105 protein-coding genes and 2 other RNA genes (2 of these 107 cut by a window edge) are annotated in these 111689 nt (G+C 68.8%); 40 read left to right on the top strand and 67 right to left on the bottom strand.

What is annotated here, in order from left to right; translation table 11 throughout:
• The 5 genes from ilvN to miaA all read right to left on the bottom strand — a co-directional run.
• Window positions 1-321, bottom strand: the 5' portion of a protein-coding gene (gene ilvN / locus M9917_RS13170) for an acetolactate synthase small subunit (protein WP_297254320.1). Its footprint begins 222 nt before the window's first position; 321 of the gene's 543 nt are visible here — the first part of the coding sequence; the start codon lies at window positions 319-321; its stop codon lies beyond the left edge, outside the window.
• A gap of 47 nt (window positions 322-368) precedes the next feature.
• A complete protein-coding gene (locus tag M9917_RS13165; protein WP_297254319.1) occupies window positions 369-1052 on the bottom strand; it encodes a glutathione S-transferase family protein in 684 nt (227 codons plus the stop codon).
• Window positions 1049-1759: an aspartate/glutamate racemase family protein gene (locus tag M9917_RS13160; protein WP_297254318.1), complete on the bottom strand. Its 711-nt coding sequence runs from the start codon at window positions 1757-1759 to the stop codon at window positions 1049-1051. The genes M9917_RS13165 and M9917_RS13160 overlap by 4 nt, the downstream gene beginning before the upstream one ends.
• A gap of 84 nt (window positions 1760-1843) precedes the next feature.
• The gene (locus tag M9917_RS13155; RefSeq protein ID WP_297254317.1) at window positions 1844-3607 is read right to left on the bottom strand and encodes an acetolactate synthase 3 large subunit; all 1764 of its coding nucleotides are present in this window, start codon (window positions 3605-3607) and stop codon (window positions 1844-1846) included.
• Between the two features lie 204 nt (window positions 3608-3811).
• Window positions 3812-4747 (bottom strand): tRNA (adenosine(37)-N6)-dimethylallyltransferase MiaA, encoded by a 936-nt coding sequence (gene miaA / locus M9917_RS13150; RefSeq protein WP_297254316.1) that lies wholly within the window; start codon window positions 4745-4747, stop codon window positions 3812-3814.
• A 12-nt stretch (window positions 4748-4759) separates the two neighbouring features.
• On the opposite strand from miaA, the gene serB reads away from it, so the two are divergent.
• A complete protein-coding gene (serB, locus tag M9917_RS13145) occupies window positions 4760-5647 on the top strand; it encodes a phosphoserine phosphatase SerB (protein ID WP_297254315.1) in 888 nt (295 codons plus the stop codon).
• A 75-nt stretch (window positions 5648-5722) separates the two neighbouring features.
• Here serB and M9917_RS13140 read toward each other — a convergent pair whose 3' ends face one another.
• From M9917_RS13140 to M9917_RS13105, 8 genes are all read right to left on the bottom strand, one after another.
• Window positions 5723-6064, bottom strand: a complete 342-nt coding sequence (locus M9917_RS13140; protein ID WP_297254314.1) for a DHCW motif cupin fold protein — start codon at window positions 6062-6064, stop codon at window positions 5723-5725.
• Between the two features lie 106 nt (window positions 6065-6170).
• Window positions 6171-7685 carry a Do family serine endopeptidase gene (locus tag M9917_RS13135; RefSeq protein WP_297254313.1) on the bottom strand — a complete coding sequence of 505 codons (1515 nt, stop codon included), beginning with the start codon at window positions 7683-7685 and terminating at the stop codon, window positions 6171-6173.
• Window positions 7686-7819: 134 nt separating this feature from the next.
• On the bottom strand, window positions 7820-8008 hold the full coding sequence (locus M9917_RS13130; protein WP_297254312.1) for a DUF2065 domain-containing protein: 189 nt from the start codon (window positions 8006-8008) through the stop codon (window positions 7820-7822).
• A gap of 18 nt (window positions 8009-8026) precedes the next feature.
• Window positions 8027-8959: a protease modulator HflC gene (gene hflC / locus M9917_RS13125; RefSeq protein ID WP_297254311.1), complete on the bottom strand. Its 933-nt coding sequence runs from the start codon at window positions 8957-8959 to the stop codon at window positions 8027-8029.
• On the bottom strand, window positions 8956-10116 hold the full coding sequence (gene hflK, locus M9917_RS13120; protein WP_297254310.1) for an FtsH protease activity modulator HflK: 1161 nt from the start codon (window positions 10114-10116) through the stop codon (window positions 8956-8958). The genes hflC and hflK overlap by 4 nt, the downstream gene beginning before the upstream one ends.
• A gap of 159 nt (window positions 10117-10275) precedes the next feature.
• On the bottom strand, window positions 10276-10791 hold the full coding sequence (locus M9917_RS13115) for a dihydrofolate reductase (RefSeq protein ID WP_297254309.1): 516 nt from the start codon (window positions 10789-10791) through the stop codon (window positions 10276-10278).
• Between the two features lie 3 nt (window positions 10792-10794).
• Entirely contained in the window at window positions 10795-11277 is a 483-nt protein-coding gene (locus M9917_RS13110) for a GNAT family N-acetyltransferase (protein WP_297254308.1), read from the bottom strand.
• A complete protein-coding gene (locus tag M9917_RS13105) occupies window positions 11274-12068 on the bottom strand; it encodes a thymidylate synthase (RefSeq protein WP_297254307.1) in 795 nt (264 codons plus the stop codon). Before M9917_RS13105 ends, M9917_RS13110 begins: the two co-directional genes overlap by 4 nt.
• Window positions 12069-12226: 158 nt before the next feature.
• Between M9917_RS13105 and ssrA the strand changes: the two genes are divergently transcribed.
• From ssrA to M9917_RS13080, 5 genes are all read left to right on the top strand, one after another.
• Window positions 12227-12581: a transfer-messenger RNA gene (ssrA, locus tag M9917_RS13100) on the top strand.
• Window positions 12582-12641: 60 nt separating this feature from the next.
• Entirely contained in the window at window positions 12642-13202 is a 561-nt protein-coding gene (locus M9917_RS13095; RefSeq protein WP_297254306.1) for an SspB family protein, read from the top strand.
• A 7-nt stretch (window positions 13203-13209) separates the two neighbouring features.
• A complete protein-coding gene (gene fumC, locus M9917_RS13090; protein WP_297254305.1) occupies window positions 13210-14604 on the top strand; it encodes a class II fumarate hydratase in 1395 nt (464 codons plus the stop codon).
• A gap of 10 nt (window positions 14605-14614) precedes the next feature.
• Window positions 14615-14809, top strand: a complete 195-nt coding sequence (locus M9917_RS13085) for a DUF4169 family protein (protein WP_297254304.1) — start codon at window positions 14615-14617, stop codon at window positions 14807-14809.
• A complete protein-coding gene (locus tag M9917_RS13080; protein WP_297254303.1) occupies window positions 14806-15027 on the top strand; it encodes a ribbon-helix-helix domain-containing protein in 222 nt (73 codons plus the stop codon). Before M9917_RS13085 ends, M9917_RS13080 begins: the two co-directional genes overlap by 4 nt.
• 134 nt (window positions 15028-15161) lie before the next feature.
• Here the strand turns inward: M9917_RS13080 and M9917_RS13075 are convergent, their stop codons facing one another.
• Both M9917_RS13075 and M9917_RS13070 read right to left on the bottom strand, forming a co-directional pair.
• Window positions 15162-18689: an AsmA family protein gene (locus M9917_RS13075; protein WP_297254302.1), complete on the bottom strand. Its 3528-nt coding sequence runs from the start codon at window positions 18687-18689 to the stop codon at window positions 15162-15164.
• A gap of 97 nt (window positions 18690-18786) precedes the next feature.
• Complete coding sequence (locus tag M9917_RS13070) at window positions 18787-20226, bottom strand: FAD-linked oxidase C-terminal domain-containing protein (RefSeq protein ID WP_297254301.1); 1440 nt, start codon at window positions 20224-20226, stop codon at window positions 18787-18789.
• 194 nt (window positions 20227-20420) lie between these two features.
• Here M9917_RS13070 and M9917_RS13065 point away from each other — a divergent pair, with 194 nt between their 5' ends.
• From M9917_RS13065 to M9917_RS13045, 5 genes are all read left to right on the top strand, one after another.
• Entirely contained in the window at window positions 20421-20987 is a 567-nt protein-coding gene (locus M9917_RS13065; RefSeq protein WP_297254300.1) for a thioesterase family protein, read from the top strand.
• 90 nt (window positions 20988-21077) lie between these two features.
• Window positions 21078-21515 (top strand): peptide-methionine (R)-S-oxide reductase MsrB, encoded by a 438-nt coding sequence (gene msrB, locus M9917_RS13060; protein ID WP_297254299.1) that lies wholly within the window; start codon window positions 21078-21080, stop codon window positions 21513-21515.
• A gap of 98 nt (window positions 21516-21613) precedes the next feature.
• Window positions 21614-23968 carry an ATP-dependent helicase gene (locus M9917_RS13055; RefSeq protein WP_297254298.1) on the top strand — a complete coding sequence of 785 codons (2355 nt, stop codon included), beginning with the start codon at window positions 21614-21616 and terminating at the stop codon, window positions 23966-23968.
• A gap of 127 nt (window positions 23969-24095) precedes the next feature.
• Window positions 24096-24290: a type II toxin-antitoxin system HicA family toxin gene (locus M9917_RS13050; RefSeq protein ID WP_297254871.1), complete on the top strand. Its 195-nt coding sequence runs from the start codon at window positions 24096-24098 to the stop codon at window positions 24288-24290.
• Window position 24291: 1 nt separating this feature from the next.
• The gene (locus tag M9917_RS13045) at window positions 24292-24579 is read left to right on the top strand and encodes a type II toxin-antitoxin system HicB family antitoxin (protein WP_297254297.1); all 288 of its coding nucleotides are present in this window, start codon (window positions 24292-24294) and stop codon (window positions 24577-24579) included.
• A gap of 19 nt (window positions 24580-24598) precedes the next feature.
• Here M9917_RS13045 and M9917_RS13040 read toward each other — a convergent pair whose 3' ends face one another.
• Window positions 24599-25393 carry a GGDEF domain-containing protein gene (locus tag M9917_RS13040; RefSeq protein ID WP_297254296.1) on the bottom strand — a complete coding sequence of 265 codons (795 nt, stop codon included), beginning with the start codon at window positions 25391-25393 and terminating at the stop codon, window positions 24599-24601.
• A gap of 247 nt (window positions 25394-25640) precedes the next feature.
• Between M9917_RS13040 and M9917_RS13035 the strand changes: the two genes are divergently transcribed.
• Window positions 25641-26588: a 50S ribosomal protein L11 methyltransferase gene (locus M9917_RS13035; protein ID WP_297254295.1), complete on the top strand. Its 948-nt coding sequence runs from the start codon at window positions 25641-25643 to the stop codon at window positions 26586-26588.
• A gap of 44 nt (window positions 26589-26632) precedes the next feature.
• Here the strand turns inward: M9917_RS13035 and M9917_RS13030 are convergent, their stop codons facing one another.
• Window positions 26633-26761, bottom strand: coding sequence for a hypothetical protein (locus M9917_RS13030; RefSeq protein ID WP_297254294.1), 129 nt, complete (start codon window positions 26759-26761; stop codon window positions 26633-26635).
• Between the two features lie 311 nt (window positions 26762-27072).
• Between M9917_RS13030 and M9917_RS13025 the strand changes: the two genes are divergently transcribed.
• A complete protein-coding gene (locus tag M9917_RS13025; RefSeq protein WP_297254293.1) occupies window positions 27073-28908 on the top strand; it encodes an aminopeptidase P family protein in 1836 nt (611 codons plus the stop codon).
• Here the strand turns inward: M9917_RS13025 and M9917_RS13020 are convergent, their stop codons facing one another.
• The 5 genes from M9917_RS13020 to M9917_RS13000 all read right to left on the bottom strand — a co-directional run bounded on the left by M9917_RS13020 (window position 28909) and on the right by M9917_RS13000 (window position 34420).
• A complete protein-coding gene (locus M9917_RS13020) occupies window positions 28909-29208 on the bottom strand; it encodes an AzlD family protein (protein WP_297254292.1) in 300 nt (99 codons plus the stop codon).
• Window positions 29205-29894, bottom strand: a complete 690-nt coding sequence (locus M9917_RS13015; RefSeq protein WP_297254291.1) for an AzlC family ABC transporter permease — start codon at window positions 29892-29894, stop codon at window positions 29205-29207. The genes M9917_RS13020 and M9917_RS13015 overlap by 4 nt, the downstream gene beginning before the upstream one ends.
• A 3-nt stretch (window positions 29895-29897) precedes the next feature.
• Window positions 29898-32066 (bottom strand): NAD-dependent DNA ligase LigA, encoded by a 2169-nt coding sequence (gene ligA / locus M9917_RS13010; protein ID WP_297254290.1) that lies wholly within the window; start codon window positions 32064-32066, stop codon window positions 29898-29900.
• Window positions 32067-32177: 111 nt separating this feature from the next.
• Window positions 32178-32309: a hypothetical protein gene (locus M9917_RS13005; protein ID WP_297254289.1), complete on the bottom strand. Its 132-nt coding sequence runs from the start codon at window positions 32307-32309 to the stop codon at window positions 32178-32180.
• A 116-nt stretch (window positions 32310-32425) separates the two neighbouring features.
• Complete coding sequence (locus M9917_RS13000) at window positions 32426-34420, bottom strand: DEAD/DEAH box helicase (protein ID WP_297254287.1); 1995 nt, start codon at window positions 34418-34420, stop codon at window positions 32426-32428.
• 229 nt (window positions 34421-34649) lie between these two features.
• Here M9917_RS13000 and aidB point away from each other — a divergent pair, with 229 nt between their 5' ends.
• Window positions 34650-35471: an AidB family quorum-quenching N-acyl homoserine lactonase gene (gene aidB, locus M9917_RS12995; protein ID WP_297254285.1), complete on the top strand. Its 822-nt coding sequence runs from the start codon at window positions 34650-34652 to the stop codon at window positions 35469-35471.
• 46 nt (window positions 35472-35517) lie between these two features.
• Here aidB and recN read toward each other — a convergent pair whose 3' ends face one another.
• The 20 genes from recN to M9917_RS12895 all read right to left on the bottom strand — a co-directional run bounded on the left by recN (window position 35518) and on the right by M9917_RS12895 (window position 59090).
• The gene (recN, locus tag M9917_RS12990) at window positions 35518-37200 is read right to left on the bottom strand and encodes a DNA repair protein RecN (protein ID WP_297254283.1); all 1683 of its coding nucleotides are present in this window, start codon (window positions 37198-37200) and stop codon (window positions 35518-35520) included.
• Window positions 37201-37258: 58 nt separating this feature from the next.
• On the bottom strand, window positions 37259-38152 hold the full coding sequence (locus tag M9917_RS12985) for an outer membrane protein assembly factor BamD (protein WP_297254869.1): 894 nt from the start codon (window positions 38150-38152) through the stop codon (window positions 37259-37261).
• A gap of 293 nt (window positions 38153-38445) precedes the next feature.
• The gene (gene lpxC / locus M9917_RS12980; protein ID WP_297254281.1) at window positions 38446-39393 is read right to left on the bottom strand and encodes a UDP-3-O-acyl-N-acetylglucosamine deacetylase; all 948 of its coding nucleotides are present in this window, start codon (window positions 39391-39393) and stop codon (window positions 38446-38448) included.
• A 305-nt stretch (window positions 39394-39698) separates the two neighbouring features.
• Window positions 39699-41387, bottom strand: a complete 1689-nt coding sequence (ftsZ, locus tag M9917_RS12975) for a cell division protein FtsZ (protein WP_297254279.1) — start codon at window positions 41385-41387, stop codon at window positions 39699-39701.
• A 93-nt stretch (window positions 41388-41480) separates the two neighbouring features.
• Window positions 41481-42776, bottom strand: a complete 1296-nt coding sequence (ftsA, locus tag M9917_RS12970) for a cell division protein FtsA (protein WP_297254867.1) — start codon at window positions 42774-42776, stop codon at window positions 41481-41483.
• 32 nt (window positions 42777-42808) lie between these two features.
• Window positions 42809-43747 (bottom strand): cell division protein FtsQ/DivIB, encoded by a 939-nt coding sequence (locus M9917_RS12965; RefSeq protein WP_297254277.1) that lies wholly within the window; start codon window positions 43745-43747, stop codon window positions 42809-42811.
• A gap of 26 nt (window positions 43748-43773) precedes the next feature.
• A complete protein-coding gene (locus tag M9917_RS12960; RefSeq protein WP_297254275.1) occupies window positions 43774-44688 on the bottom strand; it encodes a D-alanine--D-alanine ligase in 915 nt (304 codons plus the stop codon).
• A 72-nt stretch (window positions 44689-44760) separates the two neighbouring features.
• Window positions 44761-45687 (bottom strand): UDP-N-acetylmuramate dehydrogenase, encoded by a 927-nt coding sequence (gene murB, locus M9917_RS12955; RefSeq protein WP_297254273.1) that lies wholly within the window; start codon window positions 45685-45687, stop codon window positions 44761-44763.
• 4 nt (window positions 45688-45691) lie between these two features.
• Window positions 45692-46138, bottom strand: a complete 447-nt coding sequence (locus M9917_RS12950; protein WP_297254271.1) for an endonuclease domain-containing protein — start codon at window positions 46136-46138, stop codon at window positions 45692-45694.
• 53 nt (window positions 46139-46191) lie between these two features.
• The gene (gene murC, locus M9917_RS12945; RefSeq protein ID WP_297254269.1) at window positions 46192-47598 is read right to left on the bottom strand and encodes a UDP-N-acetylmuramate--L-alanine ligase; all 1407 of its coding nucleotides are present in this window, start codon (window positions 47596-47598) and stop codon (window positions 46192-46194) included.
• Window positions 47599-47613: 15 nt separating this feature from the next.
• The gene (gene murG / locus M9917_RS12940) at window positions 47614-48717 is read right to left on the bottom strand and encodes an undecaprenyldiphospho-muramoylpentapeptide beta-N-acetylglucosaminyltransferase (RefSeq protein WP_297254267.1); all 1104 of its coding nucleotides are present in this window, start codon (window positions 48715-48717) and stop codon (window positions 47614-47616) included.
• A 4-nt stretch (window positions 48718-48721) separates the two neighbouring features.
• Entirely contained in the window at window positions 48722-49855 is a 1134-nt protein-coding gene (locus tag M9917_RS12935; RefSeq protein ID WP_297254265.1) for an FtsW/RodA/SpoVE family cell cycle protein, read from the bottom strand.
• Window positions 49856-49955: 100 nt separating this feature from the next.
• Window positions 49956-51392: a UDP-N-acetylmuramoyl-L-alanine--D-glutamate ligase gene (gene murD / locus M9917_RS12930; RefSeq protein WP_297254263.1), complete on the bottom strand. Its 1437-nt coding sequence runs from the start codon at window positions 51390-51392 to the stop codon at window positions 49956-49958.
• A 60-nt stretch (window positions 51393-51452) separates the two neighbouring features.
• Window positions 51453-52535: a phospho-N-acetylmuramoyl-pentapeptide-transferase gene (gene mraY, locus M9917_RS12925; protein ID WP_297254261.1), complete on the bottom strand. Its 1083-nt coding sequence runs from the start codon at window positions 52533-52535 to the stop codon at window positions 51453-51455.
• Window positions 52536-52546: 11 nt separating this feature from the next.
• Entirely contained in the window at window positions 52547-53971 is a 1425-nt protein-coding gene (locus tag M9917_RS12920) for a UDP-N-acetylmuramoylalanyl-D-glutamyl-2,6-diaminopimelate--D-alanyl-D-alanine ligase (RefSeq protein WP_297254259.1), read from the bottom strand.
• On the bottom strand, window positions 53968-55422 hold the full coding sequence (locus tag M9917_RS12915) for a UDP-N-acetylmuramoyl-L-alanyl-D-glutamate--2,6-diaminopimelate ligase (RefSeq protein ID WP_297254865.1): 1455 nt from the start codon (window positions 55420-55422) through the stop codon (window positions 53968-53970). Before M9917_RS12915 ends, M9917_RS12920 begins: the two co-directional genes overlap by 4 nt.
• 26 nt (window positions 55423-55448) lie before the next feature.
• Window positions 55449-57215, bottom strand: coding sequence for a peptidoglycan D,D-transpeptidase FtsI family protein (locus M9917_RS12910; protein ID WP_297254257.1), 1767 nt, complete (start codon window positions 57213-57215; stop codon window positions 55449-55451).
• Window positions 57212-57598: a cell division protein FtsL gene (gene ftsL, locus M9917_RS12905; RefSeq protein ID WP_297254255.1), complete on the bottom strand. Its 387-nt coding sequence runs from the start codon at window positions 57596-57598 to the stop codon at window positions 57212-57214. Before ftsL ends, M9917_RS12910 begins: the two co-directional genes overlap by 4 nt.
• 2 nt (window positions 57599-57600) lie before the next feature.
• The gene (rsmH, locus tag M9917_RS12900) at window positions 57601-58617 is read right to left on the bottom strand and encodes a 16S rRNA (cytosine(1402)-N(4))-methyltransferase RsmH (RefSeq protein WP_297254254.1); all 1017 of its coding nucleotides are present in this window, start codon (window positions 58615-58617) and stop codon (window positions 57601-57603) included.
• Window positions 58614-59090 (bottom strand): division/cell wall cluster transcriptional repressor MraZ, encoded by a 477-nt coding sequence (locus tag M9917_RS12895; protein WP_297254252.1) that lies wholly within the window; start codon window positions 59088-59090, stop codon window positions 58614-58616. Before M9917_RS12895 ends, rsmH begins: the two co-directional genes overlap by 4 nt.
• A 412-nt stretch (window positions 59091-59502) precedes the next feature.
• Between M9917_RS12895 and M9917_RS12890 the strand changes: the two genes are divergently transcribed.
• Complete coding sequence (locus M9917_RS12890; RefSeq protein ID WP_297254250.1) at window positions 59503-59925, top strand: organic hydroperoxide resistance protein; 423 nt, start codon at window positions 59503-59505, stop codon at window positions 59923-59925.
• Between the two features lie 178 nt (window positions 59926-60103).
• Here M9917_RS12890 and rnpB read toward each other — a convergent pair.
• Both rnpB and M9917_RS12880 read right to left on the bottom strand, forming a co-directional pair.
• Window positions 60104-60496, bottom strand: an RNA gene (gene rnpB, locus M9917_RS12885) — RNase P RNA component class A.
• Between the two features lie 110 nt (window positions 60497-60606).
• The gene (locus tag M9917_RS12880) at window positions 60607-61224 is read right to left on the bottom strand and encodes a lytic transglycosylase domain-containing protein (RefSeq protein WP_297254248.1); all 618 of its coding nucleotides are present in this window, start codon (window positions 61222-61224) and stop codon (window positions 60607-60609) included.
• Window positions 61225-61579: 355 nt separating this feature from the next.
• On the opposite strand from M9917_RS12880, the gene M9917_RS12875 reads away from it, so the two are divergent.
• Both M9917_RS12875 and M9917_RS12870 read left to right on the top strand, forming a co-directional pair.
• Window positions 61580-62317: a TerB family tellurite resistance protein gene (locus tag M9917_RS12875; RefSeq protein ID WP_297254246.1), complete on the top strand. Its 738-nt coding sequence runs from the start codon at window positions 61580-61582 to the stop codon at window positions 62315-62317.
• Between the two features lie 4 nt (window positions 62318-62321).
• Window positions 62322-63110: a peptidoglycan recognition protein family protein gene (locus M9917_RS12870; RefSeq protein WP_297254244.1), complete on the top strand. Its 789-nt coding sequence runs from the start codon at window positions 62322-62324 to the stop codon at window positions 63108-63110.
• Window positions 63111-63116: 6 nt separating this feature from the next.
• Here the strand turns inward: M9917_RS12870 and M9917_RS12865 are convergent, their stop codons facing one another.
• The 5 genes from M9917_RS12865 to M9917_RS12845 form a co-directional block, all read right to left on the bottom strand.
• Complete coding sequence (locus M9917_RS12865) at window positions 63117-63425, bottom strand: alkylphosphonate utilization protein (RefSeq protein WP_297254242.1); 309 nt, start codon at window positions 63423-63425, stop codon at window positions 63117-63119.
• 61 nt (window positions 63426-63486) lie between these two features.
• Window positions 63487-67242 carry a methionine synthase gene (gene metH / locus M9917_RS12860; RefSeq protein WP_297254240.1) on the bottom strand — a complete coding sequence of 1252 codons (3756 nt, stop codon included), beginning with the start codon at window positions 67240-67242 and terminating at the stop codon, window positions 63487-63489.
• Between the two features lie 6 nt (window positions 67243-67248).
• Window positions 67249-68160, bottom strand: coding sequence for a methylenetetrahydrofolate reductase [NAD(P)H] (gene metF / locus M9917_RS12855; RefSeq protein WP_297254238.1), 912 nt, complete (start codon window positions 68158-68160; stop codon window positions 67249-67251).
• Window positions 68160-69194: an ArsR/SmtB family transcription factor gene (locus M9917_RS12850; protein WP_465246354.1), complete on the bottom strand. Its 1035-nt coding sequence runs from the start codon at window positions 69192-69194 to the stop codon at window positions 68160-68162. The genes metF and M9917_RS12850 overlap by 1 nt, the downstream gene beginning before the upstream one ends.
• Window positions 69195-69737: 543 nt before the next feature.
• A complete protein-coding gene (locus M9917_RS12845) occupies window positions 69738-69941 on the bottom strand; it encodes a cold-shock protein (protein ID WP_297254863.1) in 204 nt (67 codons plus the stop codon).
• Window positions 69942-70142: 201 nt separating this feature from the next.
• Between M9917_RS12845 and M9917_RS12840 the strand changes: the two genes are divergently transcribed.
• Entirely contained in the window at window positions 70143-71312 is a 1170-nt protein-coding gene (locus M9917_RS12840) for an alpha-hydroxy acid oxidase (RefSeq protein WP_297254235.1), read from the top strand.
• A 9-nt stretch (window positions 71313-71321) separates the two neighbouring features.
• Here M9917_RS12840 and M9917_RS12835 read toward each other — a convergent pair whose 3' ends face one another.
• Window positions 71322-72230 (bottom strand): DMT family transporter, encoded by a 909-nt coding sequence (locus M9917_RS12835; RefSeq protein ID WP_297254233.1) that lies wholly within the window; start codon window positions 72228-72230, stop codon window positions 71322-71324.
• 171 nt (window positions 72231-72401) lie between these two features.
• Window positions 72402-74054 carry an energy-dependent translational throttle protein EttA gene (gene ettA, locus M9917_RS12830; protein WP_297254232.1) on the bottom strand — a complete coding sequence of 551 codons (1653 nt, stop codon included), beginning with the start codon at window positions 74052-74054 and terminating at the stop codon, window positions 72402-72404.
• Window positions 74055-74215: 161 nt separating this feature from the next.
• On the opposite strand from ettA, the gene M9917_RS12825 reads away from it, so the two are divergent.
• From M9917_RS12825 to M9917_RS12815, 3 genes are all read left to right on the top strand, one after another.
• On the top strand, window positions 74216-74764 hold the full coding sequence (locus M9917_RS12825) for a hypothetical protein (protein WP_297254230.1): 549 nt from the start codon (window positions 74216-74218) through the stop codon (window positions 74762-74764).
• A gap of 99 nt (window positions 74765-74863) precedes the next feature.
• The gene (locus M9917_RS12820; RefSeq protein ID WP_297254228.1) at window positions 74864-75673 is read left to right on the top strand and encodes an MBL fold metallo-hydrolase; all 810 of its coding nucleotides are present in this window, start codon (window positions 74864-74866) and stop codon (window positions 75671-75673) included.
• A gap of 90 nt (window positions 75674-75763) precedes the next feature.
• A complete protein-coding gene (locus M9917_RS12815; RefSeq protein WP_297254227.1) occupies window positions 75764-76087 on the top strand; it encodes a hypothetical protein in 324 nt (107 codons plus the stop codon).
• 10 nt (window positions 76088-76097) lie between these two features.
• Here the strand turns inward: M9917_RS12815 and M9917_RS12810 are convergent, their stop codons facing one another.
• Entirely contained in the window at window positions 76098-77105 is a 1008-nt protein-coding gene (locus tag M9917_RS12810) for an aldo/keto reductase (RefSeq protein WP_297254224.1), read from the bottom strand.
• 162 nt (window positions 77106-77267) lie between these two features.
• Here M9917_RS12810 and fliK point away from each other — a divergent pair, with 162 nt between their 5' ends.
• From fliK to mog, 4 genes are read left to right on the top strand one after another with little or no spacing between them, the layout of a single operon-like run.
• Window positions 77268-78611: a flagellar hook-length control protein FliK gene (fliK, locus tag M9917_RS12805; RefSeq protein ID WP_297254222.1), complete on the top strand. Its 1344-nt coding sequence runs from the start codon at window positions 77268-77270 to the stop codon at window positions 78609-78611.
• Entirely contained in the window at window positions 78608-78901 is a 294-nt protein-coding gene (locus M9917_RS12800; RefSeq protein WP_297254220.1) for an EscU/YscU/HrcU family type III secretion system export apparatus switch protein, read from the top strand. Before fliK ends, M9917_RS12800 begins: the two co-directional genes overlap by 4 nt.
• Window positions 78898-80070, top strand: coding sequence for a GNAT family N-acetyltransferase (locus M9917_RS12795; protein ID WP_297254218.1), 1173 nt, complete (start codon window positions 78898-78900; stop codon window positions 80068-80070). The genes M9917_RS12800 and M9917_RS12795 overlap by 4 nt, the downstream gene beginning before the upstream one ends.
• Window positions 80067-80600: a molybdopterin adenylyltransferase gene (gene mog, locus M9917_RS12790; protein ID WP_297254216.1), complete on the top strand. Its 534-nt coding sequence runs from the start codon at window positions 80067-80069 to the stop codon at window positions 80598-80600. The genes M9917_RS12795 and mog overlap by 4 nt, the downstream gene beginning before the upstream one ends.
• An 18-nt stretch (window positions 80601-80618) precedes the next feature.
• On the opposite strand, the gene M9917_RS12785 is transcribed toward mog, so the two are convergent.
• From M9917_RS12785 to M9917_RS12730, 12 genes are all read right to left on the bottom strand, one after another.
• A complete protein-coding gene (locus tag M9917_RS12785; protein WP_297254214.1) occupies window positions 80619-81185 on the bottom strand; it encodes a glutathione peroxidase in 567 nt (188 codons plus the stop codon).
• Between the two features lie 107 nt (window positions 81186-81292).
• Window positions 81293-81679, bottom strand: a complete 387-nt coding sequence (locus M9917_RS12780; RefSeq protein ID WP_293809090.1) for a response regulator — start codon at window positions 81677-81679, stop codon at window positions 81293-81295.
• An 11-nt stretch (window positions 81680-81690) separates the two neighbouring features.
• Window positions 81691-82794, bottom strand: coding sequence for a chemotaxis-specific protein-glutamate methyltransferase CheB (gene cheB, locus M9917_RS12775; protein ID WP_297254211.1), 1104 nt, complete (start codon window positions 82792-82794; stop codon window positions 81691-81693).
• 8 nt (window positions 82795-82802) lie between these two features.
• Window positions 82803-83399: a chemoreceptor glutamine deamidase CheD gene (locus M9917_RS12770; RefSeq protein WP_297254209.1), complete on the bottom strand. Its 597-nt coding sequence runs from the start codon at window positions 83397-83399 to the stop codon at window positions 82803-82805.
• Window positions 83396-84262 carry a CheR family methyltransferase gene (locus M9917_RS12765; RefSeq protein ID WP_297254207.1) on the bottom strand — a complete coding sequence of 289 codons (867 nt, stop codon included), beginning with the start codon at window positions 84260-84262 and terminating at the stop codon, window positions 83396-83398. The genes M9917_RS12770 and M9917_RS12765 overlap by 4 nt, the downstream gene beginning before the upstream one ends.
• Window positions 84263-84265: 3 nt before the next feature.
• Complete coding sequence (locus M9917_RS12760) at window positions 84266-86059, bottom strand: methyl-accepting chemotaxis protein (protein WP_297254205.1); 1794 nt, start codon at window positions 86057-86059, stop codon at window positions 84266-84268.
• A gap of 66 nt (window positions 86060-86125) precedes the next feature.
• The gene (locus M9917_RS12755; RefSeq protein WP_297254203.1) at window positions 86126-86638 is read right to left on the bottom strand and encodes a chemotaxis protein CheW; all 513 of its coding nucleotides are present in this window, start codon (window positions 86636-86638) and stop codon (window positions 86126-86128) included.
• Window positions 86635-88905 (bottom strand): chemotaxis protein CheA, encoded by a 2271-nt coding sequence (locus M9917_RS12750; RefSeq protein ID WP_297254201.1) that lies wholly within the window; start codon window positions 88903-88905, stop codon window positions 86635-86637. The genes M9917_RS12755 and M9917_RS12750 overlap by 4 nt, the downstream gene beginning before the upstream one ends.
• A 10-nt stretch (window positions 88906-88915) precedes the next feature.
• Complete coding sequence (locus M9917_RS12745) at window positions 88916-89275, bottom strand: response regulator (RefSeq protein WP_297254200.1); 360 nt, start codon at window positions 89273-89275, stop codon at window positions 88916-88918.
• 5 nt (window positions 89276-89280) lie between these two features.
• A complete protein-coding gene (locus tag M9917_RS12740) occupies window positions 89281-89562 on the bottom strand; it encodes an STAS domain-containing protein (RefSeq protein WP_297254198.1) in 282 nt (93 codons plus the stop codon).
• Between the two features lie 115 nt (window positions 89563-89677).
• Window positions 89678-90145, bottom strand: a complete 468-nt coding sequence (locus M9917_RS12735) for a response regulator (RefSeq protein WP_297254196.1) — start codon at window positions 90143-90145, stop codon at window positions 89678-89680.
• A 149-nt stretch (window positions 90146-90294) separates the two neighbouring features.
• Complete coding sequence (locus tag M9917_RS12730; RefSeq protein ID WP_297254194.1) at window positions 90295-91524, bottom strand: MFS transporter; 1230 nt, start codon at window positions 91522-91524, stop codon at window positions 90295-90297.
• Between the two features lie 230 nt (window positions 91525-91754).
• Between M9917_RS12730 and M9917_RS12725 the strand changes: the two genes are divergently transcribed.
• The gene (locus tag M9917_RS12725) at window positions 91755-92378 is read left to right on the top strand and encodes an FMN-binding negative transcriptional regulator (protein WP_297254192.1); all 624 of its coding nucleotides are present in this window, start codon (window positions 91755-91757) and stop codon (window positions 92376-92378) included.
• A 31-nt stretch (window positions 92379-92409) separates the two neighbouring features.
• Window positions 92410-93060, top strand: coding sequence for a LysE family translocator (locus M9917_RS12720; protein WP_297254190.1), 651 nt, complete (start codon window positions 92410-92412; stop codon window positions 93058-93060).
• A gap of 9 nt (window positions 93061-93069) precedes the next feature.
• Here M9917_RS12720 and argH (M9917_RS12715) read toward each other — a convergent pair whose 3' ends face one another.
• Window positions 93070-94470 carry an argininosuccinate lyase gene (gene argH, locus M9917_RS12715; RefSeq protein WP_297254187.1) on the bottom strand — a complete coding sequence of 467 codons (1401 nt, stop codon included), beginning with the start codon at window positions 94468-94470 and terminating at the stop codon, window positions 93070-93072.
• Between the two features lie 29 nt (window positions 94471-94499).
• Window positions 94500-95651: an aminotransferase gene (locus M9917_RS12710; protein WP_297254186.1), complete on the bottom strand. Its 1152-nt coding sequence runs from the start codon at window positions 95649-95651 to the stop codon at window positions 94500-94502.
• Between the two features lie 287 nt (window positions 95652-95938).
• On the opposite strand from M9917_RS12710, the gene M9917_RS12705 reads away from it, so the two are divergent.
• From M9917_RS12705 to M9917_RS12670, 8 genes are all read left to right on the top strand, one after another.
• The gene (locus M9917_RS12705) at window positions 95939-97462 is read left to right on the top strand and encodes an ABC transporter substrate-binding protein (RefSeq protein ID WP_297254184.1); all 1524 of its coding nucleotides are present in this window, start codon (window positions 95939-95941) and stop codon (window positions 97460-97462) included.
• A gap of 22 nt (window positions 97463-97484) precedes the next feature.
• Entirely contained in the window at window positions 97485-98435 is a 951-nt protein-coding gene (locus tag M9917_RS12700) for an ABC transporter permease (RefSeq protein ID WP_297254182.1), read from the top strand.
• A 7-nt stretch (window positions 98436-98442) separates the two neighbouring features.
• Window positions 98443-99264, top strand: a complete 822-nt coding sequence (locus M9917_RS12695; protein ID WP_297254180.1) for an ABC transporter permease — start codon at window positions 98443-98445, stop codon at window positions 99262-99264.
• A 1-nt stretch (window position 99265) separates the two neighbouring features.
• Window positions 99266-101140 carry a dipeptide ABC transporter ATP-binding protein gene (locus M9917_RS12690; RefSeq protein ID WP_297254179.1) on the top strand — a complete coding sequence of 625 codons (1875 nt, stop codon included), beginning with the start codon at window positions 99266-99268 and terminating at the stop codon, window positions 101138-101140.
• A gap of 15 nt (window positions 101141-101155) precedes the next feature.
• Window positions 101156-102664 (top strand): argininosuccinate lyase, encoded by a 1509-nt coding sequence (argH, locus tag M9917_RS12685; protein WP_297254177.1) that lies wholly within the window; start codon window positions 101156-101158, stop codon window positions 102662-102664.
• A 33-nt stretch (window positions 102665-102697) separates the two neighbouring features.
• Window positions 102698-104044, top strand: a complete 1347-nt coding sequence (locus tag M9917_RS12680) for an MmgE/PrpD family protein (protein ID WP_297254175.1) — start codon at window positions 102698-102700, stop codon at window positions 104042-104044.
• Between the two features lie 223 nt (window positions 104045-104267).
• Window positions 104268-105209, top strand: coding sequence for a LysR family transcriptional regulator (locus M9917_RS12675; RefSeq protein ID WP_297254173.1), 942 nt, complete (start codon window positions 104268-104270; stop codon window positions 105207-105209).
• Window positions 105210-105467: 258 nt separating this feature from the next.
• Window positions 105468-106430, top strand: coding sequence for an arginase family protein (locus M9917_RS12670; RefSeq protein WP_297254171.1), 963 nt, complete (start codon window positions 105468-105470; stop codon window positions 106428-106430).
• A gap of 11 nt (window positions 106431-106441) precedes the next feature.
• Here the strand turns inward: M9917_RS12670 and M9917_RS12665 are convergent, their stop codons facing one another.
• A complete protein-coding gene (locus M9917_RS12665; protein WP_297254169.1) occupies window positions 106442-107158 on the bottom strand; it encodes an aspartate/glutamate racemase family protein in 717 nt (238 codons plus the stop codon).
• Between M9917_RS12665 and M9917_RS12660 the strand changes: the two genes are divergently transcribed.
• From M9917_RS12660 to M9917_RS12640, 5 genes are all read left to right on the top strand, one after another.
• Window positions 107157-107288, top strand: a complete 132-nt coding sequence (locus tag M9917_RS12660) for a hypothetical protein (protein WP_297254167.1) — start codon at window positions 107157-107159, stop codon at window positions 107286-107288. The genes M9917_RS12665 and M9917_RS12660 overlap by 2 nt on opposite strands.
• A 137-nt stretch (window positions 107289-107425) precedes the next feature.
• On the top strand, window positions 107426-108328 hold the full coding sequence (locus tag M9917_RS12655) for a LysR family transcriptional regulator (protein ID WP_297254165.1): 903 nt from the start codon (window positions 107426-107428) through the stop codon (window positions 108326-108328).
• Window positions 108329-108643: 315 nt separating this feature from the next.
• Window positions 108644-110269 carry a GMC family oxidoreductase gene (locus M9917_RS12650; protein ID WP_297254164.1) on the top strand — a complete coding sequence of 542 codons (1626 nt, stop codon included), beginning with the start codon at window positions 108644-108646 and terminating at the stop codon, window positions 110267-110269.
• 28 nt (window positions 110270-110297) lie between these two features.
• Entirely contained in the window at window positions 110298-110933 is a 636-nt protein-coding gene (locus M9917_RS12645) for a hypothetical protein (RefSeq protein WP_297254162.1), read from the top strand.
• 98 nt (window positions 110934-111031) lie between these two features.
• A protein-coding gene (locus tag M9917_RS12640; RefSeq protein ID WP_297254161.1) for a Bug family tripartite tricarboxylate transporter substrate binding protein crosses the window boundary here: on the top strand, window positions 111032-111689 show its 5' portion. It continues 317 nt past the right edge of the window; 658 of the gene's 975 nt are visible here — the first part of the coding sequence; the start codon lies at window positions 111032-111034; the stop codon falls past the right edge of the window.

Genomic DNA, 111689 nt, shown 5'->3' with positions numbered 1-111689 from the left:
CAGCGCGAGCTCGCGCTCCAGCGCCTCGCCCTGCTCGGTCAGGTCGACGACGCGGTGCACCGGAACCAGCCGGTCGAGATGCGCCTTGATCTGGTCGACGACATTGGCCGTTCCCGAGGTCACGACGGTCAGCCGCGAGAGATGCTTCTCATGCTCGGTCTCGGAGACGGTGAGGCTCTCGATATTGTAGCCCCGGCCCGAGAACAGCCCGGCGATGCGGGCGAGAACGCCGGGTTCGTTGTCGACGATCACCGCCAGCGTGTGGCGGGCGACCGGCTGGGACTTGGGCGCGTTCGGGTAGTGGCTGGCGGGCTTAGACATGGCGGACCTGGCGGGTTGGAGAGGAAAAATCGGAAGAAGCGGTGCGATCAGGATTTGCGCAGATCGACGAGGGCGGGTTCGTCGACCTCGTCCTGGGCTACGATCGCGGGCTCGGCCAGCGCGGCCGTGAGCCATTCCCGGAAGGCCGGATGGGCGAGCACGGCCTGCATATAGTCCCGCGAGAGCGGATCGACGGCGATGCCATAGGTATCGAGGCGGGTGACGACCGGCGCGAACATCGCGTCGGCCGCGCAGAAGGCGCCGTAGAGGAACGGTCCGCCGGCACCGAAGCGCTCCCGCGCCTGCCCCCACAGCGCGGCGAGGCGTTCGACGTCGCGGGCGACGCCGGGGCCGCGGTCGCGCGGACCGAAGCGCTTGCCCAGATTCATCGGACAGGCGCCGCGCAGCGCCGTGAAGCCGGCATGCATCTCGTTTGCCGCGGCCCGCGCATGGGCCCGCGCCGCGGGGTCGCGCGGCCAGATTCCCGACTCGGGAAACCGCTCGTGCAGGTATTCGACGATCGCCAGCGTTTCCCAGACGGCGATCCCGCCATCGACCAGCACCGGCACGGTGCCGCCGCTGCCGGGCGCAGCGGCGAAGACCGTCTCCTTGAAGTCCGGCGTATCGAGCGGGACGAGCTCTTCGGTGAAGGCGATGCCGGCCGCGCGCATCAGGAGCCACGCCCGGAGCGACCAGGACGAATAGCATTTGTTGCCGATCAGCAGTTTCATGCCGCAGCAGCCTCCCATTCGTCGACGAAATCGAGCGCCGCCGCCACATGCAAGGCGGTGGTGTCGAAGGCCGGCACGGGCAGGTCTGCCTGCCCGATCAGCAGGCCGATCTCGGTGCAGCCGAGGATGACGCCGTCGGCCCCCTCCTCGCGCACGGCGCGGGCGACGATGGCGCGGTAGCGCTCGCGCGAGGCCGGCTCGATCAGGCCACGGCACAATTCCTCGTAGATGATGCGATGCACCTCGTCGCGCTCCTTGGGCCGCGGCACCAGCGCCTCGACGCCGAAGGCGCTGAGCCGGTCGCGATAGAAGCCCTGCTCCATGGTGAAGCGCGTCGCGAGCAGGAGCGGCCGGCGCGAGGGCGAGGCCTTGACCGCGCGCGCCGTCACGTCGGCGAGGTGCAGGAAGGGCAGCCGCGTCGCGGCGATGACGGTGTCGGCGACCTTGTGCATGGTGTTGGTGCAGAGCACGAGGCAGGAGGCGCCGGCCTGTTCCAGCCGGCGCGCGCTAGCGGCCAGCGCCGCGCCCGCCGCCGCCCAGTCGCCCTTCGCCTGCATCTCCGCGACGCTTGCGAAATCGACCGAATGCAGCAGGATATCGGCCGAGCGCAGCCCGCCCGAACGCTCCCGCACGCCCTCGTTGAAGAGACGGTAATAGACCGCGGTCGATTCCCAGCTCATCCCGCCGATCAGACCGATGGTAGCCATGGTATCCTAGCCCATTTCTCGCCGTCATCCCGGATCGACGCCGCTATCGCGGCTTGTCCGGGATGACCGCTACAGGATTCGACATCAGACGAGCTGCTTGCCCTTGGCGTCGATGATCTGGCCGGTATCGCCTTCGAAATCCGGCAGGATCATCTCGTTATGCGCCTTGCCCGAGGGGATCATCGGGAAGCAGTTCTCCTCCTTGGCGACGATGCAGTCGAAGATCACGGGCTTGGGCGTCGCGATCATCTCCATGATCGCGTCGTCGAGCCTGGCCGGATCGTCGCAGCGGATGCCGTGGCCGCCATAGGCTTCGGCGAGCTTGACGAAATCCGGCAGCGAGGCCGAATAGCTCTCCGAATAGCGCCCGCCATGCAGCAGTTCCTGCCACTGGCGCACCATGCCCATATACTCGTTGTTGAGGATGAAGACCTTGACCGGCAGGCGATACTGCACCGCCGTCGACATCTCCTGCATGTTCATCAGGATCGAGGCTTCGCCCGCGATGTCGACGACCAGCGCGTCCGGATGCTTCATCTGCACGCCGATCGCCGCCGGCAGGCCGTAGCCCATGGTGCCGAGCCCGCCGGAGGTCATCCAGCGGTTCGGCTCCTGGAAGTGGAAGTGCTGCGCGGCCCACATCTGGTGCTGGCCGACCTCGGTCGTGATGTAGGGGTTGCGATCCTTGGTCAGCGCATAGAGCCGCTCGACCGCGTATTGCGGCTTGATGACCGTGTCCGAGCGCTTGTAGGCGAGGCTGTTGCGGCCGCGCCAGCCCTCGATCTGCGTCCACCAGGCGGCGAGCGCGGTCTTGTCGGGCTGGGCGCCGGTCTCGCGCCAGATCCGGACCATGTCCTCGAGCACATGGGCGCAGTCGCCGACGATGCCGATGTCGATCTTGACGTTCTTGTTGATCGAGGACGGGTCGATGTCGATATGGATCTTCTTCGAGCGCGGCGAGAAGGCGTCGATGCGCCCGGTGATGCGGTCGTCGAAGCGCGCCCCGATCGCGACCATCACGTCGCAATCGTGCATGGCGAGGTTGGCCTCGTAGGTGCCGTGCATGCCGAGCATACCGAGCCACTGCCTGTCGGCCGCCGGGAAGGCGCCGAGCCCCATCAGCGTCGAGGTGACGGGACAGCCCGTCAGCCGCGCGAGCTCGCGCAGCAGCGCCGCCGCATGCGGGCCGGAATTGACGACGCCGCCGCCGGTGTAGAACACCGGCTTCTTGGCGCCGGCGAGCAATTCGACCGCCGCCCTGATCTTGGCGAGGTCGCCCTTGACCACGGGGCGGTAGGTCTTGTGCTGGTTGTCGCGCGGGCGGCTATAGGTGCCGGTCGCGAACTGGATGTCCTTCGGGATGTCGACAACGACCGGGCCGGGGCGGCCGTTGGCGGCGACATGGAAGGCCTCGTGCAGGATGCGCGGCAGGTCCTTGATGTTCTTCACCAGATAGTTGTGCTTGGTGCAGGAGCGGGTGATGCCGACCGTGTCGCATTCCTGGAAGGCGTCGGAGCCGATCAGATGCGTCGGCACCTGGCCGGTGATGACGACGATGGGGATCGAGTCGAGCAGCGCGTCGGTGAGGCCCGTGACGGCGTTCGTCGCGCCGGGGCCGGAGGTGACGAGCACGCAGCCGACCTTGCCGGGGCCGGAGCGGGCATAGCCCTCCGCCGCATGGACCGCGCCCTGCTCGTGGCGGACGAGGACGTGCTTGACCTTGTCCTGCTGGAAGATGGCGTCGTAGATCGGCAGCACCGCGCCGCCCGGATACCCGAACAGGTGCTCGACACCCTGGTCCTGAAGCGCGCGGACGACCATCTCGGCGCCGGTCATCATCTCGCTCATTACGCTCTCCTGCGGCTGGTCTTGGTCTGTCTGGAATGCGGGCAATAAAAAAGGCCCTCGGAGGGGCCTGGGCGTGCGCTGGCGTCGGGACGCCCGGTTTGAAAACCGGTCCCTACCAGCGCAGCTTTACGAGAATGAACTTGCGCATTGCGCGATCGATCCTTGACGAAAGTTGCCGGACGCTAACGGAGGGAGCGGCTGCGGTCAAGCCTCAAGATCGCCCAGCGCATCGAGCGCAAAGGCAAGCGCCGCCTCCGGCGCCACCGCCCGCCAGCCGTCCATCTGGTGGCGGAACCACGTCACCTGCCGCTTGGCATAGGCGCGCGTATCGGCCTGCCCGCGCCGGATCGCATCTTCCAGCGAGATCTCGCCGTTCAGATGCGCGATCAGCCCCGGCACGCCATGGGCGCGCATCACCGGCAGCAGCGGGTCGAGCCCGCGCCGCCTGAGCCGCGCCACCTCATCGAGGGCGCCCTCGCCGATCATCGCCTCGAAGCGCCGGTCGATCCGCTCCCTGACCGCCTGGCGCTCGGGATGCACGAACAGCCTGAGCGCCGGCACGCCCGTGAGCGGCCCCGGCTCGCGCGCGCCCTGGAAGCTCGCGAGCGACGCCCCCGTCGCCCGGAAGACCTCGAGCGCCCGCATGATCCGCATCCGGTCGCTCGGGCGCAGGCGCGCCGCCATCGCCGGGTCGCAGGCCGAAAGCTCGGCATGGAGCGCGGCCGTCTCGCAGCCCTCAGCCTCGGCGCGGAAGGTAGCCCGCACCGCCTCCGGCACCGGCGGCATTGCCGAGAAGCCGTCGGTGACGGCCTTGAAATAGAGTCCGGTGCCGCCGACCAGGATCGGCAGAGAACCGCTTTCCCGCAATTGCCCCAAGAGCTCCGTCACATCGGCGGCGTAACGCATGGCCGAATAGTTCACAGCGCCGTCGACATGCCCGTAGAGGCGATGGGGCACGATCGCCGCCTCCGCCTCGCTCGGCCGCGCCGAGAGGATGCTGAGATCGGCATAGACCTGCATGGAATCGGTATTGACGACGGTGCCGCCGGTGCGGCGCGCGATCTCGATCGCCAGCGCGGACTTGCCGCTCGCTGTCGGACCTGCGATGAGCACCGCGCCGAACTGCCCTTCAGCCTTCACCCGGTTCCCCGCATGCTCGTCGCCACCCTCGTATCCGCCCACGGCCAGGCGCTGGTTGGCGAGGCGCTCCTCGCCCGCCTCGCCCGCACTGTCCCCGGGATCGCCCGCACCGCCGCGCTCGACGGCGCGGTCGCCGCCGACCTCTTCGCGGAAGCAGCCGATGCGCGCAAGCTCGAAGCGGCCGTCCGGGAAGCATTGGAGGGCGCGGCGATCGACATCGTCGTCCAGCCGGCGGCAAGCCGCCGCAAGGCTTTGTTCCTCGCCGACATGGATTCGACCATGATCGGCCAGGAATGCATCGACGAGCTCGCCGCCTTCGTGGGCTTGAAGGAGCATGTGGCGGCCATCACCGAGCGGGCGATGCGTGGCGAGATCGAGTTCGAGCCGGCGCTGCGCGAGCGCGTCGGCCTCCTGAAGGGCGTGCCGCTCTCCGTCATCGGCGAGATCATCCGCGACCGCATCACGCTGACGCCGGGCGGGCGCGAGCTCGTGCGCACCATGCGCGCCCATGGCGGCTACACCGCGCTGGTCTCGGGCGGCTTCACCGTCTTCACCGGGCCGATCAGCACGACGATCGGCTTCGACGAGCACCGCTCCAACACCCTCATCGCGGAAGACGGCCTGCTGACCGGCCGGGTCGCCGATCCGATCCTCGGCAAGCAGGCCAAGCTCGATGCGCTGATCGCGCTGCGCACGCGCCTCGGGCTCGCTCCCGCGCAGACGCTGGCCGTCGGTGACGGCGCCAACGACCTCGCCATGCTGGGCGAGGCGGGGCTGGGCTTGGCCTTCCGCGCCAAGCCGGCGGTCGCCGCCGCCGCGGACGCCCGCCTCGACCATGCCGATCTCACCGCCCTGCTCTACGCCCAGGGCTATACCGGGTCCGAGATCGTCCGGAGCTGATTGCAGAAACTCCGGGTCATCCCGGACGTCGGCGAGGCGGAGATCCGGGGTGACCTGCCTTCGGCAGATAGCCCGTCAATCGACGATGAAGAGCTTCGCGCCGGTCTTCGTCGTGGAGCGATGGGCCTCGGCGCCGTCGGCGACCTGATAGGTCATGCCGGCCCTGAGCGGCATCACGCGCCCATCGGCGAGCGTGGTCTCCATCTCGCCTTCGAGGCACAGGATGATGTGCCCCTTCGAGCACCAGTGGTCGGCGACGTAGCCGGGCGAATACTCGACCATCCGCACGCGGATGCGGTTGTCCTGCGGTCCGAAATACTGGACGCGCCAGGTCGCCTCGCCGACGTCGCCGGCATGGTGCTCCACCGGAACCGTGGACCAGTCGGTGGTGACGAAGGGGATTTCGCTGATCTTCATGTCGCTGTCTCCGGTGTGCCGTATCTGATCCCTTTATGGCGACGGCGGCACGAAAAAGGGCGGCCCTGTCGAACCGCCCTGTCGCATTCCGGCAATATCTCCGGTCTCAGTTCATCGAGAGCGCGACGAAGCGGACCTCGCCCTGGCCGTTCGAGACCAGCAGGAGGGCGGATTTCTTACCCTCCTTCTTCAGCGTGTCGAGGCGCCTCGTCACGTCCTGCGGCGTCTCGACCGGCTCCTGGCCGACCTCGACGATCAGTTCGCCGGCGAGGATGCGCTTGTCGGCGGCGTTCGAATTGGCGTCGACCTTGGTGATGACCACGCCCTTGAGGCCGTCCTTGATCGTATGGCGCTTGCGCAGCTCCTCGGTCTGGCCTGAGAATTCGAGGCCGAGCGCGCTGGCGGCGGCGGGCTTCGCCGGCTCGGCGGGTTTGCTCGCCGAGGCCGTCTCGACCTTCTCGCCGTCCTCGAGGCGGCCGAGCTTGACCGTCTTGATCTCTTCCTTGCCCTTGCGGATCAGCGCGATCGGCACGTCCTTGCCGACCGGCGTCGCCGCGACGATGCGCGGCAGGTCGCGCGAATCCTTCACGTCCTTGCCGTCGAACTTGACGATCACGTCGCCGGTCTCGATGCCGGCGGGCTTGGCCGGGCCCTTGTCGTCGACGCCGGCGACGAGGGCGCCACGCGCGGTCCCCAGGCCCAGCGCCTCGGCAGTCGCGTCGTCGACGTTCTGGATGCGCACGCCGAGCCAGCCGCGCCGGGTCTCGCCGAACTCCTTGAGCTGGTCGACGATGTTGGTCGCCAGCGTCGAGGGCACCGCGAAGCCGATGCCGACCGAGCCGCCCGTCGGCGACAGGATCGCCGTGTTGATGCCGATGACCTCGCCGGCCATGTTGAACAGCGGCCCACCGGAATTGCCCTTGTTGATGGCCGCGTCGGTCTGGATATAGGTGTCGTAGGGACCCTGGCTGATGTCGCGGTTGCGGGCCGAGACGATGCCCGAAGAGACCGAGCCGCCGAGCCCGAACGGGTTGCCGATCGCCATCACCGGATCGCCGATCCGCATCCTGTCCGAATCGCCGAACTTGACGAAGGGCAGCGGCTTGTCGTGCTTCACGCGCAGCACGGCGAGATCGACCTTGCTGTCCTTGCCGATCACCTCGGCCTTGAGCCTCAAGCCATCGCTGAACACCACGGTGATCTCGTTGGCGTCGCCGATGACGTGGTTGTTGGTCACGACGATGCCGGAGGGATCGACCACGAAGCCGGAGCCGGCCGATTGCGAGCGCCGCTGCTGCGGCGCCTGGCGCTCGCCCTGCTGGTTGCGGCGGTTGAAGAACTCCTCGAACAGGTCGCCGAAGGGCGTGTCGGGACCAAGCTGCGGCAGCTGCGGGAGGTTGCGCCCCTTCTGGTCGCTGGTGGTGACGGCCGCGATGTTGACCACCGCCGGCATCACCCGGTCGACGAGGTCGGCAAGCGAGGTCTGCCCCTGGAGCAGCGGTGTGTTGGCCTGCGCCTGCCCCGGCGCCGACAGCGGCGAGGCCAGCAGCGCAAGCCCGGCCACGCCAGCGGCGAGAGCGATGCGGACGGACCGGGCTGCGGGAAGGGTATTCGATGCCATGGGTGTCCTCATGTCGGAAAGATGAGAGGCGCCTTCGGCGCAAGGCGCACACGCCTGATGATTGAACTCCGAAATGCGGCGGAAGGGCGACGCACGATCATGTCATCGAACACGATCGCGTGCCCGCCGTTCCCTCAGCCGCCACGCGCGAGCCAGACCAGGACCACGCCCAGCACCGCCGAGCAAAGCCCGATCAGCCGCATCCGTTCCGGCGGGGTTTCCGCCGCGCTGCGCAGCGCATCCTTCGCCAGATGCGGAATCGCCGCGAAAAGAATGCCCTCGATCGCGAAGACCAGACCGAGCGCCGCGACGAAATCGAGCATCCGCGTCGCCCGCCGCGATCAGGGCCGGGCCGGCGCGGGCGCGGCCGGGGCCGCCGCGGCGCCCTGCCCGTCCTGGCGCGGGGGGTTGGGGCCGTTGAAGAAGCGGAAGAACGGCGAATCAGGCGTCAGCACCATCCGCGTGTCCCCCGCCCTGATGCTGGCTTCATAGGCCTGCATCGAGCGGTAGAAGGCGAAGAAGTCCGGATCCTTGCCGAAGGCTTCGGCGAAGATCTTGTTGCGCTCGCCCTCGCCCTCGCCGCGGATCTCGTCGGAGCGCTGCTGCGCCTCGGCGACGATCACGGTGGAATCCCTCTCGGCCCGCGCCTTGATCTCCTGTGCCTGCTGGCCGCCGAGCGCGCGCGCTTCCGCCGCCTCGCGCTGGCGCTCGGTCTGCATGCGCTGGAACACCGCCGCCGAGTTCGCCGCCGGCAGGTCGACGCGCCTGAGCCTGACGTCGACCACCGACATGCCGAAGCGGGCGGCCTCGCGGTTCACGTCGTCGCGGATGCGGTTCATCAGCCGCGAGCGCTCGGTGCGCACCATCGCGATGAAGCTCGCCTCCGCCAGCACGGTGCGGACATTGCCGTTCACGATCGAGGCGAGCTGCGAATTCGCCCGCGGGATGTTGTTGACCGCCTGGTAGAAGCGCAGCGGATCGGAGATCCGGTAGCGGGTGAAGGCATCGACGACGAGGCGCTTCTGGTCCGAGGCGATGATTTCCTGGGCCGGCAGGTCGAGATCGAGGATGCGGTTGTCGAGCGTGGTCACCTGGTCGAAGGGCGCTGGCAGCTTGAAGTAGAGCCCGGGCGCCGTGACGACGCTGCGCACCGCGCCGAGCCGCAGGACGAGCGCCGACTGCGTCTGCGAGACCACGAAGGTGCAGGCATAGAACAGGACGGCGGCGGCGGCGACCACGACGAGAAGCGTCGCGCGCAGGACGGAAGCGTTCATCGCTGGGTCCCTCCCTGCTGCTGCGTGGGCGCCGGGCGGCGCTGCTGGATCTGGTCGAGCGGCAGATAGGGCACCACGCCCTGCCCGTTGCCCGTCGAGTCGAGGATGATCTTGTCGGTCCCGCCCATCACGCGTTCCATCGTCTCCAGGAAGAGACGCTCGCGCGTCACGCCCGGAGCGTTCTTGTATTGCTCGTAGACCGCGTTGAAGCGGCTCGCCTGGCCGCGCGCCTCGGCGACGGTCTGCTCCTTGAAGGCTTCGGCCGACTGGACCAGGGCCGCCGCCCGGCCGCGGGCCTCGGGCACGACGCGGTTGGCATAGGTCTGCGCCTCGTTGCGCAGGCGCTCCTGGTCGGCGCGCGCCGCCTGGACGTCGCGGAAGGCGTCGATGACCTGCTGCGGCGGATCGACCTTCTGGAGCTGGACCAGGCGGATCTGCACGCCGGCATTGTAGCCGTTGAGCGTGTCCTGCATCAGCTGGCGCACTTCGGCCTCGATCGCGCCGCGATCGGTGGTCAGCACCGGCTGGATGTTGCGCTTGCCGATGATCTCGCGCATCGCGCTCTCGGCCACGGCCTTCACCGTGCCCGACGGATCCTGGATGTTGAAGACGTAGTTCTCGGGCTGGGCCGGGTCGATCTGCCACTGCACGATGAAATCGATGTCGACGATGTTCTCGTCGCCGGTGAGCATCAGGCTCTCCTCGGTGACGTCGGTCTGGCGCGAGGCCCTCACCGATTCGACCGTGCGGAAACCGACCTCGGTGGTGATGACGTTGGTCACCTGCGGCTTGATCACGTTGCCGACCGGATAGGGCCAGTTCCAGTTCATGCCTTCGCCGGTCTTGCCGGTGAAGCGGCCGAAGACGACGTTGAGGCCGACCTCGTTGGGCCGCACGAAATAGACGCCGGAACCGAGCCAGACCAAGATCAGCGCGAGCGCGCCGATGAGGAGCCCGCGCCCGCCGATATTGCCGCCCGGCACGAGGTTCTTCAGCCTGTCCTGGCTGCGCCGCAGGATCTCCTCCAGATCGGGCGGGTTGCCGTTGCCTCCACCGCCGGAACCGCCGCCCCAGGGACCGCCGCCGCCGCTACCTCCGCGCTGACCCCAGGGACCTCCCCCGCCGCTGCCACCGCCGCTCTGATTGCTCCAAGGCATTCTCGAGCCGTTCCCTCTCGCTTGCTTATGTCGAGGCCGAGCCATAGGCGAATGGCGGCCGCTTGTCAGCGCCCTCGGTCGAAGGCGCTGCGCTGACTTGGTCATGGGCCACGGATTCGTCAACGGTGCAAGCCATTCATCGTGAATGGAAAGCGGCGATCAGCCGCGCCGGCTCCAGGTGACGAAGGTATAGGCGTGCTCGTTCTCGGCGTCGGCGGGGTGGTGCTCGTTGGCGCCGGCGCGGAAAGCCTCGCGCTCCCAGTCGGGGAACAGCGCGTCCCCGCGCGGGCTGGCATGGACGAGGGTCAGCTCCAGCCGGTCGGCCAGCGGCAGCGCCTGCCGGTAGACCTCGGCGCCGCCGGCGACGACGAGGCAATCGGCCCCGCTTTCCGCCGCCAGCCGCTGCCCGATGCCGAGCCCCTCGTCGAGCGAGCGGGCGACATGCACCCCTTGCGCCGCAAAGCCCGCATCGCGGGTCAGCACGATGGTCTCACGCCCCGGCAGCGGCTTGCCGATCGAGGCGAAGGTCTTGCGGCCCATCAGGACGGGACGCCCCAGCGTCAGGCTGCGGAAGCGCCTGAGATCGGCCCTCTGCCGCCAGATCAGCCGGTTGTCGTCGCCGATCACATGGTTGTCGGCGACAGCCGCGATCAGCACGATCGGACGTTTCTCCATGGTTCAACCCTCCGCGCCGAGCCGCGCCAGCGCCTCGCCCTCCAGCCGCTTCACGGTCCACTCGTCCTGCGCCACGGCGCCGAGCGCGCGATAGAAAACGCGCGAAGGCTCGTTCCAGTTCAGCACCCACCAGGCGAGCCGCGGCAAACCCTCCGCGACGCAGCGTCGCGCCAGCCCCGCGATCAGCGCCTTGCCGATGCCGCGCCCGCGCGCAGCCGCCCGGACATAGAGGTCCTCCAGCCAGATGCCGTGCCGGCCATTGAAGGTCGAATAGGTGTAGAACCAGACCGCGAAGCCGACCGGCTCGCCCTCCCATTCGGCGATGTCGCAGAACACCTTCGGCTCCGGCCCGAACAGGGCGGCCGCGATCCCGGCCTCGGTCGCGACGACCTCGTGCAGCAGCTTCTCGTAGACGGCAAGCTCGCGGATGAAATCGAGCACGAGCCCGGCTTCGCCGGGGCGGGCGGGGCGGATGGTGAACGTCATACGGCGATCGGCGCCTTGATCGCGGGATGGGGATCGTAGCCGTCGATCGTCACGTCGGCGAAGCGGAAATCCTCCAGCCGCGTCACCGCCGGGTTGAGCGAAAGCCTCGGCAGGGGCCGCGGCTCGCGGGACAATTGCAGCCGGGCCTGATCGAGATGGTTCACGTAGAGATGCGCGTCGCCGAAGGAATGGACGAAGGCGCCGACGCCGAGCCCCGTCACCTGCGCCACCATATGCGTCAGGAGAGCATAGCTCGCGATGTTGAACGGCACGCCGAGGAAGACGTCGGCCGAGCGCTGGTAGAGCTGGCAGGAGAGCTTGCCATCCGCCACGAAGAACTGGAACAGGCAGTGGCAGGGCGCCAGCGCCATCTTCGGGATGTCGGCCGGGTTCCAGGCCGAGACGATCAGCCGGCGCGAATCCGGGTTGCGGCGAATTTCGTTCACGACCCAGGCGATCTGGTCGATCACCCCACCGTCCGGCGCCGCCCAGGAGCGCCATTGCTTTCCGTAGACCGGGCCGAGATCGCCGTTGGCATCGGCCCATTCGTCCCAGATGGTGACGCCGTTCTCCCTGAGATAGCCGATATTGGTGTCGCCGCGCAGGAACCAGATCAACTCGTGGACGATCGATTTCAGGTGCAGCTTCTTGGTCGTCACCAGCGGAAACCCCTCCGCCAGGTCGAAGCGCATCTGGTGGCCGAAGACGGCGAGCGTGCCGGTGCCGGTGCGGTCGTCCTTGCGGACGCCCTCGCTCAGGACGCGGCGGATGAGGTCGTGATACGGGCGCATGGCGGTGACTATAGCGGCTCGGGAAGCGCTTGGCCCGTCCGGCGTCCCGGCATCCCCAGCCTTTGCGGCGTGGCGCGAGCCCCGCGCGCCGACTCCGGAAATGGACGCATTCGCGACTGAGGCGGCGATGCCGCACCCTTCGTCGAAAACGCACGAGAACCCTTTCCCGACGCCGCGGCCTTGCCTATATTCGTCAGTGCCGCTCGCAAGAACGGCTATGGCGATAAACGGATCTCGAAATAAGCCTTTCGGACCCGGGGGCGGTACCCGGCGCCTCCACCAAAGCCCTGGGAAGCAGGGTTTCGGCGGGGGCGAAATAGGATCGACGAGGGTGTAAAGGTTATCCTTTTGCTCGGCATGGTTCCGCCGTTATCGGGCCAAAGCATAGTTGCCAACGACAACGATGCTCGGGTTGCTGTCGCCGCGTAAGCGGTGCCGGTTCCCAAACCAAAGCCCTTGCGTTTAGCCGCGTAAGGCGGGGCCCGGAGGCGCCTGGCAACAGAAGCCTCCACTTCTATTCCTGACTGCCTGCCGGCTGTTCCCGCCGGAGCAACAAGCGGAAACCGCTATCCGATGTCCAAGGATGTTCTGCGTTACGATCTCATGGTGCAGGACGCGCTGAAGGGCGTGGTCCGCAAGATCCTGGCGGAGGCGGCGCGCGACGGGCTGCCCGGCGAGCATCATTTCTACGTCACCTTCCGGACCGGGGCGCCGGGCGTGCGCCTGTCGCAGCGCCTGCGCGAGAAGCATCCCGAGGAGATGACGATCGTCCTGCAGCACCAGTTCTGGGATTTGAGCGTCAGCGACCACGCTTTCGAGGTGGGCCTGTCCTTCTCGGGCGTGCCGGAGCGGCTGCTCGTGCCCTTCGACGCGATCTCGACCTTCTTCGACCCTTCCGTCCAGTTCGGCCTGAAATTCGAGGCGCAGGGCGAGGCCGAGGAGGCCGCCGCCGCGCCCGAGGCTGCGCCGCCGGAGGCTCAGCCCGCCCCTGCCAGGATCCTGCCGGCCGCCAAGGGCAGGGCGCCCGCCGCCGAGTCCGTCGCGGCCGAAAAGGCCGAGCCGGCTTCCGCCGAGGGCGAGAGCCGGGCCGGCGCCGAGGTGGTCAGCCTCGATTCCTTCCGCAAGAAGCCCTGACGACGCCATGAGCGAGACGCGCACCGAAACCGATTCCTTCGGCCCGATCGCGGTTCCGGCGGATCGCTACTGGGGCGCGCAGACGCAGCGCTCGCTGGAGAATTTCCGCATCGGCGGCGAGAGCGAGCGTATGCCGCTGCCGCTGGTCCATGCGCTGGTGCTGGTCAAGAAGGCGGCGGCTTCCGTCAATGCCGGACTGGGCCTCATCGACCGGCGCGTCGCCGAGGCGATTGGAAAGGCGGCGGACGAGGCGCTCGCCGGCCGGTTCGACGGCGATTTCCCGCTGGTGATCTGGCAGACCGGCTCCGGCACCCAGTCCAACATGAACGCCAACGAGGTGCTGGCCAACCGCGCCAACGAGCTGCTCGGCGCGGGGCGCGGCGCCAAGAGCCCGGTCCATCCCAACGACCACGTCAATCGCGGCCAGTCCTCGAACGATTCCTTCCCGACCGCGATGCATGTCGCCGCGGCGCTCGAGATCACGCAGCGGCTCCTGCCGGCGTTGCGCGGCCTCGAACGGGCGCTCGCCGCCAAGGCCGAAGCCTTCAGGGACCTCGTCAAGATCGGCCGCACCCATCTCCAGGACGCGACCCCGGTCACGCTCGGCCAGGAATTCTCCGGCTATGCGATGCAGCTTGATCTCGGCATCGCGCGGATCGAGGCGGCGCTCGGCGGGCTCCATGCATTGGCGCAGGGCGGCACTGCGGTCGGCACCGGCCTCAACGCCCATCCCGATTTCGCCGCCCGCTTCGCTGCGGAGATCGCGACGCTGACCGGCCTGCCCTTCCGCAGCGCCGACAACAAGTTCGAGGCGCTGGCGAGCCATGGCGCGCTGGCCTTTGCCCATGGCGCGCTCGCCGCACTCGCCGCCGACCTGTTCAAGATCGCCAACGACATCCGCCTGATGGGCTCCGGCCCGCGCTCGGGGCTCGGCGAGATCAGCCTGCCGGAGAACGAGCCCGGCTCCTCGATCATGCCCGGCAAGGTCAATCCGACGCAGGCCGAGGCGCTGACCATGGTCGCGACCCGCGTCCACGGCAACCAGGCGACGATCGGCTTCGCCGCCTCCCAGGGCCATTTCGAGCTCAACGTCTTCAAGCCGGTGATCGCGGCGGCGTTCCTTCAGTCCGTGCGGCTGCTGGCCGACGCGGCCGAGAGCTTCCGGGTCAACTGCGTCGAGGGCATCGAGGCCAACGAGGCGCGGCTCGAGGACCTGCTCTCGCGCTCGCTGATGCTGGTGACGGCGCTGGCGCCGGCGATCGGCTACGACAAGGCGGCCGGCATCGCCAAGGCGGCGCATCACAACGGCACGACCTTGCGCGAGGAGGCGCTCAAGGCCGGCGTCGACGCCGCGCTGTTCGACTCTACGGTCAAGCCCGAGCTGATGCTCGGCCCGGCCTGAGGAGCATCCCATGGCCGAGATCGTCAATCTCCGTCAGGTCCGCAAGCAGAAGGCGCGCGCCGAGGCCGAAAAGACCGCCGCGCAGAACCGCATCGCCTTCGGCCGGACCAAGGCCGAGCGCGCCCTGACCGAGGCCGAGCGCGACAAGGCCGCCCGCCATATCGACGGCCACAGGCTCGACCGCGACGAGCCGGAGCCGGCATGAGGCCTGAGCGCAAGCGCTCGCTCAGCATCGCCGGCCACCGCACCAGCCTCTCGCTGGAAGCCCCCTTCTGGGAGGCGCTGAAGGAGATCGCGGCAAGCGAGGGCCGCCCGCTCGCCGCCCTCGTCGCCGAGGTCGATTCCGGCCGGGGCGAAACGAACCTCTCCTCCGCGCTCAGGCTCCATGCGCTCGCCCATTATCGCAGGCTGGCGGGTCTTTAGGGTCCATACCCCCGTCATTCCGGGGCTTCGCGCAGCGAAGAACCCGGAATGACGGGGGTGGAACGAAAACGGCGTTATTTCAACGCCTTACATCGAGACCCGGAATCATCTCGCGAAGCGCCTGAATCAACCTCTCAAGGCGCCGGCTGGCTGCGCGGCTGCGGCGCGGGCTGGATCGGCACAGGCGGCTGCACCGCCCCTTCCGGCGAGCTCTCGAGAGGGGCTCCCGGCAGGACGAGCGGGCCGGGCTGCGGCTGCGGAGCCGGCTGCGGCGCCGCCCGCTCGGCGGCGGCGCGGGCGCGCTCCTCGGCCTCCGCCCGCCGGCGCGCCTCCTGCTCGGCCCGTGCCTGCTCGGCACGCCTTATCTCCTCCGCGCGCTTCTCCTCCGCCTGCCGCTTCTCCTCCTCAATCCGCCGCCGCTCCTCCTCGGCCTTGAGGAACTCGTTGAGCTTGCGCTCGTTCTCGCGCATCTCGCGCTCGGCCCGCAGGCGCCGCGCATGCATCGCCCGCTCGCGCGCATCGGCCTCGAAGGCTTCGACCCGCTCGATCTCGCGCGCCAGCGCCCGCGCCGCCACCGTGTTCGACAGCGCGCTGACATCGCTCTCGCGCTTCAGATTCGACAAGGGCCCGCGCCAGACGATGCCGATCTGCGGCGCATCGCCCGGCCAGCCCTTCGGCAGAGGCCCCAGCGGCTTCAGGCCGAGCCTGAGATCGGCGCTGAGCGCCCTGAGGTCGAGGATGCCGCTCGCCTCGGCGCGCAGTCCGTTGCGCGCGAAGGCGAAGGGCTGGAGCCGGATCAGTCCGCCGGCCAGCGTGAACGGCGCCGTGATCTCGCCCAGCGCCCAGGCGTCGCGGTCGAGCGCTTCGTTCAGGCGCTCGCTGAGGCGGCCGGCATCGCTCTCGGAGGCATCCTCGCCGGTGCCGGCGATGATCCGCTGATAGGCGCCCGGATCGAAGCGGGAAAGACGCGCATCCGTGAGCCTCAGGCTGCCGGCGCCGCTCAGGCCCGCGACGAGCCGCGCCGGCGTCTCGCCCGAGCCGCCGAACTCGACCTGCCCCGAAGCCCGGCCGCCGAGCGCGCCGCCGGTCAGCGCGCCCATATCGATCCCGGTCAGGCTGAGCCGGCCGTTGAGCTGGGCGAGCCCGCCGTCGCGCCGCAATCCCAGCCGCCCGGCGACCTGCCCGCCGCCATGGCTGCCGCGGATATCCTCGATCCGCAGGCCGTCCGGGTCCGAGCGCAGGGTGAAGCCGGCATCGCGGAGCGTGCCGCCCTCGAAAGCAACGAGCGTTCCGGCTTCGACCGCGATGTCGAAATCGGGGAAGCCCGCCACGCGCCCGAAGCGCGCGACCGGCCAGATCGCGCCCGGCGCTGGCGCGACCGGCCCGAGGGCCGCCCCGATCAGCGGGCGCAGATCCGCCGCCGGCACCGCGATGCGGCCCGACGCGCGGCCCTCGCGCGGCAGGGTAAGCGAACCGTTCGCCGCCATGCCGCCGAGATGGGCGGTGATCGCGTCGAAGCGGATCGCCTCCTCGCCGATCGTCACCCGCGCATGCGCATCGATCACGCCGTCCGGCAGGAGCCGCGCCGGCCCCTCGGCCAGGACCTGCCCCGGCCCGTCCGCCTGCAGGCTCACGCGCGGCCCCTGGCCCCCATCCTCGACGACGATCGACAGCCCCTGCCCCGTCAACGATCCGGTCGCCTTGCCGCCGTCGAGCGCGAGGCTGAGCCGCCCTGGTCCGCCCTGCTGCGGCGCCGGCAGGCCGAGCGCCGCGAAAGCCTGGCGCCTGTCGCTCATGGCGAAGCCGAGCGCCGCTTGGCTCCAGCCTCCGGCCCGGTCGAGCCGCCCGTCGAGTGTGAGCTTGCCGGCAGCCGCGCTACCCTCGGCCGTCAGGCTGGTCTCGCCGGTGGCAGCGCGGATCAGGCGAAAGCCCGCATCGAGCCGCGCGAGCCCGTCACTGATCCGCTGGAGCGCCTTGACCGCCGCCTCCGGCAGGAGCGGGCCTGCCAGCGCCGTCAGAGTCTCGAAGCGCGGCGCCTTGACGCGGCCCGTAATCTCGCCGCCCTCGGCCAGGAGCGCGCCGGCGCCGGTGACGGCGACGCCGCCGAAGCCCGCGACGGACAACCGGCTCAGCCGCCAGGCATCGCCCTCGCGCCGCAAGTCGAGATTGGCCGAGCCCGGCGGGGCGTTGCGGAAGCGCAGATCGGTCAGCGTCAGCGCGAGCGCCACATCGCGCTGCCGCAGCAGGCCCGACAGGCTCGCGGCCGGCGGCAGCGCATCGAGGGACAACCCGTTCACGGTCGCCTTCGCGGCGAGCCGGTTCGGCGCGATCTCGCCCGAAGCGTCGAGGCGCAGGCCCGACGAGCCCGCGACCAGGAGCCGCTCGAAGCGGCCGCCGTCGCCGCTCCACGCTCCCGTGGCATCGGCATCGATCCGCCCGAGGCGGGCGACGAAATCGGCCAGCGCCGGATCGAGCCCGGCGCGCGCCAGCACCAGCCCGACGCGCCTCGCATCCTCGGCCTTGAGGGTGAGCCGCCCCGACGCCCCGTCAGTGCCGAGGCTGCCGCTCGCGCCGATGAGCGCGCCCGCCACGCGCACGGAGGCCGACGCATCGCTCAAGCCCCCGTCATGCAGCTTTCCGCGCAGCGCGAGCGCCGAAAAATCCTCGCCGCGCCAGATCAGCTGATCGAGATCGAGGCTGACGTCGAAGACGCCGGGCACCGCCGGCAAGGCGCGCTCGAAGCCCTGCGGCTCGGCCAGCGCCGCGACAAGCGCATCGGCGTCGAGCCGGCGTGCCCTGAGCGCCAGCGAGCCCTTGGCCGTTGCGGGCAGATATTGCCCCTCGCCCTCCAGCCGGGCCACGCCGCCGGCGAGATCGAGCGTGAGCCCCGACAGGTCGAGCTGCCTGCTGCCGCCCCTGACATGGCCCGCGAGCACGGCCGCCCCACCCGGCGAGAGGGTGAAGGCGCCGTCGAGCCCGGCAGCGACGCCGCTGGCGCCCGTCGGGAGCAGCAGCGCCCCGTCGAAGCTGAGCTGCATGTCCTCGCCGGTGAGATAAGCCTTCGTCCTGAGCCGGCCGTCGGCCTCCATCTCGCCGGTGGTGACGCGCAGCGATGCACCCGCGACCTCGCCCTCGAAACGCCAGGGGCCGGTGAGGCTGACCGCCGACATCTCGGCGGCGATCGGCGCAAGCGTGACCGCGGGCCTGCCCGCCTCGCGCCAGATCAGGGCCGAGCGGCTGATCGTCAGCCGGTCGAGCCGCGCGCCCGCCGGGATGCCCTTGCCGCTGTGTCCGGGCAGCCGGATCGTCCCCGACTCGTCGACGGACAAGGCGAGCGTCGCGCCGTCGAGGCTGGCTTCGGAGAAACGGAACTCGCCGCGCGCCAGGGCCGCCAGCGCAAGCTCCACCGTGGCGCGCCCGGCCGTCGCGAAGCTCCCCTCGCCCGCCGCCCCGATGCGCACATCCTCCAGCGCGATGCGCGGCGAGGGCAGGAGGCGCAAGGCTATGGCGCCGCCGACCCGCGTCTCGACGCCGAGCGCCTCGCTCAGGCGGGCCTCGATCTGCGGACGATGGCTGCGCCAGTCGACGAAGCCGGGGCCGACCAGGGCCGCCAGCAGCGCCAGCACCAGCAGGCCGGCCAGAACTGTCAGGCTCTCACGCAAATTCCGCTGTCTGTCCCTTCTGTGTGAGGCAGTCGTGGCCGCAGCGCCCTGCCGACTGCCTATTGCCGACCGCCCCCTTCCGCAAGCCGCGAGCCGGTCACAAGGCGATGATTTTCCCTGGATTGAGGATGTTGCGCGGATCGAGCGCCCGCTTCAGCGTGCGCATCACGGCAAGCGCCTGCGCCCCGTGCTCCTCGGCGAGATACTTCATCTTCTTCTGGCCGACGCCGTGCTCGCCCGTGCAGGTGCCGCCCATGGCGAGCGCCCGCTTCACCAGCCGGTCGATGAAGGCCTGCACCCGCTCGACCTCGGCAGCGTCATCGAGGTCTACCAGCGGCTGGGTGTGGAAATTGCCGTCGCCGACATGGCCGGCGATCGGCGCGATCAGGCCCGACGCCTCGATGTCGCGCTTGGTCTCCTCGACGCACTCGGCCAGCCGCGAGATCGGCACGCAGACATCGGTCGCGACCGACTCGAAGCCCGGCCGGAGCGCCTTCGCCGCCCAATAGGCGTCGTGGCGCGCCTGCCAGAGTTTCGAGCGATCCTCAGGCCTCGTCGCCCATTCGAACGGGCCGCCGCCGAACTCGGCCGCGATCTCGCCGAAACGCTCCGATTGCTCCTTCACCCCCGCTTCCGTGCCGTGGAACTCGACGAACAGCATCGTCGTCTCGGGCAGGCCGAGCCTGGCATGCAGGTTGACGCCGCGGATCATCATGTCGTCGAGCAACTCGATGCGCGCCACCGGCAGCCCGGTCTGGATCGTCAGGATCGTCGCGTCGCAGGCCGCCTTCACCGAGGGGAACGGGCAGATGCCGGCGGCGATCGCCTCCGGGATGCCGTGCAGCTTCAGCGTCACCTCGGTGATGATGCCGAGCGTGCCTTCCGAGCCGACGAGGAGCCGCGTCAGGTCGTAGCCGGCCGCGGTCTTGCGCGCGCGCGTCGCCGTCCTGACGATCGCGCCGTCCGCCATCACCGCGGTGAGCGCCAGCACATTGTCCTTCATCGTGCCGTAGCGGACGGCGTTGGTGCCCGAGGCGCGCGTCGCCGCCATGCCGCCGATCGAGGCGTCGGCGCCGGGATCGATCGGGAACATCAGGCCCCGGTCGCGCAGATGCTCGTTGAGCTCCTTGCGGGTGACGCCGGCCTCGACCACCACGTCGAGGTCCTCGGCATGGACGGCGATGATCCGCTTCATCAGCGACATGTCGATGCAGACGCCGCCGAAGGGCGCGTTGACATGGCCCTCCAGCGAGGTGCCGGTGCCGAAGGCGACGACCGGCACGCCGTGCCGCGCGCAGAGCGCCAAGATCTGCGAGACCTCTTCCGTGCTCCGCGGAAAGACGACGGCGTCCGGCGGCTCGTTGGCGATCCAGGTCAGCGTATGGCCGTGCTGCCGGCGCACGGCGAGGCTGGTGACGAGCCGGTCGCCGAAGCTTGCGGCCAGCGCCTGCGTCACGGCGGCGATCGCCTCGGCTGCGGGCGGCAGCACTGCGGCCGGGACAGGGCCGTCATGACGGGCGGCGGCAGGCAAGCTCATTGTCAACATCCGGTTTTGCCGTTTAGATTTGGAACAGATCGGTTCGGCAAGGGGTTACGGTCAAGGGTCTCGCGGCCCGGCCACGATGCTGACGCTGACCGTTCTTCACACATCTTAGATCATGCGACGGCCGAATGGGCAGCGGCAAATATGCGGCTTTCCCTTGAACCAGGCGCCGGTCAGGGAGGGCGATCATGAAGCACGACACCCGCGCCCCGGCGCTGTTCTTCGCGCCCTTCGTCTCCTCGACCATGCGCGTCGAGCCGCAATGGATCGACTATAACGGCCATCTCAACATGGCCTATTACCATGTACTGTTCGACCGCGCGGTCGACGAGTTGCTCTCGCTCGTCGGCCTCAGCCGCGACTATGTCGAGACACGCCGCGCCTCCGTCTTCGCGGTCGAGTGCCATGTCCTCTACAGGCGCGAGCTGACCGAGAGCGACCTCGTCCGCGTCACCGCCCAGCTCATCGCCTTCGACGACAAGCGCCTGCATCTCTATCTCGAGATGCGCCACGCCAACGAGGGCTGGCTCGCCGCGACCAGCGAGAACCTGTCGCTGCATGTCGACATGGTCCACCGCAAGGTCACGCCCTTCCCGCCCGACATCCTGGCGAACCTCGCTTTGATGAAGGCCGCCCACAGCATGATGCCGCTGCCGGCCACGGTCGGCCGCATCACCGGCATGCCGAAGCGATCGGCGATCCGGGTCGACGAGACGGCGGACGAACGCGAGTCCGAGATCGAAACCCGGCACTGACCGGCGCGGCGCCCGAGGGGCTCGAAAACCGGCGGCCGCGACACCATATCGGGGACACCCCTCGGGCTTGGGGCGGATAAGGAGATCGCGATGGCTTTGACGGGCATGTCCGGGGCGCCGCCGCAGGACGAGGGCTTCCCCTTCCGGCTGACGGACGCTGAATGGCGCGAGCGGCTGACGCCGGAGCAATACACGGTCCTGCGCGGCCACGGCACGGAGCGGGCCGGGTCCTGCGCCCTGAACTACGAGAAGCGCGCCGGCACCTTCTCCTGCGCCGGCTGCGGCCAGCCGCTGTTCAGGTCTCACAAGAAGTTCGAGAGCGGCACCGGCTGGCCGAGCTTCGACCAGCCGCTCGAGGGCGCGGTCGGCACCTCGGAGGATTTCAAGTTCGGCATGCACCGCATCGAGGTGCATTGCGCCCATTGCGGCGGCCATCTCGGCCATGTCTTCCCCGACGGCCCGCCGCCGACCGGGCTGCGCTACTGCATCAACGGCGTGGCGATGGATTTCGAGGCGGAACCGGCTTGAAGCGCCGCGCCACCGAAAGCGCGTGACAGGGGGCGCAATCCCGCCGCCGGCGTCCTATATTCGCCGGAGAACGAATCACGCACGAGCAGCGCACGCCCTTGTCCGACGCGAACGCCTTTTCCGCTCCCCCGCCCCGCCCCGGCGGGCTTGCCGCGCGCGCAGCCGCGCAGCCGGCGGCCGGCTATCTTGCGGGCCTGAACCCGGAGCAGCGCCAGGCGGTCGAGGCGACGGAAGGCCCCGTGCTCGTGCTCGCCGGCGCCGGCACCGGCAAGACCCGCGTGCTCACCACCCGCATCGGCCATCTGATCGCGACCGGCCGCGCCTACCCCTCTCAGATCCTCGCCGTCACCTTCACCAATAAGGCGGCGCGCGAGATGAAGGAGCGCGTCGCCCATCTCGCCGGCCCCGTCGCCGAGGGCATGCCCTGGCTCGGCACCTTCCACTCGATCTCGGCCAAGCTCTTGCGCCGCCATGCCGAATTGCTCGACCTGCGCAGCGACTTCACCATCCTCGACACCGACGACCAGATCCGCCTGATGAAGCAGGTGATCCAGGCCGAGGGCATCGACGAGAAGCGCTGGCCCGCCCGCATGCTGGCGGGCTTCATCGACTCATGGAAGAACCGCGGCCTCGCGCCTGAGGACGTCGCGCCGGGCGAGGCCGCCGTCTTCGCCAATGGCCGGGGCGGCAAGCTCTACGGCGCCTATCAGGAGCGGCTCGTCGCGCTCAACGCCGTCGATTTCGGCGACCTCCTGCTGCATTGCCTGACGCTGTTCCGCAAGCATCCGGACGTGCTGACGAGCTATCACGAGCGCTTCCGCTACATCCTCGTCGACGAGTACCAGGACACCAACACGGCGCAGTATCTCTGGCTCAGGCTCCTGGCGCAGGGCCGGCGCAACCTCTGCTGCGTCGGCGACGACGACCAGTCGATCTATGGCTGGCGCGGCGCCGAGGTCGATAACATCCTGCGCTTCGAGCACGATTTCCCGGGCGCGACCGTGATCCGGCTGGAGCGCAACTACCGCTCGACCGGCCATATCCTCGCCACCGCCTCCAAGCTGATCGCCAGGAACGAGGGCCGCCTCGGCAAGACGCTGCGCACCGAGGAGGTGCCCGGCGAGAAGGTCACCATCACCGGCGCCTGGGACAGCCAGGAGGAGGCGCGCCTGGTCTCAGACGAGATCGAGGCGATGCAGGCCAAGGGTTCCGACCTCGGCGAGGTCGCGGTGCTGGTGCGCATCTCGGCGCAGATGCGCGAGATCGAGGAGCGCTTCGTCCAGGCCGGCGTGCCCTACCGCGTCATCGGCGGCCCGCGCTTCTACGAGCGCGCCGAAATCCGCGATGCGCTGGCCTATCTGCGCTGCGTCGTCTCGGCCACGGACGATCTCGCCTTCGAGCGCATCGTCAACGTGCCCAAGCGCGGGCTCGGCGACGCGACGATCCAGCTGCTGCACAACCATGCCCGCGCCACCGGTTTCTCGCTGCTGCAATCGGCCCGCGCCGCGGTCGAGAGCGACGAGCTGAAGCCCAAGGCCCGCACGGCCCTGCGCGAGCTGGTCGAGGCCTTCGCCCGCTGGTCGGCGCGCGCCGCGCACATGCCGCAGGGCGAATTGGCCGAGCTGGTGCTGGAGGAGAGCGGCTATACCGAGATGTGGAAGAAGGACCGCTCGGCCGATGCCGCCGGGCGCCTGGAAAACCTGAAGGAGCTCGTCCGCTCGCTCGACGAGTTCCCCGACCTGCCGGCCTTCCTGGAGCACGTCTCGCTGGTGATGGACGTCGCCGACGGCGAGGCGGGCGCCCGCGTCTCGATCATGACGCTGCACGCCGCCAAGGGGCTGGAGTTCGACACGGTCTTCCTGCCCGGCTGGGAGGAAGGGCTGTTCCCCAACCAGCGCGCGCTCGACGAGAACGGCCGCGCCGGGCTCGAGGAGGAGCGCCGCCTCGCCCATGTCGGCCTCACCCGCGCCCGCAAGCGGCTGAAGCTCTATTTCGCCTCGAACCGGCGCATCCACGGCCTCTGGCAGACCAGCCTGCCCTCGCGCTTCATCGACGAATTGCCGGAGGAGCATGTCGAGGTCGAGCAGGCCGCGACCAGCTATTCGCAGGGCGGCTACGGCGCCTCGCGCTTCGAGCGGATGGAGAGCTTCGGCTCGAGCTACGACACGCCGGGCTGGCAGCGCGCGCAGGAGAACCGGGCGCGGACGAGCGGCTTTGCCGAGAGCGGCCGCGGCTTCGCAGGCGCGTCACGCCAGCGCGGCCCGCTCATGATCGAGGGCGAGCTGACGGCGAAATCGACCGGCACCTCGGCCTATGGCACCGGCGCCCGCGTCTTCCACGTCAAGTTCGGCCCCGGCTCCGTCGCCGGCGTCGACGGCAACAAGCTGACCGTCGATTTCGACAAGGCCGGGCGGAAGATGGTGCTGGATTCCTTCGTGCAGAAGGCGGGATGATCGAGCCACTCTGTGGATCAAAAAGATTGGCGCCCCCTTTTCACACAGAACAAAAAGTGAACACTGATTACTGTCTCAAATCCTTAAGGATATATGGATTGGGTCGAAAGCGAATCAGTTGGACCCGATGCTCAACAACAGCGCCGAGATCATACGTCGCCTCGAACGCGAGGGCTGGAAATGCGTGCGCGTCGCCGGCTCGCACCACGTCTTCAAAAAGCCCGGTATCCGTGACACTATCGTCGTGCCGCATCCGAAGAAGAATTTCGGACCGGGCCTCGTGTTGAAGATCTACAAGCAGGCAGGCTGGTCGCGCGACTGACATGACCCATTACGTTGCCATCATCGAGGATGCGGGTCCTGACCACGCGGTCGGCATCTGGTTCCCCGATCTGCCCGGCTGCTTCGCCGCCGGCGATACACTCGACGAAGCCCTGCAGAGTGCGCCCGAAGCCGTCGCGCTCTGGATTGAAGCGCAGGGCGGTTCGCTCCCCCAGGCCCGGACACCGAGCGAATTGAGAGCCGACGTGGATGTCTCGGCCGACATGGCACGCCATGCCATCGCCCTGATCCCGGCTCCTGACGTCTCGTTGCAGCCGGCGGCGGAGTAGTGGCGCGGCGGACACGCCCTCAGGCGACGGCGGCCATATCCAGCGCGAAGACGGCGCGGTTCCGGCCCCGTATCTTCGCCCTGTAGAGCTGCTCGTCGGCCTCTGCGACCAGTTCGGCCACCGTCAGGCCGCTTGCCAGCCCGGCCGCGCCGATGCTGGCCGTCAACGAGATCGCCTTTCCCGACGGGCTATCGATCCGCAGCCGGCGGACCGCTTCGAGAATGCGCTTCGCCGCCGGGCCGGCCTCGGCCAGGGCCATCCCGTCCAGAAGGACCCCGAACTCCTCGCCGCCCAGGCGCCCGGCGAGATCGCCCGCGCCGATAGCTCCGGTGATCGCCAGTGCCAGCGCCCGCAGCGCCGCATCCCCGGCCGGATGGCCGTGACTGTCGTTGATCTGCTTGAAATGATCGGCGTCGATCAGCAGCAGCGTGCCCGGCTCGCCGGCGACCATCGCCTGTCGCAAAGCCGCAAGGAAGCTTTCCCGGTTGAGCAGGCCCGTCATGCCGTCATGGCGCGCCTTGTCGAGCAGGGTCGCGTGCGCGGCCGCCAGCTCGCCATGCACCGTCACGAGCTGACGATGCAGCCGCTCGACCTCGGCGCGTGCATCGCTGAGCCGCTGCGTCTGCCGGAACTGCCAGGCGCTCGCCGGAAAGGCGATGAACAGCGGGCAGAGGATGCACATCAGCCAGGCATTGCCGTCGACCACGCCGCCGAGCCACGGAACCACCGTCAGCGCCAGCCCGAGCGAGGCCGCGATCGAGAGCAGGGTGGCGGCGCTCGCCTTGGCGATGATCTTGCGCGCTGCAGGTGCCATCCCTGGCCGATAGCGCGAATTGCTGAATGCCGGGTTTCCTCCCGGCCTGCAATTTGCATGATGTCGGGTGCCTTTTCGATTTTGCGCCCTCGGCCTCGAAAGGCGGATTTCCCTTTCCGGGTCGATGCTCAAGCTCGTCGCGCGTCCTGCCGGACGCGATCATGACGATCTATCTTATTGTCGGAGCATCGGATTCTTCTAAAAAAGCGGATTCCACTTTTCGCATCCGATGCTGTAAGCCCGCGCCATGCGCGAAGGTCTCCTGCCCGCGACGGTCGCGACCGTCCTCGAACTCTCCACCTCGGGCGAGCAGGCCCGCAGCCTCACCGAGCTGCTCGGCGAGATCTTCGACCCCACCGAGACGGCGATCTCCGCCTTCGAGGTCGAGGAGGGCGTCACCACGCTCTCGCTCAACACGCCCTGGAAGGTCGAGATCTATTTCGCCAATCCGCCCGACGAGGACGCGGTGCGCGACCTGCTGCGCCCGATCGTCGGCGATCTCGCCGACTCCACGCCCTTCACCACCGTCGACACCAGGGACTGGGTCGCCAACAGCCTCGACGGGCTGAAGCCCGTCCGCGCCGGCCGCATCCTCGTTCATGGCGCGCATGACCGCGGCGTCGTCCGCCCCAACGATGTGGCGATCGAGATCGAGGCCGCGCTCGCCTTCGGCACGGGCCATCACGGAACCACGGCCGGCTGCCTGATGGCGCTCGAGGCCGAGCTGAAGAAGCGCCGGCCCCGCCACGGCATCGATGTCGGTACCGGCACCGGCATCCTGGGGCTCGCGCTGGCACTACGCACGAAACGCAAGGTCGTCGCCGGCGATATCGACGCCGTCGCGGTCGCGGTCGCCGCCCACAACGCCCGCGCGAACCATGCCCCGCACGCGCTCGATCTCTATGCCGCGCCGGGGCTTCGCCATGCCAAGGCGAACCGGCCGGGCCGCTTCGATCTCGTCCTCGCCAATATCCTGGCCGGCCCGCTGAAGCGCCTCGCCCCCTCGATCGCGCGCGTGCTGGCCGGCAACGGCACGCTGATCCTGTCCGGCCTGCTGGCGATGGATGTCGCCGGCGTGGTCTCGGCCTATCGGCACCAGGGCGTCCATCTCGCCAGCCATTCGCTGCGCGAGGGCTGGGCGACACTGGTCATGAAAAAAGGCGGCGCAGCCCAAAGGCCCCGCCGCCCTGCCTGAGCTGCGGCGATCCAGCCGAAGCGCGAGGCCGTTACGCGTCCGGCTCAGCAGTCGCCGTAGCCGTGGGTCTTCCCGGCCTCGGCCCGCAGGCTGCGGGCGTCGTGCCAGACGGCGGCGGCGAACTTCATCGCATCGGCGATCTGTTCGTAGAGATGCTTGATGATGGCGATCATGATGGAACTCCTGAAACGTGTCGGCGGCGGGTTGACAGACAGCCCAGGTCGCTTCCTCGTTCTCTTATGCGACGAAAGTGGTATCGTTTCGCACCTGCGAGAAGATCGGTTCGCATCTATATGATATGCGCTTAACGCATGAGATTGGTCCATCGCTTCTATCTTTTGCATAAATTGCATAACCAATCGGCACAATGCGAAACGGGGCGGCAGCGCGCTTCCGCCGAACGGACATCCCCGAACCGGCGCATTTGCGCTGGCGCTTTCGCCGTCGGGGCGCGACCATGGCGCATCGGATGCCGGACCCTGCCATGACCGAATCGCCTCTGCCGACCTGCCGTTTCCAGTCATTTTCCGAACCCGGCGACCCGCGGCTCGTCGCCGGCCGCGTCGCCGCGCTGCGCGGGGCGCTGGCGGCGCAGGGGCTCGACGGCTTCATCGTCCCGCGCGCCGACGAGCACCAGGGCGAATATGTCCCGGCCCATATGGCCCGCCTCGCCTGGCTGACCGGCTTCACCGGCTCGGCCGGCCAGGCCGTGGTGCTGACCGACAAGGCCGCGCTGATCGTCGACGGCCGCTACACCATCCAGGCCGACGCGCAAACCGATACGGCCGTCGTCACCCCCGTGCGGATGGAGGAGACGCCGCTGGAGCGCTGGGTCGAGCAGAACCTGCCGGCCGGCGGCAGGCTCGGCTACGATCCCTGGCTGCACACGGTCGACGGCCTCGCGCGGCTCGAAAAGGCGGGCACCGCAGCCGGCGGCAGCCTCGTCGCGGTCGCGGCCAACCCGATCGACGCGCTCTGGAGCGACCGCCCCGCCCCGCCGGCCGCACCCGTGAAGGCCCATCCGGCCGCCTTCGCCGGCGAGGACAGCTCAGCCAAGCTTGACCGGATCCGCAAGGCGCTTGGCGAAGCGAAGGTCGATGCCCTGGTCGTCTCCGATCCGCATGCGCTCGCCTGGGCCTTCAACATCCGCGGCGGCGATGTCGAGCACACGCCGCTGCCGCTGGGCTATGCCATCGTGCCGCGCGAGGGCCGCCCGACCGTCTTCCTCGCGCCCGGGAAGATCACCAACGAGGCCGGCGACGCGATCGGCGCGGTCGGCGAGATCGCCCCGCCCGCCGATCTCGAAGCGCGGTTGCGCAAGCTCGGCGCGGCCGGGGCCAAGGTCCGGCTCGACGCCGCGACCGCCGCCTCCGCGCTGGCGACGCTGATCGCCGAGGCCGGCGGCACGCCCGATGCCGGCCCCGACCCGATCGCGCTGATGAAGGCCCGCAAGAACGCCGCCGAGCTTGCCGGCACGCGCGCCGCCCACCTGCGCGACGGCGCCGTCATGGCCCGCTATCTGTCCTGGCTCGCACGCGAGGCGCCGAAGGGTGGGCTGACCGAGATCGACGCGGTCGCGGCGCTGGAAGCCGGGCGGCTGAAGACCGGCCTGCTCAAGGACGTCTCCTTCACCACCATCGCCGGCGCCGGCCCCAATGCGGCGCTGCCGCATTACCGTGTCAGCGAAGCGACCAACCGCAAGCTCGAACCCGGCATCTTCCTGGTCGATTCAGGCGGGCAATACGAGGACGGCACCACCGACATCACCCGCACCATCGCGATCGGCCGGCCGACGCCGGAGATGCGCGACCGCTATACCCGCGTGCTCAAGGGCCATGTCGCGATCTCGCGGCTGGTGTTCGCCAAGGGCACCTCCGGCGCGCAGCTCGACGCCTTCGCCCGGCTGCCGCTCTGGCAGGGCGGCTTCGATTTCGACCACGGCACCGGCCATGGCGTCGGCAGCTATCTGTCGGTGCATGAGGGGCCGCAGCGCCTCTCCAAGCTCGGCACCACGCCGCTGGAGCCGGGCATGATCCTCTCCAACGAACCCGGCTACTACAAGCCGGGCGCATACGGCATCCGCATCGAGAACCTGATCGTCGTCGAGGAGCGGGCGATCCCCGGCGCCGAACGGACGATCTACGGCTTCGAGACGATCAGCTGGTGCCCCTATGAGCGCGCCCTGATCGAGAAGGATATGCTCGACGCCGGCGAGATCGCCTGGATCGACGCCTATCACGCGGCGGTTAGGGAGAAGATCGGCCCTGAGCTCGCGGGCGAGGCGAAGGCATGGCTGGAGGAAGCCTGCCGGCCGCTGTAGCTACAGCACCATCCTGAACCCGACCACCGCGACGACCCCGACCGCGACCACGCCGAGCAGCGGCAGCCGCGTCGCGGCGAGCACGGTGATCGCGGCGGCGGCCGTCTCGGCCCAGCCGGTGGCGAGCGCGCTCGGCGCGATCACCGCGACCAGCACCGCCGGCGGGATCGCGTCGAAGGCGGCCTGCGCCCGAACCGAGAGGCTGAGCCGCCCGGCGAGCGCGAGCCCGGCGATACGCGTCGCATAGGTCACCACCGCCATGCCGAGAAAGGCCAGCAGATTGATCGGATCGACGCTCACGGCTTCGCCTTCCCGGCGGCGATCCAGGCGGCGAGCAGGCCGCTGAGCGCGCCGGCAGCGACATGCCAGGGCGGCCCGGCCAGCCGATAGGTCACGGCCGAGGCGATGCCGGCGGCCGCGACCGTCCAGAACGTCACCCTGCCCTTCCAGAAGGCGGCGACGAGGGCGATGAACAGCGCCGTGAAGGCGAAATCGGCGCCGAGCCGCTTCGGATCGCCCAGCACCGCGCCGATCATCGCGCCAAGCGTCGAGGTCCCGAGCCAGCCCGTGACGAAGGGGACGACCATCGCGAACCAGTAGGCCGGGGTGAGGCGGTGCGTGCGGGCGCGCTTCTCGGCCAGCGCCCAGTTCTCGTCGGCCATGTAGTAGAGGCCGAGCAGGGTCTGCCAGCGGCTGAAGCCCGTGAGCTTCGGCGCAAGCGAAGCGCCCATCAGTACATGGCGCGCGTTGATCAGGAACGTCGAGAAGATGAGCGCGGCGATGGGCGCAGGCGTCGACCAGAGCTCGACCGCGGCGAACTGCGCCCCGCCGGCGAAGACCGTCGCGCTCATCAGGAAGACCTCGAGCGGCGAAAGCCCCTTGCTCGCTGCGACCGCCCCGAACAGCAGGCCGATCGGCGCGGCAGCCACCGCCGCCGGCCAGATATCGCTCAGGCCGCGCCTGACGTCGTCGCGCATGGTCGGCATGGATCAGCCGCCCACCAGCGTAAACCAGCCGGCCTCGTCGATCACTTCGACGCCATGCTTGGCGGCGTCCTTCAGCTTCGACCCGGCGCCGGGCCCGGCGACGAGCAGGTCCGTCTTCGACGAGACCGAGCCCGCGACCTTGGCGCCCAGCCGCTCGGCCATGGCCTTGGCCTCGTCGCGGGTCATCTTCTCCAGCGCCCCGGTGAAGACCACGGTCTTGCCGGCGACCGGGCTCGTCGCGGCGACGGCCTCCAGCGGCTGCGGCTCGACCTCGACCAGGAGCCGGTCGAGCAGCTCCTGGTTATGCGGCTCGCCGAAGAATTGCAGCAGCGCCTCGACCACCGTCGGCCCGACGCCGTCGATGGCGTCGAGCTCCTGCCGCTGCGGCGCATCCGGATCGGCGGCGGCGGCAACCGCCGCGCGCAGCGCCTCGAACGAGCCGTAATTGCGCGCGAGCAGCCGCGCATTGGTCTCGCCGATATGGCGGATGCCGAGCCCGAAGAGGAAGCGGTTGAGCGGCGGCCGGCGCCTGTCCTCGATCGCGGCGAAGAGCTTTGCCGCGCTGACGGCGCCAAAACCTTCCTTGTCCTTGAGCTTCTTGAGGTTTGCGGCATCGCGCCGGGCCAGCGTGAAGATATCGGCCGGCTCCTTCACGGGCAGGTCGGGATCGCCATGGAAAAGCTCGATCTGCTTGTCGCCGAGCCCGTCGATGTCCATCGCGTCGCGCGAGACGAAATGCTTCAGCCGCTCGACGGCTTGAGCCGGGCAGATCAGCCCGCCGGTGCAGCGGCGCACCGCATCCTCCTTGCCCGAACGCGGATTATGCTCGCGCACGGCATGGCTGCCGCAGGCCGGGCACAGCGTCGGGAAGACGTATGCTACAGAATCCGCCGGCCGCTTCGTCAGGTCGACCGCCTCGACGCGCGGGATCACGTCGCCCGCCCGCTTCACCGTCACCGTGTCGCCGATGCGGATATCGGTGCCGTCGCGGATCGGCAGCCCCCTGGAATCGAAGCCGCGGATATAGTCCTCGTTGTGCAGCGTCGCATTGGTGACGACGACGCCGCCGACGGTCACCGGCCTCAGCCGCGCCACCGGCGAGAGCGCCCCCGTGCGGCCGACCTGGATGTCGATGGCTTCGAGGATCGTCGTGGCGAGCTCGGCCGGGAACTTGTGCGCGATCGCCCAGCGCGGCGCCCGCGAGACGAAGCCGAGCCTCGCCTGAAGCGCGAGATCGTCGACCTTGTAGACCACGCCGTCGATGTCGTAGCCCAACGTCGCACGCTGGCCCTCGATCAGCCGGTACTGCGCGACCAGTTCGGCCACGCTGTCGCAGCGCTTCATCAGCGGGTTGGTGCGAAAACCCCAGCGCCCGAACGCCGCGACCACGCCCATCTGCGTCGGCGCCGGCGGCACCGGCATCTCGCCCCAGGCATAGGCGAAGAAGCGCAGGGGCCGCGAGGCGGTGACGCCCGCATCGAGCTGGCGCAGCGAGCCGGCCGCGGCGTTGCGCGGATTGGCGAACTCGGCCTGCCCCTTCTCGCGCTGGCGCTCGTTGATCCCGGCGAAATCGGCATGGCCGAGATAGACCTCGCCGCGCACCTCGACGATCTCCGGCACATCCGGCCCGGCGAGCGTCTTCGGGATTTCCGAGATGGTGCGGGCGTTGACGGTGACGTCCTCGCCCTCCTCGCCATCGCCGCGCGTCGCGGCCGCGACGAGCTCGCCCCTCTCGTAGCGCAGCGAGAGCGAGAGCCCGTCGATCTTGGGCTCGGCGGTGAAGGCGATGCCGCCTTCCTCCTCCCTGCGGCCGAGGAAGCGGTAGACGCGGGCGGCGAACTCCGCCACCGCCTCGTCCGAGAAGGCGTTGTCGAGCGAGAGCATCGGCACGCGATGCCGGATCTTGGCGAATTTGCCCGAGGGCTTCGCACCGACCTTGCCGCTGACGCCGCCCTCCTCCTTCAGCGCGGGAAAAGCCTCCTCCAGCGCGACGAGCCGCTGACGCTTCGCGTCATAGGCCGCGTCGTCCATGATCGGCCGGTCGTCCTGGAAATAGGCGTCGTTGGCAGCCTGCACCTCGGCTGAGAGCCGCTTGTGCTCGAGCTTCGCCCGGCGCGGCGTCAACGCGGCGACCGGCGTTTCGGAAGGGGCTTCGTCTTCGGGCTCGCTCATGCAGGAAGCATTAGGCGAGATGGCGCCGACGCGGAAGGGCAGGAACCGACGGGAACCTTTGAACCCCGAATCGGGTTCACCCCCTGCCAGATCGAGCCTTAAAGGCTCCGTTCAGTCAGGGGGCTTTTCATGAACAACATCATTTATATCGTCGGCCTCGTCGTGGTCGTGCTCGCCATCCTCTCCTTCCTCGGCCTGCGCTGAGGAAAGTAAACCGCCCATCCAAAGGAATCGCGCCGTCATTCCGGGCTTGATCCGGAATCCATCATGGAGCGCTTAAGCCCTTCGATGGATTCCGGATCGGCGCGGCTATCTTCGCTTGTCCGGAATGACGATGCCCTTGGATAAACCCTAAAGCCTCAGCCACGATTGCCGCCGCGCGGCTTGCCCTTGCCGAAGGGCTTGCCGCCGGCCGGGCGCGCTCCAGCAGGCTTGCCGGCGAAGGGCTTGCCCTTGCCAGCGAACGGCTTCTTGAAGCCGCCGGGCTTGCCGGCATCGCGCTCGGGCCGGCCCTCCGCACTATAGGGCTTGCGCTCCTCCGCTCGCGGCTCGCCGTCCCGGGGCGGGAAGCGCTTGCGCGGCGGCCTCTCCCCGGCGGCCTGATCGTCGCCCCAGCTTTTTCGCGGCGCGGCAGGGCGTTCCGCCTTATCAGAGAAGGACGTTTTCTCGGCGAAGGACTTGGCCGGACGGCGCTCGGCCTCGCTCGTCGGCTCGATCACGATCCTGTCGCGGTCCGGCACGCTGACGGCTTCGTGGAAGCGCTCGGCGACATCGGCATCGATCTCGACCTTGGTCTCGCGGTCGAAGATGCGGATCGCGCCGACCTCGTCGCGCGTGATCCGGCCGCGCCGGCACAGCATCGGCAGGAGCTGGCGCGGATCGGCGCCCTGCTTGCGGCCGATATCGAGCCTAAACCAGACCGTGTCCCCGCGCGGCCCCGCGGGCTTGCGCGGCCGCTCGCCATCCTCTCCCGCGCCGAACGGGCGGCGCTTCACGGCATAATCCTCGTTCGTACGAGCCGGGCGGCGCTCGTCGCGGCCGTAGCCCGGATCGCCCGCCTCCTCCGCTGCCGGCAGGCGGGCGCGGTAGAGCCGGACCAGCGCGGCGGCGATGTCGCGCGCCTCGCGGCCGGCCATCAGCGCCTCGATCATGCCGGCGTCGTCCTCGGCCCCGTCGCCGCTCAGCATCGGATCGGCCAGAAGCCGCTCCTGATCGAGCGCGCGGATCTCTTCGGGCGTCGGCGGGCCGATCCATTCGGCCTCGACCTTGCCCTCCATCAGCAGGCGCTCGGCCTTGCGCCGGCGCGAGGGCGGCACCAGCATGACGCTCGTGCCCTTCTTGCCGGCGCGCCCGGTGCGGCCCGAACGGTGCTGCATCACCTCGGCGTCGTGCGGCAGCTCGGCATGGATGACGAGGTCGAGCCCCGGCAGGTCGATGCCGCGCGCCGCGACGTCGGTCGCGACGCAGACCCGTGCCCGCCCGTCGCGCAGCGCCTGGAGCGCGGCGTTGCGCTCGTTCTGGCCGAGCTCGCCCGAGAGCGCCACGGTGGTGAAGCCGCGCTCCAGCAGGATCGCCTCGAGATGGCGCACCGCGTTGCGCGTGTTGCAGAACACCAGCGCGATCCCGGCATCATGGAAGCGCAGCAGGTTGACGACCGCGAGCTCCGCCTCCTTCGGGAAGACGCGGACGGCCTTGTAGGCGATGTCGGCATGGCCGCGCGTCGTGGCCTGGACCTCGATGCGCAGCGCGTCGCGCTGGTAGCTCTGCGCAAGCTGCACGATCGCCTTCGGGAAGGTCGCCGAGAACAGCAGGCTGCGGCGGCTCTCGGGCGCCGTCTTCAGGATGAATTCGAGATCGTCGCGGAAGCCGAGATCGAGCATCTCGTCGGCCTCGTCGAGCACGACGGCCTTCAGCGCCGAAACGTCGAGGCGGCGGCGCTCGATATGGTCGCGCAGGCGCCCTGGCGTGCCGACGACGATATGCGCGCCCTCGTCGAGCAGCATCGCCTCGCGGCGCGGGTCCATGCCACCGACGCAGGAGATCACCCGCGCGCCCGTCTGGGCATAGAGCCAGGCGAGCTCGCGCTGGACCTGGAGCGCGAGCTCGCGCGTCGGCGCGATGATCAGCGCCAGCGGCGCGGCGGGGGGCGCAAGCTTCTCGGCCGCGCCCATCAGCGTCTCGCCGATGGCCAGTCCGTAGGCGATGGTCTTGCCGGAGCCGGTCTGCGAGGAGACCAGGAGGTCGCGCCCGCGCGCGGCGTCCTCGAGGACGGCGCTCTGCACCGGGGTCGGCTCGGCGTAATTGCGATCGGCGAGCGCGCGCGCGAGCGGCGGGCTCGTGAGGGAGAAGGACATGGAGGTCGGCCTAGGGGTTGCGGCGTGGCGGAACGGCGCTGAAGCAGGAGCGATGGATCGAGGCGGCACTGACGGGCAGGCTGCACCATCGGATGAGAGCGGCTCATAAAGCAAAGCGGAGCAAAAGGAAATGCGCCCCGCGCAGGGCCGAGCCGGGCCGAATGCGCCTTGCCGGCGCGGTGGCGGCCCCACTAGCGTCTCAGGCTGATGCCAAAGCGGAGAACAGCCCATGATCCAGCATGCCCGCCGCATCGGCGCCTACGAGGTCGTGATCCTGCGCGACGGCTTCTTCGAGGCACCGCTCGACGTGCTGATCCATAGCGATGGCGAGGCCGCCTGCGACGAGGCGGTCGCGCGCTGGGGCAAGCCGAATGTCGGCATGGTGGTCAACTGCTTCGCGCTGAAGGGGCCGGGCGGAATCACGCTGGTCGATGCCGGCACCGGCCCGTCCTGGGGCGAGGCGATGGGCCATGCCCCGGCGGCGATGGCGGCTGCGGGGATAGCGCCCGAAGACGTCGCCCATGTCCTGATCACGCATCTGCACGGCGATCACGCGCTCGGCCTGTTCGACGGCGACAGGCCCCGTTTCCCCAGGGCCGGGATCCTCGTGCCCGAGGCCGATCTCGGCTTCTACGGCGACGAGGCCAACCGCGCGCGGACACCGGAGAAGAAGCAGGGCAGCTTCGCCATCGCGGCGGCGCTGAAGCAGCACTATGCCGGCCGCCTCCGCTCCGTCCCGGCGGACGAGGCCCGGCCCGGCATCACGGCGATCCCCCTGCCCGGCCACAGCTTCGGCCATGGCGGCTACCTGATCGCGGGCGAGGGCGAGAGCCTGCTGCTCTGGGGCGACGCGCTGCATCTCTTCGATCTCCAGGCATCGGACCCGGATATCGGCCTCGTCTATGATTTCGACGCCGCGACCGCGCGAGCCTCCCGGCGCGGCATCCTGGAGCGCTCCGCGCAGGAGAACTGGCTCGTCGCGGGCGGCCATGTCGAGGGCTTCAGCCGCGTGGTCAGGAAGGGCGCGGGCTACGAGCTGGTCGCTGCGTAGACAGCCGCCGAACCACGCCAAATCCAGCAAAGCGCGGGGCGCGGCCTCAGCCGCGCAAGCCCGCCGCCTCCAGCAGGCGCCCGGCCGCCGCGCGCGCCTCCTCGGTGATCGAGGCGCCGGCCAGCATCCGCGCGATCTCCTCGCGCCGCGCCTCGTCCTCCAGCACCATGACCCGCGTCACGGTGCGCGAGGCGTCGCCCTCCCCCGCCGATTTGGCGATCAGGAAATGCTGCCCGGCCTTGGCCGCAACCTGCGGCGCATGCGTCACCGAGATCACCTGGACGCGCTCGGCCAGCCGCGCCAGCCGCTCGCCGATCGCATCGGCCACCGCGCCGCCGACGCCGGTGTCGATCTCGTCGAAGACCAGCGTCGGGGCCGAGCCGCGCTCGGCCAGCACCACCTTGAGCGCCAGCATGAAGCGCGAGAGCTCGCCGCCGGAGGCGACCTTCATCATCGGGCCGGGCCGCGTGCCGGGGTTGGTCTCGACCCAGAACTCGACCCTGTCGAAGCCTTCCGGCCCGCGCAGGTCCTGATCGCTCTCGATGCGGGTGATGAAGCGCGCCCGCTCCAGCTTGAGCGGCGGCAGTTCTGCCTTCACCGCCGCGTCGAGCCGCGCCGCGGCCTTGCCGCGGGCCTCGGACAGGGCCTGCGCCAGCGCGATATAAGCCGCTTCCGCCTCGCTGAGCTCGGCTTCCAGCCGTACCAGCGACGATTCGCTCTCGTCGAGCGCGGCGAGATCGCTTTCCATCGTCGCCGCCAGAACGACAAGCCCGTCGACCGGCACGTCGTATTTGCGCCCGGCGGCCCTCAGCGCGAACAGCCGCTCCTCGATGCGCTCCTGCGCATGCGGATCGTGCTCGGTCGCGCGCATCGCCGCAGTGAGCGCCTCGCCGGACTCTTCCAGCGCGATGATCGCGGTGTTGAGCGCGGCGAGCGAAGGCTCGACCAGCTCGGGCGCCTGTCCGGCCCGGCGCTCCAGCCGGCGCAGCACGGCGGCGAGCGTCGGGACGGGAGAGGCTTGCCCGCCGACGGCCTCATAGGCTTCGGCGAGGTCGCGCGCGACCTTCTCCGCCTGCATCATCGCCTGGCGGGCAGCGGCGAGCTCGTCCTCCTCGCCGGGCTGCGGTGAAAGCTTGCCGAGCTCCTCCACCGCATGGCGCAGGAAATCCGCTTCCTTGCGCGCCGCCTCGACCCGCAGGCGCTGCGATTGCAGGGCCTGCCGCGCCCGCTTCAGCGTCTCGCTCGCCGTGGCGACTGCCTCGGCATCGGCCTCCAGCCCGCCGAAACCGTCGAGGATGGCGCGGTGCAGGGCCGGATCGGTCAAGGCGCGGTCGTCGTGCTGGCCGTGGATCTCGACGATCGCCGCCCCGACCATCCGCAGGATCTGCACCGAGACCGGCTGGTCGTTGATGAAGGCGCGGGTGCGCCCGTCGGCATATTGCACGCGGCGCAGGATCAGGTCGCCGTCGGTGTCGATCTCCTGCGCCTGCGCGAGCTTGCGGGCCGGGTGCGTGAGCGGCAGGTCGAAGACGGCGCTGACCTGCCCTTGCGCCTCGCCATGGCGCACCAGAGAGCCGTCGCCGCGGCCGCCGAGCGCGAGCGAGAACCCGTCGAGCAGGATCGACTTGCCGGCGCCGGTCTCGCCGGTCAGGACGCTCAGACCCTCATGGAAGCCGAGATCGAGCCTGTCGATCAGGACGATGTCGCGAATCGAGAGCTGCGCCAGCATCGGCGCTCAAGTCCGTCTTCGGAGCCGGCAGGATCGCCCGTCGCCCATGCATGCCTCGTCAGAGACGGCCGAGCCCGACCAGACCGCCGACCGTGCGCGAGAAGCCCTGGAAGGCGCGGCTGATATAGGAACCGCGATCCTCGCGCGGCTCCAGCCCGCCGCTCTGCAGCAGGACATAGGCGTCCTTGTACCAGGGGCTGTCGGGGAAATTGTGCCCGAGCACGGCGGCGGCCGTCTGCGCCTCGTTGGTGATGCCCATCGCCATATAGGCTTCGGTCAGGCGCATCAGCGCCTCCTCGACATGGCGCGTGGTCTGGTACTTGATGATGACCTCGCGGAAGCGGTTCACCGCGCCGGTATAGTTGCGCTTCTCCAGATAGTAGCGCCCGACATTCATCTCCTTGCCGGCGAGCTGGTCGCGCGCCACCAGGAGCTTCTCCCTGGCGTCGATCACATATTCCGAATTCGGGTAATTGGCGACGAGCTGCTCCAGCGCCTGGATCGCCTGGGCGGTGCGCTCCTGGTCGCGGGTCGCGTCCGGGATCTGGTTGTAATAGGACATCGCCATGATGTAATGCGCGTAGGCAGCGTCGGGGCTCGCCGGGTTCTGGGCGATGAAGCGCTTCGAGGCGGTGATCGCCTCTTCCCATTTCGACGCCTGGTAATTGGTATAGGCCGTCATCAACAGGCCCCTGCGCGCATAGGGCGAGAACGGCGCGCTCTTGTCGATGTCCTCGAATTTCTTCGCGGCGCCCTCGCTGTCGCCGTTCTGGAGGCGGGCGAGGCCTTCGTTGTAGAGCTTGTCGGCCGGCGTCGGCGGCGTCAGGTCCGGCGTATAGACCTCGGGCTTGTCGAAGGGGTTGATCGAGGACAGCGTGTCGCAGCCGCCGAGCAGCATCGCGGCGCCGAGCGCGAGCGCGAGGCCCCTGCGCGGCGAGAGGCCACGATGGATTGCCGGAAGGCTTTGCCGCGTCACGCTCACGTCGTCCGTCCTCTTTCGATCGTCCCTGCCGGATCGCCATGCGTCCTATCGGAAGCAAAGCGCGATCCAGCTCCTTGTTTCAGCATCGGATTCGTCCGAAAGGTGGATTCCACTTCTCGGCCCGATGCTCCGGCAGGAAGCATGCCTTACCTCAGACGCCGCCCCCGCGCCACTGCCGAAAATCGGTTATGACGCGTTTGCGCCGCCCTGCGGCATCTCGGACAAAAAACCGGCGAAGGAAAGGCGAAGCCGCCTCTCGCGCTTCAGTGCAGGTCCGGCGCGAGGGCGGCCGGCGCGGCCGCGCCCATCTGCACGGCGCGCGGCGCCGCGAAGACCGGCTGCGATTCGACGATCGCGAAATTCGCGCGGTCGGCGAAAAGCGTCTCGAGGACGCTGACGTTCATCCGGTGGCCGCCGCAATAGGAGCGGAAGGCGCCGACGATCGGGTAGCCGGCGAGCGCGAGATCACCGATCGCGTCGAGCACCTTGTGGCGCACGAACTCGTCGCTGTAGCGCAGCCCTTCGGGATTGATGACCTTGTCCTCGCCGACGGCGACGGTGTTCTCCAGCGAGGCGCCCTGGGCGAAGCCCGCCTTCCAGAGCTGCTCGACGTCGCGCATGAAGCCGAAGGTGCGGGCTCTCGCGATCTCGCCGGCATAGGCGCGGGCGTCGAGATCGAAGATCTTGCGCTGGCGGCCGATCACGGCACTGTCGAAATCGATCTCGACATCGAGGCTGAAGCCCTGCTCGGCGGGCGAAAGCTCGGCGAAGGCGCGGCCCTGCTCGATGCGGACCGGCCGGAGAACCTTGAGATAACGGCGCGACGCGGCAAGCGTCGTCATCCCCGTCGCCTCGATCGCGGCGACGAACTCGCGCGCGCTGCCGTCCATGATCGGCATCTCGGGGCCGTCGATCTCGACCAGCACATTGTCGAGGCCCATGCCGGAGCAGGCCGACATCAGATGCTCGACCGTCGAGACCGAGGCCGCGCCGCGCTCGCCGATCACGGTGCACAGCTCCGTAGCGCTGACCTTGGTGTGCTTGGCGTGGATGAGCTGGGGCGGCATGCCCGCGAGCCCGGTGCGCAGGAAGACCACGCCGGAATTGGCGCTGGAAGGCTTCAGGCAGATGCTGGCGGGAGCTCCGGAATGAACGCCGACACCGGTCAGGGTGACGGCTGCCCGCAAGGTCGTCTGCCGATCGAAATTCATTCCGCTATCCAATCCTGATCGCCGGGGCAGCGTTTTCGTCTGCGGGGGCAGAGGCGGCCGGCCGGCGATGTCTTTAGCAAGGGCGACTCCGGAACGGACCCGGCGACGCTGTCGTCCTGATGCGCCGCAAGATAAGCTTTCGGGGCCGCCTCTCAAAATCACGCTTTCTTTCGCTGTGTTACAGCGACGGTCGAGCGGACCGGATCATATAAAGCGCTGAAAGATAAACATTTTCTAACGACGGAAACCCACCGCGGCAAGGCCGCGGCGGGTCGTGTCACGCAAGCCGTGAGACGCCTTGCGCGTCAGTTCGCCTGGCGGCGCAGGAAGGCCGGAATCTCCAGATGATCCTCCTCGCTGGGGCGGGCGGGCTGAGCGCGGCCATGCGGGTCGAGCCCACCCTGCGCCGGGCGCGAGGCCGGCTGCTGCACCGGCCGGCGCATATATTCGGCATGGGCGGCGCTCGGCGCCGGGGCCTGCGGCAGCGGCGGCGCGGCGGGGGCCTGGGCCTGGCGCACCGGGAGCTGCGGCTCCGCCATCTCCTCCTCCTTGCGGCCGAAGCCGACCGAGGCGAGGCGCTGCATCAGCGACATCCGCTTCTGCTCGATGGCGCTCGGCGGCAGCGGCGCGGCCTGGGCGCCGCGATGGGCGTTGATCTGGGCCTGGCCGGGGGCCGGCAGGTCCTCGACGCGCGGCATGCGGGTCGGGCGGATGACCGCGCGCTCCGGCATCGGCGGGATGAAGCTCTCGTCGAGGTTGAGGCTCGGCTCGGCATGGCGGACGGGCTCGGGCGCAGGCGCCGCGGCCATCACCGGGCGCGGCTGCACCGGCTCGATCCGGATGTCCTGCGCGAGCTGGGCGGGCTCGGCCGCCGGCGCGACGCGGACCGTCTCGACGACCGGCGCGGGAGCCGGCGCAGGGCGCGCCGCGGCGGCGGCGTTGCTGCGCAGGCGCGCCTCGGCCTTCAGCCGCTCCGCCACCTGGGCGATGCGGGCCTCGGTGTCGTCGGTCTCGGCCTGGGTCGAGATCGGCTTGTCGATGCCGGTTGCGACCACCGAGACGCGCACGGTGCCTTCCAGCGATTCGTCGAAGGTGGCGCCGACGATGATGTTGGCCTCGGAATCGACCTCCTCGCGGATGCGGGTGGCGGCCTCGTCGACCTCGTAGAGCTTCATGTCGCGCCCGCCGGTGATCGAGATCAACAGGCCGCGCGCGCCTTTCATCGAGACGTCGTCGAGCAGCGGGTTGTTGATCGCGGCCTGGGCGGCGGTGAGCGCCCGCTTCTCGCCCTGCGCCTCGCCGGTGCCCATCATCGCCTTGCCCATGCCGCGCATCACGGCGCGAACATCGGCGAAGTCGAGGTTGATCAGGCCGGGACGGACCATCAGGTCGGTGATGCAGGCGACGCCCGAATAGAGCACCTGGTCGGCCATGCCGAAGGCGTCGGCGAAGCCGGTCGTCTCGTTGGCGACGCGGAACAGGTTCTGGTTGGGGATGACGATCAGCGTGTCGACCGCCTCGTTGAGCTCGCCGATGCCGGCCTCCGCCATGCGCATGCGGCGCTGGCCCTCGAACTGGAACGGCTTGGTGACGACGCCGACGGTCAGGATGCCCATGTCGCGCGCGACGCGGGCGATCGCGGGCGCCGCGCCCGTGCCGGTGCCGCCGCCCATGCCGGCGGTGATGAAGACCATGTGCGCGCCGGCCAGATGGTCGCGGATCTCGTCGATCACCTCCTCGGCCGCCGCGCGCCCGACCTCCGGCTGCGAGCCGGCGCCGAGCCCTTCGGTGACCTGGAGGCCCATCTGGATGATGCGCGAGGAGCGCGACAGCGCCAGCGCCTGGGCATCGGTGTTGGCGACGACGAAGTCGACGCCGTCGAGGCCGGCCTCGATCATGTTGTTGACCGCATTGCCGCCGGCGCCGCCGACGCCGAACACCGTGATCCGGGGCTTCAGTTCCCGGATGTCCGGGGCTTGCAGATTCATCGCCATGATTGCCTCTTTTGGTCTCTTGTCCGGCGCCTGGCGGGAGCCGTCCCGATTGCTACGTTCGACGCCGTGCCCGCGGGAGCGGGCGGTTAATCACTAAAAACTGTCCTTCAGCCACTGCCCGACACGCGAGAAATAGCCGTCCGTTCCGGTCATGATGATGCGCCCGCCGGCCGTGCGCGGCTCGAAATGCTCGATATGGGCGACCTGCGGATAGACCAGGAGCCCGACCGCCGCCGCGAAGGCCGGCCCCTTGCCCGCCTCCGGCAGGCCCCGGATCCCGAGCGGGCGGCCGGTGCGGACCTGCCCGCCGAGGATGCGCCGCGCCACCTCCGGCAGACCGGTGAGCTGGCAGGCGCCGCCTGTCAGGACGACGCGCCGCCCGGCCTGGGCCGAGAAGCCGGCATTGTTCAGCCGGTCGCGCACCAGCTCGAGGATCTCCTCGACGCGCGGCTTGATGATCCTGACCAGATGCGACTTGGCGAGATGGTTCGGCATGTCGCGCTCGTCGTCGTCGACCTGCGGCACCGCGATCGTATCGCGCTCGTCGGAGGCGCTGGCGATGCAGGAGCCGTGCAGCGTCTTCAGCCGCTCGGCCGCCGAGACGCGGGTGGAAAGCCCGCGCGCCACGTCCATGGTGATGTGGTTGCCGCCGACGGCGACGGCATCGGCATGGACGAGATGCCCGCCCGAGAAGACGCCGAGCGAGGTCGAGCCGCCGCCGAGATCGACCAGCACGACGCCCATCTCCGATTCGTCGTCGACGAGGACCGAGAGGCCGGACGCATAGGGCGTCGCCACCACCGCCTCGACCTCGAGATGGCAGCGCTCGACCGCGAGCATGACGTTGCGCGCCGCCGACGCCTCGCTCGCGACGACATGCATGTCGACCGAGAGCTTGTTGCCGATCAGCCCGCGCGGATCGAGCACGCCCGGCACGCCGTCCAGCGCATAGCCGGTCGGCAGGGCATGGAGCACGGCCTTGCCGGGGCGGATCGCATGGGTCGCGGCGGTGGCGAGCACGCGCTTGACGTCCGCATCGCCGACCGATCCGGAGCGCAGGTCGACGCTCGCCGCGTAATGCTGCGAGCCGATGCGCCCGCCGGTCAGGTTGACGATGACCGACTGCACCTCGACCTTGGCCATGCGCTCCGCTGCGTCCACGGCGGCGCGGATGGCGCGCTCGGCGCTTTCGAGATCGACGATCGCCCCGCCCTTCAGGCCGAGCGAGCGCTGGTGGCCGATGCCGATGATGCGGGCGACATGGGTGCGCCCGCGCAGCCGCTCGTTCGCCTCGGCCGGGGAGAGCTCGGCGATCAGGCAGACGACCTTGCTGGTGCCGATGTCGAGGATCGACAGCGTCGCGCTCTTGCGCGAGGAGAGCGGGCGCATGCGCGGGGTCAGGCCCTGGGAGGTGACGTGGTTCACGCCTCGCCTCCCTTCTTCTTGCTCTTGCTCTTGAGCTGTTCGGCGCGGGCGGCGGCGGCCTCCTCGGAGAGGCGCATCACCACCCGGTCGGGCTGGCGCAGGTCGATGGCGAGCAGGTCCTTGTCGAGGATGCGGTAATCGTTCTCCAGCGAGACGAGCCGCTTGAGCGCCGCTTCCGGCTTGCTCTCGGGCAGGCGCACATCCATGCCGTTGTCGAGCTTCAGGTTCCAGCGCCGCCCGGAGACCAGCGTCGCCGCGCGGATATGCTTGGCGAAGGCGCCGGCCTCGTTGCGCAGCGCCAGATATTCGCCGGCGCGGTTGTTGGCGTCGCTGCCGACGACCAGCGGCAGATAGGCGAAGCGGCCGTCATCCATCTTGTCGATCACCGTGCCGTCGGCCGCGATCACGAACAGATCGCCCTTCACCTGCCAGAGCGCATAGGGCTCGCGCTCGGTCAGCTGGATCGAGACCTCGCCCGGATAGAGCTTGCGCACGGCCGCCTCGCGAATCAGCGGCGTCGCCTCCAGCTGCTTGCGGGCCTCGTCGGCGTCGAAGAACACCAGGGAGGTCTTGGCATCGATGCCGGCCGCCACCAGCACCTCCTGCTCGGAGAGCCCCGAGAGCCCCGAGATGGTGACATGCTCGATGCCGAAGCCGAGCGCGCGCGCCAGCATGTGGCGCGGCTCGCCGTAATTGTCCTGCATGGTCTGCCAGTGGCCGCCGAGCACGAGGCCTGAGCCCAGGCTCACGCCGAGGAAGCCGAGCGCCAGCCAGGTGCCGAGGCTCTGCGGCAGCCGCTGCGCCAAGGGCAGCGCGATCGCGCTGCGGCGCGAGCGACGCAGCCAGCGGCCCGGCCGCTCGCCGACCAGCAGCTGCGGCTGGGCGGCGGGCACGGGCAGCCGCGACTGAGATCGGGCGGGAGCGAACGCGGCCATGGCAACGGGTTTCGCCGTCATCGCTTTCACCGATCGAGGGAGGCGTCCTCCACCATCCATTTGACGAGCTCACCGAAATTCAGGCCCGCATGGGCAGCCAGTTCGGGCACCAGGCTGGTCTCGGTCATCCCGGGCTGCGTATTGACCTCCAGCCAGACGAGCGTGTCGCTCTCGTCGTGGTAACGGAAGTCAGATCGGCTGACGCCCCGGCATCCGATTGCTTGATGCGCCGTTAACGCACACTCTTCGATCTGCTGGTAAATTTTCGGTAAAATTCGAGCCGGGCAAATGTGAATCGAGCCACCTTTCGCGTACTTCGCGTCGTAGTCGTAGAACTCGCCGGTCGCGGCTTGTATCTCGGTCACACCGAGGCTGCGCTCGCCCATCACCGCGCAGGTCAGCTCGCGCCCCGCGACGAAGACCTCGGCCAGCAGCATCTCGCCGCAGGGCCAGTCCGGCCGGGCGATCTCCTGCGGCGGATGCTCCCGGTCCTTCTTGACGATCACGACGCCGACCGAGGAGCCCTCGTCGATCGGCTTGAGGACGTAAGGCGGCGGCAGCACATGGCTTTTCGCGGCGGCGAAGCGGGAGACGTTGACGCCGTGCGCGACCGGCACGCCCGCCGCCTTCACCACCGTCTTCGCCCTGTCCTTGCGGATGGCGAGCGCGGAAGCGAGCACGCCCGAATGCGTATAGGGGATGCGCAGGATCTCGAGCACGCCCTGGATCGTGCCGTCCTCGCCGAAGCGCCCGTGCAGCGCGTTGAAGGCGACGTCGGGCTTCAGCTTCGCCAGCACCTCGGCGACGTCGCGCCCGACATCGACGCGGCTGACGCGAAAACCCTGACCCTCCAGCGCACGGGCGCAGGCCGCGCCGCTGTTGAGGCTGACCTCGCGCTCGACGGACCAGCCGCCCATCAGCACTGCGACGTGTTTGCTCATGGCGGCCCCCGCTCGATGCGACGAGCCCCAACCTCGTCAGACATGGTTAACGGGCCGTTAACCGGAGCCGGCTCAGGCCGCGACGCCGAGCCGCTTGATCTCCCATTGCAGCTCGAAGCCGGAATTCTCCCTGACCCGGCGGCGGACCTCCTCGCCGAGCCCCTCGACATCGGCCGCCGTGGCGCCGCCCGTATTGATCAGGAAGTTGCAGTGCATTTCCGAGACCTGCGCCCCGCCGACGCGCAGGCCCCGGCAGCCGGCGGCGTCGATCAGCTTCCAGGCCTTGCCGCCCTCGGGGTTCTTGAAGGTCGAGCCGCCGGTGCGCTCCTTGATCGGCTGCGCCGCCTCGCGCGCCTGGGTAACCCGGTCCATCTCGGCCTGGATCGCGGCGGGATCGCCCGGCCGCCCCTGGAACAGGGCCGAGGTGAAGACGATGTCGCGGGTCGATTCGGCGCTGTTGCGATAGGTGAAGCCCATCTCGGCATGCGAGAGCGTGACGATCTCGCCCTTGCGGGTCACGCCGCGGGCCGAGACCAGCACATCGGTGGTCTCGCCGCCATGGGCGCCGGCGTTCATCCGGAGCGCCCCGCCGATCGAGCCGGGGATGCCGCGATAGAAGGCAAGCCCGTCGAGCGAAGCATCGGCCGCCGCGCGCGCGACCTTCACGTCCGGCACGGCCGTCCCGGCCCTGAGCCGATCTCCGCTCTCCGGCACGATCTCGCCGAAGGCCCGGCCGCCGAGCCGGACGACGACGCCGGGAATGCCGCCATCGCGCACGATCAGGTTGGAGCCGAGCCCGATCACCGTGACCGGGATCTCGTCGGGCAGCTTCGACAGGAGATAGGCGAGGTCTTCCTCGTCGGCAGGGCCGAACAGGATCTGCGCCGGCCCGCCGACGCGGAACCATGTCAGTCCCGAGAGGTCCTGATTGGCCAGGAGCCGCCCCCGGAGATCGGGAGCCGCGGCGCGGATGTCGGAGGTGAGGTCTGCGAAGGGCATGATGCTAACCGCGCGTATCCTTCTCCCCTCGGGGGAGAAGGTGGCCCGGCGAAACCGGGTCGGATGAGGGAAATCCGGCGAGATCAAGCCGATCGGCGATCTCACGCAGAACGAATTCGAGGTTTCCTAGCACGCGTTCATTGGAAAAGCGCAAGACCCGATAGCCTTCGCCTTTCAGAAAAGCCGAGCGTGCCGCGTCCCTGGTACGCGCTTCGAGGGTTTCATGGGGCTCGCCATCGAGTTCGACGATGAGCTTGTGCTCGAAGCAGCAGAAATCCGCAATGAAGGGCCCTATCGCCATCTGGCGCTTGAATTTCAGGCCCGCGAAGCGGCGGTTGCGAACGGCTTGCCAGAACATTGCCTCGGCCCGCGTCGGCTCCCGACGTTGGTCGCGGGCGAAATCGCGTGTCGGGGTTGAGTTTTTGCGATGCAAGGGCAGGCCTTCCCTCATCCGACCCGGCTTCGCCGGGCCACCTTCTCCCCCGAGGGGAGAAGGATCAAGGCTCAGCCCTTCAGCGCCTTGAGCTCCCCCGGCAGCGCATAGGCCCATTGCGTGATGTTGCCGGCGCCGAGGCAGACGACGTAGTCGCCGGGCTCCGCCAGCTCCGCCACCATGCCGGCGAGCTTGTCGGAACTCTCCAGCGGCAGCGCATGGCGGTGGCCGCGCGCCTTGATGCCCGCAACCAGCGAATCGCGGTCGGCGCCGGGGATCGGCGCTTCGCCCGCCGCATAGGTCTCAGCCACGATCACCGTATCGGCGTCGTTGAAGCAGGCGGCGAAATCGTCGAACAGGCTCGACAGCCGGGTATAACGGTGCGGCTGGACGATCGCGATGACCTTGCCCTTGGTCGAGGCCCGCGCCGCCTTGAGCACGGCGGCGATCTCGACCGGGTGATGGCCGTAATCGTCGAAGATCAGCGCGCCGTTCCACTCGCCCGTCTTCGTGAAGCGGCGCTTGACGCCGCCGAAGCCGGCGAGCGCCTCGCGGATGCGCGGCACGGGTATGCCGAGATCGTAGGCGACCGCGATCGCCGCCGTGGCGTTGAGCGCGTTGTGGTGGCCGGGCATCGGCATGACGAGATCGCGGATCACCTCGTCGCGGCCGCTCTTGCGGTCGCGGATCAGCAGCGTGAACTTCGCCTGCCCGCCCGCAAGGTCGATATCGATCAGCCGGAAATCGGCCTGCGGGTTCTCGCCATAGGTGATGACGCGCCGGTCGGCGATCTGGCCGACGAGGCCCTGCACCGTCGGATGGTCGATGCACATCACCGCGAAGCCGTAGAAGGGCAGATTCTCGACGAAGCTGCGGAAGGCCGCCTTGATTGCGTCGAAGGTGCCGAAATGGTCGAGATGCTCGGGGTCGATATTGGTGACGATCGCGACGTCGGCCGGCAGCTTCAGGAAGGTGCCGTCCGATTCGTCGGCCTCGACCACCATCCAGTCGCTCTCGCCCATGCGCGCATTGGTGCCGTAGGCGTTGATGATGCCGCCGTTGATCACGGTCGGGTCGAGCCCGCCCTTCTCCAGCAGCGTCGCGACGAGCGAGGTCGTGGTCGTCTTGCCATGGGTGCCGGCGATGGCGACGCAGCTCTTCAGCCGCATCAGCTCGGCCAGCATCTCGGCCCGGCGCACCACCGGCAGGCGCTTCTCGCGGGCGGCGACGAGCTCGGGATTGTCGCGCTTGATCGCGGTCGAGACCACGACGACCTCGGCCTCGCCGAGATTCTCAGGCCTATGGCCGACGAAGGTCTCGATGCCCTTCTCGGCGAGGCGCCTGACATTGGCGCCGTCGGAGGCGTCCGAGCCCTGCACCTTGTAGCCGAGATTGTGCAGCACCTCGGCGATGCCGGACATGCCGATGCCGCCGATGCCGACGAAATGGATGGAGCCGAGCTTCGGCGGCAGCTTCATGATGGGTGAATCCTGTCAGTTCGAAGATTGGGCCGTGGCGATCACGAGATCGGCCAGGCGGTCGGCGGCATCGGGAATGCCGGCGCTCTTCGCGTTTGCGGCCATCGTCGTCAAGTGCGCCGGCTGGGCGATGAGCTTCGACAGTTCGCCGGCGAGATGGCGCGGCGTGAACTCGGGCTGGAGGATGCGGATCGCCCCGCCCGCGCCTTCCAGGAAGGCCGCGTTCGCCGCCTGGTCCTGGTCGAGCGAGCCGGGCAGCGGCACCAGGATGGCCGGACGGCCGATCACGGTGAGCTCCGCCACGGTCGAGGCGCCGGAGCGCGCGATGACGAGATGCGCCGCCGCCATCTGCGCCGGAAGATCCTTGAAGAACGGCGAAACCGTCGCCCGGATGCCGAGCTTCTCGTAGATGCCGCGCACGCGCTCGTCATCCTCAGGCCTCGCCTGCTGGACGATGGCGAGCCGCGCCCTCTCGGCCTCGCTCAGGAGCTGGATCGCCGGCGGCACGATATCGGCCATGATGCGCGCGCCCTGGCTGCCGCCGAAGACGAGGAGCCTGATCCTGCCCTCGCCCGGCGGGTCGTAGTCGCGGCCCGCCGCCTCGATCACCGCCGGGCGCACCGGATTGCCGACATGGCGGCACTTGGCCTCGAGCGCGGCGTTGAGCCCGCCCACCGTGGCGAAGCCGGTCGCGATCACGTCGGCGCGGCCGGCGAGGAAGCGATTGGCCCGGCCGATCACGGCGTTCTGCTCGTGGATCAGGGTCTTGACCCCGGCGAGCGAGGCCCCGAGCACCGGTGGCACCGTCGGATAGCCGCCGAAGCCGACGACGATGGCGGGCTTGACCTGCCTGACGATACGCCGTGCGGCGAGCGTGCCGCGCGCGATGTCGAGGAGCGCCATCGCCTTCCTGAGCGGCGAGCGGCCGGACGGCGTCGCCGCCGGCACGGCATGCACCGCCTCGGCCGGAAAATCGCCGGCGAATTCGGCAGCGCGCGTATCGGTCATCAGCACGACGCGCATGCCCTTGGCATGCAGCGCGTGGCTCAGCGCCTCGGCCGGGAAGAGATGGCCGCCGGTGCCGCCGGCAGCCAGCATGACGAGCTTGCCCGCTTGCATCGGCTCAGCGTCCGTAGGGGCCGAATTCGGCCGAGCGCGGCCGCCGCCGGGTCAGCGCCAAGAGGAAGCCGGTGCCAACCGCGAGCGAGAGCAGCGACGAGCCGCCATAGGAGATGAAGGGCAGCGTCATGCCCTTGGCCGGCATCATGTGCAGGTTGACCATCATGTTGATCGCCGCCTGGACGCCGAAGAGCATGGCAAGCCCCGTCACGGCGAGCCGGATGAACGGGTCTTCCGCCTTCTGCGCCACGATGAGCGCCCGGATCACGATGATCGCGAACAGCAGGACGAGCAGCATGCAGACCACGATGCCGAACTCCTCGGCCGTGACCGCGAAGATGAAGTCGGTATGGGCGTCGGGCAGGATGCGCTTCACCGTGCCCTCGCCTGGCCCTTTGCCGAGCCAGCCGCCCTGCGCGAAGCTTTCCAGCGCGGTATCGACCTGGAAGGAATCGCCCGAGCTCTTGTCCATGAAGCGCTCGATGCGGGCGCGCACATGCGGCACGAACTCATAGGCGACGACGATGCCCACCGCGCCGACGCCGCCGAGCCCGACCACCCAGAACCAATGCAGCCCCGCGACGAAGAACAGCCCCGCCCAGACCAGGCTGACCAGCATCGTCTGGCCGAAATCGGGCTGCAGCACGAGCGGCACGATCGTGATCGGCAGCATCAGCAGCGCGAGGATGGTGCCCGGCAGGTCGGGCCGGCGCGTGCCCTCGGCGAAAGCCCAGGCGGCCATAACGACGAAGGCGGGCTTGAGGAACTCGGAGGGTTGGACGGAGCCGAACGGCCCCAGCGTCAGCCAGCGTTTCGCGCCCTTCACCTCGACGCCGAAATAGAGCGTCGCCACCACCATGGCGAGCGAGACGACATAGATCATCAGCGCCGCGCGGCGGACCTGGCGCGGCGTCATCAGCGAGACGCCAAGGAAGATCGCCATCGCGGCGACGAGATAGGCCGCCTGCCGGTTGACGAAGTGGAAGGTCGACAGGCCCAGCCGCTCGGCCACCGGCGGCCCGCCGGCCATCAGCAGCACGACGCCGGAGACCATCAGCGCGACGAGCGCGGTCAGGATGAAACGGTCGATCGACCACCACCAGCGTCCGCTGAGGGAAGGTTCGGCGCGGGAGACCATGACAGGAACCCTATCGGCAACGGCGCGGGCAAGCGCCGCGCCTCGTGACGAATCACTCTGTCAATGAATGGTTAACCGATTGATTCCGATGCGGCGGGTTTCAACCGCCGCGCGCCCCGAACGCGACGAACCCCGGCAGCGCCGCGACGAGCTTGCGGAAGGCGTCGCCCCTGACCTCGAAATTCGGGAACTGGTCGAAGGAGGCGCAGGCCGGCGAGAGCAGGACCGCGATCTCGCCCTCGCCCGGCGCCGCCAGCGCGTCGCGCGTCGCATCCGCCACCGCCTTGTCGAGCGTGACGCAGCGCTCGTAGGCCACGCGCCCGTCCTCGTCGAAGGTCGCGGCGAAGAGATCGCTCGCCGCGCCGATCAGATAGGCCTTGGCGATGTTCGGGAAATAGCGGCGCAAGCTCTCGATGCCGCCGTCCTTGGCCTTGCCGCCGAGGATCCAGAAGATGCCGTGGAAGGAGGTCAGCGCCTTCTCGGTGGAATCGGCGTTGGTCGCCTTGGAATCGTTGATGAAGACGACCCGGCCGATCCGGCCTAGTTCCTCCATCCGGTGCGCCAGCCCCGGATAGGTCCTGAAGCCCGCCGCGATCTCGTCGGCGCTGAGGCCGAGCGCCGAACAGGCGGCGAAGGCCGCCGCCGCGTTCTGCGCGTTGTGCGAACCGCGCAAGGAACCGATGCCGGCGAGATTGGCGACGACGCGCGGCATGCCGTCCTTCACTTCGACGATGCGGGTGTCGAGCCTGCCCTGATTGGCGGTGACGCCGGCGAAGACGCCTTCGTCGAGCGGCTGCTCGCCGCTGATCCTGACCAGCGGACGGCCGCCGGCGGCGCGGCGGCGCGCCATCTGCTTCGAGGGCTCGTCGTCGACGCCGACGATCGCGATATCGGCCGCCGTGACCAGCCGCTCCTTGATCTCCGCGTAGTTCGCGAAGGAGCCGTGCCGGTCGAGATGGTCCGGCGTCAGGTTCATCTGGATGCCGACGCTGGGGGCAAGCGAGGGCGAAAGGTCGATCTGGTAGCTCGAGCACTCGACGACATGGATGCGGCTCCGAGCCGGCGGCTCCAGCGCCAGCACGGCGGTGCCGATATTGCCGCCCATCTGCACGTCGCGGCCGGCTTCCCTGAGCACATGCGCGATCAGCGCCGTCGTCGTCGACTTGCCGTTGGTGCCGGTGATGCAGACGACGGGCGAGCCGGGCGCGATTCTTCCCCGCTCGCGGAAGAACAATTCGATGTCGCCGATGACCTCGACGCCCGCGGCTTTCGCCTTGCCGACCGTCCAGTGCGGTTCCGGATGGGTCAAAGGCACGCCGGGCGAGAGCACGAAGGCGGAAAAGCCCGACCAGTCGGCCTTGGCCAGATCGACGACGGCGATCCCTTCGGCAGCCGCCTTCTCCCGGCTCTTCTCGCTGTCGTCCCAGGCGGCGACCTCGGCCCCGCCGGCCTTCAGCGCGCGCGCGGTCGCGAGCCCCGAGCCGCCGAGGCCGAACAGGGCGACCTTGCGCCCGGCGAAGACGGTGACGGGCGTCATCGCGGCATGATGCCAAAAAGTGGGAACCGGTTTTCGGGGGACATCATGCCCTCACTTGGATCAGCGCAGCTTCAGCGTGGCGAGGCCGACCAGCGCCAGCACGACGGAGATGATCCAGAAGCGGATCACCACCTGCGGCTCGGTCCAGCCCAGCTTCTCGAAATGATGGTGGATCGGCGCCATCAGGAAGACGCGCTTGCCCGTGCGCTTGAACACGAAGACCTGGATGATGACCGAGAGCGCCTCGACCACGAAGAGGCCGCCGACGATGGCGAGCACGATCTCGTGCTTGGTCGCGACCGCGATGGTGCCGAGCAGCCCCCCTAAGCCCAGCGAGCCGGTATCGCCCATGAAGATCTGGGCCGGCGGCGCGTTGAACCAGAGGAAGCCGAGGCCCGCCCCGATCACCGCCCCGCAGATCACCGCGAGCTCGCCCGCGCCGGGAACGTGGTGGATCTGGAGGTAGTTGGCGAAGATCGCGTTGCCGACGAGATAGGAGATGAAGCCGAAGGTGCCGGCCGCGATCATCACCGGCACGATGGCGAGCCCGTCGAGCCCGTCGGTCAGGTTCACGGAGTTGCCGGCGCCGACGACGACGAAGGCCGCGACCAGCGGGAACAGGATGCCGAGCGGGATGATCGCTTCCTTGAGGAAAGGCATGGCGAAGCCCGAGCCGATCGCCGGCGGCTGCGTCTGCATGATGAAATAGCAGGCGACGAGCGCGACCACGACCTCGATCGCGATGCGCGCCTTGCCCGAGAAGCCCTTATGCGACTGCTTCGTCACCTTGAGATAGTCGTCATAGAAGCCGATCGCGCCATAGGCCGCGGTGACGCCGAGCACGATCCAGACGTAAGGATTGCGCAAATTGCCCCAGAGCAGCACGGCGACGAACAGCCCGGTCAGGATCATCAGCCCGCCCATGGTCGGCGTGCCGCGCTTGGCGAGATGCGATTCGGGGCCGTCGCTGCGGATCGGCTGGCCCTTGCCCTGCTTGATCCTGAGCCAGGAGATCGCCGAGGGTCCGAAGAAGAAGACGAAGAGCAGCGCGGTCGCCGTCGCCCCGCCGGCCCGGAAGGTGATGTAGCGGAAGACGTTCAGCACCGGGAAGGTGCCGGAGAGTTCGGCGAGCCAGGCGAGCATGCTGCGGGTTCTCAGTCTTGGGCGGGCACGGCGGACAAGCGCGCGACGATCGCCTTGACGATCGGACCCATCCGCGTGCCGAGCGAACCCTTGACCGTGACGGTGTCGCCGGCGCGGATCGCATCGAGCACGAGCGGCTCCAATTCGCTCGCGGTTGCGGCATAAGCCCCCCGCATGGCCGAAGGCAAGCTCTCATAGAGCTCTTTCATCAGCGGGCCGCAGGCGAAGACCTTGTCGATGCCGTTGGCGACGAGCGCCTCCGTGAGCCCGCGATGCAGCGCGCCGCCGGTCGGCCCGAGCTCCAGCATGTCGCCGATGACGGCGATGCGCCGGCCTCTGCCCTCGACCGGCAGCCGGCCGAGATTCTCGATCGCGGCGCGCATCGAGGCGGGGTTGCCGTTATAGCTCTCGTCGATGAGCGTGATCCGCCCGCCCGGCACCTCCAGCACCTGCCGCGCCCCGCGCCCGGCCGGGGGCGTAAGATCGCCGAGCTTGAGCGCCGCCAGCGCCAGATCCGCGCCCAGCGCCTTCACGGCGGCGAGTACGGCGAGCGAATTCAGCACGATATGCTTGCCCGGGCTGCCGATCCGATAGGCGACCGGCTCGCCGAACACGCTGGCCTCGACCGTCGACATCTCGGGCTTCAGGGCGCAGGAGATGAGCCTCACATCCGCCTCCGGGTTCTCGCCGAAGGTGACGATACGCCCGGCCGGACCGGACTTGGCGATATCGCTGAGCAGCCTGGATTGCGGGATGTCGGCATTGACGATCGCCGTGCCGCCCTTCTCGAGCTCCCGATAGACCCCGGCCTTCTCCTCGGCGATGCCTTCGAGCGAGGCGAAGGCGGCCAGATGCACCGGCTGGACCGTGGTGACGATGGCGACCTCAGGGCGCACCATCCGCGCCAGCGGCGCGATCTCGCCGGGGCTGTTCATGCCGATCTCGTAGACGCCATAGACGACGTCGGCGGGGGTGCGCACCAGCGTCAGCGGCACGCCCCAATGGTTGTTGTAGGAGGCGACCGGCGCATGGGTCTTGCCCTGCCCGGACAAGACGAGGCGCAGCGCCTCCTTGGTGCCGGTCTTGCCGACCGAGCCGGTGACGGCGACGACCCCGGCCTTCAGCTCGGCGCGGCGCGCTGTGCCCGCCTGCTCCATCGCCTTCAGCACGTCCGGCACCACGGCGAGCGCGCCTGTGCCTCCAAATTCCGCCGCATGCGCCGCGTCCACCACGGCGAGCGCCGCCCCCTTCTCCAGCGCCCCTTTGACGAAGTCGTGCCCGTCGCGCGCCTCGCCCTTGATCGCGAAGAAGGCGTCGCCCGCTTGAAGCGTACGGGTATCGATCGAGGCTCCGGTCACGGCCGCCGGCACGGCGCCTTCGGGGCGCGCGCCGAGCGCGGCGATCAGCCTGTCTCCGCTCCAGAGGGGCGCGTTCATCTCGTGATCTCCGATAGCGCCTTGCGAACCACGTCGTGATCCGAGAAGGGCAGCGTGCGCTCGCCGATGATCTGGCCGGTTTCATGGCCTTTTCCGGCCACCACCAGAAGATCCCCGGGCTTCAACATCCCGACCGCGGCGCGGATCGCCTCCTCGCGGTCGCCGATCTCGGCAAGCCTCGGCGAGGCGGCCAGGATCGCGGCCCGGATCGTCGCCGGGTTTTCGCTGCGCGGATTGTCGTCGGTGACGATGGCGATGTCGGCCTTCTCGGCCGCGATCGCCCCCATCAGCGGGCGCTTGCCCTTGTCGCGATCGCCGCCGCAGCCGAAGACGCAGATCAGCCGCCCGGTCGCATAGGGCCGCAAGGTCGCAAGCACCGCCGCGAGCGCATCGGGCTTATGGGCATAATCGACGACGACGAGCCCGCCATTCGCCTCGCCGACGCGCTCCAGCCGTCCGGCGACGCCCGTCAGACCGGCAATCGCCTCGAGCGACCCCACCTTGTCTTCGCCGGTGGCGATGGCGAGCCCGGCGGCGACCATCGCGTTGCCGGCCATGAAATCGCCGACCAGCGGCAAGGCCACCGACAGCTCGCGCCCGTCGAAGCCGACCGTCAGGCGCTGCGAGAAGCCGTCGCGCTCGTTGGCGATGAGCCGGAGCGTCTCGCCCTTGCGGCCGATGCCGATGATCGGATGTCCCTTCGCGACCGCGGCCTCGGCCGCCTCCCGCGCATAGGGCTCGTCACGGTTGATCACCACCGGAGCGCCATCCGGCAGCAGCTCCCAGAGCCTCAACTTCGCGGCGAGATAGTCCGCGACGGTCGGATGATAATCGAGATGATCGCGCCCGAGATTGAGGAAGGCGCCGGCCTTCAACCGCACCCCGTCGAGGCGGCGCTGGTCGAGCCCGTGCGAGGAAGCCTCCATGGCGAGATGCGTGATGCCCTCCCCGGCCAGTCTGTCGAGCGTTTCGTGCAGCGAGAGCGGGTCGGGCGTGGTCAGCGAGCCGTAATCGGCGCCCTTGCCCGTCACCACGCCGATCGTGCCGACGCTCGCCGCTTCACGGCCGAGCTTCTGGAAGATCTGCCGGGTGAAATCGGCCACCGAGGATTTGCCGCTCGTGCCAGTCACCGCGACGATGGTCTCAGGCTGGCGCGGATGCAGCTTCGCCGCCGCCAGCGCCAGCGCGAGCCGCGGATCCTCGACCTGCGCGAAGGCGACGCCGGCCGGCAGCTCGGCCGGGCGCGGACCGCCCGAGACGATCGCGACGGCGCCATGTCCGACCGCGTCCATGATGAAGCGCGCGCCGTCCGCCTTGGCGCCCGCGAGCGCGACGAAGACGTCGTCCCCCGTCACCTTGCGGCTGTCGAAGGCGACGCCGTGCACCGGCTGGCTGGCGGCCTCGGCCTCGAACATCTCGGGGAAGAGGTCTCCGAGGCTGTATCCGGTCATCGTCATGGCCACCGTTATAGACTGCGCTACCGCGAACCCCAGGCGCCGAGCCGCGCCATCAGCGGGAACGGCGACGGCGGCGGCTCGAAGCGCGGCGTGAGGCCCAGGATCGGCGCGGCGCGCTCGATCACCTTGCCCGTGGTGACGCCGGCATTCCAGGCCGCGGTCGAATAGCCGCCGCTCTCGGCATAGCCCTTCGGCTCGTCATAGATCGCCAGGAACAGGTATTTCGGCTTGTCGGAGGGTGCAATCGCCGTGAAGGTCGTGAAGTTCCTGTTCTTGGCGTAGCGGCCCTTGATGACCTTCTCGGCCGTGCCGGTCTTGCCGCCGACGAAATAGCCTTCGATATTGGCCTTGCGGGCCGAGCCCTTCTCGCCGTTGAGCCGCATGATGAAGCGCATCGCCTCGGAGGTCTCGGGCTTGATGACGCGCGTCGCGACCTTGCGCGCCTCCTCCTCGGTGCGCTTCAGGAAGGTCGGCTTCATCAGGTAGCCGCCATTGACCAGCGCGGCCACCGCCGCCAGCGCCTGGATCGGGGCAACCGCAAGGCCGTGGCCGAAGGCAATGGTCGCGGTGTTGATCTCGCCCCAGCGCTGCGGGACGATCGGGGCGGCGCTTTCCGGCAGCTCCGTCGTCATCCGGTCGAGCTGCATCATCTTCCTGAGGAACGCCTTGTGACCCTCGACGCCGACGGCCAGCGCCATCTTGATCGAGCCCATGTTAGACGAATGCAGGAAGACCTCGGGCACGGTCAGCGTGCGGCCCGTGCCGTGGTACTCCTTGATGACCTGCCGGCCGAACCGCATCATGCCGCCGGCGGTCGAGAAGCTCGAATTGATGTTGACCTTGCCGGAATCGAGCGCCATCGCGATGGTCAGCGCCTTGAAGGTCGAGCCCATCTCGTAGACGCCGACATTCATCCGGTTGATCCGGTCGTCCTCCTGCGCGTCGATCGGGTTGCCGGGATCGAAATCGGGCAGCGAGACCAGCGCGATCACCTCGCCCGTATTCACGTCCAAGATCGCGCCGGCCGCGGCGATCGCCTTGAAGCGTTCGATGCCCTTGGCGAGTTCGTCGCGCAGCAGGTGCTGGACGCGCAGGTCGATCGAGAGCTTGACCGGCTTCAGGTCGGAGGCTTCCGTCGCCAGCCCCGCGCCGTTCAGGTCCTGCAACCCTTGCGAGTCGATGTATTTCTCGATGCCGGCGATGCCGACATTGTCGATATTGGCGAAGCCCAGCACATGCGCGGCGGCGGTGCCGTTGGGATAGACGCGCTTGTTCTCCGGCACGAAGCCGACGCCGGGGATGCCGAGCCGGTGCACCTCGGCCTGCTGGCGCGGGGTGATCTCGCGCTTGACCCAGACGAAGCCCTTCTTGGTGCCGAGCTTGTCGCGCAGCTCCTTGGCGTCGAGGTCCGGCAGCACGGCGGTCAGGAGCTCGGTCGCCTCGTCCTTGTCGAGGATGCGGCGCGGCTCGGCGAAGACCGAGACGGTGCGGATATCGGTCGCCATCACCTCGCCGTTGCGGTCGACGATGTCGGGCCTTGCGGCGGAGATCGCGTTGGAGGTGGCGCGGCGCAGGCCCACCTGCTCGTTCGGCGCGACGCCGAGATAGACCAGCCGCCCGGTGATGGCGAGGAACAGCGCCGAGAAGCACAGGATGACGAGGCCGACGCGCGGCTCGCTCTTCTCCCCGCTCATGCGGAAGACGTCGCCAAGCCAGGCCAGACGCCCGCGCCGAGGGCTTCCTGCGGCCGCCTCGGCCTGCGGCTCCCGCTCCGTCGACTGGCTCATGGCGTGGCTCCCGGCGTCGTCGCGCTCGCCTTGCGCTCCCGCGGCGTCTCGGTCGGCAGGCCGAGGCCGAGATCCTCGAGCTTGCGGCCGATGGCATCGACCTTCGGTCCGCGGTTGGGGATGTCGGAGGGCTTGACCACCTGCGTCACCACGAAGGGCTGGAGGTCGAGATGGCGCTCGGCCAGCATCTGCACCCGGTCGGGCCGGTTGAGGAACTGCCACTCGGCCTTGAGCACCTGGATCGCGTCGCGCTCGCGCTGGGTCTTGGCCTTGAGCTTCTGGAGATGCTCGGTCGCCAGCGTCGTCTCGTATTTGATCGAATAGGCATAGACCGCCGAGGAGACCAGCGCGCCGATGGCGATGACATGCAGGAGCTTGATCACGCTCAGGGTCTCCGGCGCGGCTGCGGATCGGGAACGGTGGAGAGTGCGACGAGCCCGGCCTCGGCCCGGCGCGCCGGCGCCTCGTTGCGCTCGGCGGCGCGCAGCTTGGCCGAGCGCGCCCGCGGATTGGCCCGCATCTCGGCCTCCGACGGCGTAACCGCACCCTTCTCGATGAGCCTGAAGGTCGGCCGCGCGGCCGCGACCGCCGGGGCATGGCGCGAGCCCGCCGGCACCCGGCCGGAACGCTCGGAGAGGAACTGCTTGACGATGCGGTCCTCCAGCGAATGGAAGGTCACCACGACGAGCCGCCCGCCCGGCTTCAGCACGGCTTCGGCCGCGTGCAGCGCCCTGACCAATTCACCCAGCTCGTCGTTGACCGCGATGCGCAGCGCCTGGAAGACGCGCGTCGCCGGATGCGCCCCGCCGGGCTCGCCCCGCACGATGCCGGCGACGAGATCGGCGAGCTGCTTCGTCGTCGCGATCGGCGCCTTGCGGCGCGCCTCGATCACGGCCCGCGCCACGGCGCGCGAGCGGCGCTCCTCGCCATAGTGGTAGAAGATATTGGCGAGGAGCCCCTCCTCGGCCTCGTTGACGAGGTCGGCGGCGCTCTGCCCGCTGCCGCTCATGCGCATGTCGAGCGGCCCGTCGAAGCGGAAGGAAAAGCCGCGCTCCGCCTGATCGATCTGCATGGAAGAGACGCCGATATCGAGCACGACGCCGTCGAGCGGAACCATCCTGAAGCGCTCCGCCTCCTCCGCCAGCTCGCCGAAATTGGCCTGCGACAGGGTGAGCCGCCCTTCCATCGCTGCTACGAGATCGGCCCCGCCGGCGATCGCGGAGGGATCGCGGTCGAGCCCGAGCAGGATCGCGCCGGGCGCGGCCTCGAGGATCGCGCGGGCATAGCCGCCGGCTCCGAAGGTGCCGTCGAGATAGCGCCCGCCCGCCCGCGGCGCGAGCGCGGCGATCACCTCGGCAAGCAGCACGGGCACATGACGAGCCGCTCCGCCCTGGTCCGTCATGGGCCGGCACCCGCCGCCGGCGCCGTCAATCCGCCGAGTGCGCGCTTCACGTCGCGCAGGCGGCTGCGGGCCGCGTCGAGATGGGCGCGGAACCGCTCCGGCTCCCAGATCTGGAATTTGTGGCCATGGCCGACGAAGGTCACGGTGTCGCCGATGCCGGCATGCGCCTTCAGCGCCTCGCTCAGCACCATCCGCCCCTCGGGGTCGACCTTCAGCACCTCCGAGGTGCCGTTCAGCGCCGTCGAGAGCAGCTCCCACTCGTCCGAGAACGGCGAGAAGCGCGCCAGGATGTCGTCGATCGTCGCCCTCAGCGCATTGCCGCCGGCATCGAGCGCCGGCAGGTCGAGCGCCTGATGGACATAAAGCCCCTCGTAGCCGTCCTTCGCCAGCACCGCGCGGAAGCCCGAGGGAATCGAGACGCGCCCCTTGGCGTCGAGCCGGTTGGTGAAGTTCGAGACGAAGCGGTCCGTCAACGCCGCCTCCCGGCCTGATCTTCAAGGCGCCGCCGCGCAGAGGGGAAAGCGGCAAAAGGACTTCCCGTCGAGGCGGGCAAGGCACGCCCGCACGCCAGTTTCCGCGCGGCACACGGAGCCTGACCCTGGGTTTGCCTGCCGGCTTCGACGGGATGATTTGGGATAGCATGGGCGATTATGGGCGTCAATGGAATCGCAGGCGTGACAACGCCTCCGCGGGAACTCTTCCGCATCACATCCCGTTAAGGTTAAGTATCCGTAAGCACGCGCAATTCGGCATCGGCCGGCCGGGCGCCCGGCGGTGCGAGACGCCCGGCTTGCGAAAAATTTCCGGCCGGGCGCGCCGCCTGTCGTAGAGTGCGCCGCCCGGCGGAATTTGGACCGGCGGCGCGTTTCAGCAAGGAGACCGATCATGAAGACCCTCTACACCGCCCACGGTTCCGCGACCGGCGGCCGCGAAGGCAAGGCGAGGACCGATACCGGCAATGTCGAGCTCGTGCTGAACACGCCCAAGGAGCTCGGCGGGGGCGGCGGCGACGGCGCCAATCCCGAGCAGCTTTTCGCGATGGGCTATTCGGCCTGCTTCCTCGGCGCGCTCAAATTCGCCGCCGGCAAGGAGAAGGTGACGATCCCCGACGACGCCAAGGTCTCGGCCGATATCGGCATCGGCCCGCGCGACGACGGCCAGGGCTTCGGCATCACCGCGAAGCTGACCGTCTCGCTGCCGGGCCTCGACAAGGCCGTGGCCGAGGATCTGGTGAAGAAGGCCCATGTCGTCTGCCCCTATTCGCACGCGACGAAGGGCAACATCCCGGTCGAGACGACGGTGGCCTGACAGCCCGTTGAGGGCTTTTGGATCACGACCGGGCAGGGTGCCTGATGCTCGGAAATTCGCTCCGGCGCGGTAGCTGGAGCGGTCGCCGAGAACCGGAGCGCAGCGGACATCGGTCCGTGAGCACCGGAAGCGCAGGTGATCGCTTCAGATGCCCGCCGGAGTAGAATTACGAGCATCAAGCGCCAGTCGGCCTGTAAGCCGGGTTCTGGATGGCTGCCGAATTTCTCCGGCAACGTGACGGCCATTCCTCTGGGACGCGCATCGCTGCGCGCCTCGAGCAACCAACCCGGACGACAAGGCTCGAAAACTCGCCCCTCCCCGCTTGCGCGGAGAGCATCGTCCCTATTCGGTTTTGCTCCCGGTGGGGCTTGCCATGCCGTCCCCGTTGCCGGGTCCGCGGTGCGCTCTTACCGCACCTTTTCACCCTTACCGCGCGCTGAAAGCCCGCGGCGGTTCGATCTCTGTGGCGCTTTCCCTGGGGTCGCCCCCGCCGGACGTTATCCGGCACCGTGTTTCCGTGGAGCCCGGACTTTCCTCCCTCGCGAGCGAGAGCGGCCGTCCGGCCGACTGGCGAGGAGGGAGATGCGCGCTGGCGCGCCCGGCGTCAAGCGCACCGAGAGCATTTTCGAGCGAAGTGGATACCGGTTCGCGTGAAGAAAATGCGTAAGATAAAAGCATGGATCAGTTGCGCGCGCTGATCGTGCGCACCTTGGCACAGTAGACGCGATTGGCGCCGCTCATCCGGGTCGCCATGTGGCCGCTCTGGTACTTCATGATCGTGCGACAGGTGTCGCCGCCGGCGAGCTTGTAGGCCAGGGCCAGATATTTCATGCCGTAGCGGGCATTGGTCTCGGCATCGAGCAGCCCGCCGGCGCCGCCGGTATAGCCCATGCCGCGCGCCGTCTGGTGGCGGATCTGCATCAACCCGTAATTGCCGGCGTGCGCAGCACGCGGATTATAGCGGCTCTCGACGCGGATGACGGCGTCGGCGAGCGAGAACGGCACGCCGTTGGCGGCGGCATGGCGCGCGACGATCGCCCGGATGCCCTCGGAGCCGGCCGGAGCAGCCAGGGCGCGGCTCGCGCGCGGCTCGGCCTTGGCCGCGGGCGCCGCCACCGGCGCCTCGGCGTGCGGCGCCTCCTCGCCCTCGGCCCCGCCGGCCTTGGCGCGGGCGATCTCGGCATCGCGAACGACGAGCGCTCTGGGGTCCGTTTCCGCGTTGACGAGATCCTCGGCCAGGGCCACCCCGGAGAGGCTAATCAGGCACGCGCCCACGAGACCGCCACAGATATATCGCATGTCGAACTGAACCCTGTTGAGCCATGACTGGCCGATGGGCAGGGTCAATTGATGGTCGAATGTGTCGATAATCCGGCACGTTCGACCGGAAAACATACAACAATAGCCGCCAACAGGAATTTATTCTATATTTAACGATCCAGTATCCATATGTATTCGTCACGCTGAAAAACTTCGCCGGCTTCCAGCCGCCGGATGCGAATCAAGCAGGCCCCGGCCCTGCCGCATTTCCGCCGCAATCTCGGCCGGAAACGCTTTTTCAAGCGCGGCAGGCCGTCGCACCGGGCGCTCTTGCGCGGCGTTGTCCCCTTCTCCCATCATCCGCGGAGCGGATTTAACCGGATCGGCTTTTGTGATGGCTTCCTCTTTCTGGGGCGCGCTCGGCGGCGGCGGGCTCGGGCTCATGCTCGGCGGGCCGCTGGGCGCGCTCGTGGGCGCGCTCGCCGGCCATGTCCTGGTCGATCGCGAGGGCGCGCCCTTCGGCCCGGCGCCGCGCGAGCTCGTCTTCACCACGGGCCTCGTCGCGCTCGCCGCCAAGATGGCGCGCTCGGACGGCGTCGTGACCAGCGAGGAGGTCGCCGCCTTCCGCCGCATCGTCGTGGTTCCGCCCGAGGAGCGCGAGCGCATTGAACGCCTGTTCGACCTCGCCCGGCAGACCAGCGCCGGCTTCGAGGCCTATGCCGCGCAGATCGCCGCCGCCTTCAAGGACGAGCCCGCCCTGCTGGAAGACGTGCTCGACGGGCTTTTCCTGATCGCCGCCGCCGATGGCGCGATCCACGAGGCGGAGCATGCCTATCTGATGGCGGTTGCCGGCATCTTCGGCATCGGGGCCAAGGATTTCGCCCGGATCGAGGCGCGCCACGCCCGCCGGCCGGAGGACCCCTATCTCGTGCTGGGCTTGAGCCGCGACATGGACGACGCCGTGCTGAAGCGGGCATACCGGCGCCTCGTCGCCGAGACCCATCCCGACCGCGAGATCGCCCGCGGCCTGCCCGAGGAGGCGGTCGCCATCGCGACACGCCGCCTTGCGGCCATCAACGCCGCCTGGGACGCGATCGAGCGCGAGCGCGGCCTCGCGCCCGAGCCGGCCTGAGCCCATGACCGACACCGCCACCCCCGACAGCCGCTTCGCCAGCAAGGTCTTCCCCTCGCCGAACCATGGCGAGCGCAAGCATGCGGATGGGACGCCCGGACGCCGGCCGGACATGCTGATCCTGCACTACACCGGCATGCCGGTCGCGGGCGAGGCGCTGCAATGGCTGTGCAACCCGGTCTCGCAGGTCTCCTCGCATTATTTCGTCTTCGAGAACGGCCACACGCTCCAGCTCGTGCCGGAAGCGCGGCGCGCCTGGCATGCCGGTGCCGCGCACTGGGCCGGCGAGAGCGATATCAACTCCTGCTCGATCGGCATCGAGATCGCCAATCCCGGCCACCCCGGCGCCCTGCCCGATTTCCCCGAAGAGCAGATCAGGGCGACGCTAAACCTCTGCCGCGACATCTGCGCGCGCTGGTCGATTCCGCCCGAACGCGTGCTCGCCCATTCCGACGTCGCGCCCGGCCGCAAGATCGACCCCGGCGAGAAATTCCCCTGGCGGCGCTTTGCCGAGGGCGGCGTCGGCCTGTGGAGCGAGCCGGCGCCGATCCGCGGCGGGCGCTTCCTCGCCCGCGGCGAGAGCGGCCAGCCGGTCGAGGCGCTGCAGGCGATGTTCGCCATGCTGGGCTACGGCATCGCGGTCGACGGCATCTTCGACGAGAAGACCGAAGCGGTCGTCGCCGCCTTCCAGCGCCACTGGCGCCCGCAGATCGTCGACGGCGTCGCCGATGCCTCGACGATCACGACGCTGCGCGACCTGCTGGCGGCGACGCAGGACGCGCGCACCGCCTGAGGAGGATCAGCGCTTGCGCACGAATTCGGTGCGCAGCACGAGCCCCTTGATCGCATCGTGGCGGCAGTCGATCTCCTGCGGATCGTCGGTCAGCCGGATCGAGCGGATCACCGTGCCCTGCTTCAGGGTCTGGCCGGCGCCCTTGACCTTGAGGTCCTTGATCAGCACGACGGAATCACCGTCCGCGAGGACGTTGCCGGCAGAATCCCGCACCTCGAAGCGCGCCGCGGCAGCCGCGGCGGCGGCGACCTCCGAAGCCGGGCGCCACTCGCCCGTCGCCTCGTCATAGACGTAATCGTCGCTGTCGCCGGCCATGACCGCTCCTTGCAAAATCGTGCTGCGGCCATAACCCCGACGGCGCCCAAAGGAAACCCGGCTACTCCGCCGCCTCCAGCCGATAGGCGGCGGTGTCGTAGTTGAGGATCGGCGCGAGCCAGCGCTCGACCTCCGCTACACCCATGCCCTTGCGCCGGGCATAATCCTCGACCTGGTCGCGCTCGACCTTGGCGACGCCGAAATAATACGACTCCGGATGCGAGAGATAGAGCCCGGAGACCGATGAGCCCGGCCACATCGCATAGCTCTCGGTCAGCTTCACCCCGACGCGCCGCTCGGCTTCGAGCAGGCGGAACAGCGTCGCCTTCTCGGTATGGTCGGGCTGGGCCGGATAGCCCGGCGCCGGGCGGATGCCGCGATATTCCTCGCGGATCAGCTCCTCGTTGGTGAAAGCCTCGTCCGGCGCATAGCCCCAGAACTCCTTGCGCACGAGCTGGTGCATGCGCTCGGCGAAGGCTTCGGCGAAGCGGTCGGCCAGCGCCTTGACCATGATCGAGCGGTAATCGTCGTTGTCGCGCGCGAACTTCTCGGAGATGCGCTCCTCCTCCGCCCCGGACGAGACCGCGAAGGCGCCGATATAGTCGGGCGCGACGCCCTCCGGCGCGACGAAATCGGAGAGGCAGAGATTGGGCTTGCCGTCCCGCCGCGTCAGCTGCTGGCGTAGCCCGTGGAAGGTCGCGAGCGTCTCCTTCCGGCTCTCGCCGGTATAGAGGCGGATGTCGTCGCCGACCGCGTTCGCCGGCCAGAAGCCGATCACGCCCTTCGGGTTGAACCAGCGCTCCTCGACGATGCGCTTCAGCATCGACTGCGCGTCGTCCCAGAGCGCGCGCGCCGCCTCGCCCTGCTTCTCGTCCTCCAGGATCGCCGGGAAGCGGCCCCTCAGCTCCCAGGTCTGGAAGAACGGCGTCCAGTCGAGCACCGGCACGAGATCGGCGATGTCGTAGGTGCGGAAGGTGCGCGTGCCGAGGAAGCTCGGCTTCGGCGGGGCGTAGCTCGCCCAATCCGTCTTGAACGCATTGGCGCGAGCCTTGGCCAGCGGCAGGCGCTGCTTCTCGGCCTCCGAGCGGCGATGGGCCTCGGCCACCCGCGCATATTCGGCCTTGATGCCCTCCACATAGCCCGGCTTCTGTTCCTGCGAGAGCAGGCTCGATACCACGCCCACCGCACGCGAGGCGTCGTTGACGTGCACCGCCTGCCCGGCATTGTAGGCCGGGTGGATCTTCACGGCCGTGTGGACGCGGCTCGTCGTCGCCCCGCCGATCAGCAGCGGGATATCGAAGCCCTCGCGCTCCATCTCGGAAGCGACCGTGACCATCTCGTCGAGCGAGGGGGTGATCAGGCCCGACAGCCCGATGATGTCGACATTCTCCTTGCGCGCGGTTTCGAGGATCTTCTGGGTCGGCACCATCACGCCGAGGTCGATCACCTCGTAATTGTTGCACTGGAGCACGACGCCGACGATGTTCTTGCCGATATCGTGGACATCGCCCTTCACCGTCGCCATCAGCACCTTGCCGGCGGCGGCGCGCCCGCCCTCGCCGCCGTTCAAGCGCTTCTCCTCCTCCATGAAGGGCATGAGATAGGCGACAGCCTGCTTCATCACGCGGGCGGATTTCACCACCTGCGGCAGGAACATCTTGCCCGAGCCGAACAGGTCGCCGACCACGTTCATCCCGGCCATCAGCGGCCCCTCGATGACGTGCAGCGGCTTCTCGGCGTTCAGCCGCGCCTCTTCCGTGTCGGCCTCGATGAACTCGGTGATGCCGGCGACGAGCGCATGCTCCAGCCGCTTCTCGACCGGCAGTTCGCGCCAGGCCATGTCCTTGCCGTTGCTGGCCGCAACGCCATCGCCCTTGAAACGCGGCGCGGCCTCCAGCAGGCGCTCGGTCGAATCCTTGCGGCGGTTGAGGACGACGTCCTCGCAGAGCTCGCGCAACTCCGGATCGAGATCGTCGTAGGAGCCGAGCTGGCCGGCATTGACGATGCCCATGTCCATCCCCGCCTTGATGGCGTGGTAGAGGAACACGGAGTGCATCGCCTCGCGCACCTTCTCGTTGCCGCGGAAGGAGAAGGACAAATTCGAGACGCCGCCCGAGATATGGGCGTGCGGCAGGCTCTCGCGGATCGCCTTGGTCGCCTCGATGAAGTCGTTGCCGTAGTTGTCGTGCTCCTCGATGCCCGTCGCCACGGCGAAGATGTTCGGATCGAAGATGATGTCCTGCGGCGGGAAGGCGAGGTTTTCGGTCAGCAGCTTGTAGGCGCGGGTGCAGATCTCGATCTTGCGCTGGAAGGTGTCGGCCTGGCCCGTCTCGTCGAAGGCCATCACGACCACCGCCGCGCCGTATTGCCGGCAGATGCGCGCCTGTTCGAGGAAAGCCTCCTCGCCTTCCTTCATCGAGATCGAATTGACGATCGGCTTGCCCTGGATGGTCTTCAAGCCGGCCTCGATCACATGGAACTTCGAGGAGTCCACCATGATCGGGACGCGGCTGATATCCGGCTCCGAGGCGATCAGGTTGCAGAACTCGGTCATCGCCTTCTCGGAATCGAGCAGGCCCTCGTCCATGTTGATGTCGATCACCTGCGCGCCGTTGGCGACCTGCTCGCGCGCCACGTCGAGGGCTGCGGCATAGTCGCCGGCCGTGATCAGCTTCCTGAACTTGGCCGAGCCGGTGACGTTGGTGCGCTCGCCGACGTTCACGAAGGGAATGGTCTCGTCGAGCGTGAAGGGTTCGAGCCCCGCGAGCCTGAGCCAGGGCTTCACTTCCGGAATCTGGCGCGGCGCCTTGCCGGCCACCGCCTGCGCGATCGCCGCGATATGCTCGGGCGTCGTGCCGCAGCAGCCGCCGACGACGTTGACGAAACCTGAATCCGCGAACTCGGCCAGCATCTTCGCGGTGGCTTCCGGCCGTTCGTCATAGAGGCCGAATTCGTTGGGCAGGCCGGCATTCGGATAGGCGCAGACCAGCGTGTCGGCGATGCGCGCCATGTCCTTGATATGCGCCCGCATCTCGCGTGCGCCGAGCGCGCAGTTGAGGCCGATGGTCAAGGGCGCGGCATGGCGCACCGCGTTCCAGAACGCCTCGACCGTCTGGCCTGAGAGCGTGCGGCCGGAGAGATCGGTGATCGTGCCGGAGATCATGACCGGCAGGCGCAAGGCTTTCTCGCGAAAGACCTGCTCGATCGCGACGATCGCGGCCTTGGCGTTCAGCGTGTCGAAGATCGTCTCGATCAGCAGCAATTCCGAGCCACCCTCGATCAGCCCCCTCACCTGCTCGGCATAGGCGTCGCGCACCTGATCGAAGGTCACGGCGCGGAAGCCCGGATTGTTGACATCGGGCGAGATCGAGAGCGTGCGGTTGGTCGGGCCGATCGCGCCGGCGACATAGCGGCGCCGCCCATCCTCGCTCTCGGCGATCGCCGCCGCCTCGCGGGCGATACGGGCGCAGGCGACGTTCAGCTCGTGGACATAGGCCTCCATGCCGTAATCGGCCTGGGCGATCGAGGTGCCGGAGAAGCTGTTGGTCTCGACGATATCGGCACCCGCCCGGAAATAGGCGAGGTGGATGTCGCGCAGCGCCTCGGCTTGCGTCAGCGCGATGATGTCGTTGTTGCCCTTGAGATCGTGGTTGAAGCCTTTGAAGCGCTCGCCGCGGAAATCCGCTTCGGAGAGCTTCAGGTTCTGGATCTGCGTCCCCATCGCGCCGTCGAGCACGAGGATGCGCTCACGCGCGGTTTCACGCAGCGAGCGCTCGATCTCGGCGCCGTCGACGGGGGCGGGCTGGTAGTCGGACATCGGGCTTTACTCCGCCGCCACCGCCTGCGCCGCCGGCTTCTCGGGCTTCAGGCCCACGAGATGGCAGATGGCGTAGACGAGGTCGGCCTTGTTCATCGTGTAGAAATGCAGGTCGGTCGCGCCGCGATCGATCAGGTCGAGCACCTGCTCGGCGCAGACGGCGGCCGCCACCAGCCGGCGGGTCGCCGGATCGTCCTCCAGCCCCTCGAAGCGGTCGGTGAGCCATTGCGGCACGCTCGCCCCGGTCTTGCGGGCGAAGCCCGCGGTCTGCCTGAAGTTCTGCACCGGCACCACGCCGGGCAGGATCGGGATTTCGATGCCCGCCGCGCGGACCTTGTCGAGATAGCGGAAATAGACATCGTTATCGAAGAAGAACTGGGTGATCGCCCGGCTCGCGCCGGCATCGACCTTCTTCTTCAGCGCCTCGATATCGGCATCGAGCGAGGCGGCTTCCGGGTGCTTCTCCGGATAGGCCGAGACGGTCACCTCGAAATCGCCGATGCGCTTCAGCCCGGCGACGAGGTCGCAGGTCTGGCCGTAGCCTTCCGGATGCGCCTCATAGGCCGTGCCGATACCGCCGGCCGGATCGCCGCGCAGCGCCACGACATGGCGCACGCCCGCCTCCCAATAGGCGCGGATCACCGCGTCGACCTCGGCCTTCGAGGCCGAGACGCAGGTGAGATGCGCGGCCGGCTTCAGGCCCGTCTCCTCGACCATGCGCTTGACGGTGGCGTGGGTGCGCTCGCGGGTCGAGCCGCCGGCGCCGTAGGTCACCGAGACGAAGCTGGGGCCGAGCGGCTCGAGCCGGCGCACGCTCTCCCACAAAGCGGCCTCCATCTCCTCGCTCTTCGGCGGGAAGAACTCGAAGGAGACGCGCGGGCGGCGCGAGCCGTGCCGGCTGGGGCGGAAAGCGTTCATCAGGCAACCTCGAGATTGACGGCACGCACCGGCGGATCGGCCTGGATACGCCGGTCACGCCCGCGCCAGAGCATCACCGGCAGCTGGCCGGAGCCGCCATCGGCGAGCGTGATCTCGCGCGCGAGGTCGCAGGCGAGTCCGGCTTCGGCGAACCAGCCGGCGATCTGCTGGCGCGAGAAGCCGAGCCGGCGATGGGCATGCTCGCTGCGCAGGAATTCCATCTCGTGCGGGGCGAAATCGACGACGACCAGCCGCCCGCCTGGCGCCAGCATCGCCGCTGCCTCGCGCACGGCCCGGCCGGGATCGTCGAGGAAATGCAGCACCTGATGGATCACGACGAGGTCGAAGGAGCCGCGCGCGAAGGGCAGCGCATAGATGTCGCCCTGCCGAAGCTCGACGCGCGACAGCCCCGCCTGCTCCAGATTGGCCCGCGCCACCGCCAGCATCGCATGGTTGGCGTCGACGCCGACGGCGCGGCCGAATTTCGGCGCGATCTTCTCCAGCATCCGCCCGGTGCCGGTGCCGAGGTCGAGCATGGCGCCGGGCGAGCCCTCGCCGACGGCGTCCTCGACAGCAGCCTCCACGGCATGGTCGGGCACATGCAGGCCGCGCAGCCGGTCCCAGTCGCGCGCGACGCTGGCGAAATAGCTCTGCGCCGCTTCGGCCCGCGTCGCCCTGACGGCGGCGAGCCGCTCGCGATCAGCCGCGAGCACGGGGTCGCCGCGATCGAGCCAGGCGGCGAGCGAAGCCGCGAAGGCCCCGCCCGGCCCCGTCTCGTCGAGGCGGAAGAAGGCCCAGGCGCCCTCGCGCGAACGCCTGACAAGCCCGGCCTCGGTCAAAAGCTTGAGATGGCGCGAGATACGCGGCTGCGACTGGCCGAGGATGTCGGTGAGATCGGAGACCGAAAGCTCGCCCTCGGACAGCAGGGCGAGAATGCGCAGCCGCGTCTCCTCGCCGGCGGCCCTCAACGACGCCAGAAGCACATCGGAAGACAATGTCGTCGGCTGCCGCACGCGCCTCGCCCTCTGCCGCATGAAGAAAGATATAAAGATATCTTTATATCGAATAAATCGTTCGTGCAAGCGGATTGTCGTGCGGAAAACAGGACGGGCACACGGAACGACGAGCCGCCGGAGCGTTGTCCCTGTCCTGCGTCATCCCGGAGGAGCCGCGAAGCGGCACCTCCGGGATCCATGCCGGAGCACTTCCGGCAGAGGTTCAGGCGTGGATCCCGGGTCTACGCCGCGCTCCGAAATGACGGCGGCGAAGAACGACTCCGAGCATGTCCCCGTCCCTGTGCTCGACATCATCGACATCGGCACGCAGCCGTCGACTGTGAACGCCGCTGGAGACCGGACCGGGAAGTGGAATTCCAGACTCCGCGCGTCGCCGGATGCCCAAATCCGAAAAATCCCGCTCGGTCAGACCTGGACGGGGCATTCGGCGCCTGTTGCAGGACGAAGAGAACCATCCGGACATGCGGCGGGAGCGCCGGCCCGGTCTTTCGTTTTCGGCGCGCGCGCCTGCCCCGCCTGGACCGCGCGCGGCAGGCGCAACTCAACCGCGGCAGGGCAGCTTCAGAGCAGTTTCAGATCGCCCGCGGCGGTCTTGCCGCGCTCGGTCTTCAGCTCGAACGAAACCTTCTGCCCTTCCGTCAGCGTCATCATGCCGGCTTCCTTCACGGCGGTGATGTGAACGAACACATCCTTGCCGCCCTCCGCCGGCTGAATGAAGCCGAACCCCTTCTCAGTATTGAACCATTTGACGGTTCCGGTCGCCATCGTCACATCCCTCGAAGCCAAAGCCTCGCCGGCACCGGGCGCATGGCGCCTATGCCGACAGGGAAGGATTGACCGAAAACCGGTCCTTGTCGAGATGAAAGGCTCGGCATGGCCCGCGCTTTTGTCGTTGCGGTTGCACCTCGCCCGGCATCATGCGAATCAGCCGGGGCAGCCCATCGGAAGCGAACGGCGAGACGAGACATGGCCCAGCCCCTGACCATCGAAGACCTGCGCCTCATGGCCAGGCGCCGCGTCCCGCGCATGTTCTACGACTACGCCGATTCCGGCGCCTGGACGGAGGGCACCTACCGCGCCAACGAGGCCGATTTCGCCAAGGTCAAGCTGCGCCAGCGCGTCGCCGTCGACATGACCGACCGCTCGCTCGCCACGACGATGATCGGACAGCCGGTCTCGATGCCGGTCGCGCTCGCCCCCACCGGCATGACCGGCATGCAGCACGCCGACGGCGAGATCCTCGCGGCGCGGGCGGCGGCGAAGGCGGGCGTCCCCTTCACCCTCTCGACCATGAGCATCTGCTCGATCGAGGACGTGGCCAACCACACCAGCGCACCCTTCTGGTTCCAGCTCTATGTGATGAAGGACCGCGATTTCATCGCCCGGCTGATCCAGCGCGCGAAGGCTGCCGGCTGCTCGGCGCTCGTGCTGACGCTCGATCTCCAGATCCTCGGCCAGCGCCACAAGGACCTGCGCAACGGCCTTTCCGCCCCGCCGAAGCCGACGCTCGCCAACCTGATCAACCTCGCCTTCAAGCCGCGCTGGTGCCTGAAGATGCTGGACACGCCGCGCCGGCAGTTCGGCAACATCGTCGGCCATGTCACCGGCGTCGCCGACATCTCCTCGCTCTCCAACTGGACAGCGAGCCAGTTCGACCCGAAGCTGAACTGGGACGATATCCGCTGGATCAAGGACCAGTGGGGCGGCAAGTTGATTCTGAAAGGCATCCTCGACCCGGAAGATGCTGAAATGGCAGCGAAAAGTGGCGCCGACGCGCTGATCGTCTCAAACCATGGCGGGCGTCAGCTCGACGGCGCCTTGTCCTCGATCGAGGCCCTGCCCGGCATCGTCGATCAGGTCGGCAACCGCATCGAGGTGCTGTTCGACAGCGGCATCCGCTCGGGCCAGGACGTGCTCAAGGCGATCGCGCTCGGGGCGCATGGCACCTTCATCGGCCGCGCCTTCCTCTACGGGCTCGGCGCCATGGGCGAGCGGGGCGTCACCGCCGCGCTCGAGATCATCCGCAAGGAGCTCGACGTCACCATGGCGCTCACCGGCCTGCGCGACATCCGACAGGTCGACGAGCGCATCCTCGTCGGCGGCCGCGCCGGGGCGATGAAGCGGTTGGCGGGCTGAGCCCGCCGCTCAAGCGCCGCGCCGGTTCGCGACGGTGAGCGCAAGCCCCCCGAGCACGAGAGCGACGCCGAGGATGAAGAGCGGCCCCAGCGCGTCGCCGAACATCGCGGCGGCCGCGGCGACGCCGACGACCGGCTGGAGATACTGGATGCCGGCGGCGATCCGGGCGGGCACCGTGCGCAGGATCGTGAGCCACAGGAAGAGCCCGGCAACCGTCACCACGACGCCGAGATAGATCCCCGCGCCCAGCCCGACCGCCGTCACCGTGAAGGGCACGTGCCACATCTCCCACCCGGCCCAGGGCACGAGCGCGACGAAGCCGAACAGCGTGCTCCAGGCCACGACGGCCACGGTGCCGTGGCGCTCGCATAATTCGACGCTCCAGACATAGTAGAAGGCGACGGCGACCGAGGAGAGCAGCATCAGGATCACGCCGGCGAGCGTGGTCTGGGAAGTGACCGACGTGGCCTCGCCCCGCCCCGAGGCCACCAGCGCGATGCCGGCGAAGGCGGCGAGAAGCCCGAGCGCCTGAAGCCCGGACACCCGCTGCCGCAGCCGCAAGGCGGCGAAGACGACGACGAAGATCGGAATCGTCGCGGAGACGATGGTGCCGACCGAGGCCGCGGTGGCGACGACGCCGAAGGTCTGCGCCACCTGCCCGATGCCGATACCGAGGATGCCGAGCGCGGCGAGCCGCGGCACAGCCCGCCACGGCAAGCGCGGCCTGCCTACGACGAAGACGAACATCAGCGGCACGGCGACGGCGTAGCGCAGCGCGGTCAGCGTCAGCGGCGGCAGGGTGATGAGGCCGAGCTTGGTGACGGGTATCGAAAGCCCCCACATCAGCGCGAGCAGCAGCATCGCCGCATAGCTCCCGACGGAGGGATTGGGGCGGGGGAGCGAGGCCGTCTGGCTCATGGCTTGGGATCGATACGGTCAGTGGACGGGGCGGTGAGCGGAACCCTTGGGTCGCCGTTTGCGCAGCGGCAAGGCGGGGAGCGATCGCAACCCCCCTCGTCATTCCGGGGCGCGCCGCAGGCGCGAATCCGGAATGGCGAGGGTTTCCGCTTCGATTCCGAAATCAATCCTTTAGCGCGAGAACTTCTTGTACTGGATGCGCTTCGGTATGGTCGAGTCGATGCCCAGCCGCCGCTTCTTGTCTTCCTCGTAATCGGCGAAATTGCCCTCGAACCACTCGACATGGCTGTCGCCCTCGAAGGCGAGGATATGGGTCGCGATGCGGTCGAGGAACCAGCGGTCGTGGCTGATGATCACGGCGCAGCCGGCATAATCCTCCAGCGCCTCTTCCAGCGCCCTGAGCGTGTCGACGTCGAGATCGTTGGTCGGCTCGTCGAGGAGCAGGACATTGGCGCCCGACTTCAGCATCTTGGCGAGATGGACACGGTTGCGCTCGCCGCCCGAGAGCGAGCCGACCTTCTTCTGCTGGTCGCCGCCCTTGAAGTTGAAGGCTGAAGCATAGGCGCGGGAGTTGATCTCGCGCTTGCCGAGATAGAGCACGTCGTTGCCGCCGGAGATCTCCTCCCAGACGTTCTTCTTGTCGTCGAGTGAATCGCGGCTCTGGTCGACATAGCCGAGCTGGACGCTCTCGCCGATGGTGATCGTGCCGGAATCGGGCTTGTCCTGGCCCGTGATCATGCGGAACAGCGTGGTCTTGCCGGCGCCGTTGGGGCCGATCACGCCGACGATGCCGCCCGGCGGCAGCCTGAACGACAGATCGTCGATCAGGAGCTTGTCCTGGAAGCCCTTGGACAGGTTCTCGAAATCGACGACGTTGTTGCCCAGCCGCTCGGCGATCGGGATGATGATCTGGGCGGTGTCGGGCCCCTTGCTGGCGGCCTTCTGCACCAGCTCGTCATAGCGCTGGATGCGGGCCTTGCTCTTGGCCTGGCGCGCCTTGGGCGAGGCGGCGATCCATTCCTGCTCGCGCTCCAGCATCTTCTGGCGCGAGGCGTCCTCGCGGCCCTCCTGGGCGAGGCGCTTCTGCTTCTGCACCGACCAGGAGGAGTAGTTGCCCTCATAGGGGATGCCCTGGCCGCGATCGAGCTCGAGGATCCAGCTCGTGACGTTGTCGAGGAAGTAGCGGTCGTGGGTGACGATCAGGATCGCGCCCGGATAGGTGCGCAGGTGCCCTTCGAGCCAGGCGGTGGTCTCGGCATCGAGATGGTTGGTCGGCTCGTCGAGCAGCAGGAGTTCCGGCTGCTCCAGCAGCAGCTTGCACAGCGCGACGCGGCGGCGCTCGCCGCCCGAGAGCTTGTCGACGGCCCAGTCGTCCGGCGGGCAGCGCAGCGCGTCCATCGCCTGGTCGACCTTGGAATCGAGGTCCCACAGCCCCTTGGCCTCGATCTCGTCCTGGAGATTGGTCATCTCGTCGGCGGTCTCGTCCGAATAGTTCATGGCGAGCTCGTTGTAGCGGTCGAGCACCGCCTTCTGCGGCGCTACGCCGAGCATGACGTTCTCGCGAACGTTGAGGCTCTCGTCGAGCTTCGGCTCCTGCGGCAGGTAGCCGACGCGCGCGCCGTCAGCGACCCAGGCCTCGCCGGTCCATTCCTTGTCCATGCCGGCCATGATCTTGAGCAGCGTCGACTTGCCGGCGCCGTTGACGCCGAGCACGCCGATCTTGGCGTCGGGGTAGAAAGAGAGGTGGATGTTGTTCAGGACCTGCTTGCCGCCCGGATAGGTCTTGGACAGGCCGCGCATATGATAGATGAACTGACGGGACATGAGACGAGCGAATTCCGTTTTCGGGGCTGTCGACAAAGGGATGTCGGGAAATCTGGCCGCTATGTAGCGACCGGCCGCGCCGCCCGCAACCGGGCCGGCGATTGCAGGTGGTTCGGCCTTCCTGAATAGTGCCCTTCCCACATCGCCAGGGTGCGTCCGATATGTCCGATGAGACGGGAAAGGCCACGATCGCGCTGAAGCTGCGCGACTCGAGCCAGCTCTTCAACACGCTCGATCCATTCCCCTTTCGCGAAGGAGACCTCGCCGCCGACGCCGAGGACTACATCGTGGAATGGGCGGGCGAGCTGCCGAAGGACGAGCCGATCGCGATCGTGATCCATCTTCAGGAGCCAGATGCCGCCGGGAAGCCCGCTCCCGATCTCGCCACCGCGATCCGGAACTGGTTCGCCGACAAGGCGCGCGCCGAGACACGCGCGCTGCGCGAGCTTTTCCGCGACGGGCGGCTGGCCTTCGCCATCGGCTTCGCGGTGCTGGCCTTCTGCCTGTTCATGAGCTGGCTTTTGACGCAAGGGCGGGAAGGTCCCTTCATCCGCATCTTTCAGGAGAGCTTCATCATCGTCGGCTGGGTCGTGATCTGGCGCCCGGCCGAGATGTTCCTCTACGACTGGCTGCCGATCCTGCGCCGCCGCAGGCTGTATCGGCGCCTGGCGCAAGCGCGCGTCGAGGTCAGGGCCGGGCCGCGCGGCTAACCGGTGCGCCGGCCGGTCACGAAACCGCCCGTGCGCTTCCCCCGGCCCGGCTTTTGCCTAACACTCCGCTACCCCGACGAGACCGCATGGAGCCTGCCGATGAGCTTGCTTCGGATCGCGCTGCGCTTCCTGCTGCCGTTCGTCGCCTGTGCCGCGGCCGGCGCCCTGCCCGCCCGGGCCCAGTCGGGCGAACCCGGCTGCCGGCCCGAGATGGCGAGCCTGAGCCTGCCGATCCGGCGCGTGCAGCTGGCGAAGGACGAGGTCCGCCTCAGCTTCGTCGGCCACGCCACCTTCCTGATCGAGACGCCCGGCGGCGTGACGATCGCGACCGACTACAACGACTATCTCCGCCCGCCGGTGACGCCCGACATCGCCACGATGAACAAGGCGCATTCGACGCACAACTCGCGCCATCCCGATGCCGCGATCAAGCACGTCCTGCCCGGCTGGGACCCCTCCGGCCGGGGCGCGGCGAAGCACGATCTGACGGTGGGCGACGTCCGCGTCCGCAATGTGCCGACCAATATCCGCAATTTCGACGGCGGCACCGATTTCGACGGCAACTCGATCTTCGTCTTCGAGATCGGCGAGCTCTGCATCGCCCATCTCGGCCATCTGCATCATCCGCTGGAGCCCGGCCACCTCAGGGCGCTCGGGCGGATCGACATCGTGCTCTTCCCGGTCGACGGCAGCTACACGCTCGACCAGAGCGGCATGCTCGAGGTGCTGCGATCGATCCAGGCGCGGGTGATGATCCCGATGCATTTCTTCGGCGGCGGCACGCTCGAGCGCTTCCTCGCCCGCAGCGAGGGCCTCTGGCCGGTCGAGCGGCGCGGTGAGGCGACGATCACGCTCGGCAAGGCCGCGCTGCCGGCCCGGCCGACGATGATCGTCCTGCCCGGCCATTGAGGCATTAACGCCTCGCTCAGGCTGATCTCAGGCTTTCCTTGCAACGGCGGCGGGTCGCGGCATGCTGTCGAGGATCAGGAGACTGCCCTCATGCGCCGCATCGCCGCCTGCTTGTGCCTCGTCGCGACCATAAGCCTGCTGCCGGTTGAGGCCGAGGCGGCGCGATTCCGTTTCGGCGGGCGCAGCGCGGCCACACCGGCCAAGGTGGACCGCGACGGCGTCATCGCGTTTCCAGGCGTCGCCAAAAGAAACGGCGAGCAGGCCGCGACCACGCAGCCGGAGCGCGTCCCCTTCCCGCCCGCGGCCGTTCAGCGCGAGGAACAGCCGCCGCTACGCCTCTCGGCGAGCAGCGAGCCCAGGAAGGCCTGGTGCGGCAGCGAAATCGTCGTCGGCGGCTTCTGCCTGATGAACTGAGGATTGCCGCTCAGACGCGGCTGACGCGCCCTTCCAGCGGATAGGCCGGATCGCTGTAGCCGGGCGTCGAGGGGTGGCCCGGCGGCACGAGCCGGTCGATCAGCGCCTCGTCTTCGGCATCGAATCCGGCATCGAGCGCGGAAAGATAGCCTTCCCACTGCTCGAAGGTGCGCGGGCCCGCGATCGCCGCCGTGACGAAGGCGTTGTTCAGGACCCAGCGCACCGCGAACTGGACCGGCGTCAGCCCCTTGCGCGCGGCATGCTCCCTGATCGTCCGGGCGATGACGAGGCTCTCCTCGCGCCACTCCGATTGCATGATCCGCTTGTCGCCGCGCCCGGCGCGGCTGTCCTCCGCCGGTGCCTGGCCGGCGGTGTATTTCGCGGTCAGCACCCCGCGCGCCAGCGGCGAATAGGAGGCCACCCCTAAGCCGAAATAGCCGCAGGCCGGCAGGTGCTCGACCTCCGGCATGCGGTTCATCGCGTTGTAATAGGGCTGGCTGACGACGGGACGGTCGATGCCCGCCTCGTCGCAGAGCCGGCAGATCTCGGCCAGCCGCCAGGACCGGTGGTTCGAGACGCCGAAATGCCGGATCTTGCCCTGGCGCACCAGATCGGCGAGCGCGTGCACCGTCTCCGTCAGCGGCGTCGCATGGTCCTCCTTGTGGAGGTAGTAGATGTCGATCGTCCCGGTGCCGAGCCGGCGCAGGCTGTCCTCGCAGGCGCGCATGATCCAGCGGCGCGACAGCCCGCCGTTCATCGGCCCCGGCGCCGTCTTGTTGGCGACCTTGGTCGCCAGCACCCAGTCATGGCGATGGCCGGCGATGGCGCGGCCGGTGACCTCTTCCGAGCGGCCGTCATTGTAGGAATCGGCGGTGTCGATGAAATTGATGCCGGCCGCGCGCGCATGGTCGATGATCCGGCGCGAGGCCGCCTCGTCGGTCGGACCGCCGAACATCATCGTGCCCAGGCACAGCGGCGAGACCTCGAGGCCGGAGCGGCCGAGACGGCGATAGTCCATGGCGGTGATCCTCGAGAAGGGGAAACCCGACCCTGCCGCAACGCCGCTCCGGCGGCCAGCGCCAACCGCGCAGACGCGCCTTGCACGGCGCGACCGGCCGGCCGGCAAGGAAATGCTTAATCTTTCCTGACAGGATGGCGCAATCGTCTTCAGGTCCGCCCGATGAATCTCGCCCAGCTCGTCAAGAGCCAGACCTTCGCCACCCTGCTGCAGGCGCTCGATGCCGCGGGCGAGCTGACGGCCGGCCGGACGGTCGAGGCGAGGCTTTCCTCGCTGGAGCCGGATGGAACCGCGACCGCCATGATCGGCGACAGCAAGGTCGCCCTCGTCCTCGCCGGCACGCAGGCGCGGCAGGCGGCCCTGCAGCCGGGCACGACGCTCATGCTGCGCCTCGATCCGCCCGACGAGCCCGGCGGCGACCTGCGCGCCACGCTGATCGAGACGCGCCCGCCGCAACCGGCATCGCGGACGCAAGCCTCGACCGGCAGCCCTGCCCCGGACCCGGCCGCTGCCTCCAACCCCGCCGCGAGCGCGCGCGCACTCGCCGGGCCTCTGCTCGGCCCCGTGCTGCAACGGCAGGCCGGGCTTGCCCCGCTCTTCGCCAATCTGCGCGCCGTGGCCGAAGGGTCGGTCTCGCTGTCCCTGCCGAAGACGCTGCTGCCGGCCATCGACCGGATCCTGGCCCAGGCCGTGCCGGCCGAGCGGCAGGCGCCGACCGCGGCCACGCTGAAGCAGGCCTTCCAGGGCTCGGGACTCTTCCTCGATACGCGGCAGGCGGCCGGGCTGCCCGCGCCCCGGCAGGGCGACCTCAAGGCCGGGCTGCAGGCGCTGCGCGAGACCCTGCTGCCGATCGTCGACGCCCTCTCGCCGGAGCCGAAGACCGGCTCTCCCGCGCGCAGAGACGCCCCGGCGGCGCAGGAGCCCGCCGACCAGAGCGCCCGCCCCGCCCCGCCGCGCCGGGACGGCCCGCTCCTGGCCCAGCCCGCCGCCGCACCGTCGCTCACCGCGGGCGAGAAGCCGCTCGCCATCGCCACGACCCTGCTCGACCAGACCGAGGCCGCGCTCGATCGGATCAAGCTCACGCAATACGCCTCGCTGCCGGCGGACACCGCCCGGCCGGACGGCACGCAGCCGGGCGGGCGCTGGCTCGCCGAGATCCCGGTCGCCTTCCAGCACGGCACGGCGATCCTGCCGCTCCAGGTCGAGCGGGAGGCGCCGCGCCGCGACGCGCAAGGATTGAGCCCGCCGCTCTGGCGCATCCGCTTCGCGCTCGACGTCGAGCCGATGGGCCCGCTCCAGGGCGTCGTCACCTTGCAGGGCCGCGATGTCGGCGTCTCACTCTGGGCCGAGCGCGAGGAAACCAGCCGCCTCCTGCGCGGCGCGGCGCAGGGCCTCGAAGGCGCGCTGCTCGATGCCGATTTCGCCAGCGGCGCCGTCGACGTCCACACCGGCCAGCCGCGCGTGATGCAGCCGACCGCCGGCCAGTTCCTGGACCGCCTGTCATGAGCGCCCCGCAACCGCCCCGCATCGCCGTCGCGCTCGAATATGACGGGCAGAACGCGCCGCGCGTCGTCGCCAAGGGCCGTGGCGAACTGGCCGAGCGCATCGTCGAGACCGCCCGCGAGCACGATGTCGAAATCCAGCAGAACGCCATCCTCGCCCAGGCGCTCTCGGCAGTCGAGCTCGACGACCAGATCCCGGAAGAGCTCTACCGCGCCACCGCGCAGGTGATCGCCTTCGTCCTCGCGCTGCGCGGCGAGCTCGGCCGACCGAACCGGAACGGCTCGCGGCCTTGAGCACGGGCATCGTCGTCAGGCGCCTTGGCCCCGCCGCTTATGCCGGGCTGGGGCCGGTCTTCACGGAACTCGCCCGCCACGCGCTCGAGCCCAATCCGCATATGGCGCCGGCCGCCGTCTCGGCAGCGACCGCGCTCGTGCCGGAGGAGGAGATCGTCGTCCTCTGCGCCTGGTTCAGCGAGGCGCTCGATTTCGAGCGGCTCGTCGGCGTCTGGGCCTTCCGGCGCGAGCGCAGCTGGCGCGGCGGCTTCACGGGCGCGCTCGTCGCCCCGCTCGTGCCGCTCTACGAGGTCTCCTCGCTGCCGGTCGTCGACCGCGACCACGCGACGGAAGCCGCCCGCGCGCTGATGCGCTATCTGCGCGCCTCGCGCGATCTGCCGCACCGGCTCATCCTGCCGCTCATGCCGCTGGAGGGGCCGTGCTTCGCCGCCCTTGCCGAGGCCTGCCGCCGGACCGGCAGCGCGATCTCGACCTATGAGCGCTGGACCCGCCCGCTGATGATCCCCGAGGCCGGCGACAGCTTCGAGGGCTATCTGCGCCGCGCGCTGGGCTCGGGCTACAAGAAGCGGATGCAGCAGTTCCGCGCCGTGGCCAAGCAGGGCGCCCTCACCTTCCGGCGCAGCCGCGGCCGCGCCGCGCTGGAGGCGCTCGACGCCTTCCTGACCCTCGAAGCCTCCGGCTGGAAGGGCGCCGCCGGCACAGCCATCGCCTGCCTGCCGGCGCATGCCGCCTATATCCGCCGCATGGCCGCGCTCTTCGCCGCCGACGACGCCCTGCTGATCGACACCCTGCTGCTCGACGGCAGGAGCATCGCCATGGGCCTCCTGGTCGAGAGCGGCAACCGCCGGCATTTCCTCAAGATCGCCTATGACGAGGCGCAGGCGCGCCACTCCCCCGGCCGGACCCTGGCGATGGCCATGCTCCAGGCCGATTTCAACGCGACGCCGCCGGCCTTCTTCGACAGCGGCGCCGGCGAGGGCGTCGATGCCGGCACCTATGTCTGGGGTGAGCGCCGCATCATCGCCAACGCCATCATCCGCGTCGGGCCGGGGCGTCCGGGCGCGGCGCAGGCGGCCGCCTTCGGCCGGATGTGGCTGAGGCGCCTCAGGGATGCCGTCCGGGCCCGATCCGCCAGGAAAGCGCGCGCCGCCGCAGGAGAGAGCCGATGAGCAAAACCGCCCGGATTGGAATCGTCACGGTTTCCGACCGTGCCTTCGCCGGCGTCTATGCCGATGAGGGTGGCCCGGCGATCCGCGATTATTTCGCCAGGGCCCTAGCCTCGCCCTGGGAGGCGGTCACGCGCCTCGTCCCCGACGAGCGCAGCCGGATCGCCGAAACGCTGCGCGAGCTTTCCGACCGCGAGGGCTGCTGCCTCGTCGTCACCACCGGCGGCACCGGCCCGGCCCCGCGCGACGTCACGCCGGAGGCGACCGGGGACGTGCTCGAGAAGCCGATGCCCGGCTTCGGCGAGCTGATGCGCCAGGTCAGCCTCGCCAAGGTGCCGACCGCGATCCTCTCGCGCCAGACGGCGGGTATCCGGGGCAGGACGCTGATCGTCAACCTGCCCGGCCGGCCCCGCGCCATCGCCGAATGCCTCGACGCGGTGATGCCGGCGATCCCCTATTGCATCGACCTGATCGAGGGGCCGAGGCTGGAGACCGACCCGGCCGTGATCGCGGCCTTCCGCCCGAAGGCGTAAGGGTGCCGGCGAGGAAACTCACCCCGCCTGCAACTCCCGCCCGATCGCCTGCACGAGCTGGGGCGAGAGCGGATCGGTCGCGGCCGGAAAGCCGCCGATCAGCGCGCCGTCGCGCCCGACCAGGTATTTGTGGAAGTTCCAGCGCGGCGCCTCGCCGGGCCGCTCGGCGGCGGCCCAGCGGTAGAACGGGTGCGCCTGCGGCCCGCGCACCACGCTCTTCTCGACGAAGGCATAGGTCGCGCCATGGCTTGCCCGGGCGGCCTCGGCGATGGCGTCGCCGTCCAGCGGCTCCTGCCCGCCGAAATCGTTGCTCGGCACGGCGACCAGCATCAGCCCCCGCCCCTGGTAGCGCTGCCAGAGCTGTTCCAGCGTCGCCATCTGCCCGGCATAGCCGCAGCGCGTCGCGGTGTTGACGACGAGCACCGGCCGGCCGCGATAATCGGCGAGCGTCAGCCGTTCGCCGCCCGGCCTGTCGAAGCCGAAGGCATGGGCGCCCGTGAGGGCCTGCGCCGCGGCCCTGTGGGCAGTGAAACCGGCGGCGGCACCGGCGATCCCGGCGACGATCTGGCGACGCGACGGCTGCATGGCTTCCCTCCGGCCCGACGATGGAACGGGCGCATCATGCCCCAAAACCAAAAGCCCCGCAGCCGGCCGGCGCGGGGCTTGCCTTCACGATGGCGAGACCGAAGGCCTCAGCAGGCGAGGACCTTCTTCACCCGCACTTCGAGGTCGCGCAGCTCATAGGGCTTCACGACGTAATGGTCGGCGCCGTTGGTGGTCGCCTCGTCCATCTTGTCGACCGAGCGCTCGGAGGTCGCCATGATGATCTTGATCTGGTTCAATTCCGGCACCGAGCGGATGGCGCGCAGCAGGTCGATGCCGCTCATCCCCTCCATGTTCCAGTCGAGCAGCAAGAGGTCGTAGCGCTTCTGCTGCATCTTCATCAGGGCCTCGCGGGCGTTCTCGGCCTCGTCGATGTCCTGGAACTCGATCTGCTTGAGGAAATAGGTCGCCAGGCCGCGCATGCTCTTCTGGTCGTCGACCACCAGGATGCGGTATTCGCTTCTGGCCTTTGACATGGTTTTGCTCCTTACGCGGTGCGCAGCTTCGGCCGCTCGCCGACGAGTTGCGCGACCGCCGCGCCGATCTGGCCGAGCGGAACCACCCTGTCGGCGGCCCCGATCTCGAACGCCGCTTTCGGCATCCCGTTTACCACGCAGGTCTCCCCGCTTTGGATTAACGTCTCGGCGCCGGCTTTTCGCATGGCTAACAAACCATCTGCGCCGTCGCGGCCCATGCCGGTGAGCAGGATGCCGACCGCATGGCCGCCGACGCTCCTCGCCACCGAATGGAACATCACGTCGACGGAGGGCGAATGGCCGCTGACCGGCGGCCCCTCGCGCAGCGTGCAGACGAAGGCGCCGCGGCGCTCCTCGATCTCGAGATGGCGCAGGCCTCCGGGCGCGACCACGGCCATGCCGGGCTCGAGCCTGTCGCCCTCGGCCGCCTCGCGGACGTCGAGCCCGCTCGCCATCGCGAGCCTGCCCGCGAACTTCGCCGTGTAGCCCGCCGGCATGTGCTGCACGACAACGATCGGCAGCCTGAGCGGCGCGAGGTCGCGCATCACCGTCTGCACGGCCGGCACGCCGCCGGTCGAGGCGCCGATCGCGATCAGCGCGGCCCTGCCTGCGCGCGCCGGTGCCGGCGGCGGAGGCGGCGCCGGGCGGGCGGGTGCGGCGGCCTGCCCGATCTGGCGGGCGAAGGTGAGCATCCTGCGGCTTCCCGCGGCGCGCTGCAGCGCGGCGACGAGATGCTTCATGAAGCCTTCGAGCGTATGGGTCGTGCCGTCGGGCTTCTCGATGAAGTCGATGGCGCCGAGCTCCAGCGCCTGGATGGTGTTGTCGGCCCCCGGCCCCCCGAAGGCCGAGACGATCAGCACCGGCAGCGGGTCCTGCTTGAGAACGCGCGCGAGCAGCTTGAGGCCATGGCGGCCGGGCAGCTCGAGATCGAGGGTGACGACATCGGGGCGCAGCTCCTGGATCGCGTCCCAGCCCTCCTCCGCGCTGCCGGCGACGCCGATCACCTTGAACCCCGGCGCGGAGTCGATGATCTGCGTCATCAGCTTCTGCATCAGCACGGAATCGTCGACGACCAGCACCTTGACCGGTGCGGCGGCGGAAGCGGAGGAAGACATTGCGCTGCTCATGAGAAGATTTCGACCTCACCCGCCACAGGCTGGCTCTTGAGCCGGTTGAGATAGGCGATTTCCTGCTCCCGGCCGCTGTCGCGGGCCGAAGCCTGGACCTGCTGGACCCAGACGCGCCCCGTCGAGGGCTGGTAGTGGATGCGCCGCGAGCGCGTGCCGCCGACATCCTTGGAGACGATCGGGATGCCCTCGCGCTTCAGGAAGTCGGTGACGAAGGCGATGTTGTTGTCGCCGATCGCCAGCATCGTCGCGCCCGAGAGGACGCGCGCCCCGCCGAAGACCTTGGCCTCGAGGTTCTGGCGCCTGACCCCGCGCTTGATCAGGCCGTTGATCAGCACCTCCATCGCCGTGTCGCCATAGCGCTCGCCGGCGCTGGCATCGGCGCTGCCGTTGTTCTTCGGCAGCAGGAAATGGTTGAGCCCGCCGATGCCGGTCGTGGGATCGCGCATGCACACCGAGATGCAGGAGCCGAGCACGGTCGCGACGATCTCGTCCTTGGCCGAGATGATCTGGTGCTCGCCCGGCGCGACGGTAATGATCGTCGCCCCGAAGCGCGGATCGAAATAGCGGCGGGAGGACCGGGAGACGCTCATGCGGTCCTCTCGTAGATGGTGCGGCCGATCAGGCGCAGCTTCGGATGCGGCTGCGGCAGCGATTCCGAATGCCCGAGATAGAGGAAGCCGCCGGGCGCCAGCAGCGCCACGAAACGATCGAGGATCGACGCCTTGGTCTGCGTGTCGAAATAGATGAAGACGTTGCGGCAGAAGATCATGTCGAACGGCCCCTTCATCGGCCAGGTCTCGATCAGGTTCAGCCGCTTGAAGGCGATCATCCGGCGCAGCTCCTCGGCGATGCGCACCTCGCCGCGCCCACCCGCGCCCTCGAGCTTGATGAGCGGCCTGACATCGGCCGGCAGGCGCTCGAAGAGCTCCGCCGGATAGAGGCCGGCCTCGGCCCGCGCCAGGATGTCGGTATCGATGTCGGTCGCCAGGATCCTGAGGTCGAGGTCGCCGCGCGGCCCGGTCGCGTCGCGGCAGGATGCGGCGATCGTATAGGGCTCCTCGCCCGAGGAGCAGGCGGCCGACCAGATGCGGATCCGCCCGCGCTTCTGGATCAGCTTCGGCATCACGTCCTTGCGCAGATGGTCGAAATGATGGCGCTCGCGGAAAAAGGCGGTGTGGTTGGTGGTCAGCGCGTTGATCAGCTCCGGCAATTCGCCGGCCGCCTGCGGCGTCTTGAGGAAGGCGCAGTATTCCGCGACGGAGGCGAGCCCGAGCGCCTTGACCCGCCGCGCCAGCCGCCCGCGCGTCATCGCCTCCTTGTGCTCTCGGATGACGATGCCGGCCTGCTCGTAGACCAGCGCCGCGATGAACTTCATGTCGTCGCGCGTCAACGTGACGTCGGCCGAGGCGGGCGGACGCGGGGCGAAGGCGAGGGAGGATGCGGCTCTGCTCATGACTCAAATTCCCAGGCGGCCGCCGGCGGCGGCACGTCGAAACTGTGGCTGCGGCGCGATCCGCGCCGGCGGGGCCGGAACCGGCGCGATGGGCCGGCGCGGCATCCGGGCGCCGCCGAAAGCGGCGAACGCGGCCTCCAGCGCCACCGCCTGCGCGGCGAGTGCTGCCATGGCCCCGGCGTTGCGCCCGGCGAGAGCGGCATTCTGTTTTGTACCCTTGTCGATCTTCGCCACGCCGCGGCCCGTCTCGGCCGCCGCTTGCGCCTGTTCGGCGGCGGCAGCGGCGATCTCGGAGACGGTCGCGGAGACCTTGCCGGCGGCGGCGAGGATGCGCTCAAGCGCAGTGCCGGTCTCGCGGACGAAGCCGACGCCCTCGGCGACCTGCCCTTTCGAGGCGGCGATCAGGCCCTTGATGTCCTTGGCCGCCTGCGCCGAGCGCTGCGCCAGCGAGCGGACCTCGGAGGCGACGACCGCGAAACCCTTGCCGGCATCGCCGGCGCGCGCCGCCTCGACGGCGGCATTGAGCGCGAGCAGGTTGGTCTGGAAGGCGATCTCGTCGATCACGCCGACGATCTCGGAGATCTTCACAGAGGTGGTTTCGATCCGCTCGATCGCGTCGACCGCACGGGTGACGACGCCCTGCCCCTGCTGCGCGACGCTCATCGTCTCGCCGGCGAGCACGCCCGCCTCGCGGCTGCGGGCACTGCTCAGCCCGATCGAGGCAGCGACCGCCTCGGCCGCCGTCGCGACCTCGCCGAGATCGGCGGCCGCCCGCCCGGTGCGCTCCGCGAGATCGGCGGTCGCGGCATCGGCCTCGGCCGCCGTCTGCGACATCTCACCGGCGCCGGCGCGGATCGTCTCGAAGGTCTCGGCCAGGCGGTCGAGCGCACCGTCCAGCGCCTCCCGCAGCCGCCCGAGGCTGCCTTGATAAGGCCCGCCGACGCGCCGGCCGAAATCGCCGTCCGTGAGCCCGGTCACGGCCTCTTCCATCTGGCCGAGCGCGCTTTCGATCAGCACGTTGATCCGGTTCAGGCCACCGAGCGCAGCCTTCAGCGCCGCCGGCCCGCCATCCGCCTTCACGCGCTTCGAGAAATCGCCGGCTTCGGCCGCCTCGACCAGGGCCGCGATCTCGGCCACGAGCGCGCTTTCGCCGGTCACTTCCCGCCATTCCACGGCGGTGCCGAGGCCGCGACCGTCCTCACGGGCGATCGCCGTCAGGGTCAGGCAGAGGCTGCGGCGGCCGAGCGTCAGGCGCATCGGCTCCGTCCCGAGCGGGCGATGCTCGGCCCGAACGCGTTCCATGACCCGCTCCAGCATGTCCTTGGCGGAGCAGCCCGGAAAGGCAGCGCGAAAATCCTCCTGCGCCTCGCCGAAGAAGCGCAGCAGTCCCTTGCTGACATAGACCACGCGGCCCTCGGGATCGCAGACCATGACATTGGCCCGGCCCTGGTCGAGCGCCGCGCGCAGGCGCTGCGCCTCCTGCCCCTGTTCGCGGATGGTCGCGAGCGCGCGCGCAAGCTCCGCGCCCTCTCCGGAGCCGGCCGCCTCGGGAAGCGGGGTCTCGGCGCCTTCCGCGAGGCGGGCGGCGGCGGCGGCGGCATGCGCGAGCGGGCGGGCCGCGCCCCAGGCAGCGAGCCCACCGATGAGCGCGACAGCGGCGATGCCGGCCGCGCCCAGGGCAGGCGCGCCGGCGAAGGCCGCATAGGACATGAAGCCGCCGGCGAGCCCGGCCGAGCCGGCGGCGATGAGCGGTTGGCTGACCGTGAGGCGGGAGAAGGGGCCGAGCGCGCTGCCCATGGGGTTCGATCGTTTCCGGTTTTCGCCCGCTTCTCGACGCTACGCTCGGGCTGGTCTTTTAGAAGGTCAGGCGGCCCGGCTGGTCCTGGGCTGGGCCTCCGCGCCGCCGTCGCGGATCACCGCCGCGAGGTCGAGCAGCGCGACGATGTCGCTTTCCAGCAGGACGAGGCCCTCGATCAGGCCGCGCTCGTCGCGTTCGAGATCGGGCGCCGGGCGCACGGCGGAGACCGGCACGTCGACGATGTCGGAAACCGAGTCGACCAGCAGGCCCGCCGTCTTGTCCGCGACGTCGACGACGACGATGACATGGGTCGCGGTGGCGTCGGTGGCGCCGAGCCCGATCGCGGTACGCAGGTCGTAGACCGCCAGGATCACGCCGCGCAGGTTGAGCACGCCGCGCACATGCGGGGCTGCGTGCGGCAGCGGCGTCGTCGCCTGCCAGCCCTTGATCTCACGCACCATCCCGACATCGATGCCGAAGGTGCGCTCGCCGACCTTGAAGGTCACGATCCGGCGCGCCGCCGATTCCGGCTGCGGGGACGAGAAATGCTTTTCGCCGAGTTGGAGGGTCATGGTCATCCAGCCATCTTGAGGTCAGATTGGAAGGCCCGGCCGCCGGACGCGGCGAGCCGCAGCATGGAGTCGATATCCAGGATCAGGGCGACGAGGCCGTCGCCGAGGATCGTCGCCGCCGAGGCGCCGTTGACGGTGCCGTAATTCGCCTCGAGGCTCTTCACGACCACCTGCTGCTGGCCGACGATCTCGTCGACCGCGATGCCGATCGTGTTGCCGCGCTCGTTCTCGGCGATGATGATGATGTTCTCGTCGGTCGCACCGGTCGAGCCCATCACCGCACCCAGCCGATAGAGCGGCGTCACCTCGCCGCGCCAGCGCAGCACCTCCTGGCCGAAGGGCAGCCGCTCGATCGGCGTCGCGGCGAGATGCTGGGTCTCGATCACGCTCGCGATCGGGATGACATAGCGGTCGCCGCCGCAGCGGATCACCATGCCTTCGAGCACGGCCAGCGTCAGCGGCAGCGCCAGCGTGAACTTGCAGCCCCGGCCGGGGTCGGAATCGACGCTGATGCGCCCGCCGAGCGATTCGACGTTGCGGCGCACCACGTCCATGCCGACGCCGCGGCCGGAGATGTCGCTGACGGCTTCCGCCGTCGACAGGCCGGCGGCGAAGATGAGCTGGTCGATCTCCTCCGGAGCGAGCCGCTCGTCGGTGCCGACGAGGCCGCGCGAGCGCGCCTTGGCCAAGAGCCGCTCGCGCCCGATGCCGCGCCCGTCATCGGTGACCGAGATGACGATGCGCCCGGCGCGGTGCTCGGCGATCAGCTTGATCGTGCCCTCGGGCGGCTTGCCGGCGGCGACGCGCTCGTCCGGCGTCTCCAGCCCGTGATCCATCGAGTTGCGGATCATGTGGGTCAGCGGGTCGGCGAGCTCCTCGATGATCGTCTTGTCGACCTCGGTGTTCTCGCCCTCGAGCACGAGACGCACCTCCTTGCCGAGCGTCTGGGCGAGCTCGCGCACCAGCCGCGGCATGCGCTGGAACACGGCCTTCACCGGCTGCGCCCGGACCGCCATGACATGGTCCTGCAATTCGCGCGTCTGGCGCGACAGGGTCAGCATGCCCTCGGCGGTCTTGGCATGGACGTCGTAGGGCAGCGAGCGCACGCATTCGACCAGCATCGACTGGGTGATGACGATCTCGCCGACGAGGTTCATCAGCTTGTCGATGCGGTCGAGATCGACGCGCACGCTGACCGCCTGTCGCTTAGCGGTCTCGACGACCGGCGCGCGCGGCGCCGTGCGGCCGGCGGCGGTGTCCATCGTCGCGGCAGGGACAGGGGCAGCCGCCTCCACCGGGGCAGGTCGGATATCGGGCTCGGCCGCCGCTTCCGACACCGGGCCGAGCCTCGCCAGGATCGCGGAGAGATCGGCGGCGACGGCGCTGGAGACCTCGGGCTCGGGGGCCGCCTCGCTCGCCTGCGGCGCCTCGGCCTCGGCCTCCTCGGGGAAGACGATCTCGAATTCCTCGTTCGCCAGGCTGAAGTCGAAGCGGCCGTGCAGCTCCTCGATGGAAAGCTCGGTGCGCAAGCCCACCTCGAAGCGCATCCAGCAATCGCTGACGTCGAGGCTTTCGAGCGGCGGCACCTGGCTCAGATCGCAGCGGATCGAGACGATGTCCTCGGCCGGCAGCGAGCCCAGCACCACCCGCGGCTCGATCACGCGCCGGAACAGGTCGCTTTCCGGCGTGATCCGCAGATGCACGTCGCGGCCGGATGTCGCGGCGGCCGGCTCGTCGTCCCAGCCGTCGTCGGCGGCGGGAGCGGCGGTCTTCGCCTCGACCATGGCGATCAGGTTGCCGAGCGCGGCGATGCCGGGAGGCGCGTCGCCTTCCGCGGCTGGCGCCGCCGGCTCAGGAGCGGGCGCGGGCGTGGGCACGGCAGCGGCTGCCTGCGGCTCCTTGCCGACCTGCTCGAGCGCGGCCAGGAGGTCGGGGCGCTCGCTTGCCGGCTCGTCGTTGCGCGCGGCGGCGACGAGATCGGCGACGGCGTCGGCGCAGCGCAGGAACAGCGTGAACGGCGCATCCTCGATGGCGACGCGGCCGGAGCGCAGATGGTCGAGCGCGGCCTCGAAGACATGCGAGAAGCCGACCAGCCCCGTGCAGCCGAAGGCGCCCGCGCCGCCCTTGATCGAGTGGATGGCGCGGAAGGCGGCATTGACGTCCTCGGGATCGCCGGAGCCTTCGTCGAGGGCCTGGAGCTTCTGCTCCAGCGCGCCGAGGAGTTCCTCGCATTCCTGGAAGAAGGTCTGCTTGAGTTCTGCCAGCGGGTCCACGGCGAAGCCTTCAGTTCTGGTAGCGGGCGACGAGGCCGAGCAGCGTATTGGGTTCGAAGGGCTTGACCATCCAGGCGCTGGCGCCGGCGCGGCGGCCCTCCGCCTTGATCTCGGCGCCGTTCTCGGTGGTCAGCACGATGATCGGCGTGTTCTGGCCCGTGGGGCGCGAGCGGCAGGCGCGGGTGAACTCGATGCCGTCCATGATCGGCATGTTGAGATCGGTGATCACGAGATCGGGGCGGAACTGGTCGAATTTGGTGAGACCGTCCTCGCCGTTCTCGGCCTCGGTCACCTCGTGGCCGGCGCCGCGCAGCGTCAGGCTGAGCAGGCTGAGCAGGGTCTTGGTATCGTCGATCGCCAGGATCTTCATGCCTGTCACTCCAGAACGAGAGCACTGTGGGCGGCATCGAAGCCGATCGACCGCAGGGATTCGCGGCATTCCCTGGAAGCGGCCCTGAGCGTGACCGAAAGCCCCCGCGCGGCGGCGCTCATGGCCGCGGCGTGCAGAAGCTGGATCCAGAGGCTGGGCAGAGGCCCGGCTTCGGCGCATTCGACGGCGATGCTTTCCTGCTGCTCCAGCGCCACCAGAATCTGGTTGCGGAAGGTCGTGGCCTCGGCGCGGCCGAGGAAAGGAGGAAGCGAGACGGTGATGACCATGAAGGGCGACCCAGGGTTGTGGCTGGACCATCGCGTCAAACTGGTAAAGATTTCGCTAAATATGACGCGAACCGGTCGATACTTTCGGCGTTTTCGTGGCGGGCGCCGGCAGCGATCAGAACATGTTGTTGCTGATGGCACGCGGCACCAGCGTGATCTTGCCCGCCGTTTCCCGGTATTTCCGCGGCACGTTGATAATACCCGACAGATGCAACCATAGATTGTTGGGCGAGATCGGCTTGGTGATGATCTCGTGCGCGCCGAGCTTCGCCGCATGGACGACCGAGCGCCGGTCCGGCCGCTCCATCATCACCAGCACCGGCGCCTTGGTGAAGGGCGAGGTCCTGGAGGAGCGGATCGCCGCCAGGCATTTGATGCTGTTGCCGTCCGGCATGTCCCAGTCGAGGATGACGATGTTCGGCTGCTTCTGGATGAAGATCGATGCGGCCGAGGTCAGGTCCGACGCCTCGAGGATGCGGTTGAGCTGCGCCTGGTAGAGCATCGTGCGCACGATCCGGCGGTAATGCGGGCTCGGATCGATGAGCAGCACCGAGAGGTTGGGGAAGGACGGCGCGATATGCATGAGGCGGAACCGGACACTCGCTCACTCGACCCGACTGCGCCGGCTTGAGGCACGGCGGCAGGCCGCGCGGCCCGGCGATCCAACCGTAGCGAAACGCGGTAAATCGCGGGTTAAGAGCCCCTAAAGCATCGGATAGGACGCGCGATGATCTAATGCCCCAGCTTCGCGCCGCGCGTCCCCTCGCTCAGCCGCGGCAGGAACCAGGCGAGCAGGCCCATCAGCGGAATGAAGGAGCAGATCTTGTAGACGGTCTCGATGCCGAGAAGATCGGCGAGCAGGCCCAGCAGCGCGGCGGCGAGCCCGCCGAGCCCGAAGGACAGCCCGTAGAAGAAGCCGCCGACAAGCCCGACCCGGCCCGGCATCAGCTCGATCGCATAGATCAGGATCGCGGCGAAGGCGCTCGACATGATGACGTTGATGATGATCGTCAGCACGCCGGTCCAGAACAGGTCGGCATAGGGGAGGATCAGCGTGAAGGGCAGCGCCCCCAGAATCGAGAACCAGATGATCTTGTTGCGGCCGATCCGGTCGCCGAGCATGCCGCCGCCGAGGGCGCCTGCCGTCGAGGAGGCGAGGAACAGGAACAGCATCACCTGCGAATTCTGCACGGAGACGCCGAACTTGCCTATCAGGTAGAAGGTGTAGAACGAGGTGAAGCTCGCCGTGTAGGCGTTCTTCGAGAACAGCAGGACGATCAGGATCGTGATCGCGAAGGCGACGGAGCGCCTGCCCGGCCGCGTCGGCTGGGCGGCGGCCACGGCGGCCGCGGGCTTGCGCGCCCGCGCCCGGTCGAGCCGCGCATAGCTTGCCGCGGTCCACACCATCAGCATCATCGCGACGAGCGCCGCGACCGAGAACCAGGCGAGGCTGGTTTGCCCGCGCGGCACGATGATGAACGCCGCCAGCAGCGGCCCCAGCGCTCCGCCCGTCTGCCCGCCGACCTGGAAGATGCCCTGCGCCATCCCGTGCTGCCCGCCCGACGCATTGCGCGCCATCCGCGTCGCCTCGGGGTGGAAGATCGAGGAGCCGATGCCGACGCAGGCCGCCGAGAGCAGCAGGAACCCGTAGCTGCCGGCATAGGCGAGGCCGATCAGCCCGCCGAGCGTGAAGCCCATGCCGACCACCATCGAATAGGGCATCGGATGCTTGTCGGTGTAGAGCCCGACCGCCGGCTGCAGCAGCGAGGCCGAGACCTGGAAGGTCAGCGTGATCAGGCCGACCTGGCCGAAATCGAGCCGGTAGCTTTCCTTGATGATCGGATAGATCGCCGGGATCAGCGACTGGATCATGTCGTTGATGAGATGCGTCAGGCTGAGCGCGATCAGCACCGGCATCATGGCGCGTTGCGGCAGGGAGGCGGTCGGCGTGCTGGCGGTCATCTCGGCTTGGTCCCGCAGCATCCCTCCGGCAGGCCGATTCCCGCCGCGGGACACGGCCGAACGCTCTAGACGATCGCCGGCACAGGCACAATTTCATGAGCCGGCGTCACGGCGATGCGTCTGCTGCATGGATAGCCGATGCCGGACGGACGGCGCCCGGTCTCGACGACGACCACCCGATCGGTCCAGATTGCGGATGTCGGGGCTTCAGAACGTCAAGGATTTCGCCCATGTACACCCCACCGGCCTTCCGCGACACGGACAGGGAGGGCCTTCTGGCCACGATCCGGGCGGCGCGACTCGCAACCTTCGTCACCGCCACGCCGCAGGGAGCGCTGGCGACGCCGCTGCCGCTCTTCATCGACGAGAGCGAGGGCGAGCACGGCGTGCTCTACGGGCATCTGGCGAAGGCCAACCCGCAGTGGCGCGCGCCGGTGCTCGGCGACGGGCTTGCGATCTTCATGGGGCCGGACGCCTATGTGACGCCGAGCTGGTATGCGACGAAGCAGGAGACCGGCAAGGTGGTGCCGACCTGGAACTATGTGACGGTGCAGGCCTCCGGCCCGGTCGAGTTCTTCGACGATCCGGACCGGCTCATCGAGGCCGTCACCCGCCTCACCGTCCTGCACGAAGGCGAGCGCACCCTGCCCTGGGCGGTCAGCGACGCACCGGCGGATTTCGTCCAGGCGCAGTTGCGCGGCATCATCGGCCTGCGCATGCCGATCGCGACGCTGGAGGGCAAGCGCAAGCTCAGCCAGAACCGCAGCCCGGCCGACCGCGCAGGCGTGATCGCCGGCCTCGCCGAAAGCGAGCGGCCGGCCGATCGCCATCTGGCGACCCTGATCCCGACCTGACCCCTCCCCTTTCCAGCCCGGACATCCAGTCATGCCCGATCCGACCCGGTTCGCCCTGTTCTTCGCAGCCGCACTTCTCCTCGCCGTCACGCCCGGCCCGGGCATCTTCTACGTCGCCGCCCGCTCGCTCGCGGGCGGGCGCGGCGAGGGGCTGGCCTCGAGCTTCGGCACCGGGCTCGGCGGCCTCGTCCATGTGCTCGCCGGGGCGCTCGGCGTATCCGCGCTGGTGCTCGCCAGCGCCGAGCTCTTCACCGCGCTGAAGCTCGCCGGCGCCGCCTATCTGGTCTGGCTCGGCATCCGCACCATCCTCGTCGCGCGCCGCGACGCGGCCACGGCCATCGTCGCCGGCAGGCCCGTCCCGCCGATGGGGCCCCGGCGCGCCTTTCGCGAGGGCGCCGTCGTCGAGGCGCTCAACCCCAAGACGGCGGCGTTCTTCCTGGCCTTCATCCCGCAATTCGTCGATCCCGCCGCCGGAAGCGTCGCGCTGCAATTCATCGCTCTCGGCACGATCTCCGTGCTGCTCAACACGCTCGCCGACATCGCCGTCGCCTTCGCGGCGAGCCGCATCCGGCAGGGCGCCGCGGCGGCGCGGCCGAACCTGGTGCGCCGCCTGCGCGAGGGCTCCGGCGCCGCGATGGTCGCGCTCGGGGTCGGGCTCGCCTTCGCGAAGCGCCCGGCCTAGGGTCGAGATTCAACGCAGCCAGCGCTGCCTGGCGCGCGCGATCGCCTCGCGCACCGTGTCGGGGGCGGTGCCGCCATAGCTCAGGCGGCTCTTCACCGAATGCTCCGGCGCCAGGACCGCGAACACCGCATCCGTGATGCGCGGATCGACCGAACGCATGCTGGCGAGGTCGAGCGCCTGCAGGGTCGAGCCCTTCGCCTCCGCCAGCGCGACGATGCGGGCTGTGATGTGATGGGCCTCGCGGAAGGGCACGCCGGCCTCGCGCACCAGCCAGTCGGCGAGGTCGGTCGCGGTCGGGAAGCCGCGGTCGAGGAAGGCGCGCATGTTCTGCGGCCGCACGGTGAGGTCGCGGACCATGCCGGCGGTGGCGGCGACACAGAGATCGACCGTCTCCAGCGCGTCGAACATCGGCTCCTTGTCCTCCTGCATGTCCTTCATGAAGGTCATGGGCAGGCCCTTCACCGTCACCAGCAGGGCGGTGAGCGAGCCGACGACGCGGCCGGTCTTGCCGCGCACCAGCTCGGCGGCGTCCGGATTGCGCTTCTGCGGCATGATCGAGGAGCCGGTGGTGAAGGCGTCCGACAGCGAAACGAAGCGGAAGCCGTCGCTGCACCACAGCGTGATCTCCTCGTTAAGGCGTGACAGATTAACGGCGAGCATCGCGCAGCAGAACAGCAATTCGCAGATGTGGTCGCGCGAGCCGACCGAATCCATCGAGTTCTCGGTCGGCCGGGCGAAGCCGAGCGCGGCCGCCGTGAAATGCCGGTCGATCGGGAAGGCGGTGCCCGCCAGCGCGGCGGCGCCGAGCGGCGAGACATTGGTGCGCTCGCGCGCGCCGGCGAGGCGCTCGCGGTCGCGCCCGAACATCTCGACATAGGCCATCAGATGATGGCCGAAGGTCACGGGCTGGGCGACCTGCATATGGGTGAAGCCCGGCATGATCGTCGAGGCATGCTCGCCCGCCCGCGCGATCAGCGCGCCTTGCAGGTCGCGGATCGCGCCGTCGAGCCCGTCGATCGCGTCGCGCATCCACAGGCGGACATCCGTGACGGCCTGGTCGTTTCTGCTGCGCGCCGTGTGCAGGCGCCCCGCCGGCTCGCCGACGATCTCCTTGAGGCGCGCTTCCACGTTCATGTGGATGTCCTCGAGATCGATGCTGAACCGAAGCTCGCCGCGCTCGATCTCGCCGCGGATCTGGTCGAGCCCGGCCTGGATGGCCTCATTATCCGCCTGCGCGATGATGCCCTGGCGGGCGAGCATCGCGGCATGGACCTTGGAGGCGGCGATGTCCTGCCGGTAGAGCCGGTGGTCGAAGCCGATCGAGGGGTTGATCTTCCGCATCACCTCGGCGGGGGCGGCGGTGAAGCGGCCGCCCCACATCGTGTTGGCGCCGGTGGTCTCATCGGACATGGCTTCAGCTTTCTCGATTGCGGCGAAGGTCATGCCGGGGACGATGCGGAGGCTCCGCCGCCGCGCCGTTTCGCCAGGAACGCCGAAACGCGCTCGAGCCCCGCCTTCAGGACCTCCGGGGCGTTGGCATAGCCGATGCGCACATAGCCCTCCATCTCCATGGCCGAGCCGGGCGTGAACATCACCCCGGTCTCCTGCAGGAGCGCGACGCAGAAATCGCGCGAGGACATGTCGAGATCGTATTTCAGCAGCGCGGTCGTGCCCGAGCGCGGCCGCACCCAGGAGATCGACGGCTCGTTCTCGACCCAGGCGCTCAGGATCGCGAGGTTGCCGCGCGTGATCGCCTGGCTGCGCGCGAGGATCTTGTCGGCGTTCTCGAGCGCGAGCGCCGCGAAATGGTCGTCGATCATCCCCACCGAGATCGTGTTGTAGTCGCGATGGTGCATCACGGCCTCGATGACCTCGGCGGGAGCCGCCACCCAGCCGAGCCTCAGGCCCGCCAGCGAGAACGCCTTGGACATTCCCGCCGTGCTGATGCCCTTCTCGTAGAGATCGGCGACCGACGCCGTCAGGCCCGAGCCGGTCTGGTCGGTTCCCCGATAGACCTCGTCGCACAACAGCCATGCTCCGGCATCCCGGGCGATCGCCGCGACCTCACGCAGCATCGCCTCGTCCATCAGGGCGCCCGTCGGATTGTTGGGGTTGTTGATCGCGATCAGCCGCGTGCCCGGCGTGGCGAGCGCGCGAAGCGCGGCGAGGTCCGGCAGGAACCCGTTCTCCTCCCGCAGCCGCAGATGCCTGACCTCGGCGCCGATGCTCTCGGGGATCGAATAATGCTGCTGATAGGTCGGGATGACCGAGACGACCCGGTCGCCCCGCGAGACCAGCGCCTGATGCACGAGCGAATTCGCGCCGATCGTGCCGTGGGTGACGACGATATTGGCGCGGGCCTGACGCCGGTAGAGCGCCGCGACGGCATCGCGCAGCCGATCCGAGCCCTCGATCGCCCCATAGGTCAGCTTGAGAGCCAGGAGCTCCGACAGATCCGTGTCGTTGCGGCCCGCCAGGGCCAGGAGCTCTGCGATCGTCAGGCTCTCCACGCAGGTCTCGGCCAGATTGAACGCGCAGGTGGTTTCGAACTCGTTCATCCAGATTTCGACGGCGAATGGCTTGATGTCCATGATGTCTCCCTGAAAGCGGCGACGATCCGCGCGAACGGCATCGCTATTCCATCCGGGCCCGCGGCCTTGCAAGCACCATCTCGCAGGCCGGGCATGCGCATGCCGGGCTTTCTTTGACGCGAGGCGAACTGAAGTTCGCCGATGGGGATATTGTCGGCTTTTGGGGGTGGTTATAAGGTTTAAGATCAGGGCTCGGTTTCGTGGCCGAATGGCCGCGAAGGAAGCGTTTGCGAACGCCGCGCCATCTCCACCCGTGCCGAGGATGAAGAGCTCAGGGAGGGATATCGATGAAATTCTCCAGGACATTCGCGCTTGCCGCGGCCTTTGCCGTGGGCGCCGCCCTTTCCGCTCCCGGCTGGGCGCAGGCCCCCAAGAAGGCGAGTGTCCTGCGCTATGCGGTGCCGCTGGCAAACCCCGGCCTCGACCCCGCCCGCATCGGCACGCTCGACGGCTACATGCTGACGGCGATGCTGTTCTCGAACCTCGTCCACATCAACCCGGAACTCAAGATCGAGCCGCAGCTCGCCACCTCGTGGGAAACCTCCCCGGACGGCCTGAGCTGGACCTTCCATCTCAGCCCCAACGTGAAGTTCCACGACGGGCGCGCGCTCGTCGCCGAGGATGTCGCGTTCAGCATCAAGCGGATCATCGATCCCAAGACCGCCAGCCGCGGCGCCGCGTCGTTCACCATGATCAAGGACGTCGTCGCGGTCGACGACAAGACGGTCCGCTTCGATCTCAACGCGCCTTACGCGGACCTTCCCTTCGCCCTCGGCGGCCCCTTCGGGCGTGTCATCGACAAGGCCAATCTCGAGCAGATCTCGACGGCGCCCAACGGCACCGGCCCCTTCGTCCTGAAGGAATACGTGCCCGGCTCGCGCGCCGTCTTCGCGCGCAACCCCAACTATTTCGAGGCCGGGCTGCCCCTTCTCGATCAGGTCCAGCAGATCGTCATGAGCGAGCCCGCCTCCCAGATCACCGCGCTGACGCGCGGCGAGATCCAGATCCTCGACAATGCCCCGAAGGATCTTCTCGGCCTCGTCTCCGGCAACAAGGACATCAAGGTCCTCACCACGGCCTCGCCCGCCTTCCAGCCCTTCGTGACCTTCGTCAAGCATCGGCCCTTCGACGACGTGCGCGTGCGGCAGGCGCTGAAGCTCGCCCTCGACCGCGATGCGCTGCTCGCCGCGGCGACCGCCGGCTACGGCGTCGTCGGCAACGACTCGCCCGTCGTTCCCGGCGGAGTCTGGGCGAACGCCGACCTGCCCCAGCGCAAGCGCGACGTGGCGCAGGCCAGGAAGCTTCTCGCCGAGGCGGGCTTCAAGGACGGGCTCGACCTCACCCTCGTCACCACCAGCGGGCGCCCCGGCCTCGAGCCGGCCGCGGTCGTGGCGCAGCAGAACCTCAAGGACGCCGGCTTCCGCGTGAAGATCGAATCCACCGAGATGGCGGCGCAGACGGCCATGCTGCGGGCGGGCGGAAAGCCTTTCACCATCGCCAACATCAACTGGGCCGGCCGCGGCACGATCGACGAGAGCCTGACGCCGTTCTACGGCACCAACAACATCTGGAACTTCTCGGGCTATTCCAACCCGCGCGTGGACGAGCTCCTGCTCGCCGGCCGCTCCGCGACCGATCAGAAGCAGCGCAAGGCCGCCTATGACGAGATCCAGAAGATCCTGTGGGAAGAGGGACCGGAAGTGGTGCCCTATTTCGTGCAGAACGTTTCGGCCGTCCGGGCCGAGGTGCAGGACTACGTCGTGCATCCGCTGGGCTATGTCGATCTGCGCCGGGTCTCCCTGAAGAACTAGGCAACCCCTCCCCGCCCCGGCCATGTTCAGGTATGTTCTGCTAAGGCTCGTGCTGCTGGCCTTCACGCTGTTCGGGGCCTCGCTCCTCGTCTTCGCGATCATGCAGCTTCTGCCCGACGACGCCGCGGACGTGATGCTGGGCATGTGGTCGGACCGGTCCGGCACCGCGATCGAGCAGCTTCGCGCGCTGACCGGCCTCGACCGCCCGTGGTGGGAGCAATACCTGAGCTGGCTGGGAGGGATGCTGAAAGGGGATTTCGGCCGCTCGATCAGCTTCGGCGCCCCGATCGGCCCGATCCTCTTCGACAGGCTCGGCAATTCCATGGTGCTGGCCGCGCCGGCGATGGCGATCGCTGTGTTCCTGAGCCTGTCGCTCGCCATGGTCTCGGCGATCCGGGCGGGCAGCGCGGTCGATCATGCGATTTCGATCGTCGTTCTGGTCATCGTCTCGATGCCGGCTTTCGTGATCGGATCGGGGCTGATCCTGGTCTTCGCGGGCTGGCTGCAATGGTTCCCGTCGAACACCGCGACCGAGGACCGCACCGGCCTTCTCGCCCTGATGGTCGTGCTGGCCCTGCCGGTGATGACGCTGGCGCTTGAATCGCTCGGCCACATCACCCGCACCGCCCGCAGCAGCCTGATCGAGACCATGCGGATGGGCTTCGTCAGCGCCGCCGAGCTCAAGGGATTGTCGCGCCTGCGCGTGCTGTTGCGCCATGTGCTGCCCAACGCCCTTCTGCCGACCATCACCGTGATCGCGATCAATATCGGCTGGATGCTGGGCGGCGTGGTCGTGGTCGAGCAGATCTTCGGCTATCCCGGCATCGGCACGCTCGTGCTCTATGCCATCGAGCAGCGCGACCTGCCCTTGATCCAGAGCGCGATGTTCTTCATTTCGGCCGGCTACTGCATCGCCAATCTGCTGGCGGACTTCAGCTACATGGCGCTCGATCCGCGCGTCCGCGCGAAGTGAGGGCGGCATGCGGGCGCAAACCTCTCCCTATCGCAATTTTCCCTTCATCCTCGGCGCGAGCCTGCTCGCGGCCTTCGTGATCTTCGCCGTCCTCGGTCCGCTCATCGCGCCCTACACGGCCGAACAGTTCACCCCGTTCAAGCTCGCCAAGCCATCCTGGGCGCATTGGTTCGGAACCGACCGGTATGGCCGCGACGTTCTCAGCCGCGTGATCATCGGCACGCGCGTCACCGTGGTGATGGCGACGCTGAGCACCATCCTGGGCGTGTTCGGCGGCATCGCGCTCGGCATGCTCGCCGGCTACAAGGGCGGCTGGCTCGACGAGGCGATCATGCGCGGCTGCGACGTGGTGATGTCGTTTCCGTCGCTGCTGCTGGCGCTGCTCGTGGTGTCGGTGCTGGGGCCGAACGAGGTCAACGCCGTCATCTCCATCGGCGTCGTCTTCATGCCGCGCGTGGCGCGGGTCGTGCGTTCCGCCGTCCTGCCGGTTCGCTCCGCCCCCTATATCGAGGCAGCCGAGCTGCGCGCCGAGCGGACGGATTATATCCTGTTCCGCGAGCTCTTCCCCAACGTCCTGCCGGTGATCATCGTCGAGAGCTGCATCCGCTTCAGCTTCGCGGCGATGCTGACGGTCTCGCTCAGCTTCCTGGGTCTCGGCGCCCAGCCGCCGTCCTCGGACTGGGGGCTGATGATCAGCGCCGAGCGCGGCTTCATGCTGCTCGCGCCCTGGGTCGTCGCTGCGCCGGCCGCCTTCCTGTCGCTGTTCATCATCAGCATCAATCTTCTCGGGGATTCGCTGCGCGTCATCCTCGCGGTGCGAGAGATCTGAGATGGCACGCACGCAAGACCCCGCACCGGTCAATGTGCTCGAGGTCGAGGACCTCGCGATCGCCTACCGCACGGCCGGCGGGCTGGTGGAGGCGGTGCGCGGCGTCAGCTTCGACGTGCGCCAGGGCGAGATCTTCGCCCTGGTCGGCGAAAGCGGCTCGGGCAAGAGCACGACGGCGCATGCGGTCCTCGGCCATTTCGGCTCGAACGGCCTGCTCCGCGGCGGGCATATCCGCTATCGCGGGCGCGATATCGCGCATCTGCCCGCCGCCGAGCTGCGCAGCCTGCGCGGCGCGCGGATCGCCATCGTCCACCAGGACCCGGGCAAGGCGCTGAACCCGATCATGCGCGTCGGCGACCAGATCGCCGAGGTCATCGCCGCCCATCGCAAGCTCAGCCGCGGCGAGGCGATGCGCGGCGCCGTCGAGATGCTCGCGGCCGTCAACATGCCCGACCCGGAAGGCGCCAGCCGGCGCTATCCGCACGAGTTCTCGGGCGGGCAGCGCCAGCGCATCCTGATCGCCATCGCCTTCGCCTGCGATCCCGACCTGCTCATCCTCGACGAACCGACCTCCGGCCTCGACGTCACCAACGAGGCGGCGGTCCTGGAGCTTCTCGGCCAGATCATCGCCCGGCGCGGCGCAGCGGCCCTGTTCATCACCCATAATCTCGGGCTGGTGGCGCGCTTCGCCGACCGCGTGGCGGTGATGTCCCAGGGCGAGATCGTCGAGCAGGGCGACGTCGAGGCGATCTTCTATCATCCGCGGCACGACTATACGCGCCGGCTTCTCGCCGCCAACCCGGTGATGTCGGCCCGGATTCCCGCCCGCCCGCCGAGCGGCGAGGAGATCCTCTCGGTGACGGGGCTGCGCTACGAATACAAGATCCGCGGCGGCTTCCTGAACCTGCGCCCGCTGAGCTTCACGGCGGTCGAGGATGCCGCCTTCACGCTTGCCCGCGGCGAGACGCTTGCCCTGGTGGGCGAGAGCGGCGCGGGCAAGACGACGATCGGGCGCATGGTGGCGGGGCTCGCCGCGCGCCGCTCCGGCGAGATCCGTTATCGCGGCCGCGTTCTCGGGGCCGACGTCAAGCGCCGCTCGCGTTCCGACCTGCGCATAATCCAGATGATCTTCCAGAATCCGGACGTCACCCTGAACCCGGCCAAGACCATCGGCTACGCCGTCGGGCGCCCGCTGCGCCAGTTCCGCCCGCAGATGAGCGCAAGAGAGATCGAGGCGGAAGTGGCGAGCCTGCTCAGGGCGGTCTCGCTGCCGGAGGATTTCGCCGCCCGCCATCCCAACCAGCTCTCGGGCGGGCAGAAGCAGCGCGTCGCGATTGCCCGGGCCTTCGCCGCCGCTCCCGATCTGATCGTCTGCGACGAGCCATTGTCGGCGCTCGACGTCTCGGTACAGGCCTCGATCCTCAAGCTCCTGCGCAAGCTCCAGGACGAAAGGGGCATCGCCTATCTGTTCATCTCGCACGATCTCGCCGTCGTTCGCGAGATCGCGGACCGGGTGATCGTGCTCTATCGCGGCGCGATCTGCGAGACCGGCACGGTCGGCGCGATCTTCGAGCCGCCCTACCACCCCTATACCGAAGCGCTGCTGGCGACGATCCCGATCGCCGATCCGCATGTGCGCCAGCGCAAGGTGGAGCTGCGCGACGGATTGCCCGGGCCTGCGGGCGTCGGCTGCCCCTTCGCCGCCCGCTGCCACCGCAGGATCGGCCCGGTCTGCGACGACGAGACCCCGCCCGTTCGCGATTTCGGCGAGCGCCACCGCATCGCCTGCCACCTGCCGCCGGACGATCTTCGCGCCATGCCGCCGGTGCTGGCGTTCGACGGCGCAGCCCCCCCGACCCGCCCCGCGATCAGCTAGGAAACGAGGACAGCCGTGCAGAAAGAAGATGACGTCTTCCTGGAGACCGCCCGTCTCGGAAAGCGCAACAGCGTGCTGATCGAATACGACGAGAAGCCGCAGATGCCGCGGATGCGCCGCCGCTACAAGGACTTCCTGCTGGTCGACATCGCCCATGCGGTGATGATGCACGAGCAGGGCATCGTGCCGAAGGACGACGCGGGCAAGCTGATCGGCGCGCTGGTCAGCCTCTACGACATGGGCCGCGACGCCTTTCCCTGGGCGGAGGAATCCGGCTCCTTCCTGGTGCAGGTCGAGCATGCGCTCGGCAAGCTCGCCGGAAAGGACATCGCCGGCCATCTCCAGACCGCCCGCAGCCGCAACGACCAGTCGGCGGCGGCCGAGCGGCTTTACCTGCGCAACAACCTCCTGTCGCTGGAGACGCAAGCCGTCGCGCTGCTGCGCGGCATCGTCGACAAGGCCGAGCGGCATGTCGAGACGATCATGCCCGGCTACACCCATTTCCAGCACGCCCAGCCCTGGACCTTCGGCCATTACCTGATGCGCCAGGCCTCGGTCGTCGAGCGGGCGATGCAGCGGCTGCGCGACACCTATGGCCGCACCGATCTGAGCTCGCTGGGCGCCGCCGCCAATGCCGGCACCTCCTGGCCGGTGGACCGGCGGCGCACCGCAGCCCTCCTCGGGCATCGCGACATCGTCTTCAACTCCATCGACGCCTGCGGCTTCGCCCGCGAGTTCATCGAGGAGAACGCCGCCGCCATCGCGCTGCTGATGGGCAATCTCGGCCGCTTCGCCACCGATCTCTATATCTGGAGCAGCTGGGAATTCGGCTTCGTCGAGGTCCATGACAGCCTCGCGGGCACGAGCTCGATCATGCCGCAGAAGAAGAACCCGCACTGCCTCGAACGCGTCAAGGGCGTGGCCGGGCAATCCATCGGCTGGCTGCCGACGATCATGGGCAACATGCGCGGCACGCTCTCGACCGATCTCGACAATGCCTATGGCGACGACCAGATCGGCCTCTACATGGAATCGACCTTCGGCTGCCTGCGGCTGATGGACGAGGCCGTGCGCACGCTGACCGTCCATGACCAGCGCATGGCCGCGACGGCCGGCATCTTCTGGAGCACCACGAGCCATCTCTGCGACGAGCTGGTGCGCGGCTACGGCATCAATTTCCGCCAGTCGCATCAGGTCGTGGCGAGCTTCGTGCGCGCCTCCCTCGCGGCGGGGCTGAACCCCTCGCAGGTCCGCGGCGCCGATCTCGCGCGCGCCGCGCAGGAGGAGATCGGCATGGAGATCAGCCTGTCGGACGCCGATCTGCGCAGCATGCTCGACGCGCGCACCTTCATCGACACCCGCACCTCCGAGGGCAGCCCGCGCCCGTCCGAGACCCGGCGCCACATCGCGCTCGTCCGGGCGCAGATCGCCGAGCATCAGGCCTGGGTGGACGCCACGACCGCACATAACGAGGCTGCGGTCGCCGATATGCTGGCGACCGCCCGGCGCTATGCCGGCATCTGATCTTTCCGGCGCGCCCGGCTGAAGGACAACACCATGACCCTTTCCCAGACGCTCGCGGCAACCTACGCGAAGCTCACCGCCGATGCCCTGCCCGCAGAGACCGTCCATGCCGTGCGGCGCCATCTGCTGGACACGCTCGGCGCGGCGCTGGCCGGCGCGCGGCAGCCGGAGACCAACATCGCCGCCGCCGCCGCGAAAGCCATTCTCGGCGGCGCCGGGCAAGCGCGCCTGTGGGGCCGTGGCGAGCGGCTTTCGGTCGGCGGGGCGGCGCTGGCCAACGGGGTCGCGGCGCATGCGCTCGAGCTCGACGACGCCAGCGGCTGCGACCATTCCGGCGCCGTCGTCGTACCGGCGGTCCTCGCCGCCCTCGAGGCGCTGCCCGAGCGCGTCGACGACGGGGACCTGATCGCCGCGATCTGCGCGGGCTACGATCTCGGGCGGCGCATGCTCGAGGCGGCCGGCGGCTATGACGCCCACAACGGCGCGGGCTGGCATTCCACCGGCACCTGCGGGGCGTTCGGCGCCACCGCCGCCGTCGCGCGGTTGCGCGGCCTCGACGAGGCGACCATGGCGCAGGCGTTCGGCATCGCCGGGTCGATGTCGGCCGGCAACTGGTCCTTCCTCATGGACGGCGCCATGACGAAGCGCCTGCATTGCGGCTTGCCCGCTCTCGCCGGGAACCTGGCCGTGGAGCTGGCGCTGCAGGGCTTCACCGGCCCGGCGAAGGTCTTCGAGGCCGATTGGGGCGGATTTTTCCGCACCTATGCGCCGGCAACGGCGCAACCGGAGATGCTGCTGCGCGAACTGGGCAAGGACTGGCGCATCCACAACTCCTCGATCAAGCCGTTCGCCTCCTGCCGCGGAACGCATTCGGCCATCGAGATCATGCTGGCGCTCGCTCCCGAGGTCGGCGCGGACGCGATCGCCGAGGTCGAGGTCGGCACCAATGCGGTCGTCGCGCGGATGTGCGGCAACCAGGACATCCGCAATCTCGTCGATGCCCAGATGAGCATTCCCTACTCGGTCGCCGTCGCCTGGCGGCGCGGCGCGGCGGACCTCGCGGCTTTCGACGAGGATGTCCGCGCGGCGGCGGATGTGCGCGACGCCGTCGGCCGCATCCGCGTCGTCCACGACGAGGCCGTGAAGACGGGGATCGCCGCGCGGCTGCGCGCCGTGCTGGCCGATGGCCGGGTCGTCGAGCGGCGCATCGACGTTCCGCTGGGCTCACCTGGAAACCTGCTGCCCGATGCCGGGATCGAGCGCAAATACCGCGACCTCGTCAGGCCGGTCCTGGGCGAGGCGCGGACGGAAGAGCTGGCGCAGCGGATCTGGAAGCTCAGCCCCGGCGGCGATGCCAGGGACATCGTCGCATTCCTCTGAAGACACGGCCCGAAACGGGCCGACCCGGACTGCCGGCGTCGCGCGGCAGTCCGGGCATTTGCGCAGTATCGCCCTTTGCGTTAATCGAGACCCGAAGTCTGCGAGGGCTCGAGGCCCGATCAGCCTTAAAGGATCAAGTCCGGATTTCGCCGAAGGCGTTCGTGGCCACGCACATCATCCCATGGCGACATTCGTAGCGGTGCGGCCCGCGCGGGAACACGTCATGACGCAGCCCGGCAAGGGCGTCCCTGTGCCCAATCTTCAGGATGTCGACCTGCGATTGCTGCGGGTTTTCGTCAGCGTGGCGACGAATGGCAGCTTCACCGCGGCACAAACCGAACTCAACATCGGCGTCTCGACGATAAGCGGCTATATCTCGAAGCTGGAGGCGCGGCTTAACGTGCATCTGTGCCAGCGGGGCCGCAGCGGCTTTCGCCTGACCGAAGCCGGGACGCGCCTGCTCGATGCCTCGCGGATCCTGTTCGACGATCTCGACCGGTTCCGCGCGCGGGTGGGCGAGGCGCGCCAGGAACTGACCGGCCGCTTCGTCATCGGCATGGTCGATGCCGTGTCCGACCTCGCCGGCAACATCGTCCCGGAATGCCTGCGGGCCTTCACCGACAAGGCGCCCTTGCTTCATCTCGACCTCAAGCTCGGCTCACCCCGGGCCCTGGTCAGCGAGCTCATCGCCGAGGACATCGACGCGGCGATCCTGCCGGTGTTCCGCAAGCCGGCGGCCATCGACCTGATCTCGCTCGACCGCCGCGACCCGCAATCGCTCTATTGCGGCCTCGGGCATCCGTTCTTCCACCGGGCCGACCAGGATATCGAGACCGGCGAGATCCGCTCCGTTCCCTTCGTGCACCGGGCGCATATGGAGGGCTGGAGCCGCTACTCCGCCCAGGGCTTCAATGCGATGGCGACGACCGTCGATGTCGAATGCCAGCTCATTCTGGTGCTGACCGGAAAATACATCAGCTACCTGCCCGAGCGCTACGCGGCGGACTGGTGCCGGCGCGGCCTCCTGCGCAAGATCGGGGACCCGCATCTCCAGTACGAGTCGAATGTCTGCCTGGCGGTTCGCTCGGGCGACAACCGCGCGACGATCCGCACCCTCGTCGCCGCCGCCCATGCCGTCATCGCCGCGCGCGGCCCCCGCGACTGACGCAAAATCGCCGAGACCTTCCGAAAGCCACCGCAAGCTCCATTCCTCGGGGTTTTGCGAAGTGAAGTTCGGCGCATGGGAATTTTACTCCGGCGTCCGTGAGGTCGAATAGAGGGGGAGGACGTCGAGCCTTTCCAGCCTAGAGCATCGGATGCGGAAAGTGGAATCCACTTTTCGGAAAATCCGGTGCTCCAACAATGAGATAGATCATCGTTACCGCGTCCGTTAGGACGCGCGATGATCTAGAAGGGATCCGCCATGACAGACCAGCCGCAGCTCAGCGCCCTTTACGGCGCCACCACGGACCATGCCACCTTTCTCGGTCTGACACGCTGCGAGCGGCTGGAAGAGCTGTCGGCCCCCATCGCGATCCTCGGCGCCCCCTGCGCCACGCCCTATCGCACGGTCGGCGCCTATTGCCGCAACGCCCCCGATGCCCTGCGCCGGGCGACGGCGGCGCTTGCCTTCAACATCGACCGCCATGATTTCGACAGTGACGGGCAGGTCTTCCCGGATGCCGCGCGGCGCGCCGTCGATTGCGGCGACGTCCCCTTCGACGAGGCGGATTCGGCGGGCAACCGCGCCGCGATCCGCGCGGCGGTTTCGGCCATCCTGCGCAAGGGCGCCGTTCCGGTCCTGCTCGGCGGCGACGATTCCATCCCGATCCCAATGCTCCAGGCCGTCGGCGACAGGGCGCAAGGGCGCAAATTCACCATCCTGCAGATCGACGCCCATATCGACTGGCGCCCGGTGCACATGGACGAGGAATGGGGCCTGTCCTCGACCATGCGGCGCGCATCGGAGATGCCGCATATCGAGCGCATCGTCCAGGTCGGAGCGCGCGGCATCGGCACCGCGACGACCCAGGATTACAATGACGCCAGGGCATGGGGGGTGAACTTCGTCACGGCCGAGCGGCTCCATGCCGAGGGGCTGGAGGCGGCGCTGTCGCTCATTCCCGAGGGCAGCGAGGTGATCGTCTGCATCGACGCCGACGCGCTCGATCCCGCGATCATTCCAGGCGTGATCGGGCGCGCGCCCGGCGGGCTGAGCTACTACCAGGCGCTCGGCCTGATCCGGGGCGCGGGCCGGCGCGGGCGCATCGCGGCCATCGACTTCGTCGAGTTCATGCCGGAGCGCGATGTCGACGGGCTCGGCGCCTTCACCTTCGCGCGGCTGATCACCAGCGCGCTCGGCGTGATCGCCCGCCAGGCGACCTGACGCGGCACCGATCAGGCATAGCGCCGGCGATGGGTGACGTAATAGGCGTAGTCGATCAGCGAGATGAAATCGAAGACGGGCACGCTGAACCGCTTCTGCAAGGCGGCGGCATAGGGCGTGAACACGGCGCATTCGAGCAGCAGCGCCCCGATATCCTTGCCCGATGAGAACAGCTTTCCGGCGGCGCCGGTAAGCTGCGCCTCGAAGGCGTCGGTATCCAGATCCTCCACCCCCATGTTCATGAATTCCGGCGTCGTCTCGATGCTGTTGATCACGACGTCGCGGCCATCCGGCAGGCCGGCGAGGCTGAGCACCGCCGGCGTCAGGCGATCCTTGAACGCGGTCATGATGCCGATCGTCTGGTCGGGGCGGATGCAGCGCGCGATCGTCGGCAACTGCAGGAGGCTCGACAGGAAGACCGGAATCCGCACCGCGGCCCGCACCGCCTCCTGATAATGGATCATGAAGCCGCAATTGGTGGCGATCGCCTTCACGCCGGCGCGCTCGAGCTCGCGGGCGGCCTCGACGAGAGCGGCCTCCACCGCCCGGTCGCCATGGGTGACGCGGTCGACGCGGGCCTCGGTCACGACCTTGAACAGGACGGGATAGCCATAGGTCGCGGCATGGGCGGTGTCGCCCGGCACATGGGTCTCGATCAGGTCGAGCAGCAGGATCCCGATCGGATAGCCGTAGGCCTGCGGCTGCGGCAGAAGCTTGTAGACAGGCATGGCGTTCTCCACCTTGGATCCGGAAGCGGGGAGCTTGACCGCGGCGCTGGCCAAGGCGCGCTTGCGCTGCGGCACGCCGGCCTGTCTGCCACCGCCCGCCGCGGCGATAAATCCGCAGGTCGCGAAGTGAACTTGCCGGGAAAGCCGTCGAGACGGGCCCCGATCGGCAAACCACATGCCCGCCGGGGATGATAAGTTCACGACTTTGCCGCAGAATTCTTACGTAGGTCGCGCGCCGATCCCTACGATTTGCCGGGAGAGGCTTCGATGAATTTCAACCTGCGCACACTGCGATTGTTCATCTCCGCCTGTGAGGAGAATTCGATCGCGAAGGCAGCGGAACGCGAGGGCATCGCCGCATCCGCGCTGAGCAAGCGCCTGTCGGATTTCGAGGCCACCACGAACGTCGTCTTGTTCAAGCGCACGCATAAGGGGCTCGAGCCGACCGCCGCAGCCTTGACGATGCTGCATCTGGCGCGGGCCGTCATGCGCGATCTCGCCCAGCTCGAGGCGGAGGTGAGCGAGCATCGCGCCGGCATCAAGGGAACGGTGCGCATTCACTCCAACGTCTGGGCGATCCTGCAATATCTGCCGGAAGACCTCGCCTCGTTCCTGGCCTGCCACCCGCTCGTCCGGCTACAGGTGGAGGAAAGCACGACGCCCGAATCCATCAAGGCGGTGCGCGAGAATATCTGCGACATCGGCATCATCGGCAGCAATGTCCCGGCACCCGCCTTGAGGATCGTGCCCTATTACAAGGACCGGCTGGTCGCCGTGGTGCCGCGCGATCACGTCCTGACGCAGCGCGCCGAGGTCAAGCTCGCGGACATGCTGCCGTTCCACCTGATCGGCTCGAAGCAGGGAAGCTCGCTCGACGAGATAGTCCAGCGCGCCATAGCGGAGCTGAATGCGACGCCGGCCCTGCGGCTGCGCGTGACCGGCTTCGAAACCGTGTGCCGGATGGTGGAATCCCGGCTGGGCGTCGGCTTCGTGCCGCTGTCCTGCGCCGCGCGTTACGTGGCCGCGATGAACATCGCCACCATTCGCCTCGACGAGAGCTGGGCGGAGCGAGGCCTCTCGCTATGCTTCGCGCAGGAGGATGAGCTGACACCGGCGGCGCGCGTGCTGGTCAAGCATCTGAGCGCCCGCGCGAGCCAGGAGCCATCGTGAACCGCGATGGCTGACTGCTCAATCACGACGAGGAATCGCCGGCGCACCGTGCTAGCACTCGTCGAAAGATGGTTGGCTTCTCACTGGAAAACCAGAGCGGAACAACCATCCGAGAGGAAATTCCAAGCCGAAGCGTAAAACAACAACACGGCACTCCGCCACTAAAAATCAGAACAGCAGCGGATTAAGCGAACGGATCATCTTGAGATCCGCTCATATCGCCGTCGTCTGGCGCAAGGAATCCGGCATCCGCCGGAAACGAACCCTTGCGCCCGGTTGGATGCGGGCCGGCGATTGCAAGCAACGAGACAAGCCGTGGCAGATCAAACCGATACATTCGACTATATCGTGACCGGAGCGGGCTCGGCCGGTTGTGTCGTCGCCGCGCGACTCAGCGAAAACGGGCGATACTCGGTTCTCCTCCTGGAAGCCGGCGGCAGGGATCGGCATCCCTTCATTCATGTGCCGATGGGCTATGCCAAGCTCTATGCCGATCCCCGCTTCAACTGGATGTATGAGAGCGAGCCGGAGCCGCATCTCGACAACCGCCCGATGTTTCAGCCTCGCGGCAAGGTCCTCGGCGGGACGAGCTCGATCAACGGCATGCTTTATATGCGCGGCAATCCCGCCGACTACAACGAATGGCGGCAAACCGGCTGCGTCGGGTGGGATTGGGACAGCGTCCTGCCTTATTTCAAGAAGTCGGAGGACCAGGAGCGCGGCGCCAGCGAGTTCCACGGCGTCGGCGGGCCGCTGCGTGTTTCGAACCATCCGATCAAATTCGAGCTGGCGAACCACTGGATCGAGGCGGCGACGCAGGCCGGGCTGCCGAAGAACGACGACTTCAACGACGGCCAGCAGGACGGGGCCGGGCATTTTCAATGCACGACCAACCATAACCGCCGCTGGAGCGCCGCCGCGGCCTTTCTGGAACCGGCACGCTCACGCAAGAACCTGAAGGTCTCCACCAACTCCTTCGCCACGCGCATCCTGTTCAGGGAAGGCCGCGCGGTCGGCGTCGTCTATCGCCGCGACGGCGTGGAGCGCACCGCGTATGCCAGGAGCGAGGTCATCGTCTCCGGCGGCGTGTTCAACTCGCCGCAGCTCCTGCAATTGTCGGGCATCGGCCCCGGGGCGCTGCTGCAGCAGCACGGGATCGGCGTGGTGCACGAGAACGGCGCGGTCGGCGACCATTTGCAGGATCATTTCTGCTTCCGCTTCCAGTTTCGCTGCACCCAACCGGTGACGTTGAACGACGTCGCCAACAATTTCTGGCGGCGCATGCTTGCCGGCGCGCAATATGTCCTGTTCCGGAAAGGCATGCTGGCCAGCAACGGCATCGCAGCCGGGGCCTTCGCGCGCAGCGACGAGCGGCTCGACCGCCCGGATATTCAATTGAACTTCACGGCGTGGAGCTTTGCCGGGCGAGACGCCAAGGGTGTCTATCCGCACCCCTTCCCCGGCTTCAGCGTCAACGCCGTGCACCTTCGCCCCGATGCGCGCGGCTATGTCCGGCTCAAGGCGCCGGAGCCGGAGAAGGCGCCCGAGATCCGCTTCAACTTTCTCAAGACCGACTATGATCTGAGCGCGATCCGCACCGGCATGCGGCTCATCCGCAGGATCGCGCAGCAACCGGCCATCGCCCCCTTCGTCAGGGAGGAGCTGCTGCCGGGCGCCCACGTCAAGACCGACGCGGAGTTCGAGACCGCGATCCGCCAGAACGGCGTATCCAACTTGCATCCGGTGGGCACCTGCCGCATGGGGCCGAATGGCAGGACGGTGGTCGATCCGCAGCTGCGCGTGCACGGCGTGGAGCGGCTGCGCGTCATCGACGCCTCGGTGATGCCGACGGTGCCGGGCGGCAACACCAACGCCCCGACCATCATGATCGCCGAGAAAGGATCGGAGATGATCCTCAAGGATGCGCTCGCACAGGCCTGAAGAGAGTTCGAATGACGGGGCATCTGCCATGAACACACCTGCGAATACCACCGGGCTGGTGGCTATAATGGAATATTCGGCCGTGGAGGACGCGGAGTTCAATCGCTGGTACAATACCGAGCATCTCCCCGAGCGGCAGCGGATTCCCGGATTCCTGACCTGCGAGCGCTGGATCAGCATCGCACCGGACAAACTCTCCATCGGCAGCTATGACCTGGAGAGCCCCGACGTCCTCCAGAGCGAGCCCTATCTGGCCGTGGCGTTCGAGAATGCGACGCCCTGGACCAAGAAGGTCACCGGCATGTGCACCCGCATCCTGCGGGTGATCAGCGAGCAGCGCACCCCCGGCAATGTGCTGGCGCCCAGCGGCGCGGGCGGCCTGCTCTTCAGCGCCCTGAACATCGCCCCGGAGCTCGAGCCGGAATTCGAGGAATGGTGCGATACCGAGCACCTGCCGGCGCTCGCAGGCGTTTCGGGCGTTCTGGCGGCGCGGCGCTTCGTGGGCGAAGGCGCCTCGCACCGGCATGTCTTTCTCTATCACCTGACCTCGCCGGAGGTCGTCCAGGGCGGCGCCTGGAAGACGGCGGCGCGGACACCGTGGAGCGAAAGGATCGTGCCGCAATACCGCGATCGCGTGCGCATCGTATGCCGGCGGCCGGATTAGCCCCGCGGCCGGAGAAGAGGATCGGTGACGGAACCGGGCTCCCAAGGGCGGCTGAAGAGCGGCCTTCAAGAAAACAGAAGCAACAGGAAGGAGATGACATGAAAAAGATCTGGTCTTGTGCAGCGGCAATCATGGCCGCGCTCATCGGCGCCCCGAGCTCACACGCCGCCGAATTCCCCGACAAGCCGGTCAAAATGATCGTCGGCTTCGTCCCGGGCGGCGGATCGGACATCAGCGCGCGCATCCTCGCCGACATCCTGGCGAAGGAGATCGGTCAGTCGGTGGTGGTGGAGAACAAGCCCGGCGCGTCGTCGACGCTGGCCGTCGACTTCGTCAGCAAGTCGCAGCCGAACGGCTATACGGTCCTGCACACCAATTCGGACGGCATCACCTTGCTGCCGGCGCTGAAGAGCACGATTCCCTATTCCGTGCCGAACGACTTCTCCTATATCTCGCGCGTGCTGCAGCTGCCCCTGGCGATCACGGTCAACAAGGACCTGCCCGTCAACTCGATCGCCGAGCTGGTCGAATACGCACGCAAGAATCCCGGCAAGGTTCATTACGGCTCCTCCGGCATCGGCAGCGGCCCGCACATGGCTGCGCTGCTGTTGGCCAAGCAGGCCGGGATCAAGATGGTCCACGTCCCCTACAAGGGCTCGGGCGGCGCCATCAACGATCTGCTCGGCGGGCACCTGCAGATGGCCCTTCCCGCCGTCCAGGCCGTCGCCGGGCACGCCGGCAACGCCATGGTCAAGG

The sequence above is a fragment of the Bosea sp. (in: a-proteobacteria) genome (assembly GCF_023953965.1).
In the GTDB taxonomy this organism is placed as follows: Bacteria; Pseudomonadota; Alphaproteobacteria; order Rhizobiales; family Beijerinckiaceae; genus Allobosea.
Note: the sequence above shows the minus strand (reverse complement) of the source record. Positions and strands in the feature narration are given on the sequence as shown.

Excerpts from the sequence above, each read along its gene's own strand:
- M9917_RS13045 (WP_297254297.1), top strand. The coding sequence starts at position 24,292 with ATGACCCATTACGTTGCCATCATCGAGGATGCGGGTCCTGACCACGCG.
- M9917_RS12705 (WP_297254184.1), top strand. The coding sequence starts at position 95,939 with ATGAAATTCTCCAGGACATTCGCGCTTGCCGCGGCCTTTGCCGTGGGC.
- ftsZ (WP_297254279.1), bottom strand. The coding sequence starts at position 41,387 with ATGGCGATGAATCTGCAAGCCCCGGACATCCGGGAACTGAAGCCCCGG.
- M9917_RS12820 (WP_297254228.1), top strand. The coding sequence starts at position 74,864 with ATGAGCTTGCTTCGGATCGCGCTGCGCTTCCTGCTGCCGTTCGTCGCC.
- M9917_RS12755 (WP_297254203.1), bottom strand. The coding sequence starts at position 86,638 with ATGACCATGACCCTCCAACTCGGCGAAAAGCATTTCTCGTCCCCGCAG.
- M9917_RS12665 (WP_297254169.1), bottom strand. The coding sequence starts at position 107,158 with ATGCCTGTCTACAAGCTTCTGCCGCAGCCGCAGGCCTACGGCTATCCG.
- M9917_RS12670 (WP_297254171.1), top strand. The coding sequence starts at position 105,468 with ATGACAGACCAGCCGCAGCTCAGCGCCCTTTACGGCGCCACCACGGAC.
- M9917_RS12870 (WP_297254244.1), top strand. The coding sequence starts at position 62,322 with ATGACCGACACCGCCACCCCCGACAGCCGCTTCGCCAGCAAGGTCTTC.
- M9917_RS13000 (WP_297254287.1), bottom strand. The coding sequence starts at position 34,420 with ATGTCCTTCTCCCTCACGAGCCCGCCGCTCGCGCGCGCGCTCGCCGAT.
- argH (WP_297254187.1), bottom strand. The coding sequence starts at position 94,470 with ATGTCCGATGAGACCACCGGCGCCAACACGATGTGGGGCGGCCGCTTC.
- M9917_RS12740 (WP_297254198.1), bottom strand. The coding sequence starts at position 89,562 with ATGGTCATCACCGTCTCGCTTCCTCCTTTCCTCGGCCGCGCCGAGGCC.
- M9917_RS13105 (WP_297254307.1), bottom strand. The coding sequence starts at position 12,068 with ATGCGCCCGTATCACGACCTCATCCGCCGCGTCCTGAGCGAGGGCGTC.
- M9917_RS12935 (WP_297254265.1), bottom strand. The coding sequence starts at position 49,855 with ATGGTCTCCCGCGCCGAACCTTCCCTCAGCGGACGCTGGTGGTGGTCG.
- fliK (WP_297254222.1), top strand. The coding sequence starts at position 77,268 with ATGAATCTCGCCCAGCTCGTCAAGAGCCAGACCTTCGCCACCCTGCTG.
- M9917_RS13115 (WP_297254309.1), bottom strand. The coding sequence starts at position 10,791 with ATGGAGAAACGTCCGATCGTGCTGATCGCGGCTGTCGCCGACAACCAT.
- M9917_RS12730 (WP_297254194.1), bottom strand. The coding sequence starts at position 91,524 with ATGACCGCCAGCACGCCGACCGCCTCCCTGCCGCAACGCGCCATGATG.
- M9917_RS12745 (WP_297254200.1), bottom strand. The coding sequence starts at position 89,275 with ATGAAGATCCTGGCGATCGACGATACCAAGACCCTGCTCAGCCTGCTC.
- M9917_RS12890 (WP_297254250.1), top strand. The coding sequence starts at position 59,503 with ATGAAGACCCTCTACACCGCCCACGGTTCCGCGACCGGCGGCCGCGAA.
- M9917_RS12655 (WP_297254165.1), top strand. The coding sequence starts at position 107,426 with ATGAATTTCAACCTGCGCACACTGCGATTGTTCATCTCCGCCTGTGAG.
- cheB (WP_297254211.1), bottom strand. The coding sequence starts at position 82,794 with ATGTCTTCCTCCGCTTCCGCCGCCGCACCGGTCAAGGTGCTGGTCGTC.
- M9917_RS12920 (WP_297254259.1), bottom strand. The coding sequence starts at position 53,971 with ATGAACGCGCCCCTCTGGAGCGGAGACAGGCTGATCGCCGCGCTCGGC.
- M9917_RS12910 (WP_297254257.1), bottom strand. The coding sequence starts at position 57,215 with ATGAGCCAGTCGACGGAGCGGGAGCCGCAGGCCGAGGCGGCCGCAGGA.
- murD (WP_297254263.1), bottom strand. The coding sequence starts at position 51,392 with ATGACGCCCGTCACCGTCTTCGCCGGGCGCAAGGTCGCCCTGTTCGGC.
- M9917_RS12815 (WP_297254227.1), top strand. The coding sequence starts at position 75,764 with ATGCGCCGCATCGCCGCCTGCTTGTGCCTCGTCGCGACCATAAGCCTG.
- aidB (WP_297254285.1), top strand. The coding sequence starts at position 34,650 with ATGATCCAGCATGCCCGCCGCATCGGCGCCTACGAGGTCGTGATCCTG.
- M9917_RS12700 (WP_297254182.1), top strand. The coding sequence starts at position 97,485 with ATGTTCAGGTATGTTCTGCTAAGGCTCGTGCTGCTGGCCTTCACGCTG.
- M9917_RS13130 (WP_297254312.1), bottom strand. The coding sequence starts at position 8,008 with ATGCTCGATTTCGTCGCGGCGCTCGGTCTGGTCTTCGCGATCGAGGGC.
- M9917_RS12780 (WP_293809090.1), bottom strand. The coding sequence starts at position 81,679 with ATGTCAAAGGCCAGAAGCGAATACCGCATCCTGGTGGTCGACGACCAG.
- hflK (WP_297254310.1), bottom strand. The coding sequence starts at position 10,116 with ATGCCTTGGAGCAATCAGAGCGGCGGTGGCAGCGGCGGGGGAGGTCCC.
- M9917_RS12880 (WP_297254248.1), bottom strand. The coding sequence starts at position 61,224 with ATGCGATATATCTGTGGCGGTCTCGTGGGCGCGTGCCTGATTAGCCTC.
- murC (WP_297254269.1), bottom strand. The coding sequence starts at position 47,598 with ATGAAGCTGCCGCCGAAGCTCGGCTCCATCCATTTCGTCGGCATCGGC.
- M9917_RS13095 (WP_297254306.1), top strand. The coding sequence starts at position 12,642 with ATGTCCAAGGATGTTCTGCGTTACGATCTCATGGTGCAGGACGCGCTG.
- M9917_RS13085 (WP_297254304.1), top strand. The coding sequence starts at position 14,615 with ATGGCCGAGATCGTCAATCTCCGTCAGGTCCGCAAGCAGAAGGCGCGC.
- M9917_RS13135 (WP_297254313.1), bottom strand. The coding sequence starts at position 7,685 with ATGGCATCGAATACCCTTCCCGCAGCCCGGTCCGTCCGCATCGCTCTC.
- M9917_RS12875 (WP_297254246.1), top strand. The coding sequence starts at position 61,580 with ATGGCTTCCTCTTTCTGGGGCGCGCTCGGCGGCGGCGGGCTCGGGCTC.
- M9917_RS12760 (WP_297254205.1), bottom strand. The coding sequence starts at position 86,059 with ATGGGCAGCGCGCTCGGCCCCTTCTCCCGCCTCACGGTCAGCCAACCG.
- M9917_RS12660 (WP_297254167.1), top strand. The coding sequence starts at position 107,157 with ATGGCGTTCTCCACCTTGGATCCGGAAGCGGGGAGCTTGACCGCGGCG.
- M9917_RS13030 (WP_297254294.1), bottom strand. The coding sequence starts at position 26,761 with ATGATCGCCATCATCAAGCATCTCTACGAACAGATCGCCGATGCGATG.
- M9917_RS12810 (WP_297254224.1), bottom strand. The coding sequence starts at position 77,105 with ATGGACTATCGCCGTCTCGGCCGCTCCGGCCTCGAGGTCTCGCCGCTG.
- M9917_RS12950 (WP_297254271.1), bottom strand. The coding sequence starts at position 46,138 with ATGAGGGAAGGCCTGCCCTTGCATCGCAAAAACTCAACCCCGACACGC.
- M9917_RS12965 (WP_297254277.1), bottom strand. The coding sequence starts at position 43,747 with ATGGCCGCGTTCGCTCCCGCCCGATCTCAGTCGCGGCTGCCCGTGCCC.
- metH (WP_297254240.1), bottom strand. The coding sequence starts at position 67,242 with ATGTCCGACTACCAGCCCGCCCCCGTCGACGGCGCCGAGATCGAGCGC.
- M9917_RS12850 (WP_465246354.1), bottom strand. The coding sequence starts at position 69,194 with ATGCGGCAGAGGGCGAGGCGCGTGCGGCAGCCGACGACATTGTCTTCC.
- M9917_RS13050 (WP_297254871.1), top strand. The coding sequence starts at position 24,096 with ATGCTCAACAACAGCGCCGAGATCATACGTCGCCTCGAACGCGAGGGC.
- M9917_RS13165 (WP_297254319.1), bottom strand. The coding sequence starts at position 1,052 with ATGAAACTGCTGATCGGCAACAAATGCTATTCGTCCTGGTCGCTCCGG.
- M9917_RS12865 (WP_297254242.1), bottom strand. The coding sequence starts at position 63,425 with ATGGCCGGCGACAGCGACGATTACGTCTATGACGAGGCGACGGGCGAG.
- M9917_RS12645 (WP_297254162.1), top strand. The coding sequence starts at position 110,298 with ATGAACACACCTGCGAATACCACCGGGCTGGTGGCTATAATGGAATAT.
- M9917_RS12695 (WP_297254180.1), top strand. The coding sequence starts at position 98,443 with ATGCGGGCGCAAACCTCTCCCTATCGCAATTTTCCCTTCATCCTCGGC.
- M9917_RS12835 (WP_297254233.1), bottom strand. The coding sequence starts at position 72,230 with ATGAGCCAGACGGCCTCGCTCCCCCGCCCCAATCCCTCCGTCGGGAGC.
- mog (WP_297254216.1), top strand. The coding sequence starts at position 80,067 with ATGAGCAAAACCGCCCGGATTGGAATCGTCACGGTTTCCGACCGTGCC.
- M9917_RS12720 (WP_297254190.1), top strand. The coding sequence starts at position 92,410 with ATGCCCGATCCGACCCGGTTCGCCCTGTTCTTCGCAGCCGCACTTCTC.
- M9917_RS13065 (WP_297254300.1), top strand. The coding sequence starts at position 20,421 with ATGAAGCACGACACCCGCGCCCCGGCGCTGTTCTTCGCGCCCTTCGTC.
- M9917_RS12770 (WP_297254209.1), bottom strand. The coding sequence starts at position 83,399 with ATGAGCGTCTCCCGGTCCTCCCGCCGCTATTTCGATCCGCGCTTCGGG.
- M9917_RS13040 (WP_297254296.1), bottom strand. The coding sequence starts at position 25,393 with ATGGCACCTGCAGCGCGCAAGATCATCGCCAAGGCGAGCGCCGCCACC.
- M9917_RS13160 (WP_297254318.1), bottom strand. The coding sequence starts at position 1,759 with ATGGCTACCATCGGTCTGATCGGCGGGATGAGCTGGGAATCGACCGCG.
- M9917_RS13035 (WP_297254295.1), top strand. The coding sequence starts at position 25,641 with ATGCGCGAAGGTCTCCTGCCCGCGACGGTCGCGACCGTCCTCGAACTC.
- fumC (WP_297254305.1), top strand. The coding sequence starts at position 13,210 with ATGAGCGAGACGCGCACCGAAACCGATTCCTTCGGCCCGATCGCGGTT.
- rsmH (WP_297254254.1), bottom strand. The coding sequence starts at position 58,617 with ATGACGGACCAGGGCGGAGCGGCTCGTCATGTGCCCGTGCTGCTTGCC.
- msrB (WP_297254299.1), top strand. The coding sequence starts at position 21,078 with ATGGCTTTGACGGGCATGTCCGGGGCGCCGCCGCAGGACGAGGGCTTC.
- M9917_RS12725 (WP_297254192.1), top strand. The coding sequence starts at position 91,755 with ATGTACACCCCACCGGCCTTCCGCGACACGGACAGGGAGGGCCTTCTG.
- serB (WP_297254315.1), top strand. The coding sequence starts at position 4,760 with ATGCTCGTCGCCACCCTCGTATCCGCCCACGGCCAGGCGCTGGTTGGC.
- M9917_RS13015 (WP_297254291.1), bottom strand. The coding sequence starts at position 29,894 with ATGCCGACCATGCGCGACGACGTCAGGCGCGGCCTGAGCGATATCTGG.
- M9917_RS12690 (WP_297254179.1), top strand. The coding sequence starts at position 99,266 with ATGGCACGCACGCAAGACCCCGCACCGGTCAATGTGCTCGAGGTCGAG.
- lpxC (WP_297254281.1), bottom strand. The coding sequence starts at position 39,393 with ATGAATTTCGATCGGCAGACGACCTTGCGGGCAGCCGTCACCCTGACC.
- hflC (WP_297254311.1), bottom strand. The coding sequence starts at position 8,959 with ATGAACGCTTCCGTCCTGCGCGCGACGCTTCTCGTCGTGGTCGCCGCC.
- M9917_RS13080 (WP_297254303.1), top strand. The coding sequence starts at position 14,806 with ATGAGGCCTGAGCGCAAGCGCTCGCTCAGCATCGCCGGCCACCGCACC.
- M9917_RS13110 (WP_297254308.1), bottom strand. The coding sequence starts at position 11,277 with ATGACGTTCACCATCCGCCCCGCCCGCCCCGGCGAAGCCGGGCTCGTG.
- M9917_RS12915 (WP_297254865.1), bottom strand. The coding sequence starts at position 55,422 with ATGACCGGATACAGCCTCGGAGACCTCTTCCCCGAGATGTTCGAGGCC.
- M9917_RS13070 (WP_297254301.1), bottom strand. The coding sequence starts at position 20,226 with ATGAGCTTGCCTGCCGCCGCCCGTCATGACGGCCCTGTCCCGGCCGCA.
- M9917_RS12735 (WP_297254196.1), bottom strand. The coding sequence starts at position 90,145 with ATGCATATCGCGCCGTCCTTCCCCAACCTCTCGGTGCTGCTCATCGAT.
- M9917_RS12845 (WP_297254863.1), bottom strand. The coding sequence starts at position 69,941 with ATGGCGACCGGAACCGTCAAATGGTTCAATACTGAGAAGGGGTTCGGC.
- murB (WP_297254273.1), bottom strand. The coding sequence starts at position 45,687 with ATGCCCTTCGCAGACCTCACCTCCGACATCCGCGCCGCGGCTCCCGAT.
- M9917_RS13155 (WP_297254317.1), bottom strand. The coding sequence starts at position 3,607 with ATGAGCGAGATGATGACCGGCGCCGAGATGGTCGTCCGCGCGCTTCAG.
- M9917_RS12765 (WP_297254207.1), bottom strand. The coding sequence starts at position 84,262 with ATGAGCAGAGCCGCATCCTCCCTCGCCTTCGCCCCGCGTCCGCCCGCC.
- M9917_RS13140 (WP_297254314.1), bottom strand. The coding sequence starts at position 6,064 with ATGAAGATCAGCGAAATCCCCTTCGTCACCACCGACTGGTCCACGGTT.
- M9917_RS12800 (WP_297254220.1), top strand. The coding sequence starts at position 78,608 with ATGAGCGCCCCGCAACCGCCCCGCATCGCCGTCGCGCTCGAATATGAC.
- M9917_RS13005 (WP_297254289.1), bottom strand. The coding sequence starts at position 32,309 with ATGACGGCGCGATTCCTTTGGATGGGCGGTTTACTTTCCTCAGCGCAG.
- M9917_RS12785 (WP_297254214.1), bottom strand. The coding sequence starts at position 81,185 with ATGCAGCCGTCGCGTCGCCAGATCGTCGCCGGGATCGCCGGTGCCGCC.
- mraY (WP_297254261.1), bottom strand. The coding sequence starts at position 52,535 with ATGCTCGCCTGGCTCGCCGAACTCTCCGGCACCTTCCCGGTGCTGAAC.
- murG (WP_297254267.1), bottom strand. The coding sequence starts at position 48,717 with ATGCAAGCGGGCAAGCTCGTCATGCTGGCTGCCGGCGGCACCGGCGGC.
- ftsA (WP_297254867.1), bottom strand. The coding sequence starts at position 42,776 with ATGCGCCCGCTCTCCTCGCGCAAGAGCGCGACGCTGTCGATCCTCGAC.
- ettA (WP_297254232.1), bottom strand. The coding sequence starts at position 74,054 with ATGTCCCGTCAGTTCATCTATCATATGCGCGGCCTGTCCAAGACCTAT.
- M9917_RS13025 (WP_297254293.1), top strand. The coding sequence starts at position 27,073 with ATGACCGAATCGCCTCTGCCGACCTGCCGTTTCCAGTCATTTTCCGAA.
- M9917_RS12680 (WP_297254175.1), top strand. The coding sequence starts at position 102,698 with ATGACCCTTTCCCAGACGCTCGCGGCAACCTACGCGAAGCTCACCGCC.
- recN (WP_297254283.1), bottom strand. The coding sequence starts at position 37,200 with ATGCTGGCGCAGCTCTCGATTCGCGACATCGTCCTGATCGACAGGCTC.
- M9917_RS12840 (WP_297254235.1), top strand. The coding sequence starts at position 70,143 with ATGGCCCAGCCCCTGACCATCGAAGACCTGCGCCTCATGGCCAGGCGC.
- ligA (WP_297254290.1), bottom strand. The coding sequence starts at position 32,066 with ATGAGCGAGCCCGAAGACGAAGCCCCTTCCGAAACGCCGGTCGCCGCG.
- M9917_RS12675 (WP_297254173.1), top strand. The coding sequence starts at position 104,268 with ATGACGCAGCCCGGCAAGGGCGTCCCTGTGCCCAATCTTCAGGATGTC.
- M9917_RS12960 (WP_297254275.1), bottom strand. The coding sequence starts at position 44,688 with ATGAGCAAACACGTCGCAGTGCTGATGGGCGGCTGGTCCGTCGAGCGC.
- M9917_RS12825 (WP_297254230.1), top strand. The coding sequence starts at position 74,216 with ATGTCCGATGAGACGGGAAAGGCCACGATCGCGCTGAAGCTGCGCGAC.
- metF (WP_297254238.1), bottom strand. The coding sequence starts at position 68,160 with ATGAACGCTTTCCGCCCCAGCCGGCACGGCTCGCGCCGCCCGCGCGTC.
- M9917_RS12710 (WP_297254186.1), bottom strand. The coding sequence starts at position 95,651 with ATGGACATCAAGCCATTCGCCGTCGAAATCTGGATGAACGAGTTCGAA.